General features: G+C 35.8%; 112 protein-coding genes, 8 pseudogenes and 1 riboswitch (2 of these 121 cut by a window edge). Of the genes and pseudogenes, 32 read left to right on the forward strand and 88 right to left on the reverse strand.

Features of this window, described 5'->3' with window-relative positions; all coding sequences use genetic code 11:
• A protein-coding gene (locus ACZ9EE_RS31765) for a hypothetical protein (RefSeq protein ID WP_476032612.1) crosses the window boundary here: on the reverse strand, window positions 1–36 show its 5' portion. It extends 120 nt beyond the left edge of the window; 36 of the gene's 156 nt are visible here — the first part of the coding sequence; it begins with the start codon at window positions 34–36; its stop codon lies beyond the left edge, outside the window.
• A gap of 66 nt (window positions 37–102) precedes the next feature.
• On the opposite strand from ACZ9EE_RS31765, the gene ACZ9EE_RS31770 reads away from it, so the two are divergent.
• A complete protein-coding gene (locus ACZ9EE_RS31770; protein ID WP_476032613.1) occupies window positions 103–576 on the forward strand; it encodes a hypothetical protein in 474 nt (157 codons plus the stop codon).
• Window positions 577–916: 340 nt separating this feature from the next.
• Here ACZ9EE_RS31770 and ACZ9EE_RS31775 read toward each other — a convergent pair whose 3' ends face one another.
• Entirely contained in the window at window positions 917–1,975 is a 1,059-nt protein-coding gene (locus ACZ9EE_RS31775; protein ID WP_476032615.1) for a hypothetical protein, read from the reverse strand.
• A 979-nt stretch (window positions 1,976–2,954) separates the two neighbouring features.
• Between ACZ9EE_RS31775 and ACZ9EE_RS31780 the strand changes: the two genes are divergently transcribed.
• Window positions 2,955–3,101 carry a hypothetical protein gene (locus tag ACZ9EE_RS31780; protein WP_476032617.1) on the forward strand — a complete coding sequence of 49 codons (147 nt, stop codon included), beginning with the start codon at window positions 2,955–2,957 and terminating at the stop codon, window positions 3,099–3,101.
• Window positions 3,102–3,211: 110 nt separating this feature from the next.
• Here the strand turns inward: ACZ9EE_RS31780 and ACZ9EE_RS31785 are convergent, their stop codons facing one another.
• The gene (locus tag ACZ9EE_RS31785; RefSeq protein WP_476032619.1) at window positions 3,212–5,611 is read right to left on the reverse strand and encodes an endo-1,4-beta-xylanase; all 2,400 of its coding nucleotides are present in this window, start codon (window positions 5,609–5,611) and stop codon (window positions 3,212–3,214) included.
• A gap of 535 nt (window positions 5,612–6,146) precedes the next feature.
• On the opposite strand from ACZ9EE_RS31785, the gene ACZ9EE_RS31790 reads away from it, so the two are divergent.
• Window positions 6,147–6,929 (forward strand): AraC family transcriptional regulator, encoded by a 783-nt coding sequence (locus ACZ9EE_RS31790; RefSeq protein WP_476032621.1) that lies wholly within the window; start codon window positions 6,147–6,149, stop codon window positions 6,927–6,929.
• A 652-nt stretch (window positions 6,930–7,581) separates the two neighbouring features.
• Here ACZ9EE_RS31790 and ACZ9EE_RS31795 read toward each other — a convergent pair.
• The 3 genes from ACZ9EE_RS31795 to ACZ9EE_RS31805 all read right to left on the reverse strand — a co-directional run bounded on the left by ACZ9EE_RS31795 (window position 7,582) and on the right by ACZ9EE_RS31805 (window position 12,125).
• The gene (locus ACZ9EE_RS31795; RefSeq protein WP_476032623.1) at window positions 7,582–8,289 is read right to left on the reverse strand and encodes a sialate O-acetylesterase; all 708 of its coding nucleotides are present in this window, start codon (window positions 8,287–8,289) and stop codon (window positions 7,582–7,584) included.
• Window positions 8,290–8,454: 165 nt separating this feature from the next.
• Window positions 8,455–9,927, reverse strand: a complete 1,473-nt coding sequence (locus tag ACZ9EE_RS31800) for a DUF2357 domain-containing protein (RefSeq protein WP_476032624.1) — start codon at window positions 9,925–9,927, stop codon at window positions 8,455–8,457.
• A complete protein-coding gene (locus ACZ9EE_RS31805; RefSeq protein ID WP_476032625.1) occupies window positions 9,873–12,125 on the reverse strand; it encodes an McrB family protein in 2,253 nt (750 codons plus the stop codon). The genes ACZ9EE_RS31800 and ACZ9EE_RS31805 overlap by 55 nt, the downstream gene beginning before the upstream one ends.
• 429 nt (window positions 12,126–12,554) lie before the next feature.
• Between ACZ9EE_RS31805 and ACZ9EE_RS31810 the strand changes: the two genes are divergently transcribed.
• A complete protein-coding gene (locus tag ACZ9EE_RS31810; RefSeq protein WP_476032626.1) occupies window positions 12,555–12,992 on the forward strand; it encodes a hypothetical protein in 438 nt (145 codons plus the stop codon).
• 122 nt (window positions 12,993–13,114) lie between these two features.
• Here ACZ9EE_RS31810 and ACZ9EE_RS31815 read toward each other — a convergent pair whose 3' ends face one another.
• From ACZ9EE_RS31815 to ACZ9EE_RS31940, 26 genes are all read right to left on the reverse strand, one after another.
• Complete coding sequence (locus ACZ9EE_RS31815; RefSeq protein WP_476032627.1) at window positions 13,115–13,993, reverse strand: phosphorothioated DNA-binding restriction endonuclease; 879 nt, start codon at window positions 13,991–13,993, stop codon at window positions 13,115–13,117.
• A 315-nt stretch (window positions 13,994–14,308) separates the two neighbouring features.
• Window positions 14,309–14,974 (reverse strand): BglII/BstYI family type II restriction endonuclease, encoded by a 666-nt coding sequence (locus ACZ9EE_RS31820; protein ID WP_476032629.1) that lies wholly within the window; start codon window positions 14,972–14,974, stop codon window positions 14,309–14,311.
• Window positions 14,975–14,992: 18 nt separating this feature from the next.
• Window positions 14,993–16,654, reverse strand: a complete 1,662-nt coding sequence (locus ACZ9EE_RS31825) for a DNA cytosine methyltransferase (protein ID WP_476032630.1) — start codon at window positions 16,652–16,654, stop codon at window positions 14,993–14,995.
• Between the two features lie 80 nt (window positions 16,655–16,734).
• Entirely contained in the window at window positions 16,735–17,697 is a 963-nt protein-coding gene (locus tag ACZ9EE_RS31830) for a protein NO VEIN domain-containing protein (protein WP_476032631.1), read from the reverse strand.
• Complete coding sequence (locus ACZ9EE_RS31835) at window positions 17,672–19,645, reverse strand: DEAD/DEAH box helicase (protein ID WP_476032632.1); 1,974 nt, start codon at window positions 19,643–19,645, stop codon at window positions 17,672–17,674. The genes ACZ9EE_RS31830 and ACZ9EE_RS31835 overlap by 26 nt, the downstream gene beginning before the upstream one ends.
• Window positions 19,646–19,657: 12 nt before the next feature.
• Window positions 19,658–20,947: a hypothetical protein gene (locus tag ACZ9EE_RS31840; RefSeq protein WP_476032633.1), complete on the reverse strand. Its 1,290-nt coding sequence runs from the start codon at window positions 20,945–20,947 to the stop codon at window positions 19,658–19,660.
• Window positions 20,948–21,290: 343 nt separating this feature from the next.
• Complete coding sequence (locus ACZ9EE_RS31845; RefSeq protein ID WP_476032634.1) at window positions 21,291–22,808, reverse strand: DISARM anti-phage system protein DrmE domain-containing protein; 1,518 nt, start codon at window positions 22,806–22,808, stop codon at window positions 21,291–21,293.
• Between the two features lies 1 nt (window position 22,809).
• On the reverse strand, window positions 22,810–23,787 hold the full coding sequence (locus ACZ9EE_RS31850) for a hypothetical protein (RefSeq protein ID WP_476032636.1): 978 nt from the start codon (window positions 23,785–23,787) through the stop codon (window positions 22,810–22,812).
• Window positions 23,788–23,829: 42 nt separating this feature from the next.
• Window positions 23,830–25,731, reverse strand: a complete 1,902-nt coding sequence (gene drmB / locus ACZ9EE_RS31855; protein WP_476032638.1) for a DrmB family protein — start codon at window positions 25,729–25,731, stop codon at window positions 23,830–23,832.
• Entirely contained in the window at window positions 25,731–29,216 is a 3,486-nt protein-coding gene (locus ACZ9EE_RS31860) for a helicase-related protein (RefSeq protein ID WP_476032640.1), read from the reverse strand. The genes drmB and ACZ9EE_RS31860 overlap by 1 nt, the downstream gene beginning before the upstream one ends.
• A 404-nt stretch (window positions 29,217–29,620) precedes the next feature.
• Window positions 29,621–30,181 (reverse strand): competence protein ComK, encoded by a 561-nt coding sequence (locus ACZ9EE_RS31865; RefSeq protein ID WP_476032642.1) that lies wholly within the window; start codon window positions 30,179–30,181, stop codon window positions 29,621–29,623.
• Window positions 30,182–30,390: 209 nt separating this feature from the next.
• Entirely contained in the window at window positions 30,391–30,594 is a 204-nt protein-coding gene (locus ACZ9EE_RS31870; protein ID WP_476032644.1) for a hypothetical protein, read from the reverse strand.
• Between the two features lie 24 nt (window positions 30,595–30,618).
• Complete coding sequence (locus tag ACZ9EE_RS31875; protein ID WP_476032646.1) at window positions 30,619–30,822, reverse strand: hypothetical protein; 204 nt, start codon at window positions 30,820–30,822, stop codon at window positions 30,619–30,621.
• 493 nt (window positions 30,823–31,315) lie between these two features.
• Window positions 31,316–31,627: a ParB N-terminal domain-containing protein gene (locus ACZ9EE_RS31880; protein WP_476032648.1), complete on the reverse strand. Its 312-nt coding sequence runs from the start codon at window positions 31,625–31,627 to the stop codon at window positions 31,316–31,318.
• 1,061 nt (window positions 31,628–32,688) lie between these two features.
• Entirely contained in the window at window positions 32,689–32,967 is a 279-nt protein-coding gene (locus ACZ9EE_RS31885; protein WP_476033177.1) for a ribonuclease E inhibitor RraB, read from the reverse strand.
• A gap of 132 nt (window positions 32,968–33,099) precedes the next feature.
• A complete protein-coding gene (locus ACZ9EE_RS31890) occupies window positions 33,100–33,867 on the reverse strand; it encodes a 3-oxoacyl-ACP reductase (RefSeq protein ID WP_476032650.1) in 768 nt (255 codons plus the stop codon).
• Window positions 33,868–33,881: 14 nt separating this feature from the next.
• The gene (locus ACZ9EE_RS31895; RefSeq protein ID WP_476032653.1) at window positions 33,882–35,342 is read right to left on the reverse strand and encodes an acyl-CoA reductase; all 1,461 of its coding nucleotides are present in this window, start codon (window positions 35,340–35,342) and stop codon (window positions 33,882–33,884) included.
• On the reverse strand, window positions 35,335–36,480 hold the full coding sequence (locus ACZ9EE_RS31900) for a LuxE/PaaK family acyltransferase (RefSeq protein ID WP_476032655.1): 1,146 nt from the start codon (window positions 36,478–36,480) through the stop codon (window positions 35,335–35,337). Before ACZ9EE_RS31900 ends, ACZ9EE_RS31895 begins: the two co-directional genes overlap by 8 nt.
• Window positions 36,477–37,805: a solute carrier family 23 protein gene (locus ACZ9EE_RS31905; protein WP_476032657.1), complete on the reverse strand. Its 1,329-nt coding sequence runs from the start codon at window positions 37,803–37,805 to the stop codon at window positions 36,477–36,479. Before ACZ9EE_RS31905 ends, ACZ9EE_RS31900 begins: the two co-directional genes overlap by 4 nt.
• 122 nt (window positions 37,806–37,927) lie before the next feature.
• Window positions 37,928–38,037, reverse strand: a riboswitch (TPP riboswitch).
• 352 nt (window positions 38,038–38,389) lie between these two features.
• Complete coding sequence (locus ACZ9EE_RS31910) at window positions 38,390–38,734, reverse strand: peptidase dimerization domain-containing protein (RefSeq protein WP_476032659.1); 345 nt, start codon at window positions 38,732–38,734, stop codon at window positions 38,390–38,392.
• 64 nt (window positions 38,735–38,798) lie between these two features.
• Window positions 38,799–39,404 carry a sugar phosphate isomerase/epimerase family protein gene (locus ACZ9EE_RS31915; RefSeq protein WP_476032661.1) on the reverse strand — a complete coding sequence of 202 codons (606 nt, stop codon included), beginning with the start codon at window positions 39,402–39,404 and terminating at the stop codon, window positions 38,799–38,801.
• Window positions 39,405–39,978: 574 nt separating this feature from the next.
• A complete protein-coding gene (locus ACZ9EE_RS31920) occupies window positions 39,979–40,299 on the reverse strand; it encodes a ribonuclease E inhibitor RraB (protein ID WP_476032663.1) in 321 nt (106 codons plus the stop codon).
• Window positions 40,300–40,645: 346 nt separating this feature from the next.
• Complete coding sequence (locus ACZ9EE_RS31925; RefSeq protein ID WP_476032665.1) at window positions 40,646–41,203, reverse strand: general stress protein; 558 nt, start codon at window positions 41,201–41,203, stop codon at window positions 40,646–40,648.
• A 162-nt stretch (window positions 41,204–41,365) separates the two neighbouring features.
• Window positions 41,366–42,406, reverse strand: a complete 1,041-nt coding sequence (locus ACZ9EE_RS31930; protein WP_476032667.1) for a DnaB-like helicase C-terminal domain-containing protein — start codon at window positions 42,404–42,406, stop codon at window positions 41,366–41,368.
• 2 nt (window positions 42,407–42,408) lie between these two features.
• Window positions 42,409–42,783 (reverse strand): DnaD domain protein, encoded by a 375-nt coding sequence (locus ACZ9EE_RS31935; protein WP_476032669.1) that lies wholly within the window; start codon window positions 42,781–42,783, stop codon window positions 42,409–42,411.
• 17 nt (window positions 42,784–42,800) lie between these two features.
• A complete protein-coding gene (locus tag ACZ9EE_RS31940; RefSeq protein WP_476032671.1) occupies window positions 42,801–43,409 on the reverse strand; it encodes a hypothetical protein in 609 nt (202 codons plus the stop codon).
• A gap of 93 nt (window positions 43,410–43,502) precedes the next feature.
• Between ACZ9EE_RS31940 and ACZ9EE_RS31945 the strand changes: the two genes are divergently transcribed.
• From ACZ9EE_RS31945 to ACZ9EE_RS31955, 3 genes and pseudogenes are all read left to right on the forward strand, one after another.
• Window positions 43,503–43,667, forward strand: coding sequence for a hypothetical protein (locus ACZ9EE_RS31945; RefSeq protein ID WP_476032673.1), 165 nt, complete (start codon window positions 43,503–43,505; stop codon window positions 43,665–43,667).
• A 107-nt stretch (window positions 43,668–43,774) separates the two neighbouring features.
• Window positions 43,775–44,626, forward strand: a complete 852-nt coding sequence (locus ACZ9EE_RS31950) for a hypothetical protein (RefSeq protein WP_476032675.1) — start codon at window positions 43,775–43,777, stop codon at window positions 44,624–44,626.
• A gap of 620 nt (window positions 44,627–45,246) precedes the next feature.
• A pseudogene (locus ACZ9EE_RS31955) lies at window positions 45,247–45,426 on the forward strand (IS3 family transposase); the annotation flags it as partial.
• Between the two features lie 6 nt (window positions 45,427–45,432).
• On the opposite strand, the gene ACZ9EE_RS31960 reads toward ACZ9EE_RS31955, so the two are convergent.
• From ACZ9EE_RS31960 to ACZ9EE_RS31970, 3 genes are all read right to left on the reverse strand, one after another.
• Window positions 45,433–45,825, reverse strand: a complete 393-nt coding sequence (locus ACZ9EE_RS31960) for a C40 family peptidase (protein ID WP_476032677.1) — start codon at window positions 45,823–45,825, stop codon at window positions 45,433–45,435.
• Between the two features lie 708 nt (window positions 45,826–46,533).
• Window positions 46,534–47,025: a hypothetical protein gene (locus ACZ9EE_RS31965; protein ID WP_476032679.1), complete on the reverse strand. Its 492-nt coding sequence runs from the start codon at window positions 47,023–47,025 to the stop codon at window positions 46,534–46,536.
• A gap of 345 nt (window positions 47,026–47,370) precedes the next feature.
• Window positions 47,371–49,353, reverse strand: a complete 1,983-nt coding sequence (locus ACZ9EE_RS31970; RefSeq protein WP_476032681.1) for an outer membrane protein assembly factor BamB family protein — start codon at window positions 49,351–49,353, stop codon at window positions 47,371–47,373.
• Between the two features lie 254 nt (window positions 49,354–49,607).
• On the opposite strand from ACZ9EE_RS31970, the gene ACZ9EE_RS31975 reads away from it, so the two are divergent.
• Window positions 49,608–50,069, forward strand: coding sequence for a hypothetical protein (locus ACZ9EE_RS31975; protein WP_476032683.1), 462 nt, complete (start codon window positions 49,608–49,610; stop codon window positions 50,067–50,069).
• 234 nt (window positions 50,070–50,303) lie between these two features.
• On the forward strand, window positions 50,304–51,443 hold the full coding sequence (locus ACZ9EE_RS31980; protein WP_476032685.1) for a zinc-dependent alcohol dehydrogenase: 1,140 nt from the start codon (window positions 50,304–50,306) through the stop codon (window positions 51,441–51,443).
• 107 nt (window positions 51,444–51,550) lie between these two features.
• Here ACZ9EE_RS31980 and ACZ9EE_RS31985 read toward each other — a convergent pair whose 3' ends face one another.
• A complete protein-coding gene (locus tag ACZ9EE_RS31985; protein ID WP_476032687.1) occupies window positions 51,551–52,930 on the reverse strand; it encodes a M28 family peptidase in 1,380 nt (459 codons plus the stop codon).
• Window positions 52,931–53,308: 378 nt separating this feature from the next.
• Here ACZ9EE_RS31985 and ACZ9EE_RS31990 point away from each other — a divergent pair, with 378 nt between their 5' ends.
• Both ACZ9EE_RS31990 and ACZ9EE_RS31995 read left to right on the forward strand, forming a co-directional pair.
• Complete coding sequence (locus ACZ9EE_RS31990; RefSeq protein ID WP_476032689.1) at window positions 53,309–53,692, forward strand: MazG nucleotide pyrophosphohydrolase domain-containing protein; 384 nt, start codon at window positions 53,309–53,311, stop codon at window positions 53,690–53,692.
• Window positions 53,693–53,830: 138 nt separating this feature from the next.
• Complete coding sequence (locus tag ACZ9EE_RS31995; RefSeq protein ID WP_476032691.1) at window positions 53,831–54,310, forward strand: pyridoxamine 5'-phosphate oxidase family protein; 480 nt, start codon at window positions 53,831–53,833, stop codon at window positions 54,308–54,310.
• Between the two features lie 356 nt (window positions 54,311–54,666).
• On the opposite strand, the gene ACZ9EE_RS32000 is transcribed toward ACZ9EE_RS31995, so the two are convergent.
• From ACZ9EE_RS32000 to ACZ9EE_RS32015, 4 genes are all read right to left on the reverse strand, one after another.
• The gene (locus ACZ9EE_RS32000; protein WP_476032692.1) at window positions 54,667–54,834 is read right to left on the reverse strand and encodes a hypothetical protein; all 168 of its coding nucleotides are present in this window, start codon (window positions 54,832–54,834) and stop codon (window positions 54,667–54,669) included.
• 277 nt (window positions 54,835–55,111) lie between these two features.
• Window positions 55,112–56,239 (reverse strand): YsnF/AvaK domain-containing protein, encoded by a 1,128-nt coding sequence (locus tag ACZ9EE_RS32005; RefSeq protein WP_476032694.1) that lies wholly within the window; start codon window positions 56,237–56,239, stop codon window positions 55,112–55,114.
• A 207-nt stretch (window positions 56,240–56,446) separates the two neighbouring features.
• Entirely contained in the window at window positions 56,447–57,715 is a 1,269-nt protein-coding gene (locus ACZ9EE_RS32010) for an efflux RND transporter periplasmic adaptor subunit (RefSeq protein ID WP_476032696.1), read from the reverse strand.
• 296 nt (window positions 57,716–58,011) lie between these two features.
• A complete protein-coding gene (locus ACZ9EE_RS32015; RefSeq protein WP_476032698.1) occupies window positions 58,012–58,182 on the reverse strand; it encodes a hypothetical protein in 171 nt (56 codons plus the stop codon).
• A 355-nt stretch (window positions 58,183–58,537) separates the two neighbouring features.
• On the opposite strand from ACZ9EE_RS32015, the gene ACZ9EE_RS32020 reads away from it, so the two are divergent.
• On the forward strand, window positions 58,538–59,299 hold the full coding sequence (locus tag ACZ9EE_RS32020) for a hypothetical protein (protein WP_476032700.1): 762 nt from the start codon (window positions 58,538–58,540) through the stop codon (window positions 59,297–59,299).
• Window positions 59,300–59,827: 528 nt separating this feature from the next.
• Here ACZ9EE_RS32020 and ACZ9EE_RS32025 read toward each other — a convergent pair.
• The 6 genes from ACZ9EE_RS32025 to ACZ9EE_RS32050 all read right to left on the reverse strand — a co-directional run bounded on the left by ACZ9EE_RS32025 (window position 59,828) and on the right by ACZ9EE_RS32050 (window position 63,867).
• A complete protein-coding gene (locus ACZ9EE_RS32025) occupies window positions 59,828–60,583 on the reverse strand; it encodes a hypothetical protein (protein ID WP_476032702.1) in 756 nt (251 codons plus the stop codon).
• Window positions 60,584–61,249, reverse strand: coding sequence for a hypothetical protein (locus ACZ9EE_RS32030; protein WP_476032704.1), 666 nt, complete (start codon window positions 61,247–61,249; stop codon window positions 60,584–60,586). It abuts the gene before it with no gap.
• 498 nt (window positions 61,250–61,747) lie between these two features.
• On the reverse strand, window positions 61,748–61,996 hold the full coding sequence (locus ACZ9EE_RS32035; RefSeq protein WP_476032706.1) for a hypothetical protein: 249 nt from the start codon (window positions 61,994–61,996) through the stop codon (window positions 61,748–61,750).
• Window positions 61,996–62,238, reverse strand: a complete 243-nt coding sequence (locus tag ACZ9EE_RS32040; RefSeq protein WP_476032708.1) for a hypothetical protein — start codon at window positions 62,236–62,238, stop codon at window positions 61,996–61,998. Before ACZ9EE_RS32040 ends, ACZ9EE_RS32035 begins: the two co-directional genes overlap by 1 nt.
• 233 nt (window positions 62,239–62,471) lie before the next feature.
• Window positions 62,472–63,116, reverse strand: coding sequence for an isochorismate family cysteine hydrolase YcaC (gene ycaC / locus ACZ9EE_RS32045; protein WP_476032709.1), 645 nt, complete (start codon window positions 63,114–63,116; stop codon window positions 62,472–62,474).
• Between the two features lie 193 nt (window positions 63,117–63,309).
• Complete coding sequence (locus tag ACZ9EE_RS32050) at window positions 63,310–63,867, reverse strand: NADPH-dependent FMN reductase (RefSeq protein ID WP_476032711.1); 558 nt, start codon at window positions 63,865–63,867, stop codon at window positions 63,310–63,312.
• Between the two features lie 265 nt (window positions 63,868–64,132).
• Between ACZ9EE_RS32050 and ACZ9EE_RS32055 the strand changes: the two genes are divergently transcribed.
• Entirely contained in the window at window positions 64,133–65,224 is a 1,092-nt protein-coding gene (locus ACZ9EE_RS32055) for a low temperature requirement protein A (protein WP_476032713.1), read from the forward strand.
• Between the two features lie 342 nt (window positions 65,225–65,566).
• Here ACZ9EE_RS32055 and ACZ9EE_RS32060 read toward each other — a convergent pair whose 3' ends face one another.
• Window positions 65,567–66,586 (reverse strand): DNA/RNA non-specific endonuclease, encoded by a 1,020-nt coding sequence (locus ACZ9EE_RS32060; protein WP_476032715.1) that lies wholly within the window; start codon window positions 66,584–66,586, stop codon window positions 65,567–65,569.
• A gap of 403 nt (window positions 66,587–66,989) precedes the next feature.
• Complete coding sequence (locus ACZ9EE_RS32065; protein WP_476032716.1) at window positions 66,990–67,619, reverse strand: MarC family protein; 630 nt, start codon at window positions 67,617–67,619, stop codon at window positions 66,990–66,992.
• 200 nt (window positions 67,620–67,819) lie between these two features.
• On the opposite strand from ACZ9EE_RS32065, the gene ACZ9EE_RS32070 reads away from it, so the two are divergent.
• Complete coding sequence (locus ACZ9EE_RS32070) at window positions 67,820–67,909, forward strand: YjcZ family sporulation protein (protein WP_476032717.1); 90 nt, start codon at window positions 67,820–67,822, stop codon at window positions 67,907–67,909.
• Between the two features lie 416 nt (window positions 67,910–68,325).
• Window positions 68,326–68,478, forward strand: a complete 153-nt coding sequence (locus ACZ9EE_RS32075; RefSeq protein ID WP_476032550.1) for a hypothetical protein — start codon at window positions 68,326–68,328, stop codon at window positions 68,476–68,478.
• Between the two features lie 176 nt (window positions 68,479–68,654).
• On the opposite strand, the gene ACZ9EE_RS32080 is transcribed toward ACZ9EE_RS32075, so the two are convergent.
• The 3 genes from ACZ9EE_RS32080 to ACZ9EE_RS32090 all read right to left on the reverse strand — a co-directional run bounded on the left by ACZ9EE_RS32080 (window position 68,655) and on the right by ACZ9EE_RS32090 (window position 69,912).
• The gene (locus ACZ9EE_RS32080) at window positions 68,655–68,990 is read right to left on the reverse strand and encodes a GNAT family N-acetyltransferase (RefSeq protein ID WP_476032718.1); all 336 of its coding nucleotides are present in this window, start codon (window positions 68,988–68,990) and stop codon (window positions 68,655–68,657) included.
• 125 nt (window positions 68,991–69,115) lie between these two features.
• Complete coding sequence (locus ACZ9EE_RS32085; RefSeq protein ID WP_476033188.1) at window positions 69,116–69,373, reverse strand: hypothetical protein; 258 nt, start codon at window positions 69,371–69,373, stop codon at window positions 69,116–69,118.
• Window positions 69,331–69,912: a GNAT family N-acetyltransferase gene (locus tag ACZ9EE_RS32090; protein WP_476032719.1), complete on the reverse strand. Its 582-nt coding sequence runs from the start codon at window positions 69,910–69,912 to the stop codon at window positions 69,331–69,333. Before ACZ9EE_RS32090 ends, ACZ9EE_RS32085 begins: the two co-directional genes overlap by 43 nt.
• A gap of 259 nt (window positions 69,913–70,171) precedes the next feature.
• Here ACZ9EE_RS32090 and ACZ9EE_RS32095 point away from each other — a divergent pair, with 259 nt between their 5' ends.
• The 4 genes and pseudogenes from ACZ9EE_RS32095 to ACZ9EE_RS32110 all read left to right on the forward strand — a co-directional run.
• Window positions 70,172–70,756: a CBO0543 family protein gene (locus tag ACZ9EE_RS32095; RefSeq protein WP_476032720.1), complete on the forward strand. Its 585-nt coding sequence runs from the start codon at window positions 70,172–70,174 to the stop codon at window positions 70,754–70,756.
• Between the two features lie 304 nt (window positions 70,757–71,060).
• On the forward strand, window positions 71,061–71,636 hold the full coding sequence (locus tag ACZ9EE_RS32100; RefSeq protein ID WP_476032721.1) for a dihydrofolate reductase family protein: 576 nt from the start codon (window positions 71,061–71,063) through the stop codon (window positions 71,634–71,636).
• A gap of 303 nt (window positions 71,637–71,939) precedes the next feature.
• Window positions 71,940–72,428, forward strand: coding sequence for a CBO0543 family protein (locus ACZ9EE_RS32105; protein ID WP_476032723.1), 489 nt, complete (start codon window positions 71,940–71,942; stop codon window positions 72,426–72,428).
• Window positions 72,429–72,488: 60 nt separating this feature from the next.
• Window positions 72,489–72,595, forward strand: a pseudogene (locus ACZ9EE_RS32110) (spore coat protein); the annotation flags it as partial.
• 136 nt (window positions 72,596–72,731) lie between these two features.
• Here ACZ9EE_RS32110 and ACZ9EE_RS32115 read toward each other — a convergent pair.
• The 3 genes from ACZ9EE_RS32115 to ACZ9EE_RS32125 form a co-directional block, all read right to left on the reverse strand.
• Complete coding sequence (locus ACZ9EE_RS32115) at window positions 72,732–73,829, reverse strand: L-dopachrome tautomerase-related protein (RefSeq protein ID WP_476032724.1); 1,098 nt, start codon at window positions 73,827–73,829, stop codon at window positions 72,732–72,734.
• A 388-nt stretch (window positions 73,830–74,217) separates the two neighbouring features.
• On the reverse strand, window positions 74,218–74,712 hold the full coding sequence (locus ACZ9EE_RS32120; protein ID WP_476032726.1) for a hypothetical protein: 495 nt from the start codon (window positions 74,710–74,712) through the stop codon (window positions 74,218–74,220).
• Window positions 74,713–74,714: 2 nt separating this feature from the next.
• Complete coding sequence (locus ACZ9EE_RS32125) at window positions 74,715–75,179, reverse strand: hypothetical protein (RefSeq protein ID WP_476032728.1); 465 nt, start codon at window positions 75,177–75,179, stop codon at window positions 74,715–74,717.
• 612 nt (window positions 75,180–75,791) lie between these two features.
• On the opposite strand from ACZ9EE_RS32125, the gene ACZ9EE_RS32130 reads away from it, so the two are divergent.
• On the forward strand, window positions 75,792–76,295 hold the full coding sequence (locus ACZ9EE_RS32130) for a MarR family winged helix-turn-helix transcriptional regulator (protein ID WP_476032730.1): 504 nt from the start codon (window positions 75,792–75,794) through the stop codon (window positions 76,293–76,295).
• A gap of 198 nt (window positions 76,296–76,493) precedes the next feature.
• On the opposite strand, the pseudogene ACZ9EE_RS32135 reads toward ACZ9EE_RS32130, so the two are convergent.
• The 7 genes and pseudogenes from ACZ9EE_RS32135 to ACZ9EE_RS32165 form a co-directional block, all read right to left on the reverse strand.
• Window positions 76,494–76,939: pseudogene (locus tag ACZ9EE_RS32135) on the reverse strand (VOC family protein).
• Between the two features lie 146 nt (window positions 76,940–77,085).
• On the reverse strand, window positions 77,086–77,502 hold the full coding sequence (locus ACZ9EE_RS32140; RefSeq protein ID WP_476032732.1) for a WapI family immunity protein: 417 nt from the start codon (window positions 77,500–77,502) through the stop codon (window positions 77,086–77,088).
• A gap of 85 nt (window positions 77,503–77,587) precedes the next feature.
• Window positions 77,588–77,761, reverse strand: coding sequence for a hypothetical protein (locus ACZ9EE_RS32145; protein ID WP_476032734.1), 174 nt, complete (start codon window positions 77,759–77,761; stop codon window positions 77,588–77,590).
• Window positions 77,762–77,977: 216 nt separating this feature from the next.
• Window positions 77,978–78,388: a hypothetical protein gene (locus ACZ9EE_RS32150; RefSeq protein WP_476032736.1), complete on the reverse strand. Its 411-nt coding sequence runs from the start codon at window positions 78,386–78,388 to the stop codon at window positions 77,978–77,980.
• 190 nt (window positions 78,389–78,578) lie between these two features.
• Window positions 78,579–78,881: a hypothetical protein gene (locus ACZ9EE_RS32155; protein ID WP_476032738.1), complete on the reverse strand. Its 303-nt coding sequence runs from the start codon at window positions 78,879–78,881 to the stop codon at window positions 78,579–78,581.
• Between the two features lie 179 nt (window positions 78,882–79,060).
• Window positions 79,061–79,249: a hypothetical protein gene (locus ACZ9EE_RS32160; protein ID WP_476032740.1), complete on the reverse strand. Its 189-nt coding sequence runs from the start codon at window positions 79,247–79,249 to the stop codon at window positions 79,061–79,063.
• A gap of 505 nt (window positions 79,250–79,754) precedes the next feature.
• Window positions 79,755–80,958: pseudogene (locus tag ACZ9EE_RS32165) on the reverse strand (IS110 family RNA-guided transposase); the annotation flags it as partial.
• A gap of 123 nt (window positions 80,959–81,081) precedes the next feature.
• Here ACZ9EE_RS32165 and istA point away from each other — a divergent pair.
• Together istA and istB are read left to right on the forward strand one after the other, a co-directional pair.
• Window positions 81,082–82,641, forward strand: coding sequence for an IS21 family transposase (gene istA, locus ACZ9EE_RS32170; protein WP_476032154.1), 1,560 nt, complete (start codon window positions 81,082–81,084; stop codon window positions 82,639–82,641).
• Entirely contained in the window at window positions 82,638–83,402 is a 765-nt protein-coding gene (gene istB, locus ACZ9EE_RS32175) for an IS21-like element helper ATPase IstB (RefSeq protein ID WP_476024666.1), read from the forward strand. Before istA ends, istB begins: the two co-directional genes overlap by 4 nt.
• A gap of 484 nt (window positions 83,403–83,886) precedes the next feature.
• On the opposite strand, the gene ACZ9EE_RS32180 is transcribed toward istB, so the two are convergent.
• From ACZ9EE_RS32180 to ACZ9EE_RS32205, 6 genes and pseudogenes are all read right to left on the reverse strand, one after another.
• Window positions 83,887–84,336 carry a DUF5063 domain-containing protein gene (locus ACZ9EE_RS32180; RefSeq protein WP_476032742.1) on the reverse strand — a complete coding sequence of 150 codons (450 nt, stop codon included), beginning with the start codon at window positions 84,334–84,336 and terminating at the stop codon, window positions 83,887–83,889.
• Window positions 84,337–85,090: 754 nt separating this feature from the next.
• Complete coding sequence (locus ACZ9EE_RS32185) at window positions 85,091–85,234, reverse strand: hypothetical protein (RefSeq protein WP_476032744.1); 144 nt, start codon at window positions 85,232–85,234, stop codon at window positions 85,091–85,093.
• 166 nt (window positions 85,235–85,400) lie between these two features.
• On the reverse strand, window positions 85,401–85,538 hold the full coding sequence (locus ACZ9EE_RS32190; RefSeq protein WP_476032745.1) for a hypothetical protein: 138 nt from the start codon (window positions 85,536–85,538) through the stop codon (window positions 85,401–85,403).
• Between the two features lie 236 nt (window positions 85,539–85,774).
• Window positions 85,775–86,196 (reverse strand): annotated as a pseudogene (locus tag ACZ9EE_RS32195) (hypothetical protein).
• Between the two features lie 74 nt (window positions 86,197–86,270).
• Entirely contained in the window at window positions 86,271–86,759 is a 489-nt protein-coding gene (locus ACZ9EE_RS32200) for a CBO0543 family protein (protein WP_476032747.1), read from the reverse strand.
• A 350-nt stretch (window positions 86,760–87,109) separates the two neighbouring features.
• Window positions 87,110–87,469: a winged helix-turn-helix transcriptional regulator gene (locus tag ACZ9EE_RS32205; protein ID WP_476032749.1), complete on the reverse strand. Its 360-nt coding sequence runs from the start codon at window positions 87,467–87,469 to the stop codon at window positions 87,110–87,112.
• A gap of 206 nt (window positions 87,470–87,675) precedes the next feature.
• On the opposite strand from ACZ9EE_RS32205, the gene ACZ9EE_RS32210 reads away from it, so the two are divergent.
• Window positions 87,676–88,422 (forward strand): NADPH-dependent F420 reductase, encoded by a 747-nt coding sequence (locus ACZ9EE_RS32210; RefSeq protein WP_476032751.1) that lies wholly within the window; start codon window positions 87,676–87,678, stop codon window positions 88,420–88,422.
• A gap of 306 nt (window positions 88,423–88,728) precedes the next feature.
• Here ACZ9EE_RS32210 and ACZ9EE_RS32215 read toward each other — a convergent pair whose 3' ends face one another.
• On the reverse strand, window positions 88,729–89,349 hold the full coding sequence (locus tag ACZ9EE_RS32215) for a DUF3885 domain-containing protein (RefSeq protein WP_476032752.1): 621 nt from the start codon (window positions 89,347–89,349) through the stop codon (window positions 88,729–88,731).
• Window positions 89,350–89,559: 210 nt separating this feature from the next.
• The gene (locus ACZ9EE_RS32220) at window positions 89,560–89,829 is read right to left on the reverse strand and encodes a hypothetical protein (RefSeq protein WP_476024701.1); all 270 of its coding nucleotides are present in this window, start codon (window positions 89,827–89,829) and stop codon (window positions 89,560–89,562) included.
• Between the two features lie 196 nt (window positions 89,830–90,025).
• Here ACZ9EE_RS32220 and ACZ9EE_RS32225 point away from each other — a divergent pair, with 196 nt between their 5' ends.
• Window positions 90,026–90,589, forward strand: a complete 564-nt coding sequence (locus ACZ9EE_RS32225; RefSeq protein ID WP_476032754.1) for an AlbA family DNA-binding domain-containing protein — start codon at window positions 90,026–90,028, stop codon at window positions 90,587–90,589.
• A gap of 94 nt (window positions 90,590–90,683) precedes the next feature.
• Here ACZ9EE_RS32225 and ACZ9EE_RS32230 read toward each other — a convergent pair whose 3' ends face one another.
• From ACZ9EE_RS32230 to ACZ9EE_RS32260, 7 genes and pseudogenes are all read right to left on the reverse strand, one after another.
• Window positions 90,684–91,211: a nucleotidyltransferase family protein gene (locus ACZ9EE_RS32230; RefSeq protein ID WP_476033179.1), complete on the reverse strand. Its 528-nt coding sequence runs from the start codon at window positions 91,209–91,211 to the stop codon at window positions 90,684–90,686.
• 150 nt (window positions 91,212–91,361) lie between these two features.
• Window positions 91,362–92,057 (reverse strand): HAD family hydrolase, encoded by a 696-nt coding sequence (locus ACZ9EE_RS32235; protein ID WP_476032756.1) that lies wholly within the window; start codon window positions 92,055–92,057, stop codon window positions 91,362–91,364.
• Between the two features lie 491 nt (window positions 92,058–92,548).
• On the reverse strand, window positions 92,549–93,844 hold the full coding sequence (locus ACZ9EE_RS32240) for an IS110 family RNA-guided transposase (RefSeq protein WP_476032758.1): 1,296 nt from the start codon (window positions 93,842–93,844) through the stop codon (window positions 92,549–92,551).
• Window positions 93,845–94,077: 233 nt separating this feature from the next.
• Window positions 94,078–94,536, reverse strand: coding sequence for a hypothetical protein (locus tag ACZ9EE_RS32245; protein WP_476033180.1), 459 nt, complete (start codon window positions 94,534–94,536; stop codon window positions 94,078–94,080).
• 5 nt (window positions 94,537–94,541) lie between these two features.
• Window positions 94,542–95,328, reverse strand: a pseudogene (locus ACZ9EE_RS32250) (hypothetical protein).
• Between the two features lie 105 nt (window positions 95,329–95,433).
• Window positions 95,434–95,853, reverse strand: a complete 420-nt coding sequence (locus ACZ9EE_RS32255) for a GNAT family N-acetyltransferase (protein ID WP_476032760.1) — start codon at window positions 95,851–95,853, stop codon at window positions 95,434–95,436.
• Window positions 95,854–96,124: 271 nt separating this feature from the next.
• Entirely contained in the window at window positions 96,125–97,093 is a 969-nt protein-coding gene (locus ACZ9EE_RS32260) for a DUF3231 family protein (protein WP_476032761.1), read from the reverse strand.
• 509 nt (window positions 97,094–97,602) lie between these two features.
• On the opposite strand from ACZ9EE_RS32260, the gene ACZ9EE_RS32265 reads away from it, so the two are divergent.
• Entirely contained in the window at window positions 97,603–98,820 is a 1,218-nt protein-coding gene (locus tag ACZ9EE_RS32265) for an IS110 family RNA-guided transposase (protein ID WP_476025256.1), read from the forward strand.
• Window positions 98,821–99,022: 202 nt separating this feature from the next.
• On the opposite strand, the gene ACZ9EE_RS32270 is transcribed toward ACZ9EE_RS32265, so the two are convergent.
• The 4 genes and pseudogenes from ACZ9EE_RS32270 to ACZ9EE_RS32285 all read right to left on the reverse strand — a co-directional run bounded on the left by ACZ9EE_RS32270 (window position 99,023) and on the right by ACZ9EE_RS32285 (window position 100,925).
• Complete coding sequence (locus tag ACZ9EE_RS32270; protein ID WP_476032763.1) at window positions 99,023–99,757, reverse strand: class I SAM-dependent methyltransferase; 735 nt, start codon at window positions 99,755–99,757, stop codon at window positions 99,023–99,025.
• Window positions 99,738–99,935 carry a hypothetical protein gene (locus tag ACZ9EE_RS32275; protein ID WP_476032765.1) on the reverse strand — a complete coding sequence of 66 codons (198 nt, stop codon included), beginning with the start codon at window positions 99,933–99,935 and terminating at the stop codon, window positions 99,738–99,740. The genes ACZ9EE_RS32270 and ACZ9EE_RS32275 overlap by 20 nt, the downstream gene beginning before the upstream one ends.
• Before the next feature lie 96 nt (window positions 99,936–100,031).
• Window positions 100,032–100,310, reverse strand: a pseudogene (locus tag ACZ9EE_RS32280) (hypothetical protein); the annotation flags it as partial.
• A 132-nt stretch (window positions 100,311–100,442) separates the two neighbouring features.
• On the reverse strand, window positions 100,443–100,925 hold the full coding sequence (locus ACZ9EE_RS32285; protein WP_476032767.1) for a hypothetical protein: 483 nt from the start codon (window positions 100,923–100,925) through the stop codon (window positions 100,443–100,445).
• 252 nt (window positions 100,926–101,177) lie between these two features.
• On the opposite strand from ACZ9EE_RS32285, the gene ACZ9EE_RS32290 reads away from it, so the two are divergent.
• Window positions 101,178–101,348, forward strand: coding sequence for an aspartyl-phosphate phosphatase Spo0E family protein (locus ACZ9EE_RS32290; protein ID WP_476032768.1), 171 nt, complete (start codon window positions 101,178–101,180; stop codon window positions 101,346–101,348).
• A gap of 14 nt (window positions 101,349–101,362) precedes the next feature.
• Here ACZ9EE_RS32290 and ACZ9EE_RS32295 read toward each other — a convergent pair whose 3' ends face one another.
• The gene (locus tag ACZ9EE_RS32295) at window positions 101,363–101,542 is read right to left on the reverse strand and encodes a hypothetical protein (protein ID WP_476032769.1); all 180 of its coding nucleotides are present in this window, start codon (window positions 101,540–101,542) and stop codon (window positions 101,363–101,365) included.
• Between the two features lie 933 nt (window positions 101,543–102,475).
• On the opposite strand from ACZ9EE_RS32295, the gene ACZ9EE_RS32300 reads away from it, so the two are divergent.
• Window positions 102,476–102,628 carry a hypothetical protein gene (locus ACZ9EE_RS32300; RefSeq protein WP_476032771.1) on the forward strand — a complete coding sequence of 51 codons (153 nt, stop codon included), beginning with the start codon at window positions 102,476–102,478 and terminating at the stop codon, window positions 102,626–102,628.
• A gap of 345 nt (window positions 102,629–102,973) precedes the next feature.
• Here ACZ9EE_RS32300 and ACZ9EE_RS32305 read toward each other — a convergent pair whose 3' ends face one another.
• The 3 genes from ACZ9EE_RS32305 to ACZ9EE_RS32315 all read right to left on the reverse strand — a co-directional run bounded on the left by ACZ9EE_RS32305 (window position 102,974) and on the right by ACZ9EE_RS32315 (window position 106,639).
• On the reverse strand, window positions 102,974–103,912 hold the full coding sequence (locus ACZ9EE_RS32305; protein ID WP_476032773.1) for a bifunctional helix-turn-helix transcriptional regulator/GNAT family N-acetyltransferase: 939 nt from the start codon (window positions 103,910–103,912) through the stop codon (window positions 102,974–102,976).
• Between the two features lie 342 nt (window positions 103,913–104,254).
• On the reverse strand, window positions 104,255–105,127 hold the full coding sequence (locus ACZ9EE_RS32310; protein ID WP_476032774.1) for an AraC family transcriptional regulator: 873 nt from the start codon (window positions 105,125–105,127) through the stop codon (window positions 104,255–104,257).
• Between the two features lie 402 nt (window positions 105,128–105,529).
• Window positions 105,530–106,639, reverse strand: coding sequence for a lactonase family protein (locus ACZ9EE_RS32315; RefSeq protein WP_476032776.1), 1,110 nt, complete (start codon window positions 106,637–106,639; stop codon window positions 105,530–105,532).
• Between the two features lie 270 nt (window positions 106,640–106,909).
• On the opposite strand from ACZ9EE_RS32315, the gene ACZ9EE_RS32320 reads away from it, so the two are divergent.
• The 4 genes from ACZ9EE_RS32320 (at window position 106,910) to ACZ9EE_RS32335 (ending at window position 110,443) form a co-directional block, all read left to right on the forward strand.
• The gene (locus ACZ9EE_RS32320) at window positions 106,910–107,122 is read left to right on the forward strand and encodes a hypothetical protein (RefSeq protein WP_476032778.1); all 213 of its coding nucleotides are present in this window, start codon (window positions 106,910–106,912) and stop codon (window positions 107,120–107,122) included.
• A gap of 396 nt (window positions 107,123–107,518) precedes the next feature.
• A complete protein-coding gene (locus ACZ9EE_RS32325) occupies window positions 107,519–108,496 on the forward strand; it encodes a M20/M25/M40 family metallo-hydrolase (RefSeq protein WP_476032779.1) in 978 nt (325 codons plus the stop codon).
• 409 nt (window positions 108,497–108,905) lie between these two features.
• Window positions 108,906–109,961 (forward strand): DUF3231 family protein, encoded by a 1,056-nt coding sequence (locus tag ACZ9EE_RS32330; RefSeq protein ID WP_476032781.1) that lies wholly within the window; start codon window positions 108,906–108,908, stop codon window positions 109,959–109,961.
• Between the two features lie 17 nt (window positions 109,962–109,978).
• Entirely contained in the window at window positions 109,979–110,443 is a 465-nt protein-coding gene (locus ACZ9EE_RS32335; protein WP_476032783.1) for a hypothetical protein, read from the forward strand.
• 172 nt (window positions 110,444–110,615) lie between these two features.
• Here the strand turns inward: ACZ9EE_RS32335 and ACZ9EE_RS32340 are convergent.
• Window positions 110,616–111,044 (reverse strand): annotated as a pseudogene (locus ACZ9EE_RS32340) (hypothetical protein).
• A 238-nt stretch (window positions 111,045–111,282) separates the two neighbouring features.
• Here ACZ9EE_RS32340 and ACZ9EE_RS32345 point away from each other — a divergent pair.
• The gene (locus tag ACZ9EE_RS32345) at window positions 111,283–111,966 is read left to right on the forward strand and encodes an MFS transporter (RefSeq protein WP_476032785.1); all 684 of its coding nucleotides are present in this window, start codon (window positions 111,283–111,285) and stop codon (window positions 111,964–111,966) included.
• Window positions 111,967–112,620: 654 nt separating this feature from the next.
• Here ACZ9EE_RS32345 and ACZ9EE_RS32350 read toward each other — a convergent pair.
• The 3 genes from ACZ9EE_RS32350 to ACZ9EE_RS32360 form a co-directional block, all read right to left on the reverse strand.
• Window positions 112,621–114,054: a DHA2 family efflux MFS transporter permease subunit gene (locus tag ACZ9EE_RS32350; protein WP_476032786.1), complete on the reverse strand. Its 1,434-nt coding sequence runs from the start codon at window positions 114,052–114,054 to the stop codon at window positions 112,621–112,623.
• Window positions 114,055–114,147: 93 nt separating this feature from the next.
• Complete coding sequence (locus ACZ9EE_RS32355) at window positions 114,148–115,275, reverse strand: NtaA/DmoA family FMN-dependent monooxygenase (RefSeq protein WP_476032788.1); 1,128 nt, start codon at window positions 115,273–115,275, stop codon at window positions 114,148–114,150.
• Window positions 115,276–115,309: 34 nt separating this feature from the next.
• Window positions 115,310–115,343 carry the 3' end of an LLM class oxidoreductase gene (locus ACZ9EE_RS32360; protein ID WP_476032790.1) on the reverse strand. Its footprint extends 473 nt past the window's final position, so 34 of the gene's 507 nt are visible here — the last part of the coding sequence; its start codon lies off the right edge, out of view; the stop codon is at window positions 115,310–115,312.

Consider the following 115,343-nt stretch of genomic DNA (forward strand, 5'->3'; position numbering starts at 1 on the left):
AACTTTCTGGCCGCTACCATTTGAATATTGCTGCACGTAATATTGATAAGGCCATCCACAGCTTTATTAGTATTAAAAAGGTAAGGGAAAGGATAGAAACTTATGAGCAACAGAGGCCGGAAGGTAAAATACTATCCCCAAGAAGACATTGATTTAATACTCTATAATTACAAAGCCCAAAATAAAAGTACAGGATTAATAAAGTACTCAGATATATATAAATTCGCAGAACAAATGTACTTAAACAATGAAATTAAATTTAAGTTAAGTGAGGATTTTTGGAGGAAAGAAGGCAGACAAGGAAGAAAAGCAATTGGTGATCTTAACACACTATATCTAAGTACAATAAAAGGAAAAAGTGAAGACACAGATTATTATGTTGACACAGAATTATATGTTGACAAAATAATGCAAGCTTCTAAACAAGAAAGTAAAGCGTTTATTGATGCTCTGAAAATTTACGAAAAAAAAGCTAGAGAATACGGTACATTAATATCTAAAATAAATATCTTAGAGACTGAACTTGAAAAGATAAAAATAAAACTTAATGATGAAAAAACAAGAAGTGAAGAATAAAGAAAAATATTATTTTCTTGGTTTAATTCGAGCAATAAAAAGGAATTAGGACTTGAAAACCTGATAACAACCGGAAAGTCGAGATCAAAACTTATAAATCGTTTTTTTGAAAATATGTTTTCTGATCCAAATAGTGTTTAAAACAATTTCAAGGATCCTGCAGCTAAAATTCTTGAACAAGAAAACAATGTAGTACCAATAAAAAAAAAGCAGAATTCAAGCATTAATAGATAAGCACGAAATATATAATATTAAATAACTTCAAAAAATGTTGGAGGTAAAACCCTCAAAACTTGTATTAAGGCCATTTATCTAAATGATAAATGGCCTTTTGACACCCCTATTGAGCAATGACAGCTTTAGAAACCTTCACATACTGTCCATTAGAAACGGTAATTGCATAACGGCCATTGAAGATCTCGTTAGCAATGATATCACTTTTGCCTATCGGTCCACTCATGGCAGCCACATAGGAACCACTTCCCTGGCTTTCAAAAACGTGTCGGCCTGCTGGGATATCGACCCCAACTTTATAATAACCGCCACCTTTATAATTCTGCTGGTCGTTCATTATTTCATAAAGTTCCTTTGCGCTTTTTATGCCCAATGCAGGAAACGAGGCTACATTAACTAATACTCCCTGAGTCTCTAAATTCCCTGCTCCATTAACATGAACATAGCCGAAGCTATCAAATATTTCATTTTCAATAATGTTACCAGCGGAATCACTTTCAGAATAATACTTTCCACTTCCGTCAAATGGAACGAAAGCATAGTCCCCTACTGGAATATCTCCTTGAACGTAAGAACCGGTATCTATCACTTGTTTGTTATCCAATAATGGTTTCATCTTTAACAACAATCTATCTTTCGCTGGCATTGCAGCCAATGCTGCTGCCTCTGCTTTAGCTTTTTCTTCAGCTTTTTTCTTGGCTTTCACTTCAGCGGCGGCTTTCTCTTCGGCTTCTTTCTTAGCTTTGGCTTCTGCCTTCGCTTTAGCATCAGCTTCGGCCTTTACCTTTTCTTCTGCCTTAGCGTCTGCCTCTTTCTTAGCTTTGGCTTCTGTCTTGGCTTTCGCTTTAGCCTCTGCCTTCTCTTTAGCTTTCGCTTCGGCTTTAGCCTTCGCTTTTGCGTCATCTTCTTTTTTGGTTTTAGTTGCGGCTTTCTCTTCTGTCTTTACTTCCTTCTTAACCGGTGCGGACGCAGATTCCGTTGATGGTTTTGTGGTGACACCAAAAATAATAAACGCTACGACCATCACAGCTAATGATATACCAGAGATTTTAAAACTCTTTTTAGCTTTACCTGTCTTTCTGGCAATTGCAATCGTTCCTATCACCAAAAATACACACGTTGCTAAAAACGCTAAAAGAGTTACTGCTAATGCAAAATTATCCATACCCCTCAAACTCTCCCTTTATATATATATATTGTAATTATTTCGTCACACTAACGTAATATTACCAAATAACTGGGGACAAAACTATAACTCTTCTGCAATTTTTCAATTATTTTCATATCAAGTTAAAAATGATAAGAAATCGGGTATTATTTCATTTCTTCCATAGCTTTATGCATTATTGCAGCTTTTGAATATCCAATGCGGAAACGAACAGAAGCCGTTTGTGTTTCCCTTACTAATTCAATTGCTTACTTTAACATCATCCACTGTCGAGCTGGGGTTCTGTGACCGCTTGAAAGACATGACACAGTTTTTGCTTGATAAATTGGGACACATTTTTCCAGTTAGTGTCTTGCACTTTTTACTCGGTTTGTCAGTTATTACCATTTTATTTATGTAGGTCTTTGCAGTACAATACTCAAGAAAAAATGTATATATGCTAATATTTATGCGATTTTCGAAGAAAACATATTACCTCTTTTATTGATGTAACTGAGGACGATGCGACTATAATGAATGAGTTAATGGTAATTATAAGGCAAGTCGCATTACAGGTAACCAAAGAATATGGAGCTTGTGCTTGTAAAATAATTAACTACACTATAAAGAATAAAATTAAAGAGCCTAAAATCTACAAGTTTTATGCACTACTTGTATATTTCGGCTATTTTTATATTAATAAAACATACTGACATAATTAGCTTTTATTAATCAAAGAGATCACATGGTTTTTAATCTAATTTCCAATTAATTGTGTCACTTAAATAAGCATCATCGTTGGTAATAGTTACCAAATTGGTGGTAACTATGTTCAGAGGCAACAATAACAATGGATTGCGTGTTGAGAAAGGGTGCCCTGCGGCTGTACAGCCCGCCTTTAAAATAAGCCTGGCCGAATACCCCGCATGAAGATGCGAAGAGCGGAGATTGGTTTGAGGATTGGCGGGTTCTGGGATATATTCATGAAGAAGTCAGTTTGAATGGAGAGATTTTAACTAATTATTGCAAAACCCTTGAAACTATTGAACTTGCGGTTATGGCGAAGGGAGCCATTTCTATTACGAGAAGAAGAATAATCATAAAAGAGCGGTCGTCTGATCCTGTTCAAATGATGCTAGTGTAATGTGGAATGATGAATGGATAAAACAAAGCCTGTGAAAATTTTACTCCTCGTAAAATTTCACAGGCTTTTTAGTGTTGAAGGGGAGCTTTGTCCCAGCCTCTTTATCCTTTTTAATTAGTGGAATTGTCGTGCTTCACGGTAATCGTTTGAGTGGTGACAGTGGAAATTCCCACATTGTCAGTCACCTTATAGGTTACGGTATAAATCCGGTCTTCTCTGCCGCTTCTCTCAGCACGGACTAAAAAATTGGTGTCCAATTCACCAAAATCAGCTCCTTGAATATCTTGTGCTGTATTTCCATCACCTATCCCATTATCGGACTGATTGCTACTAATCGAGACCAGCTGCACAGAGGCAACGCCTGATAATGAGTCATTTGCATGGACAGTCGCCGTTATGGGAATCATCTGATGATTTCGATCTGTGATGACTGATGGATTAAATGAAAAGGCTAAGGTCGGTGCAGTTTTGTCAATCTTCACTTCAACCGATTTTGTTACTTCTGTATTCCCGGCTTTATCCACGCTCCGATAATATACCGTATTCACACCTTCAGCAGTGACTTGTATTCCATTTGTATAAGGGACCCATTCGCCATTATTAATCTTATATTCGGTTTTCGCAACACCTGAATTTTCATCAGTAGCTGCTAATTTTACCGAAACGTCTTGATTGGTCCAATTCGTTGGGACACCGCTTGCTGTAGTGACTGGATCCTCATGATCTACTGGCTCTTCGCTATTTATATCCTCTGGCCAATTAACAAGAAGTGTATCGGGCTCTCCGTTAGTTCCAACTTTTTCCACCTTAATCGAGTTGATGGAGAAGGCGTTACCACCTCCGCCGCCACGGATGGCGATGTTACCAATCAGACCATCAGCAGGTTGTGAACCATCTAATTTGAATTCAGTTGTTAAAGTGTAGCTACCCATATTCACCATACCACTGTTAAAATACGCAGGTATATACTTAGCCACTTGGTTAGCAGCATACGGGTGGCTGTTTACGTTCGCTCCATCAGCACTAGTATAACCACCATTTGAGTTATCTTTTAACCAGCGTACACGAATAGCGGTAGTACCTTTTGCTGTATAGTTGAAACTTAAACGGTAGGTAGCATCTTTCTCAGGAGTGAAAGCTACTTTGCCATCCCCATCTGCTATAGACCATGGCCATTGGGTTTTATCGTTACCTAGTATGATATTAGCTCCGGAATAACTGTCTCCATTTCCAGTATCATACACATAGACACCGTCGATTTGCTTATGCTCTACTTTTTCCGATTCAATGTAATGGTGGGTGGCAAGAAACTCGGCAGGGTATAGGATACCCAGCAATGCTTGTTTGGCCCGTCCATCATAGTCATACGGCAAGGCAAATTCGCCGCCTTTCCAGCCAGTGAGTACATCTCTCACGCCGGCAAGTTTCACTGTATCGATAACCTTTGGATTCCCCGTCGTATTGGCTGGACCTGCAGCATACTTTCGATAGATTTGGAACAATTCAGCATACTTCATACCCTGATTATTTTCCTTCTCAGGTGTAAGTTCACCCGGTGGTAAAGCAATGTCCATCTCGGAAATATTAACCTTCACACCTGGGAGTGTCGCAAACAGTTTGATGTTATCCTCCACGTTTTGGACATTGGTAGAAAGGTTGTAGTGTGCCTGCATACCAATCACTTCAATCAGAGGCTTACCATTTGGCCGGACACCTGCATACCGCTCATTAATATCTTTGACCATCTCATAAACAACGCGAGCTTTGGCTGGTGAATCGAGACCAAAATCGTTGTAGGTCAGTTTGACATTCCACCCATTTCTGTCAACAACTTCGGCTGCTTTCAAGAAAGCTTTCTCTACCCATTCCCAGCCTAGCGCCATATACCAGCCTTCTCCTTTGGCTAAGGATGCTTTCCAATCGCCAGGGATGGAGCTTCCGATCGCTTCGTTGACAACATCTATCGCTTCAATGCGGCTGCCATAGTGACCAAGTACATTTTCAATATGAGTATTGAGGTTTTCGAGAGCCGTTTCTCGATCGAATGTACCTGGCTGACCGTATCTAGCCGGTGGCGCATCCCACATCCACGTAGGTGTCTGTGAATGCCACGCGAGCGTATGTCCGTAGAAAAGCATATCCGGGTTTTGATCAGAATAGGTTTTCATCGCATTATCAGCACTAGTGTATGTAAAAACACCTTTTTCATTTTGCGTACTCTCCGGTTTCATCTCATTCCCCGGTGTATATGAAGCATAATTGTAAAGCGTTTCCTCCATTGCACCTTTACCAAAGATACCAAAGGAGAAGTAATCTTTATAAACATCCTTTAGTGCTGGGTAATGTTCGTAGGTTAGTCCTGCGGGAGGTAAGTCGGTGGTGGTGGCCGCATCGGCATTTAACGAACCGCTAACTAAGACTGGAGCCACCAGCAGTACTGACAGTGATAGAGACAAAGCTCCCTGAGCGGCTTTTTTCATCAGCCGTTTAAGAGATCGTGTTTTTTCCATGAATAGGTCCTCCAAAAAGAATTTTTCCCCTTTTTTTTTGAGTAGGGTTCTCTCTGTCATTCCCATTGGTGTCATATAATGATGTTAAGCGCTTACTTTTTCTAGTAAATTGATATTTATGTCTCATTCCCTTCTTTATACTTTTTTTGAAGTCTTGTTAATTGATATGACAATCAGCAAGTAAGTTGGCGGATTGTGCTAGAATACCACATGCATAAGAAATGTAGTTTCCCAACTGCTCGAAGAGAGACCAAAGATACTAAGCCGAATGATAGCAATTCCCATAATCCTTCAAAAAGAAAGATTGGAATAGAAACTACTCTCAAGGAAATAAGCATACTTATTCATTGCAAAATAATTACTTTTCGTCTCATCACCTCCTTTACGTTAGAAAACTGCTAGAAATAGTACCAAAAGCTCATTTTTACTAATTTCATTGTGTTATAACCTTAAAAGATTTCCTTTATATTATAAACCTGAATTAATTCTTGATAATTTAGCCCCATTCTATTAAGTTTATAATTGGGGTGTATTTATGGATATAGAAGTGCTACAAAACTTGGTTCCACATATTCTTCTTTTTGTTGATAGACGTTGTTTTCCCAGATGGGAAATCATTAACAAAAAAATTGGCTTCCAGGACCTTACTTTCGTTGTGGCCGGGAAATCCAACTATTTTATTAATGGAGTAAAATACACTGTCGAACCCGGGGACGTCATATACATACCTGAAGGCAGCGTTCGCGAAGCACATACATTCTACGAAAATCCAATGCATTGTTTCGCTTTTAATTTCAATTGGACACCAGAGGGCAGTCCTATTGCTTTGCCACTGGAACCCGTGATGAAAAATGTCATTACGAGTGAGATTAGAGGTTATATCAAGCAGTTCACACAGGTATGGATGAGTAAACAGCCGGGATATATCATGCAAGCTAGGGCTCTATTTATGCTGATTATCCATAAGCTTCTATTGATTTCCTCTCATAAGGCGTCCTATATACAAACAGATCTACGAGTGAAAAAAGTGTTGGATTACATTAATGAGGACTACTCAAGGAATCTAGATTTGTCAGAAATAGCCACAAAAATCAATCTTCATCCAGTTTATTTCGGAAAATTGTTCAAAAAAAATACTGGCTACTCGTTTAAGGAATATTTGAACTTAATTCGTATTAATAATGCCGAAATGCTGTTATCATCAGGTGGATTTTCTGTAACAGAAGTCGCTGATCGGTGTGGATTCTATGATGTTTCATATTTTAGCAACGTTTTTAAATCCATTAAAGGATACCCGCCTTCCAAAGTGTCTAAATAAATGAAAACTCGCAAACGTTTGAGTCCCTTTGGACGAAAACATAGACGCAGTGAATAGCGTTCATAATTTATGGATATCACACAGATTCAAGAGCACCTAATGGGCAAATGAACCCAGCAGTAAACTGAATATGCAAGTTGTAAAAATAACATCTTTTTGGATTCAGTTTTCAATCGATAGCTTTAAAAACAAGATTGTTTCGCACGAGAAATTACCTATCTATTACTTACATTTTATGAATCTATTATATAATTCATGCTCTTTCATAATCTATAGAACAACTAGATAATTCTTGTAAAATTTAAACATTTTCGTTTTAATTAGGTGTTTCTTTCACTTCACTCCTATCGAAGGTCTTTCAGCAGCAAATAGTTTTCCTTATTTAGGTAAATTTCCCGTAATTGTTATAAAAAAGCCAGGAATGAAGGCACTTCAGTTATTTCAAATAGAAAGAGACGGTAACTTTTTTCATCTTTTATTGAGCTAAATATTAATGGGAATGATTGATAAACAGATTACTAACCTCTTTTTGTTTTACAAAATAAATCTAAAACAAGGGATCATACATAAGAGGTTAAACCTCTCTTCTTCTTATGTTGATTGTCACTTAATTAATTGATCTGAAAATGCTTTGTTCGTTATTAATACTCTCCTATTCTAAAGCGTTTCCCGTAAGTTGACTGTATTCCTCCCAGACATTGGCGTATCGTATCCCGAACTCACGAAGAGACTTTGCATTAAAATGCAAAAAGTCCCCATTATCTGTCAATCCCTTCGAGGAAACGAATGCGAAATATTTATCACCACTACAAATATCTTTTAATTGTTCATTTACAATGTGTGAATAAAAACAACCATCACCGTTCTTATCCAAAAATTCACCTAATTCACCCAAAATGATGGGGATATTGGGAATACCTAAGTCAGTTAATAAAGAGTCGATAAAAGGTATAAATCTTTTTTTATAACTTTCTGCAGTTTCTAAGCTATCGGCATCACTTTCCCCCTGATGCCACAAAATTCCTTTTAACTTACTGTTCTTTAGTGCTTCTATTGTTTCAGTTACAGCATTGGAGTATAGACGTCCGCCTTTTTGCCATTCACTCAGAGAGGTTCCGCCAAAGGCACAGGGTATAAGCCCAATCTTTCTATCCCATTTTCTTTGTAAAGTATCAGCAAAACTCATCCCTAAACCGATTCCAGCTAAAGTCGGTTTATCAGTATGTAAGGGCTCCTTCGCAGTTATCCATTGAGAGTCTCTGAACAAGAAAATTTCCTTATTATCAATAGATTCAACTTCCTGCATAGAACCTCTTCCTGCCATATTTGATTGTCCAATTAAAAGAAATGAATTGATCATTGATACTCCTCCGATTTGATTTTATTATTTTCATCCTTGGTAAAAATATACTACTACACTATTAGTATAAAGATTATACATATTCTATAAAATTAAGATTCACTTGAGGATGACTGATAAAGAAAATTCTTAGCCCTTTTTATCCCTGAAGTGACATTTCTTTATCTAACTCGACAAGCGACTAACACTTCCTACAATTTTCCCGTGGAAAAATTCATCTTCTTCCCCTGGCATAACTCTAATTGCACCCATGCGAAATTGATCATGATAATCCGACTGGAAATACCTCATTTCATCAGCAACCTCATCCGTTGTCGGTGTGAGGATAAATACCTCTTGAACAGCTCTCTCCCCAGTATTACGCTTGAGAATGCCATCGCGGTATTTATGCATTTCTCCCAGTGCAGTACCGAGATTGTCAGGAACACGATATTTGGGGTCAAAAACAATTAGACCGTTTTCCCCTTCCAAAACAATATCAGGTATCATTCTTTGCGTATACGTATGGAAAGCAGGTGAGTTGAACTGATAGGTTCGTTGGTAATAAAGGCTCACACCGTTCGTCAAATGAATTTTGCTTTCCTTGTTCTCTGCGAGATTCAGAAAAATGCCATCCTTCGTCAGTTGGTATAATCCACCGGTATCGCACACAAGGCCCGCTTCCCTCAGAATCCTGACTACCTTCATAAAGCACCACATTTCATACAATTGAAAGATGTCCTTCAAGGGAATCGGGTGATCAAAGCCTATGTTCTCGCGGTTATGTTTATAAAGCTGGTCAAACCATTGAAACCACAGGCGGTAAACAGGATGCTTACGAAACTTTTGCGTAATTGTATAAGGTCCTTTATTTGCTGTGACTTCATTCATAAACGCACTGTTTAACCAGCGCTTAACAATCCCTTTATATTTCAAAGCTTTACCTGCCACTTCCATTTGTTCAACCGCTTCATATTTCCGGAGTATCCGAAACAAATCCTGCATTTGTTGTTTAAGCACTTGATTTTCATATAGGTCGTACGTTTCTAATGTCTTTACATTCTGCACAGTACTCGGAATCTTATCGCCATTCCCCTGCTGATCCAGCCACCTTAAGGTAACTTGTTCAGAATGTTGTATCTTTTCCCGTTTCATCATCTCGCTAACCTTGTCCAAATGGCGAAAAGGCTGCTTTTTAATTTTTGAAAAAATTAACTTCAACTGATGAAAGGATTGATCCAGATAACTCCATTGTGTCCAAGTGATATCACGGTTTCGCCCAGTTGCATTCACATGGGTCGTTAATCCACTATACTGAAAGCAGCTATTCGCCTCTGACAGGATTTCTTCCAGCATCAAGCTGAACTGCGTTTCGGTTAGTTTCCGATCATCAGGATAAACAAAGCTACTGATCTCCTGGCCGTTTATTAATGCCTGAATGGTGCCAGATTGAAAGGGCGTAATAAACGTGGCATAGCCCATACCTTCTTTAAAAATAAACGGTACCGGAATACCCTGAAACCTCACATCAGTTTGAGTACCTTGAAAACGCAGCTTATATTCGGTCGCTTCCCTAAGGTATGAATCTACTAACGGAATCCAGCCTAGCTGTAAATCAAAAACCTCAAGAAGATTAGCGCCAGAATTGGGTTGCACCATAATACTCTTAGCTCCTCTATCATCCGTTTCACATGTTTAAGCGAGATTGAGGTTGGTCCTAGATTGACGTCGAGCCACTGCCCTAGGGTTGCCAGCATATCGGAAATCCGCTCATCTCCCCGGACCTTCCTTAATACTTTTTCAGAAATCACTCGATCCAATGCCTCCATTGAATCCATTTGATACTCTTCAGGCAGCTTTTGATTGGCATATAACTTTTGCAGCATTTCTCCCATAGAACGATAGCCAAAATGCAGCTCATATTGGGATAAAGTACGATGTAGTTCTCGTAAAATCGTAAACTCTTTCGTAAGGGTAGCTTTCAGATCTTGGTCAACCCGTTCCCAATACGAATCAAAGTCAACATCAGACAGCGTCATGACAAAGGCTCGGTCCAGAACTTTATCGGAAATGGAATGGGTGGTTTCATCCACATTTATCGTTCCTAAAACATAGACATTTGGTGGAATGACTAGTTTCTTAGGGATATCGGTAATTTGATCATTCTGATGCAGCGGAATTTCTTTGCGAGACTCTACCGCACTTAGATAATCACTCAAGTAATATTCGATACGGGCCAAGTTCATTTCATCAAGTAAAATGAAATGCGGCTTATCCCGCTCTTTTAACGCATGAATGAGAACCTGAAGGAACTCCGTTTTGACATAGCGTTTTTCAAAAGAGCTATAGTAACCAAACAGGGCAGTCCCATCCGTCCAATCGGGCCGGACCGGGATGATCGTAAAATACGGATTCTCACTCTCATATTCCAACCCATAAACGGCATTGGCATATAAGCGGCAAAGCTGGGTTTTCCCTGTCCCGGAAATCCCGCTTAACAGAACAAAATGCTTATCATCCAATGCTGTCAGATTTAAATGTAAGTCACGAATAATATTATTTGAAAATGTAAATTCACTATTGGAAATCGTGTTGAAGATTTCTCCGAAAGTAAAGTTCGGTTCCAGACCTGGCTCCGTCACGGGCCCTTTCTCTTCTCCTGACTCATGAGAAGGAGCATCAGATGGCAATTCCAATTTTTCACTTGCATGAGCAAATAGTAGGGCAGCATCGATCAATGTTTTCTTAACCTCCTCGGCCCCTTCAACAAATGACTGCGTTTCATTATTAAAACTTCCCACATAATAGGAACTTACCTTTACCTTTATATGATGCTCATCTAACAGTCGCATGGCATTCGCCATTACTTTTGAATTATCTAAGTTTTGTGTCGAAAAAGCTTTTGTGATCCACCACTCAATCGTACCATCTCCAATGATTTCTCTTGCACTTGTGAAAATATGATTATGACCCTCCAACTGCACAATAATCGTCTGGAATGGTGAATTCTTATCATGAAACTCAAGGTAACTGATATAACCCTTTGTCAGCATTTGCTCGCCATCATTGATAGTAAACGCCTGGCGTCTTCCATGTTTTTGCTCCTCCAATGGCCCAATATCAACAGTATAAGGACGGCCCAGCAAATGGGTTTCGTTAATGTTTCGGGTTGCGGCCAAAAGCATCAGGGCATCATATGCTCGATTTGAAACGTCAATTTCTTCATTATAAAAACTCCGGAATGGACCAAGCTTTTCCCAAACGGTAACAAGTTCTGCAATCAGAGATTCCTCATCCAAGTTCCCTTCCATTGGGATACTTGTCCCAATTTGGAACCATGGCCGTTTCCGTGGTTTTATACAGCTTTTTAAATACGGAACAAACTCGTCTTTTGGGATTGCAGACTTTTCCTTCCAGCCTGTAAAAATAGAAAAATAGGAAGGAATAGCCTCCAGAACACGGTTTATTTGATTGTTTCGAACCCATGCCCAAAACGGGATGAAGTTCAGTTCAGAATGTATTATCATCATCCTGCTAATCCCATCAAATTCAAGTGTGAGGAAAGTGTACTCCTTGTCATTCACTTTTCGATTCAGTTTCGTATAGTGTTTCCGGCCAATGTCGGATTCCTTCTTCTTATCAGCATACGTTGGATTACGGGCATCATGATAGGTTGTGGAAAGTGTAGAATCATAGCTCCTAATAATGTACTCATTACCAATTTGAATCCCCATTTTCTCAACAAATTGTTGAAATATTGGTTTGACAATCGGTGAAATTTCGTCAAGTACCTTCCGGCAGCGAATTTCAGTGTTGTTCTCGTTAAATATGGATTGAAAATATGTAAGGTTTAGCATTTGGTCACCTGCTCAATATAATAATTCGTAATCTTAAACATGACCGGTCCTTATAACAACTGAATGGAACATTAAACAAGGCTCTAATGGAAAATTTAAGATATAATTATATTTTAGCAGAATTAGGAAATTTTCGTCTATCAATAGGGTGAAACTGGATGTTAGGGTTATCTAGTGGATACAATTTAGAATCAGATCATCTGCATATTGTTAATTAAAGTCTTATATTACGCGGAGAATGTAAACCATAATACTTTCAGAAGAAATATTCACAAGTAAAAAAGGATTACTAATGTACCAAATTTTCTAAGTTAATATTAAACCTGAAAATGTAGTTTTTTGGAGGTATTTGTCGTGTTTTTAATTTTTAATTCATTATAGTAGGTTTAATCATTCTAAGTCGAAGTCCAACCATTAAAGGCAAGATTGGTGCATAAATATGGGCATATAAGGGTCTTAAAAGATTTTCTGAGTGAATTAGCAGATAAGGTTCTCTTTTACTTCATTATCGTATTTGGAAATAAGGCAGAATTGATGTTTCAAACAGATTTTAAGAATGCAATTGTTTTAAATAGAAATAAGATTTTAGAAGTTATAAATGGAAACGCCAATTCCATTGTTCTAAATTATCTCGAATTTAAAAAAATCCAACATAATATAGTGAAATTATCTACACTTGCGAATGAAGATAAAAGAAATCTAGCAAAAAAACATAAAACAGAAATCCACTCTAATTTAGCTCAACAGAAGAAAAATATTATCGATATTATTTGTCCTAAATGTAGAAATAAACGCGTAGACAGGAAAGGAAAATCCGGGGCCTTTAAGGGCTGCAGCATCTTTCTAAAATGTAGATTTACAGCATAAAAAGAACTGGTTTCAATCAAAGGTAATTCCCCTATTTAGAGCCAGTTCTATGTATTTGGCAAGTAAAAATACAGCTGACGTCTGGCCTCCAGTTATTACTTTCACTACGATTAATAGATTTATTATCCAACAATATACCTTGATGGACCTCTAAACACTTCCCTGACATGCCAATGAAGAAAATGATTTGAAGGCAGATAATCAGGATTAATCGGATTACGAATTGGTTTACCGTGAAAATTCATTAACCATTCATTAAAGCCATTATACCCGTTGGCATCTTCTGCTACTAGGAACACTTTTTCCTCATCTAAGGTAAATACACCTCTGTCAAAAAGTTTATTATGCATGGAACATAGTGCAATTCCGTTGGTTTCAGTGTCTGGCCCACCAGCCTGATGCCACTTAATATGAGCCGCTTCCAGTCCTACCAAGTTCTGTCCAAGGCGAACTTGAAAACCGCAAACGGCACATCTATATTCATAGGCTTTTAACACTCTTTCTCTAAAATATGGATCCCGCCTTCTTTTCCCGCCAAACTCTAAGTCAAGTCCCACACAAGTAAGGATGTCTTCATGTATAGTATCTGGAAAATGATTATTTAAAATGATTTCAGCTCTCTCTTTAATAAGCGATTTGTCTTCTTTTAAAAGGTTGTATGCCTCTTTACTAAAACCGCCGCTGACTTGGTTCTCCAATAAAAATTTATTACTAGGTTTGTTGGTATTCATTTTTTCTGTTGAATTTAAATCCCATATACCATCATGTTTTAACCTAACGAATGGCTCCTCTGGATGATAAGACCTCCTTTTTGGACCAAACTCGATTAATAACGATGTTAATTTTTCTTTTACTTCTTTATAGGGCATGAAGCGATTAGAACCATTTTGCAAAATCCCCAATGCATAAAGCAATAATAGAGGTTTATGGGGCGCTCTTTGATCCCCTTTTTTCCATATACTCAGGTTTTGGATTCTTTCTTTTAGTTCATAACCATTCATTAAACTCATAGCCTCTCAACAATATAGGAATTCTTACTATAAATTAGCATTCAAAAATAAGCAATGAAAAGGATTTTATTTTCACAATTAACCAGAAATCCTATAGATACCATATAAAAAATGGCTGCTCAAAAAGTTTTGAGCAGCTTGTTTAACAATTTAAGAGCAAGTGCTAAGGACATAAACAAATTAATTCATCAACAAACTAATTATTAGGAAAAATACACTAAAGATACTAGGTTTATTTAGATATATAAAGGACCACTATTGTAATGATTAACCTAGAATAACATTAACTCCTGACATCTACAATTTTTAATTGGAATATTTTAATGTGTTTCTTATTCTCTTTATATAATCAAGTACAAATAATTCGTGATTTATATTTCCTTTATTTTGAAGTTCCTTTAAAGTCAAAACTCCATTATTTAATATTATTTCTTCTGAATCTTTGTCATTAAGTCCAATAACAAGGATTGGAAAGTTAAATAATTCATGTGCATAGTTTAATTCATTTACTGTCTTCTCGAATGAAGCAACTCCAGTATCAATTCGTTTAGATAATGTTTCGGTTGGCAAGATGATTATTCCGACATCAGATTTACTCTTTATTCGTGATAGCTGTAATTTAAAGTAATTCCTATAAGAACTTGCAACATTTCCAAATTCTACTTCAAGATGAATTCTGTGTGACTTACTATTTTCCTCAAGTATTTCTTTAATATAATCTAGCTTAATGAATTCATTATTTATTTTAAATTGCTCATCTGCTAACCAATCCAAAGTAGTTAATTGTTTTTGAATGTAACTATCCATAATTTGTTGTATAACATCAAGTCTTTTTTGAGCTTGTGATTTATTTTTATAAACAGGTAAAGGTGTATTTTTACAAATCCATATTAATTCATCATATGTTTCCTTAAATGGTGATTGTGATAAAATTTTAATTGCATAATTATGAGAATATATTTTAATATTCATAAAAACCTCTTAATTTTTTTATAATACCTCTACTTTTTCCATTTTTAATTCACAAATAAATACAATTTGATTTAGTACATAGCATCCAATAGCAATTAATAAAGGAAGAAAATCAGTATTATCAATTGCAATGATATCATTAGTTAAATTTAATTTTTTATTAAGAGATTCAATAAAATCCTTTACTTTATGAAGCAACTCATCAGGTCCTAAAATATTATTATCTTCTCTTTGTATTGAGGTCATACAATAGTTTTTCTGTAACTGATAAGATGATGGCATCTCTTTTTTTATTTCATTTATAAATTTCTGTATCTCATTCATTATAGGGCTACTAAATTTACAATTATTAACTAATAATGAATCAATTATTTTTTTACCTTTCCCATTTCCTTTATGGATTTCTATAGTCCATTTAAACTTTAAGTTTTTAAAATCAGAGTAATAATTAGTAAGTTCTACCCTATAAGAATTAATGATTAAATAAGGTATGTGGTATTTATATCTTGCTTTTTGAATATCCTTTGTCTTCTCAGTGTTTAATTGAAATTCTACCTTATTAAGATTAGTAAAATCCTCATCAGGTATAAATCTTTCTTCTACAACTTCAATTTTTTCGATATATTCCCCTTCTTTTATTGCAATTTTTTTAGCAAATGCAAAAGCAAGTTTAGGTGGTACCGCATTTCCAACAAGCCTGTATTTGGTTAAAATTGAGTCCCCGTAAAATTGATAATCTAGTGGAAAGCTCATTATTGATGCAATTTCTCTAATCGTAGGAGATCTAAATTTATCTATTTCTCCTTCAAGTTCATATATTATTGATTCTCTAGAAGCTGATGACATTGTGGCCATAATAGTACGAGATGGATTCTTTTTGTTTTCTGGAAACGCCATCTGACCCATGTAGCCTTTATCTCTTTTTGCTCTTTTAGCTTTTTCCCACTCAAATTTTGCAATCTGTCTTACATAAAAATGATCGGTTAATTCAGAAGTTTTAATTTTAATCTCAGGATAATTAGGGTCAATTATCACATTTTTGGTATTGTTTTCAATAATCGGTGTCCCTAAATAGTTTAATATATGTTCCAAAGGTATAATTTCTGACTCACTTTTTATTGTTTTTTCAGGGGTTGGAAAATCACCACAAAAGTACCTCTTCCTATTTTGTGCGACACCAAAATTTTTGGCGTTGTATACACCGCTGTTTTCATGCTTAACCTTTAAGTAGAAATTACCTTCAAGTCCTAAATCTGTGGCAGAATAGATAGGATTAATAAAATTTTCTATATTAGGTACATTTTCTAATATCCAATATTTTAGAATCGAATTTTCTTTATATTTTTTTCTTGCAACAATTCTTAAGTAGGATTCAACTAGTCTTTTTCCCAGTGATTTATCTCCCTTCCCAGATTTGTTTGAATTTGAAAAAGCGACACATGGAGGAGAACCTATTATTACTTCCGTATCAGGTATTAGTGCTTCAAATTCTTCATCTGGTAGGGTGGATAATTTCTCAACATCATAAGATAAAGTAATATGATCAGGGCCAATATGATTTTTTTCATGTGTTTTAATAGCTGGACCCCATTTATCAACACCAAATACAACTTGGAAACCGGCCATCCTAAATCCCTCAGAGAAACCACCGGCACCGCAAAAGAAATCTGCAACTTTCATTTTAAATTCACCTTTTCTAAAACAAATTACTTAACAATATATTAAAACACAATATAATATTAAAAAACAAGTTAGTTAATTTAATTCTCGTATTTAGCCAATGAAAAACGCCAACTTTGTGGTTGTTTTATCCAATTATTCTTCAAAAAAACATTATTATAGGGATCTGGAATAACAATTGGGGAATAACCACTCTCAGTAATTTTTGTTCTATCTACTAAAAACAAAAAATAATTTTCCCCTTTTATTTTTGATACACTTACTTCATTTAAAGACCAATAAAAAGTCGGTATAGTATCATAGGATTTTACTTCAATAAATTTATCATACGAACAGGAATGAGAGTCAATATATGATACTATATCGTAACCCGCACTTACATCTATCTCTGATATTTTTTTAATTTTACTTGAATCCATAATACCCTGATCACTTAATCTACTTCTTTCCAATCCTAGAACAAAGTCCTCTGCTTCTGAACCATATTTCTCCTTTTGTTCTTGAATTAGTTTAAAATTTGCTAAACTTAATTTTTTTCTTTCCCTCTTAATTATTTCAACTATTTCATTTTGATAAGTCTTGTTTATATATAAAAAATTATTATTATTTTCGTACCTTATAAGCCCTATATTAATTAATAGATTTCTTATGCCTGAATATTTTAAAGAAATATCACTATTTCTAATAAAATAGGCATCTAAAATATAATCGAAACTTAAAGAGTTTACATCTATTATTTCTGAAAAGTAATTTTCAATTAACAATATGACAAAAACTTTCATTGAATTTTCTAAAACTAATTGATTTTTAAAATGTACTCCTTTTTCATTTAAAGAAATTGTATTTTTATTAGTTTCTAATAATCTTAAATCTTTTAATAATAGAATAATTGCATCCGCAGGAATATTATAATAATTTTTATTACCTAAACAGTGTCTTTTTAAATTTGTTTCTGAAATAGGATTTTCAGACAAATTCTCGAATATAAACTTATAATCTTCTACCCTACCAAAACTATTATATTTTGTTAACTCTTCTAACATAATTGTTTATCAACACCTTGATGTCATCTTCTTCAAATTCAGTGTCCAAGAAATTAAAAAGTGGAATATCGGAATTTTCGATTAATTCGGTCATTCTTCGTTCTTTTAAAGTTAACCTTTCATCAATTGTTTCATCTATAGTATTTTCACTTACTAAATAATAATAATTAATTATATCATCTCTTTTTAATCCATATCGATGAATCCTATCCTTAGATTGAATAAACTGGGCGGCATTAAAGGACCTTTCAATATAAATTGCATTATGACAAACTTTGTGTAAAGAAATTGACTCAGATGTTGCAAATGGGTTGGCAATAATCACATTAAAGGATGAATTATTTTGATGAAACTCTCTTATTATCGCTTCTCTCGTTTCAATATCTGCAGTATCTTTATTTGAGTCGTTTTCTACAGGAACTGCACCATATAGTAATTTACTTTCAATTTCATTACTATAAAGAAATTGCTTGAATTGAATCATATTCTTAATAAATGTCATCCAAACTATAACTTTTTCACCATTTTGTATTTTTTCTTTTATAATATTCTTTGCTACAATAAATTTATTTGGAACTTCTGATTTATTGTAATTCAAAATTTGTCGAATTATTTCAGAATCATCAATAAAATTCTCCGCTAAGGTTTCTTGTTCATTAAAGTAATCCTCAATTGGTGCAATTAAAAGACTTGGGTTAGTTGCAGCTTGCATGAGACGAATCATTCGTGCTTTTACTAATACACTTCTTACATCATCACCCGATTGACTTCTTTCTACCATATAAGGCATATACTTGCTCTCGATAAACTCATATATTTTTCTTTGTTTATCGTTCATTTGGACTTTGATAGGTGGATTATTAATTGGTTCAGGTATACCCAAGTCCCGTTTTTTAATTCTAATAAAATATGGTTCAATACTTTCAATTAATGTATTAATTCTCTCATCATCTGGTTTTTGTGACATTTCTTCTAGATGATATTTTTTAAATTTTATTACCTTTTTAGTTGGCCATATAAATTTAAAGAGATTAATTAAATCCTCATATCCATTAGGAGCAGGTGTTCCTGTTAGTATTACCCTCGAATTACTATATTTTGCTAAATCTAAGGCAGCTTGAGCAGTAATACCGCCATCCGTATTTTTAATTTTATGCGCTTCATCTAACACGACCATAACTTTGTTCATTTTTAAGAACTCAATTAAATCATCTTTAATTGATGTTACACCTTGATATGAAATCAAAGTTATTTCTGCAGAATCTGCAGAATATAAATGATTAATTCTGTTCGATTTTGGAACTCCACCAGATAATCTAAAAACAGAAGCTTTTTGTCCAAAACATTCTTCATATTCCATTTCCCAAGGACCAAAGCTACTTAAAGGTCCAATTATTAATAATTTATCAACCCTCTTTATATTTTCAACGGGTAAATTCTTTAAATAAGCGTATGCTCCGTATACAATACTAGTTTTACCAGCCCCAGGAACACTAAAGTTACATGCATTTTGTGAGAAGGCCAAATGAAACGCTGAAAGCAACTGTAATTCGTATAAAGTTCTATTGGGTAAATTCTTTTCTAAGCTTTTAACAAAACTATCAAACTCTTCAACATTAACATTTTGATTTCTAATTTCTTTTGCTTTTTCAGAAAAATTTTCAAAGTTTTTTTCTTCAAGAAAAAAATGAGTAAGGTTCTGTTCTACTTCAATCGACCTTTCTTCAGCAAAATTAAACTTCTTTAACATTTTCTGGATTTTATCTAAAATAATTTCTTTTTCTTGACCCTTAAACGATATAATTATTTGGTTATCTTGGTCAATTTGTGCCTGTAAAAAGTCTTTTAAAAACAGCTTTGCTCTTCTATTTGAAATTAAATCTTGTGTTGAACCATTTAAAAAGAAATACTGGTCCATTTCATTTATTTCTATTGATATTGAAGGCATATTAAACATCCTTTATTTTGAAACTTTAGTTGTAAAATTAACCTTAAGAGTATTTATCAGTGAATTAATTTGTTCCAATGTACTTAATTCTTCATTTTTTGAAAGAGTATCTACATTTATAGACTGGAGAGTACTTAATGCTTTATTGAGTAATTCAAGTGGTTCATTTGCTTGTTTAAAATCTTCTAGTCTACTTTCAGATCTCTTTAAATTATCTTCCAGGGGCAACTTAATTTTTTTACTCCAATCGGAATCCCTAGTAGATAGCAGTTTGGATCTACTAGCATCTGGATTCTGTTGAAATAATTCGTTTGGCGAAGGCTCATTTACTGATTCTGTAGACTCGAAATGTTTATCTAAGAAATTTTCCCAGACTTTTTTATTACAGAATATACCTTCCTTTTTACTTGGTTTAGCAATAGTACGAAATTCTTTCCCTTCATACTGAGCCCTAATATAATCGAAACATACAGCTTTTAAGTCAGCTACATCACTATCATCATAATCCCAGTTCACTTTTGTACAACCATTAGGTGAGTTGTATTGTTTCAGATAACTATATAAATCTACCATTGGTCCTTCTCTTTTTTCTAACCTGGTATAAATTCCTGAATAATCAAGATATTCTAAGTAATTATCCATTAATTCCATTATTTCAAGTATTTTCTTTATATCTTTAGGACTCTCGTTCATCATGTTTGCGATATCATTGTCTGAGAAACCTACTTCTTTTAAATCTTTACATTTTAAATATTTTTCAATAGGATTATAGTCTACTTTTTCATCTGACCCTAATTGGTATGTTGTTTCCAATTTCATTACGGCTTTTTTATCTGCATTTTCAGGTAAAATTACAGCTGTAAAATATCTACAATGATCAACATTATGATTACTTTTTTCCCACTTGTCTCGATTTTTATAAATTCTATTTAATATACTGGCTCGTCTATTTCCATCGATTATAATTCCATCACTAGTTACAATACCGTATTTCTGCTGTCCAAGTTCTACAATATTCTTTTCTGTACGTTCATTTCTGTTTACTTGGGATTGCCATAGAAATTCTTCAATTATTTCTTTATCTTTCTCATCTTCAGGGTTTAATTCTCTGTATTGTCTTTCATAAGACTTTACTTCACTACCTATTCTTCCATTATATTTATTATATATTAAGTATTCTAATGGTATCCTATATGCCTTTAAACTTCGATTTTGACCATCATAGTTAATTTTTATACCTGTCATTTCTGGAGTATCTGACTGTATTTCTTTTAACTTTTTCTTTCTTAAATCTTGCTCCATCCTTTTTCCTCCTTAATACGTTAAAGATTAATTTAACCAGACTAATCGTATATATTAATAATAGTAATAAATTTGGAAAAATACTAGGAAAAAATATATACTAACAAACTAATATATGGAATTTACTATGTAAATAGCAGCTTATTAAAATAATTCGACAAAAATAAAAGTAAATTACTTAGAAAAACAAAATGCTCCAAATTCTAAAGGAAAAATAGATTTTGGAGCTTATACCAATAGTATTAAAATTATGTAAAAAATTACTTTCCCTTACTTTTAAATCTTATCCAAAGTTCCACGTTTTTTAAAATTATATAAAACATATTCCTTTTTTTATTTAATTTTAATTAAACTCATTTAATTCATAAAGCTGCATAATCCGATTCTGATGAACTTTTATCGTATCCTTTCCAATTCCCACAATCCTATCTACCATGAACGTTGCACCTGCAAATTCAGGGATTTCAAAGGTCTGCGTACCGTTCCTAATCAGCTTTTTAAGGTCTGCGTTTTTTATCACTTCTTCTGCTTTCCTACTAATGATGCTGCCAGCTCTTAAATGCCCTGATAAGATTCGATCTGATGCATAAATGATTTTTTTAATATCTTCTTCCTTATATTTTAAGGCAGATAAAATTTCCTTTAAATCCCGCGGACTAATGGTGCTCTCTTTAAGCCAATTTTTCAGATTATAGGGTTTCGCTGTTTCTACTCCCGCTTCATTTAGAATTCTAGAGGCTGTGTTTAATCCGAATTTACCGATCAATCTTTCCAGTCGCCGCTTCCAGTGTTTTTGCATTTTCCGATAGGATTCTGCCTTCTCTTTAAACACTAACTGGTCGGCTATAGCAGCAATGATACTGGATTCCCTTTCCGTATAGATCAACAAATAATCATCCAATTCCATTTCCCCCACCGTTTTAAGAACGATTTTTTTATCGGAGGCCGGGTCCACTATTTTATACTTTATTCCCTTTTGTAGTAATACTAAATGATCACTTTCCAGATTGACGATATAGGCTTCCACTGGGTCGTGAGTCACACTACTATCTTCATCGTATCTTGATAAATGCTGTTGAATGACTTGCGAATCAATTTGTTCCTCTTCTACCGTGACAAATTCATCTGTACTTGGGATTGATGGTTGTGGAATTACGGTTCCTTCATAGACGTTCGTAAAACTTCCCTCGATGCCTGAAAAAAGGTTTTTCTTTTGAAAATCATTACGAAAAACACTATAAGAAATAAATATCGTTCTCTTGGACATCGGTACATTATTGGCAAAAGGCTGAAAGTATTGCTCACTGCCAATGAAGAGAACAAAATCAAATACCGAAAGCGACTTCCTATAGGCCCCTTCGTTCAAAACTTTTACATTACGTGCATGTTGGCCAAGCTTTGGTAAAAATATGGAAAGTTCTTCCTCCTTTAATGAACGTCGAGATACAATAGCAATTTTATAATTTGGGTGATTCTCAAGTAGGTGAATGACCTGCTCCAAAAGCGGATTATCTTCTTTCGCCTGCAATCCCTTAATTAACTGGGCTGCTTGTAAAAAATCATCATATAAATCCGAGTAGGCAGCCCGTACTTCTCTTAACTTGAACCTTAATTCTTGAATATCCACATTCTTCATCACTTGAAAAGGTACTAAGGAAGTCGTGTACTGAAAGAAATAATTTCTGATTAATAAATACAAGTTTCTTAGAAAATCGTCGTCACTATAGTTCTGACGAATGACCTTGTTTAGGATATCAATTTGTCTGCCAAGTTTGGCTATTTCCTCATCCGAAACCGAAAGATAATGGATTTCCCTTTCTGTTGAGTACCGAAACACCTTATCTGCAAACCATAACTCCATCTTATTTCTCCCTCCAAATCATAAGTTCAATCCCTGAGGGTGGGTGGTATCCCTTTTCTTTTAACTCCCTTAGTACCATATCGGTCATCTTCTCCGTATTTTTCTGGATGATTCTTCTATTGATATCGAGAACCACCTCGTCATTTCTTTCATTGTTATCATTCCGGTTTAAGATAATCATCGATGGATGAGTTTCAAAAAGGTGATAGCGGTTTAAATAGCTGCTGGCTTCAGTGAAAATTACAGGCAGACCGGGTTCTAATTCAACATCAGTTGGAAGCTTTCCTGTATTGGAAATTAGTTCTGAATGGAAATAAGAATGCCTGAAGGATGTTTTGATGCATAGCAGCTCACTTAAGCTTCCTTCAATGTTTTTGTATTTAAGCTTTATTCCTTCAGCCATTTCTGTTATTTTTAGATGATTGCCTATTAAATAAAATTCGGTAGCATATTCACTCGTTGCCTTTAGCAGTTTTTCTTTTCCATATAACTGCTCAAGCAGCGGGGATTGAATCCCGAATCCTTCAACACGTTTATTTCTTTTATAGGTATTCGTTTCTGTTGCTATTTGCAGCAACGACCAATTTCTTTCCAGAATATATTCTCTTAAATCTTTAGATTTTAATATCGCACATCTTTCTTCCTTAAATAAAGGGTGTTGTGAAATACCATCAAAAGCATAGACCACCCGTTTATTATTTTTTATATAATAAATCATTTGCCCTTTTGGTAAAGAAGCTATACGGTTGGCATGCGTTTTGGAATATAGTCTTCGATTAAAAATCACATCTGAAATGCCTACCGCTATGGCTATTGGGACTACTGTTGTTCCCGGCAAGCTTAATGCGATATGCGTTGGATTCGTTTTTGTCCCCCTATTTTTAAATAAGAAAGAGCCAAGCGCAGAAAAAAACTGAAACCATTTCGGAACATAAATATTGTTTTTTCCATCCCAAATTAATATTTTCTCAACATCCATGTTTCTCTCTCACATCCCTATTAGGAATAACCTGGCTCCGAGTTAAAAAATATACTGAAAAAACCCGGTTTCTGAATTCTCTGGTGTTCCGATGAGAAGTCCCCTATCTAAAAAGACATTAAACTCTTCACAAGATGTCTCCGGCAAGTACGTACAGTTATGACATGCTGCCATGTTTAAGTGGTGGTGGCCTTGTCCGGAACTATTTCCGATATCACTGCAAACGGGATCGGATGAGCACCATGCTGCTTTACGGATGGCCTTATCCAGTAAGGAGAAAATTACATCACTCTTCCCCATTCTGGATAATCCTCCCAGCGTTCCCTCTGAGTCTCCGGAAGCCGTATAAATCATAAATCCATTCATATTGTAAGTATTCGAATTAGAAACATAGATTCGTTCCCTCAGTGAGGAGGTACTATAGCCGCACTCGAACACGAGCTCATTGATTAACATATGGGCAACGGTATGGATTAAGACATATCTCGGCATGAGTTCGAATTCTTTCACTAAATTTTCTTTTACTAAACTTTCATGTCGATCCTTTAGCTTATTGAAACGGCGAACCATTTCCTCATTCTTTTCCCATCGTTCCAATTTCTCTTTATCAAATTCAATAAAGATTCCTTCGCCGTAGACGGTATTTGCAGGTAGCCAGTTGTTTTCATGTCTATATGGATCTTGAAACAATTGTTCTCTTCCCCGTTCAATTTTGCCTCTACTAATACCAGAGTGAACAGTTTCTAGCCTACTAAATCCATACAATACTTTTGTTTCCCTGAGTTTTGTGACTAAATTGACCATTGAAAGATAGTTCTTTATTCCAGTTCTTTTATCTCCTGTATTTTTCCATTCTCGAATGATTTTTAATTCTTCCGTATCTTTTGGTGCTGTAAGCGCCACATGCTCTTCCAAACGAATCGACTCTTCGATGCGGGTAAGATTAATTTCCTCTTCATCCTCCTCGTCCGATAAAGCGATTCTTAAAGCTTGTTTGATACTGGAATCTTCAAATTCATCTAAGTCTGGCTGCAATAATTCTTTTATCGATTCAATTCTGTCTTCTTCATCTGGCAGCTTCGCCACAGTTTTCAAGAAGCGTTTCCCAATCGGACTCTCTAATATATTTAGAATACTTTCGACTTGTTCTGACCGCTTTCCTGGTAGATATATGGCACTCAATGTTTCTGGGAAATAGACATTGGACGCACTCTTCATCATGGCAATTACCGGTTCCCCACAAGGTTCCACCGGTTCAGTCTTTCCAAACCAAGGTTTCCAGCCTTGACACACATAGCTTCCTTTTTCGTTTGGATCGAGATTTTTCGTCAGATACGTCATTCCCTCAGACTCTTTAGAATTTACCCCTAATAAATTCCGTTGTTTATCGCAATTCATACATTTTACATTTAAGGTCGATAAGGTTGTCCCGCCAACAGAAATAAGCTTTAAATCGCCATTGCACTTAGGGTGGTTACTTTGATGAACCCATTCTCTCCAAGGGAAATCATGAATATGACCTTCCTTACAAACAATAATAAACGGAACTTGAATCAGCCTTCCTCGTCTATCGCAATTACAGTATTTGACCCCTTTTTCAATGAGCGTTAGTTCCTTCATTTTTTTACAATACTCACAATAATGCCATCTTGGAAAACGCACCATTGGTAAAAATATATCTTGATTTGGAATTGGTTTGTCACTTTTATAACCTGCACGATAGTCAGGAGGCAATCGTAATGACTCAACGCCCAATATCTTTTTTAAGCGTTGTTCTTCAATTTCAAATTCGGATAAATACTTACTTTTTTCGTTAGTACCATTGTTGATATACCATTTATCCAGGCTTCCCATCAGCATCGAGATTCCATCTGCAGATACAGAAATGGAACCTGGACCAAATGGGGTTATGACCTGCGCTCTTCTTACTGGGAGATCCGCCATCAGAAATCATCCTCCTCATCTTCCATAAATAACGTGGAAATAGTTCCTATACATTGTGCATCCACCGATCTCATAGACATCATAACCGGTACACCCAGCCTTTTTTGTTCATCATTTACATACTCGCCTGCTAAATACATGACGGCTGGATTTGGATCTCCGCTATCTTTTTCCCATAAGGTGTAACCGCGCTTTACTCTCTTCACAAACCGCCCATATTCTCGGCTGACGGCATCTTTTTGAAGTGGATCAACCAGTTCTACTCTTTTTAACAGATGTTCCTTAAAGGCATCGAGATGAGAGGAATAGTCGTTAATATTCTCTGGTGAAGCCGCGATAGTTTGATCGGCTGTTTGTCGTAAGTAAGCAATAATAATCGCCGGAAGTGCTTTTTTTATACATGGATCCGAAAATGGCGTAACACTTGTAGGCTCTACTTGTGCGTATAATCTCTCATGATATTCTCTAAAGTGTTCAAAGTGTGACTTGTCACGAGACCTCCCATTAGCAAATAAGCTCACAATTAACCCAGGTCGTTCCCACCAGCGTCTTCCCACACGACCGCTCACTTGGATATATTGTGCGGTTGTTTTTGGCTGCCCGATAATCGTCATCAGCGATAAACGGTCAATATCCACGCCTACTTCAATAATATTGGAAGCTAAACATAAATCCATGACATTCCTGTTTTCGACTTCTACTTTTAACTGTTGGATGGCCGCTGCTACATCCCCGCTTTTTAACCGTGAGGTCAACTCTAAAACATTATTAAGCCAGCGATATTGTTCTTTCTCAGTTATCGCTCTCTTAAAACGGACTTGGTTAAAGTAGTTCGGGATATCGGTTTGTGTTAAGGTCATACCCCCGCCTAATTCTCGAATCGAGTTGTAGAAAGAGAGTAAGGAATAGAACGGGTCTCGTTCTTTCTCTGGCAGTTCCATCGTACACTGCAATAGAGTTGAAAACGTTTTGACCTGCATTGTCATTAACTGAACGGTTGGACTGTAAATGCCTACATATAATCTACCAGGCTGATCGTTTCCTTTGTCATCCACTGCTGTTTGCGCAAAAAAGGAATCATCATGCTCTAACCCAGGATGAGGGAAGAGCTGCGACTGCGGCCGGCCATAAAGATTTCGGATTTGCTCCTCAAATCTTCTGATGGTTGCTGTCGCACAGACAATCTTAGGCTTTTTGCTCCATTGGTTTCGCTTATCTGTGCAAAGATCTTCAATTAATGCTTCATAAAGGCCAGCAACTGTTCCGAGCGGTCCTGAAATCAGATGGAGTTCATCCTGAATAATCAAATTAGGTGGAGAATATAGCCTGTCTCCAAATTCATCAAGTCCAAATAACGTCCTCGCAGCAGGCCTCCAAGCAAGCATGGCAAACTTATCAATCGTGCCTAATAAGAAGGTTGGCCGAACTTCATAGATGGTTTCATCGACAATATGAATAGGTAGTTCCCTATGAAAATGACAAGCATTATCCGGGCAGTGAATGACGAGTCTTTTTTCAACCTTTTTATATCCATGATAAATTGAAGCACTTTTCTTTTTTCGCTTATTTTCATCCCCATATCGTCCTAATTTGGCACCGCACCATGGGCAATAACTTACAATGAAATCATCCGTTTTTTTATTTAGAGATAAAGCAGACAGCTGATCAAGGGCTTGTTTATTGGTATTTGGTGTGGTTTCTCCTCCAAGCCATATCCCGATTGAAAAAGGAATCGTACCTAGTACATCTTCCTGTTCACGACGGAGAAATTCCATCGAACAAATTAACCGTGAAGACCGTTGAAACTGATCAGCGGTTAACAAACGAAGTGTATATCTCATAAGGATGTCTGTACCGGCATCGTTTGGATTGATCAGTCTTCGATAAAACATCGAAAATGCTGCTAAGCCTAAATACGCTTCCGTTTTTCCCCCGCCAGTCGGGAACCAGATTAAGTCAACGATCTCTCTTTCTGGAGATTCTCCCTTTGCCGTTGAATCTATGGCCATCAAAATAAATGCAATCTGGAAGGTCCGCCATTTCCCTTTATTTGTCTTCCTTATCCGTTCGATGTCCTTAAAAGTGTACGGGTCAAATTCTTTTTCATATTTGACTTCATTATTGATAATCGAACCATTTCGGATTACGTTCCCATTCACTTGTTGTAATATCATCGCTTGGTTAGCCAATTGAAACGCCTTTTGAATCTTTGAATCCCGTAACAATTCAATTCCATTCTTCATTCGATTTAAGCAATCGCGAGATTTCTGCATATGGAGCCGGGCTGTTTCCTGGAGATATTCTTCCACAGATGGAATCAATTTCTCTTTTTCTTCAATCCACTTTTCATAGGCATTGACTACTTTATTAAGGAGAGCAATCGACTCATTCATACTGCAGGTCTTTCCTGTCAATTCAAACATCGATACGGAAAAGACTTCTCCGTTTTCATCCTTAATATCTGGAGTCATACTTTTGGTTTCAAAGCTTGGTAAAAAGGTTGAATAGACCGCTTCAATATTTCCCTGCTTCGTTAACCAGTCACACGAACAATTATGACCTAATCCATACACTTCAGAGTTACGATAAATAAGTAGATTTGATTTTTCCTCGACATCCTCTAGTCCTGAGTGTGTCCGCGGGTAAGGTATGAATGAAGCATTTTGTAGTGTAACGGCCATTTCCGACTGAAATAAGGCGAACTTATCCCGATCAGCAGCAACAGACGAAACCTCCGTCCGGTTTGTTAAACTAGCCGTAACCAGATAACGATTATTTTCTAACGTCCGGCTATAAATCTGAAGCTGTAATTTCATGTCTTTTGTATTATCAGTGACCAAATCATAGGTTTGAAGTTTACGGTTATTAGCCGCAAGATTTTGGATATCCACTTCCATCTTTAGTTTTACTGGCATGCGGAACCACCAGGTTTGTTTAGAGTTTCCTTCCCTGGCAAATACCGTTTGCTGATGATATCTTCCACCTGAAATATCGAAGTTAATTTTACCGTCTTGCGGCGCCTCAATATAAAAACTAATTCCTAGGCTGGATGGCAAAAATTCACTTCTTTGAGGAACTAAATCATTGTCCTGGTCTTCCCTAACCATTTTTTCTAGTTTCTTTTTACTTGCGGTTAGATTCTTGACAGCCTCTTCTGAAATGGTTTTGATATCTTCACTATCTTGATCTTGCTGAAGATTCAGTTCATCTGATAAATCCTCATTTGCCATTTCATTGGAGCTTTTTGGGTAGGGATAAAGCATTCCTGCTACATAGTGCGCAGACGGGTTATTTCTTTGGATAATTTCTTCATTATTTTCTTTTTGATAATACCGTTTATAGAAATCTTCTTTGGAGGCTAATGTAATGTTACCGATTGTTGATAGTGGAATCATTTTTTCTTTGATGACAGAAGGGCCAATAATATCTTGCTTTAAAGCCTGCATGAGGAAATCTCTATTTTCTAAATGCTTTTCAAGTTTCAAGTTTTAATCCTCCATAAAATAATCAAATACTTTATTTATTTTGATAATTATATTATACCAAAAAAACGGTACATTCAGGGTAACTATAATAATATTTTAAAGTTGGCGCATCTGCTAACAGATGCGCCTTCTATATTTTATAGTAGTATTATGTTACTGAATTTCATCTAAACTCCCATAGACATCTTTAGATTAATTCACTAATATACCTATCTTTACCGTATTAATGAGTTTGCTTTGAGGTCCTATGCGACCGATACCATCGCTATAACTGAAATCCTATGATTGTTAAAATAGCAAAAAGCCATAACCAAAGTGATTGCTTATACATTTAGTTATACTGCTGGTACACCAGCAATTTTACATGGGATCTACCAATATTGTTTCCTATTTTTTGGAAATCTTTAATTTGTGGAATTATTATTTTTAGAAAGTTTATACTCACCATCCACCTCTTTGATTAAAAATCCGTTTTTCTCTACCTTTTTAAAATTTGAATGATTTATATTATTTGAAATTCTTTCCCGTAATTTTTCAGCATTTCGACGTTTAGTTCGAAACGCACTTTCCTTCATCTCAATTGTTACTTGATGTCCAAAGCGTAAAAATATCTCTGTTTGTTGGACAGTTTGTGGTAATGTATCTTCAATATGGTTCAGTACAAACCATATACAATTTGCCTTTTTAAACGATTTGCTGGGAAATAACCAGATATCTAACGAGGAACTTATTTTAATCGGATACATATACATTTCACCAAGAACCTCTTTGGAACTGCTTAGAGCACCATGAAAAGTGGATCCGTAACGAAGTAAAGACTTATCGATTAGCTTAACAGGAGACATCGCAATTAAAAAGCTCTCCATCCCTTCTATTACCCTAGTATATAGAGCTCCATTTGTGTAATACTCTCCTATCAATAATCCTGTTTTTTCATTTATTAAGTAGTTATTTCTTATTGCCATGTCCTTTACCCTTCTTTCGGTTTTTATTATTGGTTTTTATCTCAAAAAAGGGTATACTCAAATAAAGTTGGTATACCCAACTTACACTTGCCCTTGGGATACGTCTGCCAGGACTATCTACCCCAAGGGTTGGTTTATTTTACTGGTCACATTTTCCTCACCTCCTTTGCAGTTGGAGCAATTTCACTAACTGTCCAATCGTCTTCTTATTATTGGTTAAATAAAAATACTTCTTTTCCCTTAACCGTTCCAGAAAATTGGCTCCAAATCTCATTATCTCTATTAAAATCAACTCTCTTTAACTTTTCCATTCTTTCAATTAGTACCGTAACTCTCTTTTCATAGGAACTATTTTGTTCCCCACTATTTACATATAACGCGATACTAACCAATAAAGGATAGCTTGCTAGCATGGATTCATGATAATTACCAATTCTTCATGCAGGACAAATTTTAAATAATTCGTCAAACCATATATTGATAAGATCCAAATATTCATTGCTTTTTAAAGGGAGTTTTATGATGATCTCCGCTGTACTGTGCATGACTTTTCCACTCATGAAGATGCCAACGACCTGACGAAGCTGCGTTAATGATAATAGGTTTTTATTACTTGGCCTGATAATTGCTGTTTTCTCCATTTCCACACCCGCAGCCTTCAAATCTGCTTTACCGCTCGCACATGTAATTGGCTAACCTCTCTTATGTTCAACGTACCTTCTTGTAGACGTTTGGTTAGTTCTGAAATCAATTAACCATAGTTTTTTTTTGTAAAGACTAGATGAATCATCACCAAACGTCCCCCTTTTTCAAACATGAAGACGAACTCCAGGGCAATTTTGGCAATAGATGTGGTTGTGATTCAAGAATGATTTTTAATTCGTTTTAATGTAGGGTCGTAAAGATGAGCAAATAGTGGATCAATGTTTCCAGCTACAGGTTTTCTTTAGTGTAGGAAGTAATTTGATGGCGTCTAGATGTGATAGGTTGTGTTTTTTTACTAAGAGCAAAACGGTTTAGGCGAGAGCAATTTGAACTCATGATACCCCACTAACATATTGTTTCCGATCTTATGCTTTCTTCGGAAAAATGGAGGCCCATATTTCAAAAAAGGCATTCGCTGCTTCTTCTATGTCATTTGAGTGTATATATCGGTAGCTTGGCTCCCCATTTTGCCGATAAGTCTCCATCAAACATAGCAAGCAAACATTTGCGCATAATTGAAAGGGATGTAAGCGCAGAACTCTGATTTGATATTCGTGAAAGCTTTTGTTCGATCTCGAAATTTGAAGAGAGTTTTTTGGCTAATTTTCTTAACAATATCGTAAAAATATCCCGCTGATCAAACTGAATGATGACTCCAACATGCGCTTCTCTTCTTTCAGTATTAATATCCGTAAAAAGCTTTCGCTCTTCTTGTTGTGACAGGTTTAAGTAGATTTGCATCGAAACAGGAAAAGACTTTACTTTATTTAAGCTGATTTGTATTTTTTTTGCGAGATCGAACCGGCTGGCTTCCTCTGCAGATTCCTTTGTGATTTTAAATGGCTAATAGCCGATGAAAGACCTGCTGAGCGATGCATTCCATCTAATATCTATAAATTACTTCCCGGTGTAAGGACCCAGACATTATTGTCTTTGTAATTGCTCCTCTAGCAGAGAACACAAAGGGGGAAAAATAAAAGTTGGGTCCAGTTTCCGCTGTACTTCAGGATCCACTTCGAAAATTGCTTCAAGTAAAGGAAAAGCTCATTTGTGTTATCAGAACCTCTTTAGCAAATTGATTGTATCCGCTTCCATTAATGGTAGCTATCATGTCATTTGTAATAATTGCCAAAGCAAACACCTCGTGACCATTATAACAGTTAGATATTATTCTTTAAAAATAAAATTTTTAGATTCCTTTATAAAATTTTTTGTTTCTATTTCCAGTAATTGACCTTAAATTTTAGTATTAGGTAGCAAAATAGATCTATTTCAAATAACAAATTTCATTAATAAGTAATTTAAACTGGTCATTATTTAGAAAATCATATTGATTTATGACTAAACAAACTATTGTTCTTAATCCTCTATTAAATTCACAAATATATCATAATTTGACAATTCTCACCTTTTTTCGCTATTTTTCTTAACAAACAGCTTAGTTTTTCCTTAAATTTAATATGGAATGCCTCCCAAAAAGCATCCCATGGTCAGTTCTCCATGAGTACCGGACCCAAAGGTCCATGGTGTCTTTGTCGATGGTTTTGACTAGAGTAATTGGCACCTTATCCATATGAAGGTCCACCTTCTGTTACCGGCAAATGGGGAACAATAATCAAAAAAACAAAAATCCCAAGCACCATCCCTTTTTCGGAATGATGCTGGAACTTTGTTGTTTATTTAATTATAATATTTCTTAGATTTTCTCTTATAAATATCACAATACCATTTAACTCAGGCGTTTTAGTCGACAAAAATGCCCCAACCGTAAGAATAACCACCATATGGTTTACTTAATTTATCTAATTTCTTCTGTACTTAGTTAATTCATTATAATTCAAAAGAATTCTTTTAGAGCAACAACATGCCCACTCGTCCGTTTCGTCGTCTTGCTCTAAGAAACAATTGAATCCTTCTGCTTTTAGCACTTGTGATAATTTTTCACCAGTTGTTTGATCAGGCACGGCCACAAAAAATTCAACTGATTGTGGTTTTTTAAAATTTACTCCATCTTTATAAAGAATTTGTAAAGCCTCTCCATCACCACATAAGGAAATTTCATTAATTCGCTTTTCTGTAATAGTTGACTATTACTTTTCCAACCATACCTTCATGCAAATGTTATGGACAGATTAGATGTACCGGGAGTTGTCGGTTTAACGGTCATGCTGTTTTCTTTTCCAGGCTGGATTTCTGTTTTTGAGTAAGAATATTTATTTCGTTACCAATCCTCCATCTACATTCAGGCATTGTCCAGTAATAAAAGAGGATAGATCAGAAGCGAGAAATAACACACTTCCGGCAATATCTTCTGGTCGAGCCAAACGGCGTAAAGGAGTTAACTGAATAATGGCGTTTCTAACATCTTCCTTTGTCTCCTGACTAGAGTCTGTCGGATAGGTTAGGCCAGGGGAAACGGCATTCACATTAATCCCGAATGCCCCAAGTTCTTGAGCAAGATTTCTCGTGAAACCCAGTAAGGCCATCTTTGCGGTGGTATAGTCGTGATAAGGTATAATCGGAAAATCGATTAAATTACTGACCATATTGATGATTCTTCCGGACATTTGATTCTTCATATGAGGCATCGCCGCCTTACAAATGTTAAAAGCCCCCAGTACGCTCCCTTCCCATTGTCGATTATAGTCTTCCCATTCGATTTCCCAGGCCGTTTTCCTGGTTTTTGGATTAAAGGTATAATGGCTTAATGCATTATTTACCACTACATCAATGGCTCCAACCGAATCAATAATTTGTTCCATCATTTCATCCACCTGATCCTTATTGGTGACATCCGCCTGTATGGCCACTGCCTGTCCTCCTAAGGTCTCTATTTCACTTACCACACTTTCGGCAAGAGCTTGATTCTTCACATAATTAATGACTACAAATGAGCCTTCCTTAGCAAACCTTTTGGCCATCTCAGCGCCAATCCCTCTGCTTGCCCCCGTAATTAACACGATTTTATCCTGCAAATTCACCGTTTGCCCTCCTTTTATTCAAAATCGGTATCATACCGCTCCACATTTTGCTCTACATTCATCTCAATATCAGTCATCCTGACAAGATCGAGGAGATTAAACCTGCCATCATGGTGCCATCCAGGTTTTGCCTGATTCATCTCGCCAATCGAGGCTATTCGATTGACCCCGTATGCACCCAATTGATTGGCCAAAGAAAACAATCTGTCCGGTGAAACAGCCAGACCACATGATTGTAAATACTGCTGATAAGGCTTTATAGCAGAAAAGACACTTTCCTCTGATTCAACAGAGAATACATGAACGAATCGATTCAAAGGAGATCCCTCAAAACCAGTTTCTTTGTGATAAATCACTGTCCAGGAAGTGTCTGTTTGACTGGATAGTACAGATACGTTTTCATGTTGAAGGGATTCCAGCTGATAGCCGCTTCTTGCCCGTTGAATAGCCATCGACTCTTCATTTGTAAGCTTTGCCCGTGGTCTTTTTTTATGATAGCGTTCTAGTTCTGCGCCTAGCATCTGAGCAAATTGCTTTCCGCTAATCGCACCTCCCTCTTCCACATAAATCGTTTGCGGAGATAAACAGCTTTGTTGGTCATAGATACAAACATCTTCGGCAAGCTTTTTGATCGTTTCATAGTAAAGATCTGAAGTTAATGCTTCCTTCCCGATGTAGGCAAAGCTGATTTTATGTCCATAGCTTAAGAACTTTTTATGAAGAGGGACCTTGACTCTAAGTTTTTTAACGGTTTCGTTTGAACCGTATACAATCACTGCCTCGCATTTTTCGACAGCTGGATCTTCCAGTCCATCCGTCCCGCCTTTCCACGGGAGGATGGCGATGGTTTCCGCCAATTTTTTATCCACCTCTGCTAATGACTCCGTAAAGAGTACGGGAAAAAGAGGTTCTGACATCGATGTTTTGCCGATATTCCCTGACTTTACCAAAAGCCCCATAATCAAACTCCATACCTGTACTCCAGGAACATTCCCGGAGAAAACATGGAATATGGTACTTGGCCCAAAGGCTCTGCTCATCCCGCCTGACTTTCGAGGGCGAAACTCATCTAACATGGCAGGCTGGTCAAACTCCTCGTCAAGAAAGCGCAGCAATTCTTTTTTACGAAAGGTCCGTATATATCTTTTTAATTGAAGCCGTACCATTTCTTCATCATAGCCTGTCATCACAGGGATGAGACTTTCCGCTAATTTTCGGAGCGGATAGTCAGGATTCAGCCATTTTTGAACCGCCAAGTCTATTTTTTCAACAATATCCGTAATAGATAAAGTGGATAAATACTGGTCCCGATTCGATTGAACTTGTTGAATGATTCCCTTCAATTCTTCCCCCGTAATCACAGGGAATTTTAATATATACGTCCTATCTCTTGTGATAACTGTTTTTGACTGAAATTGGGTGAATTCAATGGAGTCCGGTACACAGAAAACATTTAGTTCCTCGATATTATTCATTTTGGCTGGCACCACCTGAATTTACCTGCATCAGCTGGTCCACCGCAATGGAACATCCTCTTGCCTCGGATCCCTTAATTCTTCCGACGAGCACAAATCCATGCTCCGTTTTATACCCCATATCTTCTGTTAAAATCGCCAGGCAGGAATTCCAGTTGGCAAGATCATAGTGAGCAATGACGCCTTTCTCCCCATCCTTAACCGGCTCTAATGTTTCAGTGTTAAGTATAACGGTCTTTACCCATGACGGACCTTTTTTATCAAAGATTCCTAAAGTATTTAGATAAGTGCTACGTATGGTTTGATCATAGATTTGCGAACTCAACTCTGTCATTCCATACATATTGATGCAATAATTACGTTCCACCTGAAAAAAATCATGGAAATCAGCGTATAAATTCTCCATTTCCACTTCACGGGATTGTCCCTTAAAGCCCCCGGTATCAAAAATTCGGCTATCATTTGCCAGATTGAACTGAAGTTGTTTTTCTTTCAGATAATCAAGTATATGGACATAGGCAAAGGTGGCGCCTATTAACAGCACAGGCTCTTTTTGTTTTTCACACCTTCTTAACTCGCTGATCAGCCCTTCTATATCTAGTCCCTTTTCAGTGAAGAAGAATTTGCTATTTTCAGTACCGAAAAAGGAAACGGCATTGGTTAAATATCTGGATAAAGAAGAATTTTGATTCAGATCTTCTGCAGGTGACAGAACAAAGATGGTCATATTCTCGCGATCAGGCAGGACAAAATCCTTAAACGGGCCCTTCATGGATGCATCCCACACCGCAAGATCCGGGTGATAATTTTTTCCCTTTGCCTCCGGGTTTGTAGTACCCGAAGTCATAAAAACGTGTTCCACTTCTTCTATTGGCTCACAGGATAATTTCAATTCTTTATATCCCTGAATGGGCATGGGAGGAATCTGATTCCAATGTTTGACGGTTAGAGGTGTCCTTTTTTTCGCCTGACAAAATTTCTTATAAGCAAGATTATGCTTGAACTGGTAACGAAACAATTTTAGCGCCAGCTCATTATAGGAATTTTCCTGTTCATCAGGATTAGTAAATCTTCCTTCTTCACAACTTATTATAAATTCAAGAATTTGTTCGGTTAGAATTTTAGAGTCTTCTCTCATTTTTGAGCCCCTCTTTTCAGTTTATTGGGTATGTTTATGAGTAATAACTGAAGCAGTACGCTTGAAAATGCTCCGATTAAAATACTGTTAGAAAGGAATGTACCCAGGATTCCTTTCAGATTCGTGGCATAGTTAGGCAATGAAATCGCAAGCAGAATGGAAAGCCCCATAATTAAATAGTTTTTTTCTGAATGCTCCGCTTTTGCTAAAATAGAAAAACCTGTCGATACAAGCGTCGCTGCCGCAGGTAAAAAGATACCCCCAACCACTGCATCAGGTGTTAATGCAAGCAGAGCACCAACCTTAGGAAAAAAACCGAACAACAAGAAAATCGCACCAGCCACCATAACTGGATATCTAGATCCGACTCCTGTCAACCTAAGCAGCCCGACATTTTGTGCATAAGCTGTAGTCGGGAAACCGCCAATAAGTGAAGAGAGGAATGACCCGGCTGATTCGCCTGCAAAGCCATTGCGAATCCGTTTTGAATCTATTTCCGTATGTAGCATCGCTCCCGATGCTTGATATACACCCATTGCTTCGATGATCGCTACGATATACGCCACAAAAAAGGTAAGAAAAGTGTCCCAATGAAAAGCTAAATTTCCGTATGGAAGCAGGTGCGGAATTCCGAACCACGGTTTACTGTCTATCATCGAAAAATTTGTTTTTCCTAGAATCATAGCAAGGACATCACCAATAACGAGAGCAATTAAGAATGAATAGGATTTCCAAATGCCTTTGCCAAAAAGAGATAATAATACAACAATAATCGAAGTTGAAATCGATAATAATAGAGTCGATGGGCTGGCAAACGACTCATCACCTGGGGACCCTCCTAAAAATTCGTATAAGGTAAACCCAGATAATGATATTCCAACCAGAAAGATGACGGTGCCAGAAATAACGGGTGTAAATAATCCTTTCAAACGTCCAATAATCCCGGTAATAGATAGCAGAAAAACGATAATGGAACTAAGGAAAATACCACCGCTTGCAGCTGCCAAGCCGTTCGCCTTGCCAGCAGCTATCATAATAGAATCAAATGCGGCAGATGGCCCTTGAATAATTGGCAATCTTACTAATTTGGCAGCTTGTGTCAATGTCACAATACCGGCTGTAATAAATATGGCATTAACGATATTGGCTGATTGTGATAGAGGTAACCCAATCATCGCCGCGACAAATATTGGATCAAGCCACACATTGGATACACCAACATGCTGCAGAGCATATAAAAAGGTTTTAAATGGAGGGAGTTTCTCCTCCAACCCAATAGGCATTTCTTTGTAGCTCATACTTTGACCTTCGTTGATCTCTTCCATGATGTAATCTCCTTCTCTATTTATCTATTTAAGTTTTATTGCTCCCTGTAATGATGCTGTTTTAATAGGAAAAAGCCAGATCCTGTAATGGACCTGGCTTTTGCAGCTTATGAAAAAAATAGACTTCCACTTAGCTACTTTCCTACGCTGGTATCATCCAGATCAGGTCCAAAGGGTTAAAAAACAGGTGTTTTTCTCTCAGCCCATAAATGGGGCACCCCTAGTAGTAATGCATATTTATGATATTCAATTTATAATAACTCGTAAATATATGAAAGTAAAGGTTCACGTCTTCTCTTTATTTATCGTTTTACCTTTTATAGTAGTTTTAGCGTTTTCCTGAATAGTACCTCGCACCCACGAGCAACATCTTCAAAAGAACTCCACTCATCGGGATGATGACTGATACCACTCTTGCTCCTTACAAAAATCATTCCAATATCTGTGAGTTCTCCCATCCCATCGCATCATGGGCAGGGCCGCTTGGTAATTCATAAGCAGGATACGGTAATTCTTGCAGAGAATCCTTTACTGCTTTCGTCACGATTGGTGAACTCTTCACAGATGAGAGGGATTGAACCTTCCTAATTCACACCAAAACCTTGGTTTGCCGCAATGGCCTGGATAGAATCATAGATTTTAGCAAATGTAGTTTCACGCCGCTCATTATCTATATCACGAACATCAAGTGTAAAATCCACTTTCCCGGGAATGACATTACTGCTTCCAGGTTTTACTTCCAATTTCCCTACTGTCGCCACATTTCCACTACTGTCCTGTGCAATTTTCTCAATCGCTAGAATACATTCTTCGGCAGGTGTTAACGCTCTCTTTCTCTCGTTCATCCCTGTCGTTCCTGCATGTCCCGCTTCACCCGTAATGGTTACTTCCGCCAATAAAAAATAGGAGAAGAACAATGTCTTCTCCAACCAGCCTTTTCAGTCTTTAAAAATATTATCAACTTTTCTGATTTTGAACAAGTCTTAATAAAAATTACTCTTTTACAGAAAATTTTTTCTCAGATTTTATCTTTTGTAAAAATCCCTGAACTCCCTCAAAAGCTTTCTTGGGAATCTGGTCATCCTCTTCCAAGAATGGCTCTTTGTGCAACACTTCAATAGAACCTGGTCCTGTATAATGAATGTTGTCCAACGCTCGGAAGAATCCTGTAAGGTATATCACACCTTCACCAGGCAGAAGGCGTTCTCCGTCGTGTGCATCGCTAGGAGCTTGATCAGTGTCGTTCACATGGACATACACGATTTGCTTTGGTGACAACGAAAGAAGGTCATCAATCGTTCCTTCCGTTGTATACCAATGATAACTATCGAGCAACAAACCGATATTCGATGCACCAATGCCGTCTATGTACTCTAATGTATCCTTCAACGTGTACACAAACGGATAGGCTTTATTGCGTAAATGATGAGGGCCGACAAATTCCAACCCCAACCGAATCCCATATGGTGCAAGAACATTTGCAATTAAACGAAAACGTAGTGCCAGTGCAAGCTCCACCCGTTTCTCTAATTTTCCCAGTTCTTCCTGAAACACCGCTTCGTCCGCATATACATCAATTGGTGCGAAAAGCTGCTGCACATGGTTGTGGCCATCGATTGATGAACCCCCCGTACCATATGCGGCACGGCTTGAATCTTAAAGGAAAAGTATTATCAGTATTATAATGAGAGGCTCTATGAAATGCGAGAAACAGGAATCATTCAAGATAAACCGATTCGTTTTAATTATAATGGCGAAATGATGGAGTGGGATTGGTTGAATCAATGATTACGGCAAATGGCTTCTAGAAAAAATAGGACCCCTATATAAGAGAATCCTAATATTTGAAAAACAGTTGCTTCTTTATTGGCAATAATAAAACTTTTACTTATACAAATTTTCAATCGTACAATATATATGCAAAAATTTATGTATTTTGATACTAAAATTACTAGATCTGTGAAGAAACTATAAAATAACCTTTTTAATCCCAGACAAAAAAATATTGAGCAAGCTCTGTTGAGAAATAGAGTTTGGAGTTCAAACAACACAATGCCAAACAAGATCCATTTTTCCGGATAAAACTTGGCACTTTGTTGTTTAGTTTAGTTAAGTATACATTTTTTCTTAGACTTACCTTATAAATATAACAATACCATTTAACTCCATCCTTTTAGTCGACAAAAATGCCCCAGCCGTCAGAATAACCACCATATGGTTTACTTAAGTCATCTAGTTTCTTCTGTATGTTGATTAATTCATTATAATTCAAAAGCATTCTTTTTGAGCAACAACATGCCCACTCGTCCGTTTCATCGTCTTGATCTAAAAAACAATTGAACCCTTCTCCTTTTAGTACATTCGATAATTTTTCACCTGTTGTTTGATCAGGCACAGCCACAAAAAATTCGACTGTTTGTTGTTTTTTAAAATTTATTCCATCTTTATAAAGACTTTGTAAAGCCTCTCCATCACCATCATTAGGAAATTTCATTCGTTTTCCCTCCATCTTCGTATACTTTCAAAGTTGTTATTATAATTCAATTATTTCTTTTCGACCAGTCATAAGATTAAGCTCATTCATTACTACTAGTATTCATCTCATATACAGGGTTAATTACTTTTTCTGTATTCCTAATTCATGGTAATTTACTGAATTAAATATAAACACGCCATAAGGGTTCATTATTAGATTAAAATCGCTATTTCAATAAAAAAATCTATTATCATTTTAGCGTCAGTATAGAAAAAAATAAAAGACGAAAAAAGGTACAGTCTCCACTTGAAGACAGTACCCTTTTCAGTATCAATCATTAATAATTCTCTGTTGATGTCTAAGCTCATATTTGATTCAAAGAAGTGACCGGAGTATTGTATGGATCATTTGATCTAGTGGTTACGTCAGTATCGTTTTGGTTAACACTGGTATCAACTCGTTGTCCTTCCCTTAAACGGTTTTGTCGGCGTTCCGCCACAACAAGGAATTTACCTTCTTTTACATAACCTTCGTAATGGTCAGCCTCTTCTTCAGGAATTCCTAATCCAATTAAAACTCCTGCCAAACCTCCTACTCCTGCTCCGGCAGCCGCCCCAGTTAAGGAAGCAGCTAATGGTCCAGCCGCTATAATAGGTCCGATTCCTGGTATAGCGAGGGCACCAACCCCAACAAGGAGTCCTACTAACCCACCAAGTGCACCGCCTGTCGCAGCTCCAGTAAGAGTGCTTTTTTCAGTTGTCGTACCAGTAGTATCATTAATGTCTTTTACAACGTCTTTGTTTTTGCCGATAACTGAAATATCTTCGGAAGCATAACCCTGTCGTTTTAAATCTTCCACTGCCTGAATAACCTCTTGTTCAGTATCGTAAACTCCCACCAAATGCTTTTCATGTTCATCCATTGGATTCCCTCCTTTGATTGGTAGTCCTTATTATAGCTACCCGTCCCAGGGAGGGATGAAACATTTATTCTTAATGTATAACCATTCTGTCTCTAAACTATTTTAGTCCACTTATAAAACTCCTTGTTTCGTAATTGACCACACTTACCTAATTATTTATGTCTAATCAACTATCTGAAACTGCCAGACTTCCATAAACTGACCCGATGCTGCCAAACAAATGACGGGGCAATTAAAATCCTTCGCCATCGTTTTCAGGGATTTAGAGATTTCCGTGACTTGCAAATGAGAGTTCCCTCCGTAAATTTGGCCAGCTTGGATTAATGTTAAGTAATCAATAAACAAAATTGGTTTCCTGTTTGGAAATTGATTGATCATTTTCCGCGTTTTCGCTCTTATTTCGGCAATCGATTGTCCTGCTCCATCAAAAATTTGCATTTGGGTTTCATTGAGGTCACCAATCACATCGGACCATTTTTCCTTTTGACTTTGATTAAGCAATCTCTTCGGATCCCGCATTTTTGCGCGGTTAAAGCCACCTGTTGACGCCATTAATCGGCTTGTGATCAGCCGTTCAGGCATCTCCAAGGAAAATACGAGGGGCAGAAATCCTGCCCAGCCCGTCATTTTGGCAAAATGCAGCATCACATCGGTTTTTCCCATGGAGGGTCTTGCTGCTAGAATGGTAACTTCCCCATTCTGAAATCCACCTGTCACGTTATCGAGCTTTTTGATGCCAGTAGTGGCACTGTTCCGTGTTACTTGATCCTCCCAGGGTGCCTCATAGATCGTGGACAATGCCTGTTGTATAGGCGTGTGATCCACCATCTTCAGTTGGTTAATGTTATCTAATTCTGTAACAACTCTTGCAATCTCCCAATCATTCATGGCTGCAACCGTCAAGATATTTCGCTTTTCCCGTTCCTTCCATTGCTCCAGAATGAGCTTCTCCATTCCTTCAAATTTTTCAAGGTCCGCAAACGCTAACAGCTCTGAGAGATAAGACATTCCACCGTAGGAATCAAGATCAGGTAAGGTTGTTAATGAAATCAAATCCACATTCTTACCGTCCCGATTGAACTCAACCATTTTTAGCATTAGGTCTTTATGTCGTGTACTTTCCAGCTGTTCAGGTAAAACCACCGTATCCTTGAGTAAATAATCCGCCTTCAACAAGCTGCCTAGGAATGCCTTTTCCACCATACTCATTCCTCTTCACCCGCCGTTAGATCGAGTTCAAATTCTCTTGGAATATGCCTTCCGGTTGGAAACGAATGGGCCGATTGTCTGTGCTCAGTAACGGACTTTTGGTTCTCCTGATAGGAATCAATTTCCTCTACGGTCAGTAATGATTCATTTTCCCAGTTTTTCAGGATTCCAACTACATAGTTCAGTCTTCGCTTATTATTGGCACATGCGATATTCATGGCTTTTAGAATGACATCTTTTGGTTGTAAGAAACTAGAATCTTCTAACCATGCTAACAGCTGTTGTTTCGCATTTATGTTCGAAAAACCAAACCCGTTGTAGTCCCAGAATTCAATGATTTCCTTCACATCTTCAAGTTTTTGATGATTCACCACGTCTGGATTATTCTCTATGTATGGATCAAGAGCTTCTTGTTGTTGTTTTTCTTTTTTATTTTTTTTTCTTTTTCTTTTTGGTCTCGAATCGTAAACAGCTGGGTGAACGTATCGTCTAGTTCTTCCTCTTCACTGTCTAAATAGGGAAGCGTTCCATTTTGGTCGTTACTTTCATTGCCGAATAACACTTCTTCTTGTTCACAAAATGATTCATAGATGCTGCGAAATTCCTTTTTAAGAATGGATTCGGCCACATATTCAATAAGTGAGCGATCTTCGACCTTTTTTAATTCGGAATAAATACAATCCATTATCGGTTTTCCACCTTTATGCAGGTTATCTTTCGCCCAGTTTTTTAAGGCGAGTTCTCTTGTTTCAGGATTGTAACGAATCAATTGGTGATGCCGGATAAATCGTTCCATTAACGCATCCACACTTTCAATCGAATAGCCCAGATCAAATGCCATTTGTTTTTTGGTGATTTTATAGATTCCAATCTGAGTTGTATTCGGATTGGTAAGTAGATATAGGTGAAAATACTTGTCTTCCGGGGTCATTTCTTCTAAAACAATCGGATTCCTCCAAAAATCAATATGTATGATTCGATACTTTGCCATCTTCAACCACTGCCCTTCTATTGGTATTACTTCCATTGTTTATTTATTGTTAAAAAAAGAGGTAGGACAGTAGGTTTTTCATAATCATGTGAATATTTTTTGACAAAAGAATTTCGGATTTCTCCGGTTTTACAAGGTGAATCAAAATATAATCTAAAAACTAAAATTGATATAAAAATAAGCGAAATTACGAAAAAACGGCTCCAAATTTACAAATTTGATGGCAAAAACACGCTTTTCATGCAAAAAGTGGCCCCAAATTAGAATTTTTGAAATTCGAATTCCATAGCCAAAACCGGTATTTTAGAAATGCCGGAAATGTGGGATTACACGTTAGCTGGCCTAGATTATGTGAAGAGGTGGCTAATCGTATGAATTTAAAATCTGGCACTATTGAGGGATTTGAATCGTTTTCCCAATTCGAAAGTTTAAAGGAGTTCAACCACCATATGGAAATGTGGTTGCTTGATCACAAAAAGGATTTTTCAAAGGGTGAATTAATCGGTTTAAAAAGATTAGTGCGGTTCTCTGCAAAAATCCCTGGTGTTTGCAATGCAAAGATTGGAACGATTTTAAAAGCGATTAATCAAGAATGTAAAGAAAACATCCTGTCACGTTCGACTTTTAAGCGGATGATTCTTAAAGGTAAAAAAATCGGGATTTTCACTGTCTATGAAACCGAAAGAAAGAACGGCTCCCAGTCCAGCAATCTCTATGTATTTAATCGTTATCCTTCTAATGAACCACCCAAACAAGAAAGCATGAACCGCCCTAAAGAAACTATTAATCTTTTAAAAACTGAAAAAGATCAAAAGATAAAAAAACGTAAAGAAGAACCGATTTATTTGGATTACACTTATGTGAGCAACCGTATTCCAGAGCCTTTCGTTGAAATCGTTAAATGCTTCTTTCCAGATGCAAAGGTGATTGAAGAATATTGGCGTATGGCCCATATCACGGCCTATGGCTATGAACTACATCATGAAACGGATTTAATGGTTAACCTTGCCATCCAATCCTTCAAGCAGTTAATTCGAAAACTAAAAGTAACAACCGCTGTAAAAAACCCGATTGCTTACTTTTATGGAATCTTAAAAGAGAAATTTTTTCAGTATTATGAGGAAATGCTTAACGAAAAGCACGAAACAGGTGTGATTCAATATAAACCGATTGGTTTTGAGTATAATGGTGAAAGAATCGAGTGGGATTGGTTGAATGTATAAATCTCATGGTGTTTTGCCTACCCCTGAACAGAGAAACCTATTGCAAATCTACCAAGATGCATTTCTGAAATCAAAAGCAATTGCTACCGTTTCTTTTGATGGTAAGGAAAGCATTCTTGGATATTTTGAGATTTCTATAATGGATAATGGTAATATCTATACAAATAAATTTAATAGTGAATTTTTCACAAGTAGTTTGGTATCTCCCTATAAGAGGTCACTCTTAGAGTCCAAAGTTAAAAGAAAAAGGGCGAACACCTTCAACTGGTGTTTCACCCTTTTACTTAGCCTTTACGTATTGTTCTTCAAAATAAAATCTTGTATTTTGCCGTAGCCTTTTTAATTATCTTGATTTTGTGGTTGAAATGGTTGATAAAACGTAATGTTATTTATGTTATTTCGTGACTTATTTCCGACCTGTTAATCTTCGCGTGTTGCATAATATAATAATTCACTAATATTCGCCCAAGCATTTAGGTATTCATATTTTTCCATGGTCTATACCTCCTTTGCACATGTATTTGATTTGTTAACTACTTACCATCAAAATTCCAATACTGTATCTACCCCTTTTCCATTTGATGAAACAGTTATTTGTTCATTTTTTCGTATAAGTTAGATTTATAGGGTTACTAAAACAAGAAATGTATTATGGAGAAAGACTGTGCTCATTTGAGGAATTAAAAAGAAGAATTGAAGAATATATCGATTATTATACTAACAAGCGCATAGACAAAAATTTGGCAGGTATGAGTCCGGTTCAATACCGTACCTATATCTGCCACATTAAACATTTATAACACTACCTATACTATCCTTTTAGCTCCAATAAATGCTTTCTCCCAATACGAGTTTAATTCTGAGATCATCACTTTTTTTCCTTGTCTATAGGTATGAAGCATCTGATCTTGTCCAATATAAATGGCTACATGTCCAATTTTTGATACCCCTTGCCTATTTTTTCGCTCTCTGGTCGTAAAAAATAGTAGATCTCCTTTCTTGATTTGATCAAAAGAAATCGGAATCCCTACTTCAAATTGCTGGCGAGAGTTTCTAGGGAGAATAATTCCATTAATTTCAAAAATACACTTTATAAATGAACTACAATCGAATGAATCTGTTTGATACGATGGAGCGTTAAACACATAAGGAGTTCCTAAATATTGTAAACCTGTTGAAATAATCTGAGTTGCAAGCATGGTTTCCCTCTTTTTCAGTTTTTACTATATAACATGTGTTAGAAGATTTTTTTGATTGGACAAAAGAATTTAAATTTTATTAGTGGGATCTTCTACTCTTTTAAAAACTTTACAAAGAATATGCCTCTTCCGAAATAGATGGATGCAATTTATGAACTACTCATTGAAATCCGTTATGCATTCACTAACTGTCTAATTTTTACAAGTAAGTTTTAGAAAATCAACTATTTACAAGTTTAGAATCTCAAATAAGATTTAAGGCACAAATTTGTAAATCGTACTTTTAAGGCACTCACAAAAAAAAGACCGAGTGCACTCTGGTCTACAGAAAAAAAGGAATTCGTTAGAATCCTTGATATTACTGAACTGGCTTAGCTACATTTTTTAACAAATCATCAACATGGTCCCGTTCATTTTCTATTAAACTTTAAAGTCCTTTTGAATCACTCCACCGAAGGATTAGGAATTGGAAACAGTTCTGATATTTTCCCTCTACGCAAAGTATGCCACCCTTACGAATCCCATTCCCATGAATCCGGTGGAACAGCAAAGGACTGACCCAAGAATTTAAAAAAATGAACATACATTCATGTAAAAATTTTCATTCGGAGCATAGAGATTTTCATTTCAGTCCGAATCCCATTAAGACAACAAGAGAATTTAAGAAGGTTAGATTGAATTATTATTGAGGAATCTCATTGGAGAGGTTTAATGATTTTTTAGTTTATAAATTTCCCTAGAATGCTCTGAAATCATTTGATCATAGTATTCGAGGTCATGTTTTGTTGCCATTGTTACTTTTATTTCTTTAACTTCCTTTAAGACGGAATCTAGTTTTTTTTCAATTGAGGTCACTTTTCCGTTTAACTCGGTCACTTTTTCATTTGTTTGAGTGATTTTTTCGTCCATTTCGGAAATTTTCCCGTTCAATTCAAAAATCTTTCCATCCATTTCGGATATTTTCCCGTTCAATCCAAAAATCTTTCCATCCATTTCGGAAATTTTCCCGTTCAATCCAAAAATTTTTCCATCTATTTCGGTAATTTTCTCGTTCATTTCAAAAATCTTTCCATCCATTTCGGTAATTTTCCCGTTCAATTCAAATATCTTTCCATCCATTTCGGTAATTTTAACATTTGATGCCGCAACTGCATTAATTAATTGATGCAATAAATCTCCCTGTCTTTTTTGTTCAGTCAAAATCAAATTAAGCGTTTTTTCCACTTTTCCTCACCACCCTCTCTTATTAGTTTTTATTATAGCCGATTTATGTTGGGAATTGTCGATAAAATTGGTTGAAATGAATCCTCCGCCATTTCGTTTACTCATCAAATCTGTGTCTTTATTAATATGAAAAAAGACCAGGTATTGCTTGATAATTATCCAAAGTATCATGGTTGATATGATCAACTATCCTTTCATCTGGACAATCATTTACCACTCTATGTAAAGTACCTTATTTTACAAAATGCTGCAAAAAAGGACAAGCTTGGAAGCACAAAAAAACCTGAGTCCGTAAACTCAGGTTGTCTTGGTTCTATAAAATTACTTCTTCTGCGAAAGCCACTTTGCCAATACTTCAGCCTGATCCTTATCAACAAGACCTCCAGGCATACGTCCGCCTCCGTTAATGATTTGATTTAATATCTCCTCTTCAGACATGGATACTCCAACATGTCTTAGGTCAGGACCTGCACCTCCCTCAAGATTTCCACCATGACAGGACATACAGCTCTTTTTGTAAATGACTTCAGCATTCATAGCAGCCGGCTGCTTCTTATCTTTTTCTTTATTCCCATGACTGCCATGATTGGCGGTATCCGTTTTTCCTTGACCTTCTGGATCTGCACCGCCCGGATCTTTTGAAGGGGTTACCGTTTTATTCCCCCCTAGTCCGTAGGTGACAATCTTTGTTCCAGTAACAAAAGTAACGAATTGTTTACCACCATCCATATAAATCGCCGGCGCCATCATAATCTGAGCTCCGCCTGTTTTCATGTTCCATAAGACTTTTCCAGTTTTAGTATCAAGGGCATTTACCGTTCCATCCAATTCGCCGTAAAAAGCGAGTCCTGTAGTCGTACTTGTAAAACCTCCGCGCATTGGTTGTTTGGTCTTAATCTGATAGGCATGCTTGCCAGTATTCACATCAATGGCTGTGATCGTACCGGATATGTCTTCGCCTTTTGGCGCCAACGTTATCGCAGTTCCTGGGAATAAACCATTTTTTTGCTCGACTTCATTTTCATCTTTCGCTGCAACCTCTAAAGATGGCTTATTAATACCAGGAATCAATACATAATTGGTTTTAGGATCATAGGTTTCCGGAGCATAGTTTTGTCCGCCTTCCGCTCCCGGCCATTGCATCGCCGGTTTATTTGGATCCGTCGGCTGTGTCGTGTGCTGGATTTTGACAAATGGAACGCCATTATAAATGGTATCCCCTGTTTTGGCATCCCACGCAAACCATTTTCCGTTCTTTCCGCCGTGTACGACGATTTTTTGCTTCTTGTTTTTGACCGTAGTATTAAGGATCATCGGAGTTGAGGTCGCATCATAATCCCATTCGTCCTCCTCATCCATTTCCGAATTTGCCCAAATCAATTTCCCTGTTTTACTTTCAAGAGCAACGACCGAGTCTGTATAAGGGTTTTTACCTGGGCGAATTTTCTTAAAAAAGTCAGGAGCAGGGTTACCCGTGCCAAAATACATCACGTCAGTATCCGGGTCAAAAGCAATCTGTCCCCAGACGGCTCCGCCTCCTGTATATTTACCCTTTACCCAATCTTCCCCCTTCTCAGGGACTGTCCAGAAGGGTTTATCCCAGGCTGGCGTCAAGTCACTTGCTTTATAGGCCATCACAAAGCCGCGAATACCATTATCGCCGCCGCTGCTTCCCACATAGACGTTTCCTTTATAGTACATTGGCGCCATTGTTTCATAATATCGGTTTTCAAGCTTGGCTCCTGGTATTGTATCCCAAAGGTTGATTATTTTAATCAATTTTCCGTCTTTTGCGTTAAGCTTGGCTAAGCGATTATCCGCAATAAGGACAAACACATTGCCTTCCGCAACAGCCACACCCCGACTGGCAACAACCTCTAGAAGGCTTAGATCCGCATGGTCAAGATGGTCAAGGACATCTTTTGGCGGCGTCCATTGCCAAATTTTCTTCCCATTTGAGGCATCAATGGCAAACACTCGGTTCATTGAGGTCGTGACATACATGACACCATCTTTCACTACTGGAAAATCCTCCGAGGCATTAGGAATCTTCTTCTCCCAATTTGCCAAATCTGCCTGCCAGACAATCCCTAAATCCTTCACATTGTCTTTTGTAATCTTGTTATAAGGGACATGCCGAGATTGTTGTAAGTCATACCCCCAAAGTGGGAAACCTGTATCCTTTTCGGAACTGGTCGTTTGTTTTTTGGCAGTGTCATGTTTTTTTGCAGGTTTCTGCTGACAGCCAACAATTAATACTACCGCCAATAAAGCCGCGAATATTGCTTTTAAATACCGAATCAAAAAAAGACCCTCCTAATGTATACGTTCAGAGTGATTGCCTCTATTTTTGGATGCTCTGAATTTTCCCATCCGGGGAGAATCCTACATTATTGGTCCTCACTCTTTTTTCTATATTGAGTATAAGATTCCTTAATTATGCAAAAAATCATTTAAATTACAGTAAGATTTTTAAGATGGTAGATGAGGAATATTTACCAAATGTGGAGACATTCTATATTTGAAATAAATTTAAAGAATCTCAGGATGGTGATTGAATGGAGACTTTCTCAAACATGACGAATCGTTTGGGTAGGTTTGTCTTATTACTTTGTATTCTCGTTTTGGGAGCATGGGCTTCTTCCCAAAGCGCGTTGGCTGCACCGGATAAAACGGTCGGTTCTGCGGAAAATGGAGGAATCAAACTTACGATTACTAACTATGCGATCTCAAACTATGGTCAAGAGATGATTCTGTATTATACCGTAGAATCTAAAGCAGGAAATTTAATAGAGGAAGACGGGAAAGGGCTTTTAAAAAACCTGGAAATTTCCATTGCGGATAATCGTCTTCAAGGGATTGATGCCGAACATAAAAAAATTAGCAATCAGAAATATCAAGGAGCGGTCAAGGTGAACATGCCGCAATATATACCTGCCACTTCAAGTGCTGCACTTAGTACAGATGCCATTCTAAATCAAAAAGGACAGTGGACAATTAACTTCCAAGTTAACAAATAGTTTAAAAAATATATTCTTAGTTCCCTGGGCCAAGCCTGGGGTTTTTAATTGTAATTTGTCGAACTTGACATGTTCACTAACCCCTTTTCTTATCCTCTATATATTGTTTTTCAAATAAAATCTTGTGTTTTGCCTTTCACCTTTTCATATTTTGCATTTTCTTTCTACCTGTAATAGAGAGAACCCGTAAAGGGTATATACCAATGGATGCATTTATTAATGAGGAGGGAAAGTATGAAAGCTGTAACGTTTCAAGGTGCAAAAGAAATCCAAGTAAAGGAAGTAGCAGATCCTACCCTTCAAAAGAAGGAGGATATAATTGTCAGAATTACCTCAACGGCGATCTGCGGTTCCGACCTTCATATTTACAAAGGTGCTCTTCCGACATCAAAAGATTATGTCATTGGACACGAACCAATGGGGATTGTGGAAGAAGTCGGACCGGAAGTAACAAAAGTGAAGAAAGGTGACCGCGTGGTACTGCCATTCAATATTTCTTGCGGACACTGCCATTACTGCCAGAATCATATGGAAAGTCAATGTGATCATTCCAATGGAAATCCCCATATTGATACAGGCGGTTATTTCGGGTTTACAGAAAGATACGGGGGGCATCCAGGCGGCCAAGCCGAATTGCTGCGCGTGCCTTATGGCAATTTCATGCCTTTTGTAATCCCGGAATCTGCCGAGGTGCCAGATGAAGCCGTGCTGTTCTTATCTGATGTTCTCCCGACTGCTTATTGGAGTGTCGAGAATGCAGGTGTTAAATCCGGTGATACAGTGGTCGTGCTTGGCTGCGGTCCAATTGGGTTAATGGCACAAAAGTTTGCCTGGATGAAAGGCGCTTCCCGAGTCATTGCAGTTGATAATCTTCCATACCGTTTAAACCATGCAAAAAAGATGAACAAAGTTGAAATCATTAACTTTGATGACTACGATGAAACAGGAGCATATATCGCGGAACTTACAAAAGGCGGAGCTGACGTGGTCATTGACTGTGTTGGAATGGATGGAGAAAAAACGCCTAGAGAAACAGTCGAACAAAAAATAAAGCTTTCCGGCGGTACGATCAGTGCTATCAGAATAGGCATGCAGGCTGTCCGCAAATTTGGCACCATTCAGCTGACAGGAGTATATGGCTCTAAGTATAATCAATTCCCTCTGGGAAATTTATTTGAAAGAAACATCCAACTAAAAATGGGGCAAGCCCCTGTCATTCATTACATGCAGACCCTGTTCGCTATGATCATATCCGGTCAAATCGATCCTACCGAAATCATCACCCACCGTGTACCGCTTGATCAGGCAAGCGAAGCGTATAAAATCTTCAATGACCATGAAGACGAATGTATCAAAGTCATTTTGAAGCCATAAAGAAAAGGCTGCTGATTGGTCGTTGTATTTATGCCTAAAGTAGAAACGCTTGAATCATTATTTTGATTCAAGCGTTTTTGATGATTACCTGATTATCTGGTTTATTATTAATCTACTGGACGATTTTCAAAGTTGTATTCCACTGACGCTGGTCTTACATGTGCACGATTAAGAGCCGGCGTATCAGGACGAACAATTTGATAGGCTGATGCTCCAACGATTGATGCCGCTTGTTGCAGCTTTTCTTTACTGATATGTTCAAGCGTATCTGTTGGCTTGTGATATTGAGGTTCAACCGGTGAATGAATAAATAGAGCAGAAGGAATGCCCACGTCATGGAATGGCTGATGGTCACTTCTACCTAACTGTCCATACGGCACCGCCACATCATACATTCTCGATGAGGCTGAGGCTCCTAAGTCTGTAACCAGATTTTTCTGACCATCAATTGTGTACATAATCAGTCCACCTAATGGATGATCTTCTCCAGCTTCCGCCCCGCCAATCATATCCATTTGGAAGTGGGCAACCATGCGGTCTATATCACTTTTTGGAAGCTGTGATACATAAAAGGATGAACCCATCATTCCTCTTTCTTCAGAACCGAACGTCAGGAAGCGGACTTCTGTATCAATCGGAGTATTGACAAAAATCCGTGCCAGCTCCAATACGGCTGAAACTCCGGAAGCATCGTCATTTGCTCCTGGTCCATTAGGAACGGAGTCATGGTGTGCTCCAATCGTGACAATCTGTCCTGTGTCCTTGTTCTTGTTTGGCTTTAAATTAGCCTCAACCACATAGGATGTTTTCTCGATCTTTTGGATATCGACATCTAAGGTGGCTGTAACCGGACCGTTCTTTAATTTATCAACTAAAGCTTTCCCTTGTGCTTGGGTAATAGCTACTGCTGGGAGTTCCCCATTGGCTTGGCCGAAATTATTACCAGTAGAACTGTTGTTATACATAAGTACCCCAACTGCTCCTTTAGAAACTACATTCTGCATTTTTTCAACGAACGTTGCATCTCCCCGCTCAACCAAGGCAATTTTCCCATTCACCTCATCCGTAACCGTGCCAGCTAATGCTTTTCCAACATTAACGAGCTCTGCCGTTACATTCCCGCTTCCACTACCGCTAAAGGCACGCCCACTTAAATCTACTCCGTCAACTTTAGCCAGTTGACGATTCGTCTTATAATCATAAATTGGAAACGGTATTCTTCTAGTTTCGAGTCCTAAGCTCTTAAACTGGCCTTCTATGTACTCAACCCCACGAACCTCTCCCTCGGTACCCGCTTCCCTAGGTACTGCCGATAGATATTTAATCGTATTGTACATATTCTCTGCACTGATTTTTTTGATAACCTTGTTGTCAAACGCTGTGTCTGCTTGTACATTTGGAGCACTACTTGTCTGAGCATACACCACCCCTGATGATAAAAGCATCCCTGTTGCTAGCACCGTGATCATCGTTTTCCTCCGAAACATGAAACTCCCCCTTTGATAAAGTGATACTATTCTATTATTCCAATTTTGGAAATTATAGTAAATGATAATCGTTTTACAAATTCTTAGAAATTCCGATATAATGCGCTAAAGACTTAATCCCCCACCAAAAGAATTCGTGGTTATCAGGCACTTCTTTTTCAAGCAACAAAGATATTTAAATAAAAAGTTACTCTTTTGTTTACATTTCATACCGAGAATTTTTCCTCCTTACCTTAATAAGGCCTTTCCAGGGTAAATGACTATGAATTCACTGAACAAAATGTTTTTGTTTAGGGGTTTTTACACCTTTCATTTATAATAAACCTTGTTACTTATACCTAATATTTATTTAAAATATCATTACATAGAGGTGCCACAATGAAGGAAATGCAGACGTTTTTAAAAAAGTATCATGAAGAAATGAACTGGGAAATTAATAATGAAAGTTATGAGAAAACACGAACTTCCCTTTTGAACAACTATATGCTCTTGACCACTGAGGTAGCTGAAGTCGCTGAAGAACTGAGAAAAGCTTTTAATTCCACCCATAGCCATATTTTAAATGGAATGAATGAAAGTAAAGCTTTTGATTTAGCGAAAGAAAATGCAAAGGAAGACTTAGGGAAGGAATTTGCTGATTGCTTAGCCTATATAATCAAATTTGCCAATTACTTTGACATTGATTTGGAAGAAAGCTTTTACAAAAAGATGGATGAGGTCAAAAACCGTAAAAATAGGGATGTGAGTTTGTCTAGAAAATAAAATTCTTCGAAATTAGTTGTTGTGAATAACTCAAATTTATTTAATCAAAACTTGAGTTATTCTAGTAATTTTCCATATCTGAATAAAAGTTGCTGTAAAGGGTAATATACCTCTAAAACATTTATGAGGTGATGGAACATGATCAAACAAGAAGAACTGGAAACTTTAAGAGAGTTAATCAAAGACATAGACACGGCCATGCTGACAACCTTAACGGAGGAAGGGCTTGTTTCCCGTCCGATGAAAACACAAGAAGTAGAGTTTGACGGTGACTTATGGTTTTTCACAAAAAAAGAGACTGATAAATATGAAGAAATTTTAGATGATCAAGATGTTAATGTGGCTTATGCAGGTAAATCCTATGTTTCGGTCCGTGGACGAGCGGAAATCGTTGAGGATTTAGACAAGAAGAAGGAATTGTGGAGCAAAGCCTATGAGAAAATTATGCAAACTTCTTATGATGATCCGAACGTTGTCTTGATCAAGGTAAAAGCGGAAGCAGCTGAATATTGGGATACGGGTAATTTCACGAAGAAAATCGCCTTTCTCTATAAACGTATGACCGGGCAGAGTTCTAAATCGACAGATGTTAATGAAACGGTTGAATTGAATCACTAATAGAAAAAATGGATTGTCTGGATATAGGACAATCCATTTTGCTCCGTTACGTTATGTTGATCCATTGGCAGCTATAGTAAACGATCATTTCGATTAAATGCTTTTATCATTTCTTTGGCATTCTTGATAGTTTAATAAAAACTCCCAAACCAGCTAAGAAAAACCCTAAACAAAACAAACTAGCAGGACTACCCCAAACGATGTCAGCCATAATAATCCCCCCTATATTTTATAAACATAGGATAATTTTACCATATAAACCAACTGCCCACCCAGCCCAAGTTCTTAAATTATGTACGTCTTTACTTCCATTTTTCTCAAAACAAACTTATTTATATTGGACAATCACCTAGATTTTAATTTTTTAGATTATCTAGTTTTTCAGATATAGATTTTAAGATATTGTTCTTTTCCTGCTGTATTTTTAAAATCTTTACTAAAAACCATATAATAAACACAACAGGACCAATATAAAATAAAATACTCACAAATGGAAATATTGAAAAAAGAATATTTTCTGACATAACTAACCCCCTCCCACTTGGATAATTATACCATAATATAATTCCTATTGTTTACTAGATTTTGAATGTTTTGAGGTTATGTAGAAAACATGATATGGACACATGAATGGTAGCTGCTGTGAGAATTTCACGTTATGAAAAATGCGCGTGTCCCAATTAATCTTTCAGTTTTTTTATAATTCAACAGAAAAAAGCTGACTTCAAAAGGGAACAATTTAGTCTTTTGAAATCAGCTTTTTTTACAGTATGACTATCCAATTTTAATCACTGACAATGATCATTTTTTCTTATTTTTTATTTGATTTTTATTTTCCTCTTTCAAAGAATTTTCGTTACTGTGGATTTCTTCTTTCGCATTAGCTACTGTAATCGGTACTTCACTTTCATTTATAACAGTAGGACCTGTTTGCATTCCGTTCGCTTCGATCTTATTATTTGAAGATACTTCTGGTTTGTTTTTATCTCCTTTAACAACTAGGGAGCCTGTGCGCTTTTCGCGGGTTTCTCCCTTTTTCTCCTCTTTCATTATGCTTTCAATGTCGGGATTTCCTTCCACTATTATAATATTTGGGCTTTCCTTTATAACTTCTTCTTGCCCAATATCAGCCTTCAGCAAAGTCGCTTCTTCCGTAACCGATGGGACAGAACGTTCCACAATTCGAGCTTCTTCTTTTCTAATAATATCCTGTACTTGCTTTGTTTCTTGAATTTTTCGTTTGCCTACAATCACTTCTTCAACCACTACAGGCCTTTTCGTTACTTCTATTCGTTCTTCCATTATCGGAATACGAATGATTTCATCCTCTGTAAATGCGGTGCCATCATACTTTCCATCAGTGACAGGACGACGCTCTATATATACTTCTTCACGTAAAAGTGGTACATAAACAGTACGCTGTTCTTCAACTATTTCTTTTTGGAGCTGTAATTCCCCGACTTGGACACGCTCTTTTATAATATCAAGCTTTTCTTCACGAAGTCGGACAGCTGTTGTTTTTTCGGTCTCAATTTGATCCTCATAAATAGGACTATTGTAAGTTTCATACGTATCAACCAGCAAAATGATTTTTCCATTATTTATTTCCTTTTCACACTGTTTTGCCGTAAATACTGGTAGTCCCCTCTCAATAAGCCTGCTGGACATGGCATTTGACGGGCTTCCCCCCATTCCTACCGTCATCAAGGAAAAAAAGCTTTCCATCATGACACCAGCTAAGGTACTCACTTGTATATCTGCTTCTACCAGAACACCAGTTCGAGAAGTGATTGATGGTATGTCACTTCGATATTTTGCCACAACCATCATATCTGTTTCCCGATGCCCCTGACGTTTCAAACCTTCAATCGCATACAAGACTTCTTGCTCTGAATAGAATGTTCCAACGATTCTTTTTTCCATGCTCATACTACCATGCCTCCCATAATGTACTAACGCAGTAAAAAAATAACATCGAGGTCATAGAATGTCTACCCGAGTACTCTTGGCTTGAAACATTTGCTAGAAGATATGATAAACACAAAAAAACCCGTCAATCACACTTGGGAGTTGACGAGTTTTCCTCCATTTCCACGGAATCGAAATATTCCTTGTTAAATTCTTCTTGATTAGTGCTTAATTTAGGTGAATGAATGTACCGAGGTGAACAATCCAGGATGGATTTACTCCTACTTTGTCTTCATCCTTTAACCCCTTAAGAATCGCCACCCATTCACCTCTTTTTTGACCAGTTTCTACCTTTTGTTTATGTAGAATTCCTTTCTTTTCTACAAATACATACGAGGTTTTTCCAATCGTTATGATGCTCGTTTCAGGAACTGCTATAAATTGTTGTGACTTGACAACTACGTCCAGTGAGGTTGAGTAGCCAGGATAGAGTCCTTTTTGTGAATCAAGACTTGCTTTAAAAGAATAGTAGGGAATCTTTCCATGTTGTGCAGCTTTATCCTTATTAACAGATGCTTTATATGTAGGATAATCACTTACCTCCGTTATTTCCCCGTTCCACTTCTTATTGGCAACTACATTAGAAGTTACGGTTATAGGTTGGCCTGGTGTAATTTTCGCTTTTTCTGCTTCTGTTAGCTTTCCTTCAATTTTAAACGGATCATTAGAAGCGATTTCCATGATGGCTAATTGCTGATTTTCTTTTGCTTGGAAACCTTGCCCTACATTTTTGTTCAAGTTAACAATCACGCCTGCAGTGTTGCTAGAGACAATTAAGGAATCGAGCTCGGCTTTGAGCTTTTCAGCCTCCAACGTATATTTTTCTACCTTTAATTCTGCCGCACGGGAGTCAGCTTTTGCTGTATTTAGTTCAGCCTTAAGTGACAGTATTGATGGATCAGCTATATGATCTGACTCACCCACATCTGTTAGATTGGTTGTAAGGGTGGTATTGGTTAAGTCAGTAGAACCAAGTGTAGTAGTAGACTCAGCCTCCAGTAAATCCTGTTCTAACGATGTGATTTGGTCTTTCAACTGTTGAGCACTCGTTTCTGCTAATTGTTTATTTATTTCTGCTTGTCCTAGTTCCCCCGTTAATGCTGAGCCTTCATAAGAAAAGAGCTGCTGACCTTTAGCAACCGTTTCCCCTTCTTTTACAAAAATCTCCTTTATAGATCCTTTTGATGCATTAACATAAATCGTGTCAGTATGACTTTGTACCACACGAGCAGACACTGTTTTTGTTTTCATAAATGTTTTTTCTGTTGGATTCATAAATACTAACTTCTTTAAATCCCTTTTATTAAATTCAATTAATGCAAAACTTAACATTACCAAAATGAGTATAAGAACAAGGAGCCCAAGTAAAATCCATTTCTTCTGACGCGGGGTACGTGCTTGTTCATTTTCTGTACCAATTCTCTTTGCTGTTTCCATAACCCTACCCTTTCAATATAGATTAATAGTGTATTTTGCAATAAATTGTAAAACAAATTACTACTCTATTGTCTATTTTTTACCAGTAACTTTCAAGAATTATTTTTAGTATATTGTACCATTTACAATTTTTTAGGGGAGAATCATATATTCAAGGCACGTTGATTAGATTAATAAATAGGTGATTAGCAAAAAAACGGAGAATTTGTTGATTCTCCGTTTTCACTAAAAATAATATGTAAATGTAGTAGTGATTGTATATGACCTTAGAACAAAACTTTAAATCAGTTTAAATCCTAGCCTGCTTTTTCTACTAAACAGTTTTTTTCCCATATTTCATATTCTTTAAATGCAGTCCAGCTTAACCACGATACTAGAATTCTTAATTCATTTGGTCCAACATACCAGTATTCCCAACGCTTCTTTTCAGAGTTCTGATAAATTCCTGTTTTGTGTACATAATACATTGAAAACACTCCTTGTTTGGTATCTATTATTTTAATAATTTTCAGAAAATAAACTATTAAAATAAGTATTCTCCATTTATCTATAAACTCCTGCTAAAGCGTTATCATTTAATCTTTCTTTACTTTTATATGATTCTTTATTAATTTAGGAATCAGTATTCCTGGACTAGTTTTTCGCTTCTAATATCAAACACATATTCGCTTCGGTTAGAGAAACCAATGATGGGTCCTTTAAAACACAGAGGATATCCTTAATAAATTAACAAAAGTTGTGGTACTATTACTAGGTGCTTTTAGTAACTACTACTATCAAAATAAGATATAATGATAAAAAAATACTTGAGGTGAACACAAATTGGATTTTAATTCTGAGTCAGAACAACATGTTGAAAAAGGCGATGATCAAGAATATAAACCAAGCGATTCTACTACTAGATTAGAAGCTGAAAAGGAACAAGATGATACCGGATTTCAAAAAAGATTTATGAATAGGAAAAAGAAAAATTCAGCTCATGTGAACAAACCGGAAATAGACTCACCAGCTAGGTTTCGATCGTCAAAAAAGAAAACGAAAAAGAAATTGGACATGTTTTGGGTCAAACTTCTCTTTAAAATCATTGTAGTAGCTGTTATCTGTTACAATTTCAAATTCATTTGGGACTATATGAAAGTCCCTAATAGTAATTTTACGCAGATATTATATGTAGTTGGAATTCGTGTAGGAATTAATTTTATTGGTATTTGGATTCTCTTTTATAAAAATTCGGTTATAAGATTTTATCTTTCCTTACTTGCCATTTTAGGATCAATTGCCTATTACTTCTATGATAATTATACGAATCAATCCTTTTTGGGGGATAACATGATCCCTTCGGTTCTTGTGATTTTATCAGTCTTGTTGGTTATAATCCCTAACGTAAATTATTATGGAAAAAGTATCGTATTACTGTTGATCCCTATATTAGGAATCTATTTTAGTGGCAATCGATTTGCAATCGTATGGGCTCTAATGTTTATTGCAGGATTGATCCTATTCTTTAGGGTTCCAAAAACAAAAAAATCAAAATCAAAGGAAAAGGAAGAACAAACTAGAAGAAATAAAAAGCAATCGGCTTAAAATTAGCTATTTGTATGAGTATTTAACCATTGCTGATTCATTTATTAAATGGGATAAGCCGAAAATGTACTAGTATTGAATAATAAATAGTACTTCAAATTATTAAACATTCTCCCAACGGAATCCTTGGATAAAGGCTTTAGAAAAACTTCAGTATTCTTTTCATATAAGTCAATAAGACAAAGACCACTCGTTATACAACTAGGAAATGGTCTTTGTCTTATTTCTTTCATTTGATTAATATGTAGGTGCTTTTTTAGCCCATTCCTTTCTAAATGGACTGGCAGAGTTTCATACGTTGCACCCAACTTATTACTCTCCTCTTGATGAGGATAAATATGAAGAGCTGGAAAAATTGTTAAAGAAGAACTGAACAGATAAAAGCCACTGAATTCAAAATTTCAGCGGCACTAACTTAATTTTAAATGGAAAGAGAATTTAATATAACAATAGCTTTTAGGGATAATAGAATTTTTGATAATAAAAAGGTACTTCATTGTAAGGATCAGTACCTTCAGGTGTTTTGTATCATTTATTTTGCATTTTAATAATATTATCCAACCAACCACCAGTTTTCATGGCATCCTTTATTTCAGCACCTGTATGCGATATAGCTGTGGCTCTTGATCCCTGTATGTCCATTATAACCATAATATTTTTATTACTATTTAATATTCCATCAAGAAACTTACGAGACACACCTGCAACTTCGTAATTCTTTAATTGCATATTTCGATTGCCCTCTTTTTTTGACTGAACTGCGATATCCTTAGAAACATAAAGGTATGGCATCTGTTCATTGTTATGAAAATTTGAAATGACGTTCCCTGTAATTTTTCCATCAATCATTTCTATTAATGTGTAAAAGGGCTCACCAATGGTTTCAGGAGAAGGAAAATTCACTAGTGATTCTTCAACCTCTGGAATATCAGGAAGTTTCCCTTCCTTTTCTAAGTCAGTAAGATGATTTACCATCCCTGACATTAATAACAAGTCCAAAGAGGATAAATCGTAATAACTCTTTTCGCTTCCAAAAACTTCTGTTAAACTTGCATTGTCTTTTACACAATCTACATGGACAGGATGTAAATGCAATTCGTAACTTTCTTTATTAAATCGACTTGCCGATCGAAATCGACTGTTAAGAGACTTATCACATATTGCACAAGTAACTGAATGTTCTTTGATTTTCTCTTCCATTTGTTGTTCAGCAAATATAATCTGTTGGCGACATTCTTCTCTTTTAGCCCTCTTGTCTTTTGGTATCTGTATAAACAGGTTCATTTATTTTCTTCCTTTCACATAATTTCTAAATTTTTTCCCACAATGGTTATGGATCATCTCAATATTTGCATCTTTTTTAGGTCCGTTTGGAATAAAAGCAATAAAACGCTCATGTCCTGTCTTAAACCCTTTTTGACACATAGGGCATTTAATTGTGCCGCCAATATTTTTAATCTCTTCGAATCGAGTCCTCGCAGCCTGACTAAGCATTTCTTTATTGCCTGTTCCCGCTTTATCATATTTCAGCAACACTTTATACTCGCCGTTTATTTTTTCAATGTCTATCATATTAAGATGAAAGTCCAGATCTCCTTTGAAATTAATGAGATCTTTTTCCACTGCAAGAAATTCTAAAGCACCAACTTCAATATCGCCTTCAGGAGTAATGTTCCCTGGTTGATTTAATTTTTCATCAATACACATAGCGTGTGCCGCAAATAAATGCATGTTCTTATGGTGATGTGATCCATTTGGAACAACAACACCTAATTTAAATTGCCTTCCTATTATGAGGTGACATTTCCTGCAACGGATATTTTCATGTTCAAGTTTATCCTTGAAATATCGCTCAGCCTCTGCTAACACAGTTAAAAACTTTCCCTCAGAAATATTAAAATTTGGAAACTCTAGTAATGACTCAATTTCCACTGTAAAAAAGTGTTCCAATATACCTACCTCCCTAATCCAATTAACTAATCCATTTTATGTTCTTTGCTTTATAAATAGACTCTTATTTTAGTAGGTGGAACGGACATTGATGGTCTTAAACCCGTAGTTGTCGCTTGAGGGAGTTATTCTAGGTTTGAAGGACCGCAGCATTAGATACCCCTACCACACAACGTAAAAGGATTACAGGGGCGAGAAACAATATCCTTTTTACCATCATTTACCACGAAGCAAACACTGGCTGGAGGAATTTATAGAACAAGTACAATTCTAATAAAAGCCACCATATATTGGCGGCTTTAAAAAAATTCTTTACTATGAATTATGACTGAAGATTAGCCATCATGATAAACTTATATAACTTTTCTATTTGTTCTTCTAAATCTAAGGACTCAATTTCTTTGCATTTTTCTATCACCTTTTTTGCTACTTTGGGCTTATTAAAAATACTACTATCAGCTATTTTTTTTCTATATATTCCGTATAGAGATGAGCATATTAAGGGTTGAAAGGGGTGTTTTCCTTAAACGTTTGTCCATTTAATAGGTCTGCAGAAGGTTTTTCAACCCTACGTACTATATCTTTAGTAAAGATTTCAAGAAAAATAGAATCTGGAACATAATTCTCTATTTCTTTTCCTTTTGTTACCCACAATCCAAAATTATCGCTTTCTCTCTCCCTCTTTATCAGCCTTTTATCTGCTTTTTTATAGTCGGTCCTATCAGAATATATATCGCTATCTGCCACTACAAAAGCATATCTACTAGTTGATACCAGCTCAATTGGGTTAAATCACTGTCTTGTTCTTCATTATCGTAATCATAATACGTTAGTAAAGATCCCCCATACATAACAAAACTATTATGTTTCCCTTCTGTAAGACCCTGTTTCTTCTTTGATTTACAATATAAGTCAAGCCAATGTTTTATATAGATACGGTCGCTTGGCCCTTCCACCCAAATGACACATATACCGTTTGTGATTTCCACCTTCTTTCATAACCTTTCTTGTTTCTTCAAAAATTTTATCCAATTGGTAATATGCATTCTGTAGTCCGGTGGAATACCGGGCGTAAGCTTTTTAGTTTAAGCCGTAATCGTAAAAAATAAAATCCTGGCTACACTTCTTATATTAAAAAAAGGAGCTCTGATAAAATCAGCGCTATCTTTATGCTATCCACTTTTTAAAAAAGTGATTTATATCCTATGTCTTAGTAATAAATCTATGCCTTTTGTTTACTGAGATCTCGCTGAGCTCCCATATAGGTTCCAATTATATTTTGATAACCTGGAAGATTACTAGCAAGCAAATTGCCAAAACCTTCGACATCGTTGCGCCAATCGCGTTGTAATTCGCACGCTACGCTAAACCAGTTCATAAGTTGCACGCCACTATGTGCCATACGCGTATTGGCGGCATCTGCAACTTGTTTGCTGAAGGTTCCTGAAGCATCAGTAACAGCAAATACCTCATACCCAGCTTTTATAGCGGAAAGTGCCGGGAAAGCAACGCAAACATCCGTAACTACGCCCGCGATGATAAGTTGTTTTTTACCAGTTTCTTCGATTGCTTTTACAAAATTATCATTATCCCAAGCGTTAATTTGTCCAGGACGGGCTATTTTTGGTGCGTTAGGAAAAAGATCAACCAATTCTTGAATAAGTGGTCCATTAGGTCCGTTTTCAAAGCTTGTTGTTAAAATAACTGGTAAATCAAAAAACTTAGCAGTATGAGCAAGAGCTAAAACATTGTTCTTAAATTCATCAACACCATAGTCGCGCACTAGTCCAGCCATAAGGCCAGTTTGATGATCCACTAAAAGAACAACAGCATCATCTTTATTAATACGAGAATAGAGATCAGACATTATGTATTCCTCCTAAAAATTAAGTAATCGAAGAAAGTTTAAACATTGGAATACTATAAATTCCTTCGTTTGTTACAATTGGTTTATAACTAAACTGATTGTTAATATTAGTTTTTCTATAAACTAATGACACGCCAATAATTTTCTTAAAAGTCAGAAGAAACATTTACACTAATTTTTAAAAATGCTTTTATTAATCTAAAGCAGGAGTTTTATCTATCCAATTTATAAATTGTTGTAAATAAAGCTGAAGATAACGTTTTGTTTGTTCGTCAGTAAGCACTTTCTGATCGGGATCGATCTTTTCATGTACTTTGGAAATCAGCACTTTTTGAAATGGAAGAACATGAGCTTGCATAGCTTCTAGTATTTCTCTGATTTGTATTTGAGCATAAACAGTACCTAATCCCCCAGGAGTTGCACCAATTAAACCAACCGGTTTTCTACTAAGAACAGCGGATTCCCGGGGTCTTGATGCCCAGTCCAATGCATTCTTTAATACGCCTGGAATTCCAGAATTGTACTCTGGACTTACAATAATGATGCCGTCAACGTCCTGGATAGCAGATTTAAATGATGTCACTGTTTCTGGAATACTTATTTCTAAGTCTTCATTAAATAAAGGTAGATCATTAATCTCGATCCAACGAAATTGATGGGAATCATCCATCTCTGTTAATGATTGAGCAATGATTCGATTATAAGATTTTTTTCGTAAACTACCACAAATAAGGCCTATTGTCTTGATCATATATTTCCTCCTTTGTTAAAATCACCTTATGTTACCATAATGTACCAAAACAGAAAAAGCGGCTTTATACCTAATCTTCAGACTATATAATTTGATGAATTGTTTATTTTGAAAGCTAGGATGTATGGATTTCTCATAAGTTTTCTTATTATTGGCTCGTGTTTTGCATGCTTGGAAAATGGTCTATGTCTATATTATTTCCTCTTCCAATTACTATATATTTCCATCATACTAGTAACTATATAAAAATTAAGGGAGTGCAAAAATGGAAGAAAAGAAAGTGACGTGGCTAGAACTCTTTTATGATTTGTTATTTGTGGCGGCGGTTGCGGCTGCCACTCATGTTTTACTTCATGTTGAAGATGGTCATATCCATGCAGAGTATTTAGTTAAGTTTGTCTTAATTTTTATTCCGATCTGGTGGGCTTGGGTAGGGCAAACCATCTTTGTTAACCGATTTGGAAAAGATTTATTTCACCAACGAATCTTTTTAATCCTGCAAATGTTTTTTGTCCTATTAATGACATCAAGCTTATCAGCTGATTTTGATCCTTATTATCTTTCTTTTTTAATTGGCTATATAGGCTTAAGGGCTGTAACTGCAATCCAATATCTAATTGTCCAGCGGATAGAAACGGGAGTTCGTAAGCAAGTAGCTCTTTTTTTGGGAAGATATTTTTGGATTGGAATTGTCATATCATTATTATCCGTCTTTTTTGATTCTTGGATTCGATATGCTGCGTTGTATTTGGGAATTCTTATCGATATTATTGTCCCACTGTTTGGAAGAAAGTGTTTAGAAAAGGTTCCTACAAATACAGCCCACTTGTTAGAGAGATTTGGTCTATTTACCATTATTCTCTTTGGGGAAGCTCTTATAAGCACTCTTGCGGTTATTCAACCTAAACAAGGAAATTGGGATTCAATAGGCTTTGCGATCATTTCATTTATCCTCATTATTTCGATGTGGTGGCAATATTTCGATCACATGGAAAAGAAACTCGATAAATCTAGACAAACTTCCGGTCAAATTATTATTTACGGTCATTTTTTTATTTTAATGTCTTTGAGTATGATTGCAGCATCCATTAGACTATTATTTTTACATGAGGCCCATTATTCTTTTATCCTATATTTTGTTTTTGGTTCTGTACTCCTCTATTTCCTGTCAACTACAATTGTTTTTCATCAATACAGGTTTAAACAACACCGTTTGAAAATTTATCATTTATACTTGTTTTTAGGTATTTTAGCAGTCTTTTTTGTTATTAATTTGATTGTAGTAGTACCAAATATTGTGATAATAGGACAATTAACCCTGTTTTTTATCGTCTATGCTAAATTAACAACCACATAAATAAAAGCGCCAAATAAACCAGTATCAAACTATGATACTGGTTTATTTGGATATATTGGTAGTTTTTAATTTGACATTAAATCAGTTTATCCATAAATGGATTGTAACAAAATAAGAATGAGGTGACATTCATGAAAGAAAACATAACGAATCGCTCCTAATGAATAAGAAAAAGCCACCAATATGGCAGCTCCACTCTTTAATTCTTGCACCGTTAGTTTAAAACTCCACCAAAACCATCCACTTAATTAGGTACAATACAGTTTATTTATTAATCCTTATCGAATTATCCTACCAAGCTACTTATAAATAGTCATAATCGCATGGGAGTCATAACCCCATTTATTCACCTACTAAACCATCACCATCTCGATCATCCATATATTTATAGAGCCATGAATCGCGCGTAATTGGCATTTTAAAGCCAGCAGCTTTGGCTTCAGCAATCGTAACACTTCCGTTATGATTGGTATCCACTTTACTAACATCTTCATTACTATTTTCCGTTTCGTTTACAGGTACATTGTCTGTTTTGGGTGGCGTACTGCTCGTACCCGTCGTTTTCACTAATTTTTTGTTCACCTCATCTGGGTTTACATTGTCAAATTCATCTGTAATGGCTCTGCCCTGAATTTTGTATGTGAATTTATAATGGTTAGGAGTTTGCGTCTGAGTATTTGGATATTGAATCACTGCTACGAAATCAGTACAACCTCCTGCATCTCGAATCACTTTTTCCATATAAGCTTGATCGCCGTGCCTATTGAGAATGCTGTCCTGAGGTGTAATGTTATATGCGTTTGATACTCCCCCAAGCGAGTCAGCAATCACATGCCCTTTATCCAAGGTTGGACTCTCTGTACCAGGAACATTTGCTTCATCAGAGTAATATCTACCTGATGGCAAAACATGATCAGTATTCGGATTTTGAAGTGTTATATTTTTCGCCTCAACACGAATTAGTTGACCGTATTCATTTGTATACGCCCAATATTCCCGTTCTCCAAATCCTACATCCACTTTGACATTCGGCTGTCTATATCCTGACATATCCCCGCCGTTTACTACAATTAGTGTATATTTACTGTAATCAAATCCGTCCGTTTTACCTGTTGCCTTTAAAGTGGTAGACGCAGGAACACTTTTTTTGGGTTCACTATTACTCGTTGGTTTTTCAGTGCCTTTGGCAGATGTACTCTTATTGGCTTCATCAGTCTTAGAAGCCGTGCCTGCTTCGGATTGCACGTTTTTAGACGAAGTATCTTCAGTGATTTTTCCGCAACCCACAAATACAGATATTAAAATCACAGTAAATAATATCAAAAATATTCTTTTGTTCAAACTTCTGCACACCTTTCTCATGTTGCTAACGTAGATAAATCATATTTAAACAATAACATATTTTGATCTTTTATTGGGATATATCTATCTTTGGTATTAAATCCTTATTCAACTAAACTGAACGTTAGTTGTAGAAAATGTCTATTTATTTTCGTTCGATATAAAAATTTATGAGCGACTTAATGTTCACATGTAATCACGCCATTTTAGAATTACTGAGGTTAAAAATGATTTAAACTACCCCCCGACCTATAAAATAAGCACCTAACATTCGTAAAGTGCCTATTGTCATAGCTATTATAATTAATTCATCTTTTTAGTAGAGTTCAGATTACTTAGATTAGTATAGAGTAAAGTTATATGAATATTGCTAAGTCCCGCCTAATTTGCAAACCTTATGAACACTCATTCCGCTATTTAAGTATTACAAATGAGGGAAAAGACCTTTTATACCTTCTGCAATCATCTGGATAGAAATAACAGCAAGGATCAAACCCATTAATCTTGTTACAACATTTAAACCACCTTGTCCAAGTTTGTTAATAACAGGAGTTGAATAGTAAAACAGCACATAAGACAGTGCTAATACTAGCGCAAATCCAATAAACACAAGGATTAGATTGGAGATGTCAAAGGAACCGGAACCTGTGTGTGCCATAACAGTTGCAATAGTACCAGGGCCAGCCATAATAGGCAGCGCCAGAGGAGTAATCGATATATCCTCCTTTTCTTCTGCTTCCTTTTTTTCTGCAGAATGCGGTGTCTGCGCGTTTGAAGTTTTTGCGTGCAAAAGATTATAAGCTATTCCGAAAATAAGAATTCCTCCAGCAATTCGAAACGCATGAATAGTAATACCGAATATAGAAAATATAAAGTTGCCAAGCACCAGAAATACAGTAAGGATACACAAGGAAACGATTGCCGCTTTCCTTGCTGTATGTTTCTTTTGCTGTTGAGAATATCCGTTGGTAAGGGAAATAAAAATTGGAATATTCCCTATCGGATTCATCACAGCGAAAAACGATACCGTCATTTTAAGAAGTAGACTAACCAAAAAGTTCCCTCCTATCTCACTTTAACCATTTTTGAATTCATCCTTATATATTACCCACATTGAGAAAATGAAACAATTAAACAAGGAAAACACTAAACAAGTTATGCGTACAATTTATTTTATTTTCCATGCTTGTCCATTTCAAAAAAATCCCCTTTAACATAAAATGTAGTACCTCAATGATAAGGAGGTGATTTTTATTGAGTAATTACAATGGTGGAAATACATTTGTTTTAATTGTCGTTCTATTCATCCTATTAATTATTGTTGGTGCTAGTTTAGTCGGCTAATACTTTTATTATCTAGCAGCTATTTAAGTAACCGTGAGAGGTTAGATAGAAGAAACAAATTATTTCTTTAACTAGGTAAGAACTTTAATGTTCTTACCTTGTTTCGTTTTTGAGTCTCAGCTGAATTTATAACATGCGATAACCAGTGCTTTTTTAACTCAGTTGAGTATCATGAAATGTATTTAATTTTTTTAATGGACATGTTCACTACATGCATATACAAGCACCAGCATATGCTGTACTAACCATAAAAGTTTTCTTTCTTTGAAAGTGGCAAAGCCACTTTATTTTTTTGTTTAACGCTTTTTCAGCTATTTCTCGAACTACGAAATAATAACTTAGCAAGTCTAAATTCTCGACCTGGTAACATATAATGGATTATAAGTATCTGCACTTTTAAGGGGAGGAATTTACGAATGAACGAAATAAAACTCCTTTTATCGAAAGAAATTGGTCGACTAATTGATGATATTTATAAATGTAACAACGAAACTTTAAGGGAAAAAATTTTAATGGATATTATTCTATTAAATGACGCTATTATGCAAGATAATGATGAGGCTTTTTAGTTTAGAGTTATGTCGCAATTTGGGTCAAATACGAGGTTATTAAGCAAGTCCTTATTCAATTAACTGCCCTGTAGCTGAATAAAAAAAGCCACCGAATTGACAGCTGGAACTTTAAATCTTGCATCCTTTAATGAAATAACTTAGTAAATTACTAAAAAGGTTTTATTAACTCAAAATTAGCCAACTAGCTTTTTTTCAAGAATGATTTTGGGCTCTCCTTCGTTATCAGTGTAAGTTCCAATTATGTCGAATCCATGTTTAATATTTAAAATCAGCATACTACGCCACTTGTTTTTGGTATGTGTTTGAACTGCTTTGTACCCACTTTCTGTTATATATAGATGCTGTTGTTCCATTAACTTAGAGGCAATGCCTTGGTTCCTGTAATCAGCATCCACACCTCCCAACCAACTATAAAACTGCTCACGATTAAGAGCGTATCCTATCTTATATCCAACTACCTTTTTACCATCTATTGCTGCGTCAATTCGCAATTTAGGCTTTTCCTTCATTCTGCCTGCCAAGTCATCTGGCTCACCAAAAATACTCGTATGTAGCTCTATAATTCCATTTAATCCTCAATTTCAGGCATTTCATTGAACTTAATATAATTAAAGACCAAATCTATACCCCCTATTCATACAATTCTCCCATAAAGAGCTTGCTTGTTAATTATTGTATCATTCAGAATAAGTGCTGTTGTAAAAAATCCTTGATCCACATATTTTCCACTGTTATGAAAAAGGATTCCCTTCTTCAACTCCTGCACTGTTACTTCAATAAGAAAAAGCATTACCGTTGTTCCAGTAATGCAACCCTTTAGTTGATAAGCACGACTTCGAAAAATACTGGTTATCGTAGCATACTCTCCAATTTGTCCTTTACTAGCACCCATTCTTGGTCGATTACACTGTAAAACACAGAATCTCTTAAATAGCCGTCAGGCATAACCATATGATTGCGAAGCACTCCTTCTTTTACCGCACCCAGCCGTTCAATTGCCTGCTGAGAACGCACATTTCGACTATCTGTTTTCAACTGAACACGAATTGTCCCAAGTGTCTCAAAGCAGTGTTTCAAGAGAATATACTTACATTCTGTATTTATCCTTGTTCGCCAAACGGTTGGAGACAGCCATGTCCAACCAATTTCCAAGTTACGGTTTGGCATGGATATATTAAGGAAACGAGTGCTTCCCACAATTTCCCCCGAATCCTTATCTAAGATTACAAAAGGAAATTCGCTTCCTTGCTCTCTCGCTTGAAGTGCCCCATTCACAAGGTCCTTCATATCATCAATCGATTCAACCTTTATTGGCATGTATGCCCATATATCTGGATTGTTTCCTGCATCAAATAATTCCTGTACGTGATATTCTTCCATAGGTTGTATCATTACTCTATCCCCAATTAATACTACTGGTGTTATCTCCATAATTCTTCTCTCCTTTTCTTCTTTGGTAGAATTATAAAATCAACCTGACCAGTTATAAAGTGCCAGTTGTTTATTTTTTATTTGGGTCAGATAAAAGAGGGAGGTTAAATAACTCTTCTTCCACTAATCTGCCAATTAGTTGAACAAGCCCCTTTTATTCTATTGCACATCATTTTCGTAAAACCAATAAATCCTTAATAGAATAATTTGTAAATTTGCGTGAAGAATAACTCTAACTATAGGTTAGGGAGTTACATACATGAATAAAGAACAAATACAAAAAATTCATCAATTAAAGGAAATAGAACTTCATCATGCAAAAGTATGGCTAGATTACTGGATTAAATATTCATCTTTTGATGACTGGCAATTTTGGGTTATCTTAAGTTTTTTAATAATCCCATTATTTCTTTTATTTTTCTTTATGGATAGAAGTAAAAGCTTATTGCTGGGATTCTACGGATATAATGTGCATGTATTTTTTACCTATATTGATCTCTTCGGAACAAACAATACATATTGGTTCTATCCATATAAATTTTTACCCGTTTTACCTTCTAGCTTTGCTCTAGATGCTGTTTTAGTACCAGTTAGTTATATATTTGTTTATCAATGGACGCTTAACCATAATAAGAATTACTATGTAAGCATTATCGGTTTATCCGTAATTTTTGCCCTTGTCTTAAAACCTATTATGGAAGCTTTAAGGTTGATTCAATTTGATAGAGGTGCCAATTTTCTACATCTTCTTTTTGGTTATATATTAATCGGTATCGTTGCAAAACAAGTAACAAACCTATTTCTGTTTTTACAAAGTACAGCTCAAAAAAAGGTTAAATCATGAGAGGCTACACCTCTCTTTTTCTTTTGTTGGTACGTCTATTTATATGTCATATGTTAGCACAATATAAAAGCTGCCAAAATGACAACTTGTTCTGCAACTATTGCACCCGTTTGTTTAAGTGTAGTTCTTCAAAATCCTCTCTATAACAAAACAAAACTGGACTGATGCTGGCACCGTCCCATTTTATTTTAATTAGTGTAACTCATAGAACTTTTTTACCAAAATTTATAAAAAATTGGTTATAATTACATTGGAGGTAAAGAAGTATGAAAAAAATATCCCTCATAAACAAAGGAGACTAAAAATGAGAAAACTCGTTCTATTTCTGCATGCATCGCTTGACGGTTTTGTTGAAGGTCCGAACGGTGAAATGGACATTGGCTGGGTTTCATACGATGCAGACTTGGAGAAACACGCGAAAGAAATTCTGAGTACTGTCGACACTGTCATATGGGGACGTGAGACTTATCAGATGATGCACAGTTACTGGACATCTGTGCCTTCTGACCCCACAGCTTCGCAGCATGAACGGAATCATGCCGAGTGGATCGAAAAGACAGCCAAAATCGTTTTTTCTACGACGCTGGAGAAAGTCGAATGGAACAATTCCAGACTGGTGAAAGAAGATGTCGAGGAAGAGATCAAGAACCTCAAACAGCAGCCAGGCAAGGATATGGTCATCCTCGGCAGTCCTAGGTTAGCACACTACCTTATGCAGCTTGATTTAATAGATGAGTATAAAATTACGGTTTCTCCCGTCCTGATCGGCAGCGGGTTGCCGTTATTCCAAGGTCTCAAGGAGCAGATCAATCTTAAACTGATCGAAAACAAGACTTTTGATTCTGGAGCCATAGCCCTCGATTACCAGACGGTTAGATGAGATTTTCTCCTAAAGCAGATTACGACGGATACGATAGCTCAATAAGCCGCCTCTTCAACGAGGCGGTTTTCTTATCGTAAAGATCAACATCAGGATTTAATATAACCTAAATCTAAGATGATGACGCAAACATTAAGTAAATCATACCGGGTTTGAAAAAATACAATCTTTAAGAAAAAAGAGAACAGCAAAAAAAGACCAATTTTAGGTTCGGAAATTCACTTTTCACTTATCTAATTTTGGAATGTCCTTAGTATAATCTCCTGCATCAGAGATAACCTATCATTATGGAGGTGCTATACATTGGGTAAAAAATTCGAAAAAAACCTTATAAAAATCCTTTATTTCTTCGGTTTTAGTTCTTTTATATATTTAATTAAAAAACCACTTGCAAAGGACTGGCTCCTTGTTTTCTTTATAAAAAGTTATTATGCATCATTTGTCGATAATCTGGTTGTAAATAAAGGCTATGTTCAATATCCCACCCGATTTCCAAAACAAGTTAAAACAAACGTGTTGTTTGATTACATACTTTTCCCAATTACTTGTGTCTTTTATAATCAACTAACTAAAGATTCTCGTATTATTCAGTGCCTTATAAAAGTTCTGTATTTCAGTGTACCGATGACAATTGCTGAGCTATGGCTAGAAAAAAATACACAGCTTGTTAAATATAAAAAAGGATGGGATTGGAAAATTACTTTTTGTTCTCTGTCTTTTTCCTTTTTATTGGTTAGATTTACAATGTCTGTTATAAGACGTATCTTTAATAATAAATACGATTTATCTTAGATGGAGGTTGTTAATCAACAATAAGAGAAAGAATATAGGAACAATTGAAAAATGATTAAATCTGCATATATAGTAGAAAAAGGATGGTACCATGCTTGGGATACAAACGAACAGATCAGTTAGATTTAAATAATATCAATACAGCATTGAACTTACCGACATTATAAAAAATTTCCAAGAACAGTTTAACACTCACCAAATAAACTGTTCCTTTTAAAGGCAAAAGTAAATAAAGTTAATACTTCTTACTTTCTCGTGTTTGTTTTACACTATATAATGAAAACAATTAATTGACTATTTTTATTATGAAAAGGTCGGAGCAGGAAATTCATCAATGTTGATACGAAGTAAACTATAAGGTTTCTGTCGTAAGTCCTTTCCATAATGAAATCTATGCTGTCGATGTAATTGGTTCACAATGACATACAAATATTGATCCGGACCAATTGAAAAAGTATCCGGCCATAAAATTCTCGGATCATGTGCGATGGTTTCCATTGTGCCATTCGGCAATATCTTTCGAATACTATTGTTCTCATAATCTCCAGCATAAACGGCACCTTTTGCATCTGTAATCATTCCATCAGACGCCCCTTTTTCTCCCCAATACTCCACATGATAAGGTAAATCCATGTCCGGTATCGTTCTGTTTCTCAGGACTTCTGTTGAGATCGAGAACAAATGACGACTGGTTAGTGGAGCAAAAAATAATATCTTTCCATCGGGAGAAATCGCAAGACTATCAGACGCCAATCTAAATGGAGAAGTTGAACCGTCTTTGTTTCGATTCATTAAAATCTGACCTTCTACTTTCGGTAAAAAATAGGGATCGGGTAAAGTTGAATTTGCCCCATTTAACCGTCTAAACGCGTTTCCATTTGATAAATCTACGACGATAATAGCTCCTGGTCCTCTGGAAGAAGAATCCGTTATATAGGCATAACCTGCTTTTCCAACACGAAAATCAAAACGGACATCATTCAGATAAGTTGTAGGCAGGACAACATCTTCTGTAAAGGTATATACTCTTCTAATTGTATTGGTTTCTAAATCAACTGCGACTAATTTTGCTCCCCCTTTAATAGGTTCAGAAAAATTGGGTGCTGCTGTATCTAATATCCAAAGCGTTCCCCTTCCATCAGCAACTACACTTTGGACACTGATGAAAGTCATTGTGATATTCTCGTGGTTAACCAAATTGGTTTGTAAATTAGGATAAGGCTGCAATTTATCCTCCACAATTTCCCCCACCGTAAATTTAACATCGTCTCCCCATTTCGGAAAGCAAATGAAAATACGACCGGTTTCTGAAACAGTAACACCTGTAGGCATAGCCCCATAAAATGCATAAACCAGTTCTAAATTACCGAAATATTTTTCACTAGGTAACATAGGTTTCATAATATCCTCCTCAAGCATTCAAACGGGATATCTCCTATATATATGATTTATATTTTTTCTAGTGCATGTTTCTTAATAAGTTTTTCTATACGAAAAGATGATTGAATTGATTGTTTTCGAAATTAATAAGTCTGTGAGAAGAAAGGAAACATTTTAATTTAAAGGTCTCCAGATGAAGTAGAATTCAATTAGCAGGTAGCGAAGTTCAATATTAAACAAGAAAAAAATGACCGCCGCAGCGATCTCTTTTCCGTAACCCCATCTTTAACATAAGCCCCCATTACTTTAAGTGTAAATCTTCACAAACTAATTAGGAAAAATGCAATGCTTATTTAACGCACCGTCACCGATCATAGTTTGTTGTAAAAATTGAGAAACTAGCCCATTATTACGTCAGCCTTTGTTGTTTATATTTTGTTAAAAAAACATAAAATGATAGAGCAACGGTGATGACCGTTATATAAACAGGAAATGAATAAGCTAATTTCCATCCTCTGTAGGTAAATACATGTACTCTTACCATGACGAATTCGAAACAAACAGCAAAAACTGACCAGATGAAAATGTAAAAAACAAGCTTCCATTTTTTCGGTTTCCATATTTCATATACATAAATTAATAAATAACCGAAAGGAATATATACAATGTCCAGCAGAAGGTCGAACAGTTCATATTTTTCGCTGTCTGTAATCTGATACAAATTGGGGGAAACAGAAGCGATTAAATAGTCCATGATTTTGGGCACCGCCATGCTGAACAAAACGATTAGAATGGTGATTTCGGTTGGTATTTTTTTTGGCAGTCTCCATAATAGAATACTTAGAAAAATGCCAACGATAATTGTCCATTCATTTGAATCGAAATGTTTTGGTAAGGGCAGCATCGTTACACCTCTTTCCCTAATTTTTTTCTGTATAGTGGCCAAAGCCTGTAAGCAACAGCGATGAGGGAGACCCACTCGATCAAAGAATACCCGATATTCCAATGTTTTTTTTCCAGAACTCCTGTCCAAATATAAATATATTCAATCAGTATGAGGGCAAATGGCGTTAAAACAAGAAATACATATTTCCAAGTCTCATGAGATATTCTTTTTGACCAATCAAAAAAAGTAATTGTGACCAATGGATCGATAATGATTTTTTCAATTGCATGAAGAAAGAAATAACTGCGACCTTTGGCTATCGATAAAAGATCCAAATTCACAATGAGCATCCATGATACAGTTTGGCTCAACAAACTAATGGTCAACCATAAGAATATGATTTCGAACAAATGTAATTCTTTTGAAGTTACACAAAACGAAATCAACAATAATAACATAATTGATAGGAAGACAGGAACAATCATTTTAACACCCTATTTCTAATCTAAATATCCATTGATAATATGTTAGCGAAATGACTAATAAAATAGGGTCCCATATTGAAGAATACGATCATTCCCAACTTTTTAATAGAAAGCACCCCAGGGGTGAGGCAATCATGCTAATAATTCATGAAACTGCCATAATAATATCCACAAGACTAAGAAACGAATGATTTTTAACATAGCCTTAAAAGGAAACTATTTTGAGCTTTTTCAACAACATCATAAATTTTTTCTGCATTTTTTAAATAGTTATTTTGATCCTTTATCTCCCCGTTTCCCTTTCCTGAAAGTTCAAATCCTTTTAGAATTAACCCATATTTCTAAAAAATTTTATTTTTCAAAATGACCTACATTATTTACGTTCGCAAGTTATATTTTTATTATTTGCGAACGCAAAGTTTTTTATTAACTTTAATCAAAACAAGACATAAAAAAAGAACCTATGCTTGGTAGGTTCTTTACTTATTAATTTTAATAGGTTTATTTCTAACTCCCCAATTTAAAAACGTTTTGTTTTATTTATTATGAGATTAAGGGGATAAAAAGTGGACAAAATGAAAAGACTATGCTTTCTAATTTGGAGGTCAAAATATGAATACAAACAAGGAATTATTCGCTAAAAGTCACTTAGTGCTATCCTTTATTAGAGGTATTTTTATACTAACTGAAGATGATATAAGAAAAAACTTAAAAAAATATGGTATGACTGTTCCTGGATTTAGAACACTTTGGATTTTATATTATGAAGAAAAAATGAATATGACAGAACTTGCCTATATTTCTCAAACGAATATCTCAAACATCTATCGTCAACTTACAAAACTAAAAGATCAAAACTTTGTTGTAATAGAAAATGGGGACGATGCTCGAATTAAAGAAGTTTCATTAACAGAAAATGGACGAAAATTTGTACAGGATGTTTTATCAAAAAATGTTAAAGCAACCAATTTACAGTTTATTTCAATTTTAAAGGCAATTCCAGAAGACGATTTAGAAAAATTCATCGAAGTTGCCTCCATATTATGTTCGGAACTTATAGGTCAACGGTTTACAGATTGGGCTGTAAACGCAGCAAATAAAATAAGGAATCTCTAATTTATGTCTTAAGAAACAACTTAATCCTTAACATTAATAGTAAAATGGATAACGACTAAATAACAGTGTTTAGTATTATTCCGTTAGTGGAACAAGAAAGGCGACTGTACTTATTAAACAATCGCTGGCCCGTTAGTTTAAGTGCAATATTTCACAATTTTTTCAGGATTAAAAAAGCGCCCTATTCATTAAACAAAGTTATGAGTACAATTTCTCCCATTCACTCAAATACATTTTTTCTGATTGGTCAATTTCTTTTGGTAATCTTGTAATAAACTCCAAATGGTTCCCATCTGGGTCATCAAAATAAATCATTGCGTGGGCTTGGTTTGGGACAACCACGGGTTCCTCTGTTCCTTTATTAAATTCATCTCTTACTTCAATCCCTCGTTCTTTTAACCAAATTTTTGCTTTCTTAATATCGTCTAAGTCAACAAAAAACGCAATATGTCTCATTGATACGTGATAAGGAATTTTTGATTCTGAACCTTCCCATAAACCAATCCAACTTTTTCCTTCTTCAATCCAAAAAAAAGCTACTATCTCATATCTTTTATATAGTTTTAAACCTAATTTTCCATAAAACTCAATTAACGTTCTACATCACTAACTGGTAAGTGTGCTTCATAGAGTCCTTTTATCACTGTCCTTGCCCCCAATGTTTATATATCACTTAATTTATTTTAAATTTTATAAAATTCTTCTTCAACAATCCTTCCAGTTAGTGTAACAAGAAAAGCTGCCAAAATGACAGCTCTGATCTTAAACTCTGCACCTTTTAGTTGAAGAATCAAGGTGTACCTATAACTGGATAGGAAGTCAAGATTTCCTCTAATTCTTTAATTAAATTATTTAGATATGATTGGTCAGATTCGAATTCAAATTTGAGAACAGCACCATAGCCAGCAGGATAACAGGTTTCAGCTATCCACATAATCTTACCTAACTTATCCATTTCACCTTCAATTTGTATAAAGGTTTCCATATTACTTAGGGTAGCTTTTCCTTTTAACTGCTTAGTCATTAATTTAATTTCATTAACGAAGTCCTTTAATTCATCAGTTCTTAAATTTGCATCAAAATTCACATGGTACCCTGGGATTTTGATAATTATTTTAGATGTAATCCAGTTAACATCCCAATAATCGGAACTGTCAGGATAATTTCTATATAATACATCAAGTTCAATTATTGTATCATCACCCAATAGACGGAACTTCATTTAATCACCTCAAGTTTCTCAACTCTTGCCCCCGTTAGCTGAAGAAGGCCTACGACTGATTGTAGGAATTTTAATCTTTCCAACCTTGAAAAGTGTTTCGGAAATTTTTAGAGACGGTATTATCTTTGCTAAGAAGAATCGATGATGAGTCCCAAAGAACTAATTCAACGACTGCCTTTGGATGTTGGATTTTTAACCCAAAAATTTGGATTTCCCTCAGCGTACGGTTCCACTTTAATCTCATCTAAATCAATTGTCTCGTTCTTTTCAAAAGCTGAAAATACACCCCAAATAAAATAAACCCCTTTATTTATTAGCAAATTGCATTATGAAATTATCCATTCTGTCGGAAATAAAACTTAATGCCCCTAAAGTATCAGACGAATTAAGTTCTGCGACTTCAGGAAGACCCTTTTTATATAAATTTAAAATAATACAAATAGGAGTTAACCCTTCGATTTTACCTTCTATTTGTCCAAAATAATAGGTTTGGTCTGATAAGGGAATTGAAAATATATGCACCAATTCCCCATTTTTGTTTCTTCGGTGGTTTAACAGCCAATAAAAGGTTTTTAAAGTCTTTTATTGCGTCCTTATCAATCGGAGAACTTGCTATTTCATTGATTATGATTGCTATTTCTAAAATGACATCTGGATTTCTTGTTCGTATTGATACAAGGTCGCTTTCTGAATCAAAATCCACTTTTTTAGTAATTCCGTTATCCTTCATTTTCTTTTTTATAAATTTTTCAGCTTTATAATTAGTTTCAAAATTAAAAAGTGATGCCAGGTCCTCGAAGATAATAAACTCCTTAGAATTATGGTCAGGGAAGTGAACAGTTATTTTCCCAATTGAAAGAGAGGATTCCATTTAATTTACTCCTTTTTCAAAACTCTAAGTTAATTATAAACAAGGATGGAAACTGATACTATGCCTTATGCCACTATCCTGCCCCGTGAGCACAATAAGAAAAAGCCACCATATTGGCAGCCAATCTATAACTATTGCACCCGTTGAAGTAGCCCTTTACTTCAATTACAAATAATATTAGTTCTACGCATTAAGTTTCAATTCTAATTCCTTGTTTTTCGTATATTTTTATAGCAAATTCGGGAGCATATTTTGGAGAACTCCATTTAATTTTTTCTATGAAATCTTGATTACTTTCACTGAAGTCAATCCAATCAACTGTATCTATCGCAAATACTTGATAATTTGATTGAAAAGGAGATTGACGTTTACATTTTGGGTTTGGACATCCTTTTATAGAAGTAGGCTCTATTCTCCCTGTTTCAGATTCAATAGTGTCCATATTAAGCCAATGAAAAAGTCCACAACCACAACAAAAATATTCTCTTTGCATAAAATCCTCCTTAAAATCTGAATTTCAATTTATAGGTATGATGAACTAGAAAGTATGATGTGTGGTAATTATTAACAAATATGGATTTTAAAGTTTTGTTTTAAGAAGGAATAGGAAAATAGTAATAAATGCAAAGAATGAACTGTATTCTTACAAAAGTCCCCATTTGATTGAATGGTCTAATATAAACTAACCTGCCCCGTTCGTGGAACATACAGGTCATATTTACCATCAAGATAAATATCTACATTATCTTGTAAAGTCATCGCAAAGAAGATAGTGGATAAGATTTCAATACGGGTTAATTTCTTCGGCATAAAAATAGAATAGACACTAAATATAACAGCAGAAATGATTAAGAACCACATAAAAATTAGAACACCACATCAAAGGTATTATGCCCACTGAAAATGGCAAAAACAATTAATCCATCGTACTGTTGCTAGCCTCCTCTTCCTCAACTCCCTCAGTTTGATACGATTTTCTCACGAATACTCGCTTATTCGCAGGATTTCATAACCTTTCGGTTAGGGGAAACGGTAAATTTGAATGAGTTCAGATCCTTATGGCTTCGTGAAGGCATAGTTAAATAGAGGAGTACGGCATTACTCCATATTTCACCATATGATGTACATGCTCCACGCCGCCCCTGGAGGCTCTCCCTCCCATGTCTCAACGGGTCGATTTCGCCCTATCATTCCTTTGTTATGGGGTGGAGGCCAGTTATGCTAACCTGATGGGTCGGTGCCCTTATGTTAAAGAAATCTGGTACTCCGTACATATTTGAAATCCTACGAATAAGCCAACATTCGGTAGGTTTAAGTTTATATTTTTTTCTTAAGGTGAGGACTAACCTACAATTCTGTGCGTTTATTAGGCCGACATTGGTGATAACGGTTTAAGTTTATCAGCACAATATGATTCATCCCGTCTAGAGATTCCTACAAAAATCCTAGCCAACTTGCCCACTAACTTAATAATTGATTTCATTTTCTTCAGTTTCTTCACTTTTACATTTTGAGTGTGTAAGGCTTTAAACTCTGGATCGTTTGCTACAAGACTCATGGTTGCCAAGAAGAGGAAACGCCTTAATCTTGATCTTCCCCGCTTTGAAATAACAATTTGTCCTTTCCACTTACCTGAACTGGCTTCGGCTAAGTGTAATCCCGCATGTCGAAGAAGCGAATTACCATGAGAAAAGTTACTTAAATCTCCAGCCTCACCTAATATGCCAGCTAAAGAAATTTCACTTATTCCTTTAATGGTTAGTAACTTCTTTGCGAAGGGGATTTTATTTAATGCTTCGGTTACTTGTTTTTCAACTCTCTCGATTTGAGTTACAGCTAAATCATATTCCTCTAATAGCTGCTCAAGGTGAAATTTATACGCATCAAGTGCTTGTCTGGTACCTACGGACCTCCTAGCTACTTGGAGAAGTAACATAGCCTTTTTTAATCCAGGCTGCCTTTTCATAATTGATTTCCAACCAATGATAACATCATGAGGCTGCATAGTTTCTAATTCCATTGGGGTTGGGAATAATCGAAGGGTTGCGATTGCCCCTTTAGCTTTAATATCTTTGAATACCTGTCGTAGTTCTGGGAAAACAATATCTACCCAACGATTTAATTGATTAATAGAACTGACAAGGCGTTTAACAACTACATCACGGTTAGACATAAGGACCCTAAGTTTTTCGAATGATTCCGATGTGTACCTAACTTCAGAGTAGTAACCGTTCTTTACCATATCAGCGATAACTAAGGCATCTTTTTTATCACTTTTTGATTGAGTATTATCACGATTTTCTTTATTCTTTTTTACTAAATGTGGGTTTACCGTTACTACTTCAATATCTTGATTGGAAAGCCATTTTAAAAGATTGATCCAGTAGTGTCCAGTAGGTTCCATCCCAACTATAACTTCATCTAGGTTGTTTTAATCTTTGAAGATTTTTAATCCACTTTAATAAACTAGCAAATCCTTCTTCATTATTTTTGAATGTAAGTGGATCTCCTATAACAATTCCACGGAAATTAACAGCTCGTGCTACATGTAATTGTTGAGCAATGTCCACATGTAACTGCTAGACTAAAGTGAACAGTTTGCGATGAATAATATTGAACACTTATTTACTAAAATCGTTCTCCACCTTATGATAGATTTTTATACTTCTTGATTAGGCGGAGGAATTGAAAAGGTGGATAAGTTTGAAATGTATGTAGAAATAAGAGGAATGCTAAATCAAAAATACAGTATTTCTACTATCGCTAGGAAACTAGATATATCAAGAAATACTGTTTATAAGTATATCCGTAAATCACCCGAGGAAATGGCAGAATGGACAGCATCAACAATGACTAGAAGTAAAAAGTTAGATATTCATAAGGAATTGATCCTTTTTTGGCTAAGAGAATATCCAGATTTAACTGCAGCTCAAGTACAAGACTGGCTTAAAGAAAAATATCCTGAATTCAACGTTGGAGAAAGTACAGTAAGAAGCTATGTAAGGTGTCTTCGAGAGGATTATCAAATTCCAAAAGAATCAAGCACTAGGGATTATCAGGCAGTCCCTGACCCTCCAATGGGTGAACAAATGCAAGCAGACTTTGGATTTAAAACGGTAAGGAATCAATTTGGTAAACCAGTAAAATTAGTTTTTATTGTATTTGTGTTAGCCCATTCTAGATACAAATATGTTGAATATCAAAATCGGCCTTTCACAACAAAGGATGTAATTTCGGCTCATTGGAATGCATTTAAGGAGTTTGGGGGTGTTTCAAAAGAGATTTTGTATGATCAGGATCGACTAATTGTTGTATCTGAGAATGAGGGGGATATTTTACTCACTGAAGAATTTCAACAATTTGTAAATGAAGTTAAATTTGAAGTTAAACTCTGCAGAAAGGCTGATCCAGAGAGTAAAGGAAAAGTAGAAAATGCGGTTAAGTTTATCAAGAATAACTTCATTAATAATAGAATTTTTTATAACATTGATTCCTGGAACGAGCAGTCTCAGAAATGGTTAAAAAGAACAGGTAATGGCAAAATTCATAACGGCACAAAAAGAAGACCCGCCGATGTGTTTCTCCTCGAAAAGCAACACATGCGACAGGTCAACTCTGTAAATGATATTCACAAAACTAGTATAGCAAGAAGTGTCCGAAAGGACAATACAATCCTGTATCTCTCGAACAGATACTCTGTTCCGTTAGGAACATTTCAAAAGTATCCAGAAGTACATTATTATGTGACCGATGATAATAAGATAGTAATCTACGTCCAGGATTCAGGGGAATTACTGGCAACACATTACATTAACCCTGATAAAGGAAAACTCATTCAAAATACTTCCCATAAAAGGGATAGATCAAAAGGAATAAAGGAGCTTATCGAAGTCACTAGTGAGCATTTTACAAATAAATCACAAGCTATCGATTACCTAAATGAGTTACGGAATAGGTATCCACGTTATATTCGGGACCAGCTAAGCTTAATAAAAAAGTGTATCGAACTTAGTACATTAGAATTAATAGATGATGCGTTATCACTCTGTTTGGAGAGGCAACTGTTTAGTGCGAATGACTTTCATGATGTAGTAGCCCTCTTTAAACGACAACGACAAGTGAACAGTGTGAACGTCAGCGATCAACAGGCTGATAAAGATCATAACGACATCGCTGAGTTAACACTAACAAATACTGAGGCAAATCAGCGTCCATTAGAACATTATTACACAATCATGGAGAGCACAAAATGAAGCAAATAAAAAATCTTCAGGACTCACTCATTTCACTTCGGTTGATGGAAACATCAAAGAAGCTCCCTACTCTTCTGGAAGAAGCTGAAGAGGAGCAGCTTAGTTATATAGCTTTTCTGAACAATATAGTAGAATACGAACGAAAAATGAGAGATGAGAAAAACATGGAAAAACGCTTGAAACTCGCAGCATTTCCATGTATCACTCCGTTGGAGCAATTTAATTTAGAAGAACAAGAATCCTTAAGCTTAAAGCAGTTTAATCAATTAAAAGAATTAGCATGGATTGAGCAATTATTTAATCTTATTCTATTGGGACCGCCAGGTGTGGGGAAAACACACATGGCGGTTGGATTAGGATTAGAAGCCATTAAACGAGGCTACAGGGTTTCCTTTATCACGATGGGTGACTTGGTTCATACCTTGAAAACTATGGACATAACGAGGAAGTCCCAAACTAGGATTAAGAGAATAAAAGAATCACAATTAGTCATTATTGATGATTTGATGTACGCAGCGATGGATCCAAGGGAAGCGAATCTATTTTTCCAATTGATAAATGACTTGTACAACAACTCATCGATTATATTGACTTCCAACCGTTCCCCAAAAGAATGGACCGAGCTCTTGGGTGACGTAGGTGTTGCGACAGCTATCTTGGATCGTCTTATACATCGAGCAGAAATCGTTCACTTTAATGATTCAAGTTATAGAATGAAACATCGCGAGACAATTTTTAAAGAAGAAAGTGTTCAAAATTAATAAGCAAAATTGTTCAAATGTACTTGACGCTTACACCACACCAACAACAAGATGTTTAACAGAAATTCTTTCTATTAGTTGATTTTGTTTGTTTTGCATTTTAAACTTCATAGTAGGGTTCCTCCTAAAGGTGTGAGTTAGAGTGGTGTCTATACTCATATCTTACTGAGGAGCCCTATTTTTTTCAAAGTCGAAAAATAACGTTCTACAGGAATGCTAACCTGCCACGTTAGCACAAGAAGAAAACGGGATCGCCGTAGCCAGCCCGTAAGCATCAGTTGTTTAATAACTAATCATTTTCTTTTGTGTATTCCGTATACGACTCAAAATCTCCACACCCTATGATAAGTTCGCAACTGTCAGGGTGAAGCATTACACCCAAAGACTGGACTACATATTCTTTTTCTATAGGATCAATGTGAAGTTGAGCTAATCTGCCCTGTTTGTTTAATAAGAAAAATGCCGCCCGATTCGGCAGCAAATACTACTTAGAAATAGCTGAATGCAAAGCACGTACAGCATCAACAGCATGGTTGCCCCAATGTATATCAAAGTGGAGTTTCCATTGCCAGATCGCTTGTGTCTGCTCTTTTTGTTCATACAAAAGAATACCTCTTTTAACATCTTGATAAATATCTGATATGTCATCGGACAAGCTCGCTCCTACGGGTTCTTCAAGGCTGTAAGGGTTAAAGACCTCCCAATACTGATCAAACTCATTGAATTCAATTTTCGGGATAAATATCTCCAAATCAGTGGGATTATCGTTTTCTGGCTCGATTTCAGGTAGGTATAAGGCTTTCGCATATAAATCTAATAGCGAGACAAGGAGCGTTTTCAATTTGTTTTGTGTTTCGGCGGAATTAAAATTCTCGACAAGGCTGCAATAATTAACGGCAAAACCGAAAAAGTCTTCAACGGGTTTATTTTGCATTTTATTCTCCTTAAATTTATGTCTTCCCTCTTAAATACTACGTTTTGAAGATTTTTCCTTCTTCAGAGCTATCCTGCCCGTTACTTCATTAAGAAAAGCCGCCCAAAAAGGCAGCTGGATCTTAAACTTTGCACCCGTTACATTAAGTACATTTTTTCACAATCTTTTGCATCCAACCATTCTGGTAAACCATATTCTACAAATCAAAAATTGCATTCAATACGTAAAGCAAAAGCAGTATAAAAAGACAAATGCTTATTATAGCTGTCCCTATTTTGTTATCATTTTGAGCTTCTCTATTCTGTTGTTTTATCTTTCTATATATGCCTTGAACCTTGTTTTTTTTTGGTTATTATATTGACGGTCTTTGCCCACTGATTTCTCTCCCCTTAGAAAAGCTCTGATAATTTATTCACCTCTAGAATCATACTTAGATAAAATTTTTAAAATTGATTTATTTATATTATTTAGTAAATGCAATCCTCTAAAAATGCTACCAACAATAATTCCAAAGGCAATAACTCCACCGACCTGTGGGGGACCTATCATAAGTAATATGAACCCTAAAATTGCACTTAAAAGAATAGATAGAAACAAATACATAATTATCCTCTACTTTCACGACATTTATATTAGTTAATATTTCTTTTACAATTATGGAAATTCCTTCTTCACTTAAATTGCTTCGTTAGCGGAACAAGAAAAGCGACCGTTCTTATTGAATAATCGCCCTCGGTAGATGAAGAAGGAAATATTAATTTTTATTATTATTTGCTATTTCTTCACGTAATTTTTTTATTTCTTCTGTTTGGTTCAAGATATTATTATTCACTTTTCTTAAGGCATCATATAACGCAAAAATACCAGCAAATATTAAAAAACCAACTAGTAAATCCATTCCCACACCTTCTTCATTTAATATATTAAATTAATAATAATCCAATTTGGATATTTTTGTAATACTAAATTGGTCTTAATTAACCTAACCTTCCCCTTTAGTTGAACAACAAAAAAGAGCTGCCGCCGCAACTCTTTCTCAAGCCTCGTTAGAAGTAAGACATCTCTTAGTGATTTCCTGACACAATAACTAAATCGTGCAACAATTTGACCACTTTGCCCATTTTCCAAGTAATTATTACTAAGCTGATTGCTATTATTGCTAAACTTCCTACCTTGATAACTTCTAATTGGTCTTTATTCACAATATTGAACCCCCATATGTTTGCTCTAGGGATTCATATTCTGCAACGCTCATAACAAATCCTTCTTCAAGTAACCTACTCGTTAGCGGAACAAGCAAAACGATTGCTCTTATTGAACAATCGCACCCTTTAGTTTAAGTACATTATTTCACAATCTTTTACTTTCATAATAAAAAAGGGTTGCCGTAGCAACCATAAGTGATTCCAAAAAGACCTGCCGTTTTGTCCTTTTGATACTAGGAGGGTCTGCCACTAAAATTAGCTTTAGAAGAAATTTTCATTAAAATATGACGAGTAATAAATCCAACTCCTAATCCAGGAATCAAAGATAACATTGGAAGCCAAATAGGACCAAATGATATACCAAAAATTATGTTTGCGAGTACATAAGACCTATTGTGACAAAATACGCTCCAAAAGCAAATGGAACAAATGATAAGCGAGGATTTTCCCCTTTCGCAAATTTATAGGCATCATACATAGCAAACATATAAACACAAGGATAAAACATAAGCCATTGGTGTTCCACCACTGCTGCAGCTTCTTTTATTTTCCCAAGAAAACTAAACATGATAGCTTGGTTAAACAAACTGTTCACATTAATAGTGAATTCTAAAATGATAAATAAAATTCCTTTAATAAGGTGACCATTTAACAGTTGACCAAAGCCTGGAAAAGCAACACTTCAGAGAATTGCTTCTAACTTATACGTTTTCTTCATAGTATCAACCTTTAAGATTCGGTTATATCTTGCTTACCTTTTAACTTATCTAATATTTTTAATAAGCCAACGAACCCTCTAATCGTAAACAAAGTGGTATTAACACTGGCAAATGTATGGAAAGGTGACCATTTTCTCCACTTAAATAAATTGGTGTTCTTTTCCATAAACCATTGCCCAACACTCATTGGAATACTAAAAATCAAACTCTTTAATAAAATTTTACCAAAATTATCATTATACGAGATTTTCACCCATATAACACTTAAAATTGGGTAAAATAATATGTCATAAATTATATTCGTTTTAAAAATTTTCGGAAAAGGACGAACTGGATATTCAAGTTTTTGTTTTCCAACAACATAAGCATCAAATAGAGTAGCAATAACACCCTTTGAGAAAAAAATCAAAAGATTTTCTCTCATTTTTGGTCCCTTGAATAAAAATGGAAAAGAAGCAATACATACTGCTAGTAGGAAGTTTAACAATTTTTTCTCCACTTATTAACATCCTCTCATTTGCTGTAACACGATATCCTTAAATTACCCAAAACTTATCTTTAATACCTGTAGCTTTTAGTAATTTTTTATACGAAAACTAACAAAACGGTCCTATGGATTAATGCTTTCACTTATTCACCTATCCTGCCTCTTAGTTCAACAAGAAAGAGCTGCCTCAATGACAGCTCCGATCGAAAACTCAAGCACCCGTTACTTTAAGTACATTGCTTCACAAACTTTTATCGTTAAAGAAAAAGCTGCCGTTAGAACGATTTCTCCTCCCACAACTTTTACTTTATTCACCATTTAATTTTTGAATTTTAGGGAAAACGATGGATGTGTTCGCTTGGTTAGTCTACTTGCTCCCCAAACTTCTTCCCGAACTCTTCCATCAAATCAATAATAGGAATGAATTCTTTTCCTTTTGAGGTTAATGAATACTCCACACGAGGAGGAACCTCTGGATAAACTTTGCGATTAATTAAGCCATCTCTTTCTAGTTCTCGAAGTTGCTTTGTAAGAGAACCTTGTGAAATATCCCATAAAAAAGCTTTGATTTCACTATAACGATGCTCTTTGGACTTTAAAAACCAAAGAATGAGATATTTCCAACGTCCAGAGAGTATGTTTTGGGTATAGGCAATGCCATATACTTCTCTTTGTTCCTTTATACATTCTTTCTCAAATCCATCCTTACATATTCTAGACACCTTTTCACCTGCTTTCTACTGTTAAGTACAAAAAAATGTACTACGTCAATTTTTATTGCCTACTTTAAAAAGATGAGAAATGATTTTATTCTAGTATATGTAATAGAAATACTCAATACGTTTTTAATGTTTACGGTTTGATAAATATGTGATTGTGTAACTTAAAGCAGAATAATTCTTTTATAAATTCTTTAGGAGGAACAATAATGAGATTTGGAATTATAGGTGCAGGACCAATTGGGTCAATTATTTCTAAAAAATTAGTTAAGATTGGATATGATGTCAAAATTGCAGATGCACGAGGAATTGAACGTTTGGAAGGAAAAGAGTTTGCTGGAACACCTGTGCGTGTAGAGGATGTAATTAAAAATATTGAAGTTCTTATAATATCTCTCCCAATAAAAGCAATGCCAAGCATTCGGGACATTATCAATCAAGTCGGGGAGGAAGTAATCATTGTAGATACTTCAAATTATTATCCATTTAGAGACGGCAAAATTGAAGAAATCGAGAAGGGGATGGTTGAAAGTGTTTGGGTTTATAATCAATTAGGCAGACCTATCATTAAAGCTTTCAACAATTTATTAGCCTATACTTTAGTAAATGAAGGAACATCCCAAGATTCTAATGGACGAATTGCGATGGCAGTTGCTGGTAATGGTCAATCACAAAAACAAGTAGTCATGGACGTAGTAAACGAGCTAGGCTTCGACGCAGTAGATAGTGGTTCTTTAAGTGACTCTTGGAGACAACAGCCAGGAACTCCTGCTTACTGCACAGAGCTAACAAAAGATGAACTAATGATAGCGTTGAAAAAGGCAAATAAAGAAAAAGCACCATTACAACGGGATAAGGTGATGGAAAGGTTTGCAGAGCTCCTTGCAGAAAAAAAAGAAGTTGAATTTTCACATAAGGATATTGTGAATTTAAACAGAGAAATATACAATTCATAAAACAAGTGGTGCACTCAGTTAGAGTGCACCTTATGTATATCCATATATCCTCATAAAGTTGCGAAGAAACATGTTCGCCTCTTTCCTTTTTACCGCAAAACAATCCAGAATATTATTGATAGTTCTGAGAACTACAAAAAGCCTTTCCAGTCCGAACTCAATTTTTTTCAAAACTGAAATCTAAATATGATTGTGTTTAAAATCCCTCTTACATTAACCTCCCAGTTTGTTCAATAAGAAAAGAGCTGCCTCCGCAACTCCTAGTTGAGCTCTCGCACCCGTTAGCGGAGGAAAAACTAAATTCTTTTATATAAATACCTTGTCTATTTCATTCCTATCATAATCCAAAATCCAATCGTTGTATCCTTCATAAATATTTCTAATTGATTCGGGCGATGTCGCTAATAAATCACAACCTCTGTCATCGTAAACGTGTAAGATAGTTTTCTTATTGATATTAATGAAGTAAACTCTATGGAAAATACTCGGTTTCAACCCCAAGTCTTGATTGCAAATTGCTTTTAATAATGGGACGTATTTAAAATCAGATGTTTTGCAGCATAGAGAAAATCTATGAGTTTTATATGTACCTTCATCATCATCCTCTGGGAATATATAAGGTATTGCTTGGTGTTTCAGCCTTAACAATAATGATCTTTCAAAATAGCGAGAAAAGTTCTTTAACTGATGTCTAATATTTTTGCCCCTATCAAAATCATTTACGTCCATTACGACAAAAATATCATCCATAGGAGAATGTAAAGCTTCAAATAAAGTAATTGCCCCTTTATAACATCCCAGTATATAAGGGTTGTTGGGGTAGTCATATTCCCTTTTCCACTCCACCCCTAGTTCAAACCGTATACCAATTTCCCAACAATAAAACAAGGGTGGTCTAAGTTCTAAGTTTGGAAAATTCTCATTCATAAAATTGTTTAAAAGAATTTTGCACCTCTTTTCTTACCATCATTATATCATCGCTCTTGAACTATCCTGCTAGTTAGTGCAATAAGAAAAGGGCTCGCCGTAGCCATCCCAATCTTAAACTGTTGCTTTCCATTAGATGAAGAAGATTAAACTAAATTTATCATTTAATGAATTACAAACTTCCATAATTTGAACTATGCAATGAGTGCTTTATTTTGCTGTGGAAGAGACAGGAGTTTGTTGTTTTTCCCATTCAGTTGGTCCTTCACTTGGAGGCAGATATTTTCTCCAAGATTCTCCACTTTGTTTATCAAACAAAATGATGTTGTTTTGGCTTGATATTATTTCATATCTATATTGGTCATTCTGATTAACTATTTCTTTTTGTTTTGATTTTAACGATTGTGAAATAATCCAAGAACTTAAAACAATACATAGACCCAAAAAGATAACGGAAAACGACATTATGTTTTTATTCATAAGTACCCCCTTATTTTTCCATTCATTGTGCTAATTCCACATCATCAACAATAATTCCTTCTTTCACTAACCTGCCCAGTTAGTGCAATAAGCGTCACTTTACAAATATGAATAAATATTAGTATGTATACAGTTTTACCCTAAGTAATGATTCATAAAGATTAATAAACATACTGCCAAAACATACATAAGTTAATTGCCAGAAACAGGATTTTCTCGAATTAAGAAGATGATAGACGAACAGCAAGAAGAAAATGTATTTCTTGATATTAAGTTAAAAACTAACCCAGCATCTTCTAATTTATTGAAAGATGATAAAAAAAATTACGCAAAAGCTTTATCTGGTTTTTCTAACACCTCAGGAGGAGTTATCATTTGGGGCGTGGATTGTCGTAAAAACGAAGAGGGTGTTGATGGAGCATCAGAAATGGTACCTATTGTACAACCAAAAGCATTTTTAGGGAATTTAAATAGCTTAATAAGTGATGCACATACTCCTATAAATAATGGAATTAGAAACATATTAATATCCATGCCTAATGATTCTGACAAAGGATTTATTGTTACATACGTTCCAGAAAGTAGCCTTCCACCGCATAGAGCTTATTATTTTAACATTTTTAGTTCAACTAAACTCCCACTAGTGGAACAAGAAAAAGGGCTGCCGCTGCAACCCGATTTTTCAACGAAAGCCCCCGTTAGCTTAAGTATATTTCTTCACAATCTCGCTTATTTCTTTATTCGCATAAAAAGAAAATAAGCTACCATTAGTAATCCAATTATTATAGCTGGAGTTGCATTCAAGATAAATACCTCCATATTTCAAATGGTTTTTGAGTAAACCATCCGATAGCTTAATGAGAATTATTGATATGATACACTTTTAAATTACTCCAAATGGATTCCCAATTCTTTTTTGCAATGCGGTTTTCGTAAATCTCTTTTCGTTCTTTAGTCATTGTAAAAAAATGAGTTGGCTTTACCTCAAGATTAACAACATCACTAATTCCACAAGGGGCTGTTAATATCACATTATTTTTTTCATCCAATTTTACTCCTAAAGCTGTTGCAGTTTCTGGAAACTTAGAAATTGCATCAACGGAAGAAGAATAAGGAGGCAAATTACTTTTAATGTGCATTCTTGCTTCATTCTTTACGGACCAAGGAATGAAAGGCATAAAGGTTTTAAGCATTTCCTCAAGTTTCTTTTCTTCTAATTCATCAATATTAGTAGGGTCAAAAAAAATTACATCTATATCTGGGATTGGAGTTCTTTCATTGAAATTATGTAAAGTATCCCAAATTTTTGAACGAACAAACCCAGCACAAACCCACCAATCAGGCAGATTCAGTGATTTTGCTGATTTTAAAATGTCCATCATCCATTTATCTTCTGTAATTTTCTCAATAATTTTTTCCTCATTAATCACTTAAAATTACTCCTCAAAAAAATGTACTTCATAAATTATTCTTTAAGAGTGCCCAGTTAGTGGAACAAAAAAATTGGCTTTCGCAGCAACCCCTGGTTCTATTCAAGTACCCGTCAGCTTAGATACTTTATTATTTTTACTTAAATTAGAAATAATTAAAGGCAATTGTCCTAAATCATCTAAGATTAATTCTGTTGTGAAATTGTTCCAATGAATATCTTTTTTCCAAATTCCTTGGATTCCTACATTTTCAGCAGCTTTCACATCATTTTCAGGATGGTCGCCAACATAAACACTTTGATCGGGCGAAACATCGAGTTGCTTCAAAGCTCGCAAAAAGATATTGGGGTCAGGTTTTTTTAGTCCTTCCCATTCCGAAACTAGGATAGTTTGAAAATACTTTTCAATACCTAAAGCCTTTATATTATCCATTTGAAATTGTCCGATTCCATTTGTAATCATCCCCAGGTTCAATTTGTTATTCCTTAATTCGTCTAACATTTCAAAAAGGTTTGGAAAGGGGATGCAATTATTCTTAAACTGGCTTATATAATCTTGAAGTAAGTCCTCCCAAGTTACCCCTGTAATTTCAAGTTCCTCAGTTAGTTGTTGATATACTTTATCTTTCCAAACGTAACCACGGTGATCGAGTTCTATAAATCGTGTAATGTATTGCTTTTTTGGTATATGATTTACCCACTTATTTAATCTTACAAATTGGTTATCAATAAATTTCTTTACCGATTCGTCTCTATTTAACAAAGTGCCATCTAAATCAAATATTACAGCCTTAATCATAATCTACACCATTCCCCAAATGCGGTTTTTACATTTATTCTATACCAATGATCAATATACCTTCTTCAGTTAACCTCCCTCAATAAAGAAAGCAATATCTCCCGATTTCTCCGTTTTTTTTAGATTTTCATAGTAGTTTACCTTACGGTAAATGCTTTATAGTTGGGGAATTATCACATGAAAGGATAAAATTGGACTTATGGAGAAAAAAGACTCATAGTTTACTAACCAATCACTTACAGAAATTGGGTGATGAGTAAAAATATGATCGCACTGGTGGATGTCCACATTTCTCATGGAGGTCAACCCTCCCATGCCTCACAGAGTCCTCGCTCTCAAATTCCTTCGTCCAACCTTTCCATGAGGTGGATGTCAGCCATGCTGCCCCACAGGGTCTTTGCCCGTAATTTAGTTGCTTTGCCGACTAATCCGTGCTTCAAATGTCCCCAAAACCATAAAACAACAACTACTATTTATCTAATCAAAAAAAATCAAGCGGCGATTTCTTTCTTCTTTGAAACTGACAAATGAGGGATGTCCTTTAACATCTTTTCTTCACTAAATTCAAATTGCTTTTTAGCCATGCTAAAGAAAATACGGATCAGTTTATTACATAAAGCAATTAGAGACTGCATTTTCTTTAATGGATTATCTGGACGTTGAGTATAGTATGCATGTAATGCCTTAAATGCTGAATTTTTGGCAACGAGTATCATACAAACCCTGAATAACAGAGCCCGGAGCTTTTTGCGTCCCCTCTTTGTGATGGTCGTTTTTCCTTTGTGCTTACCAGAGGTATTTTCTTTTAAACTTAAGCCAGCCAGCTTAATAATTTGTCTGGGATGAGTATATTCACGAAGATCACCAACTTCCGCAAAGAAGCCGGCAACTGTATCCCTTCCCACACCTTTTATGGCTAACATTTGTGGTACACCTGGTATTTCATCAAGTAAACAATCTATTTTTGCATCCAATTCTTCGAATTTTAACTGGATTAATTCATATTTAGCTAGAAGCGTTTTTAGCTCCAATTTAGCCATTTCGGAGCCTTGTCGAAGTCCGATGGACTTACTGGCTGCTTGCTTTAACTCCCGAATCTTATTAATTCCCACACTCCGGGTTACGGATTTTCTTAGATGGGAGAGCAGTTCATGTTCAGTGAAATTTACTATTTCATGCGGTAAGGCATAGAGCTTTAAGAATTGTAAAGCTGCCTTGCCTTCCCACTTCTTAAAGACCGTTAGAAATTCTGGAAAGTACCGGTCAATCCAGTTGTGAACCTGGCCTTGGACCGTTTGAAGATCCTCTGTTAAAAGATCGCGTATTTTCTTTGCCACCCGTAGTTCTGCATAAACTCCCTGTGGTATCGTAGGTTCGGCATACCTTCCGTCTTTGACCAGCTGGGCAATGACTTTAGCGTCTTTCACATCAATCTTAGTAGGTGAGTTATCATCTAGTTCCTTGCTTTTCTTCACGTGCAAGGGGTTTACTGCCACAAATTTAATCTCATTTTCTTTTAAAATATGAGCCAGGTTAAACCAATAGTGACCGGTTGGTTCCATTCCAACCACTACTTTATCCATGCTTTGTTCTTTCTTAATTTCCGAAATCCATTTAAGAAAATTCTCGAATCCCTCTTTTTTATTTTCAAAATAACAAGGTGATCCAAACTCTATTCCTCTAAAATCCTGGGCACGTGCCACATGCTTAAATTTTGCAATATCCACCCCTATAATCAGGGTTTGAGAAGTAATTTGAGCAATCTTCTTATTTTGGTTATAATTCATTTTAAATCCTCCTGGTATTTGAGTGTTGTCCTTTTCGCTGGGGAGCTTTAGGACACTCTTATTCTACCAAGAGGTTATTTTTTTGTTCAAACTTCATTTTCACTCATTACAGGAATGCTGCCCCGTTACTTGAATATAAAAAGCATTACCGATGTTCCAGTAATGCAGCCAGTTACTTTAAGTATAATTCTTCACAAACTTTGGTTTTGTACGTGTTCAATAAATATAATTCATCATTTTACTTTTGCTACACCAATTGCAAAATGGCTCCAAAGTATATTCTCAATTAATTCAGCTTGTGATTCTTCACAATCTACAATTAAGATTACTTCCGAATGTTTGCCTTTTAGAACTCTTTTATTTTTCTTTACCACCAATTCCATGACAAGCCGTATAGCGAAGCCAAGAACAAATCCAACAAATGCACCTATTAGTCCCCAATATATTGGACCCCAAGCTAATTTAAATCCTATACTTGCTCCAATAACTGAAAATGCTGTTGCCAGCCCGAAACCAATATCGATAAAGCTTGTACCGTCTGATCGATGCAGGGTATCGAAAATTTTACGGTCTTCTTTTCTATTATCCAGAGGAATAGCAAATATGCTTTCTTTTTTAATCCCTTTCTTTTCTAACGTTGAAATTGCCATTTCTAAAAATTCAGTAGTTTCAAATGTTGAAAAAAGCTGCAAATGTATCATTTCACTTTTTGTCCTTTTAGTATTTTGAATCCCTCAGATTGATAATTCTCAGTTAAATGATTCCTTAACTCTTTTTCGAAGAGTTTGTTATTCTCAACCGTATTTATATAAGAATCATAAATAGCAAACCCATAGTGTGAAGGCATAAAAAGGAACCATTCAGGTTTTAAAATCGAGGTTGCTTCCTTTACTTTGCCGAAAAACAAAAGTACAACAGCTTCTTGAGCATGAGAATAATAATAAAATACAACTAACCATATGATGGTAAATACAGCAGTTAAAATCCTATGAATATAGAGCTGTCCTAGCCCAGGGATAAAAAATGACCACATAATAGAAAGGAACGGATTTCGCTTATCGAGGTAGTTAATCTCTAACGATCCTATTGAAAATGAAAAAACGATGTTCCTCTCGCTCGGCTAAAAGATACACCTTGTTCAAATCTACTGTTGTCCGATAGCTGTCCCATATACCAAAAAGGTAAACAGGAATGTACATAAGAAGCCATCTTGTATCTAATACCTCTTTTGCCATGTCTATATTCCCTTGAAAGGAAAAGATCATTGAAGCATTAACATGTGCTTTAACATTAACGATTACTTCCCAAATAAATAAGGCATATCCTCTAAGGTATTTTGATAAAAGCAAATGCCCGAATCCAGGGAACGCTGCAGACCACCAGGCAATAATATAAGGATTTCTTAAATGCAGTTGAGTTGTTCCTAAAATACTAACATGGGCTTTATATCTTCTAGCGGTGTTGTCATTTGTATAGTTGTTCATTCTATCCACCTTCAGGAATTCTTTATAATAGATTTCCAAAAATAGGCTACATTTATGCTTAACCTCGTTAAGCTATCCTGCTCGTTATTACAACAAGAAAAATGGTTATTCTAAATACTCACAGGCTAGATTAGGGTTTAAGTACCTAGCCATTCCTGTTTTAATTCTCTTTAATCCAAGTTTCTTATAAAAGTCCTCATTTCCAGAGGTAGAAATTAAATGGACGCACGATATATTACTTAGTTTTTCGAGTAAATACTCCATAATCTGTCTCGCTATCCCTTGTTTTTGAAATTCTGGATGTACAATAACGTCATAAATTGCAGCATTAAAAACACCATCTGTCATCGCCCTGCCAAAACCAATAATCCGACCATTTACTGTGACCAATGCTACAACATTACTTGCTTCGAAAACTTGCCTGATAATCTCTTTTGTATGCTTAGTCCAACCGACAGAAGTATAAATTTCCTTCATTTCATCAAGATTCACTTTTGAAAAATCACTATGTATTCTTAAATCCATAAAACCCCTCCCTACAATCCTATAAGTATTTCTCCGTTATTGTTGATTGCACCTTCTTTAAGTATCCTGCACTCGTTACTTCAAAAAGAAAAAGCCGCCAAAAATAGCAGCTAGATGTTGAACTCTTGCACCCGGTAGTTTAAGTACAATACTTCACAATATTCCTTAAGTGAAAAACAAAACCCATTGTGGAAACTGAGTTTAAAATAATTCAATTTGATTTGCAGTAAACTGAATTTTGTTCGCTAAATTCCAGCATTCATTTTTAACCTTATTTAGTCATTTTTTTTACCATTGGCGGTTGATCAAGCATTTTGTACTTTATAAGTAAATTGCCCGTGTCCTCCGCAAAGATCAGAATCTCGCCCAACATTTTTAAAAAGGAAATACCTAGATCTTTACGAAGAGTTGCCGAAGCAGACACTCCAAAACGTCCTCCTGCTGCTCCTGCAATCAAAGACACCTTAAATAACATTAACCGATCAGAGAATGGTGCATTACCTTCCGTATCCACTTCGAATTCCCAGGTTGGCAAGTGTGGTATTTCATCTTTTTCCAACTTTTCTTGAATCGTCTTTAAATGTTTCGTACATATTTTCTTACCTCGTTCAAAGTGTTCCTTTAGTTCAACTGTATTTGTCTGACAAAAAGAACGAAGTAACTCACGAAATACTTCTGTTGACAAATAATTATTCGTCAGTTGATAAACTTCAGGAGCACTCAATGGACGGTTTTCATGAAAAAACCCTAGAAAAGATTGTTTATTTACTTTTTCAACCGTTTCTTCATTAGGAATATGGATTAAAGGTTTGTGCATTCCCATTTTGATATAAAGTTCATTTAACATATCCATCAATTCTATTGTCCCGTTTAATAGCTTTTTGTAAAATGCCTTAACCTCTGGATTAATAGCAGTTGTATAACAAAGGTTATATAAATTCAATGCATCCAGTCCTATCTTATATTTAAGGAGGACAACATAATTGTCTGACCAGTATTTTGAATCAGTTCGTAATATATCTTTTTCGGTAAAGGGTTCTGGCAGTGCCCTATTGTCACTCCTCAAAAAATACTCTGCCCCTTTTACCTCTTCATCCGCAATTTTAAATCCCAATTCAAGCATCTTTCGCATATCATCGCTTTCTGCTTTTTTTAGTAAATCTGCAGTTATCACGGATGCCATAGTATTCGTTAAATAAGATGTCAATAAATTCGAAATTTCAGAAGCATTTAACTTCATTTCCACACTACCTTTAATGATCTTATTATGTATAAATATTTTTCCCCAGTAGAACCATTAAATTTCTCCTGTTTTATTAATAAAATTATTCCCATTAATTTGTAAATAAATTTATTCATCATAAAGGAGGCGTTATTTTTTGATTTTAACATTCTATCCATGGTAATTCTTGCTAAACTAGACTGCGAGTTAGGTAAATAACTTTAACGTAAAACAGCATCAATACTTCTTGGCTCAACGCTACCCGTTAGCCATCCATGAATCGCTAAAAACCAGCTCTTCACCACAAAGAATGAAAATGTATTGAATCCGTCCATACTGGTTCTAAGGCTGGGAGAGGAAGGTCGATACACTATGGTGCCATAGAGCCCATCCGTTAGTCTGACTCCAACGACCACGGTGCATCACAAACTGTCGCTCCCTTGCGGGAAGCACTCATGGTAGATTAATCCTTATTCTGATTGTTGCACCAGCCTCCAATTTTACAAGCCTAGAAAGGAAGAATTTCAATGGATATAATCATTGAAAGAGCATGTGGTATGGATGTTCATAAGGATAATATCACTGCGTGTATTATGACACCTGATGGAAAGGAGATTCAAACGTTTTCTACTAAAACAGTGTTTCTACTCAAGTTAATCGACTGGGTTAAAGAACGTGGTTGTACCCATGTCGCAATGGAAAGCACGAGTGTTTATTGGAAACCTATTGTCAACCTACTAGAATCTGAAGGGATTGAGTTTCTAGTTGTAAACGCCCAACACATGAAGGCACTCCCAGGTCGCAAGACCGACGTTAAAGATGCCGAATGGATTGCACAACTTCTTCGCCATGGTTTACTGAAAGCGAGTTTCATTCCAAATCGGACTCAAAGAGAATTGCGAGAACTAGTTCGCTATCGCCGTAGTATTATTGAAGAACGGGCAAGACAACATAATCGGATTCAAAAGGTTTTAGAAGGAGCCAATATCAAACTAGGTTCTGTTGTTTCTGATATTATGGGGGTTTCAGCAAAGGATATGCTTCGAGCTATGGCAGATGGCGAAGATGATCCTGAAAAGCTAGCAAACTTTGCTCGTCGTACAATGAAAAAGAAAAAAGAGGAACTTGAATTAGCACTCAAAGGCTATGTAAATCCACATCAACGATTAATGCTTAAAACGATTTTAACTCACATTGATTTTCTAACTGAGCAAATCGAAATGCTAGACCAAGAGATAGCTCAACGTGTTAGTTCTTATGAAGAAGATATTGAAAGACTGGATTCAATTCCTGGAATCGCCAGAAGAATGGCTGAACAAATTCTAGCTGAAATCGGTACTGATGTTAAAAACCAATTTCCAACTGCGGCACATCTTTGTTCATGGGCAGCTCTCGTACCTGGACATAATGAAAGTGCAGGGAAAAGAAAATCGACTAAATCCAAAAAGGGAAATAAGTATTTAAGATCAGCATTAACTGAAGCAGCTCAATCAGTCAGGGGTTCAAAAAACTATCTTGGTGCATTGTATCGACGAACAGCTGGACGAAAAGGCAACAAAAGAGCAGCAATTGTAGTTGCACATGCGATATTACGAATCGCATATTACCTGTTAACTAGAAAAGAAATGTATGTAGACTTAGGCGAAGACTACTTTGATAAAAAGAGACAGGCATCTATTGTACGCCATTCAGTTCGAAGACTAGAAAACTTAGGCTATTCGGTTACAATAACAGAAGCTTCCTAATTCATTAATTAAGTACATATACACCATGGATCAGACGCTCCTCCCCTTTTTTAAAAAATGAATGAGCTGCGTCTATTTAAGTATTGCCATTTTTCGGATCTCACAGAAGTTAATTTTCATGGTAGTAAAATAAGAAAAAAACGCTGCCCTAGCAACGCCTCATCGATCTCTTGCATCTTCAGTTAGTAACAAGTTTCAATCACTATTTTTTTGATTTAATTATAATAAATGACGGTTTTCGTTTTTCATTAATTAATTTTGGCATTTTTTCTAATCCAATTGATGTTGATTGTGGTTCAATAATCTTCTCAATGACAAGTCCATTTTCTATAAGAGTATTAATTAATGTTGAAATGGTTCTATGATATTTAATAACCCCATCAATATACCAATATTGCTCCCTTTTTCCTTCTTCTTGGTAATTATCTATCGCGTAATGTAGTCTGTTCCCTTCAATATCCTTAACCCAATTATTCATTTCTTTGCGTGCTGTTACTATCGGGTGTTCTGTTGAAAAGATAAATTCACCATTGTCTTCTAATAGTCCACTAATTTTTTTTATTAAATTTGAATAATTCTCTATGTAATGTAAAGCTAGTGAACTTATTATTAAGTCAAATTTTTGATTTGATAGTTGCATTTCTTCTATTGGAACACAAATATACTTTATTTTTTCGTGTTTATTATTCTTTTCTGCCTCGGAAATCATATTTTTAGAGATGTCTATTCCAATAACCTTCGAAGCTCCATTATCAATACAATACTTCGATAAATGACCAGCCCCACATCCTAAATCTAACACCGCTTTATCCTTTAAATTAAAAATTAATGATTTAATTGCTGGCTGTTCAACAAAATCATTGTAGGTGATGCCACTACCACGCAATAATGAATACTCATTAAAGAAGGTCGAATTATCATAGATATTTTGTTTCATTTACTCCCTCCAAGTGGTAAAAATCTTTATTTTTTATTTCTAGGTGAATCATCCAAATCCCTTTATTATAGAAATGATAATCAACTAACCTGCAATTTAGTTCAATACCAAAAAATTGACCGCCGCAGCGATCATCATCTTGAGCACAAGCACCCATTACTTGAATAAGAAAAAGCATTACCGTTATTCCAGTAATGCCCCCGTTTGTTTAAGTTAGTTCTTCACAAACAAAAAACAATGTAATAAAAAAAGATTAGAAATGCGGCTCTCTAGATTAGGTCTGCTTCTCTTTTTGTTCTTGATTTCGTCCACATCCAGACTTCTTCAAGATGGCATCAACAATCTTTAAATTTCCAATTAGAACTAAATAAAGGAAGGGATAGCAGAAAGCGGAGTAAAGTAAGTTCCAGTCCTTTCCGTAATACATGTATCCCATCTTTAGGAATGTCCATTCAAAGCCAGTGGAAGCTACTGACCAAATCAATATGTAAGATGCTGCCCACCATTTGGGTTTAGCGTATGGATAGAAGTTCAGCATGATAATGGTTGCGGCAGGATACCTAACTACTACCTTTTATCTCGATCTGCTTCTTACACTAATCTGCCACATTAGTTCACCCAAAAAATGACCGCTGAGCAACCATCATCCTAAACAAAAGCCCCCATAAGTTGCGTAACTTTAGCTTCATTTATCACGTACACCGTTATAACCGGACACTTTTTCATAGAAATACTGTACCGCATACAAAATATACGCTTTGTAATGTATATAGATAAAGAATTGAAAATAGTTTAACCTATTTAGACGAACAATTTTAATTTTTTTTAAAAAAGGCAGGAAGAGAAAAGCAAAGATTCCATTTGCTATCACATTAATCAATACATATTTTTTAAAGTTTCCATATGAAAATTTAAGGAACCACAAAGACATAGGAAAATAAGGACCCATATCAAAAGGAAGTTCATCCCTTATAAAAGATTTTGGCTTATCGTAAAATTCCCACCACTTCCTATTACGTGCATACAAATGATTAATCATTTCAAACATAGCTATAAACACACCCGCTACAGAATAACGTTTGATACTACGCTTACCTATAAATAACAACGATAACCAGGGTATCAGTATTAAAAATAAATTAAATACTTTGTGCCTCTTTGAAGTCATATGTGAAACTCACCTCTCACAGAATTTGTTCCATTATTTTGCTAATGTTTCCAATTATTATATAAAAAATCCACTTATAAAAACATAACAGTCATATGTAACAACCTTCATAAACTGCCCGTTCGTTTTGTGATATTCCAACTATTGTTGCAATTTTAAACTAAATGTATAATTTTGCAGATACCACTTGTATACACCTCCTATATTCTGTTATTATTTCATAGTATTTAGTAAAAAGGAGTCAAAATTACAATGTTATCCTCAAAAAACGTTGAAAAAAGCAACTATATGAAGATTATTGAATTGTTACGACAAGAGATGATTCAAACAGCACTTAAAGAAGGACTTACCAGTAAAAAGACAATTGAACTTAGTCAAAAACTAGATGGGTATATTACAAGATATCAAGTTTCTTTGAACTAATTAGGGGTACGCACTTAACTAAGTAACAATTTATCTTCATCTTTAAACCAATTATTAGGATAAACTTTAAAATCTAATGGAATATGCCGAACTTCTCCTAGTGTTTCAACACAATCAAAATAATGTTTAACAAAATGATTGAATGATTTAACCATTATTTCTCCAAAATTGTCTTCAGTTAACTCGCCAAACATCTCCTCAAATTCCTTCTGGTGTATTGTTATAACTAGATCAAAGTCTCTAGGTACTTCTTTTTCTAATGTTGAGCCTACAATGAAAATGGGATAATCGATTTCCTGTGAACACTTCTTTTCCCACTAATGTATTTATGTCAAATACGGCATGATAACAAAACCCTAGTTCCACTAACCTGCCAGTTAGTGGAACTAGAAAAAATGATCGCCGCAGCGACCATTATCCTTAACAAACTTCCTCTTTCGTCCATATAAATGATTTATAATTTCAAAAATAGCTATAAAAACACTCGCTAAAGAATAACCTTTGGTACTGCCCTTACCTATAAATAACAACGGTAACCAGGGTATCATTATAAAAATAAATTTAATACTTTTATAAAAGCATAACAGACATATGCAACAACCTTGACATAAACTGCCCGTTAGCTCAAAAAGAAAAGATGCCAGGAAGGCAGTTGCAATATTCACTTTAATAAATCAATCTGTCCTTACATTGATAAGAGATCACTCTTCATAAATAAAAAGACCCTTGATCAAATGATCAAAGGTAAGGGGGCTTAGTGGTCTAGGCTAAGCCCGTTAATTAGGAGGTCTAAACTTGAAGAAGTTTAAACACAAGATAATAATACCATTGTCTGAATTTTGTTTCAACAATTTAAAGCGTTAATGTATTAAATAAATTAAAAAATCATCATATTTACATATTTATCAGTAAACAATTTTCAGCTTATCAAAATTTCAGTTACAGTGGGATAATTAAATAACTTGTCCCAATAGTTTAAAGATAGCCTTCTCCCTTTTTACACAATATCTTTAAATTTCGTAATAATCTCTAAAATAACTTATATCGTCGTTTTTTGTCGAATCCCTTTTAAAGGTTAATAAAATGATTCATAATTAATTCATATCAATGGGGAAAGGAACAGTACCATGATTCCAATTGAATTAATTTGCCGTGAACTTAAAAGATTAACAGACGATTATTATAAATGTGACAATCCTGAAATCAAAAAAATAATACAAAATGATATGAAACTTTTAAGTTATGCCCTTTTTGTTTCAGATCTACCTGAAGAAATATAAACCTAAGTTTTATGTACTTTTATTCATTGGTTTTTATTTCCTCATCGTTATAAATCTATAACTTTATAATAGTATGTCGAGTGATTGATGCTCTCGGCTTTTCCCCTCTAAAACACAAGTGGTACTTTTTATCGCCTTTTGTGTCTATCACGTAATAAAACCTCAAAGAGTTGATTGAACTTTAAAGCTAATATTCCGTTTAAGAAAATCAGATTTTTTTCATTGTGTGTAATAATGCACCTAAACTAAACTCCCAGTTAGTTAAATAAGAAAAGGGAAGTAACTGGTACCGTTTTGTAGCACAAAATGTGTAATATTAAATAATGTTTCATTCTGAGTTAAGTCCTAGCTGTTTTCATTTTCATCGGATAGTTCTAAGTCCCATCTTTCTTCTACTAATTTGGAACCAGTCCACTCGTAATTATGTTTTTCTTCTGTTAATGTAAAATTATATTTTCGATATAAATAACGAGCAGTTTCTAAAATACTTACCGTCCATAGGTAAACATGTTTGTATCTTTGTTTTTTACAGAAATCGATGGCAGTCTCCATAAGTTTCTTACCTATACCCATGCCATGATAATTTTCATCCAAAACAAACCATCTTAATTGGGCAACTTTATCATTGGATTTAGTAATCGCAATCGAACCTACAATTTTACCATCTACTTCAGCAATCCATAGTTCTCCTCCATCTGTATTGATCATAAATTCAGTTAAGCCCTTCATAACGTAATATTCAAACATTCTTCCAAACTTATAAGTATTTTCGTACAATGTCCCATGAAGGTGAGCTACGAAACCAACATCTCCTGGGTGAAAAGTTCGAATTGATACCTCTGATTGAGAAGGAAATTCTTTAGTAAATATGGATTCTATGGTTTCCATGGAATTAATCAGCTTGGTCAAATTACGATTCGATATTTCTTGAATCATTTTTCCAACTTCACGATTTGCATTTTCAACTAAGTAATTATAAATTTTTTTACCATAGTCAGTGAGATAAAGTAAGTATTGGCGTTTATCGTTTGATGCTTGCTGCTTGAAAATAATTTTTTCTTCCTCAAATTTTTGAACTATTCTACTCATCTGTCCACGGTCTATTCCCAGATTTTCTATAACTTCCGTTGAAGTACAACCGTTTCTAAAATTGATTTCAGTTATAACACGAGCTTCTGTTAAAGGAAAAGGCTTATTATAGATTTCTTGGTCAATTCTCCCTAGAACATTTGCATAATACCGATTGAATTTCCGAATTTTTTCCACATATTGATTCTTTTCCATCTTTTTTCTCCCTAATTTTCAGACTATTTAACATTAACGATATCTTATGACATTTAGTTGATTTAGTCAATCAATTTAATTGATTTAGTCAATTAATGGTCATATCACTATGAAAGATGCAAACAATAATCATAAATTTTTTAATACAATGCGGAAAAAACAAGAATCTTTTAAGGTCTTCTTCAGCTATCCTGCCATTTAGTGCAAAAAGAAAAACTGCCTAAATGACAGCCTTATCTGCAACTATTGCCCCTGTTTGTTGAAGTGATTTATTCACAATCATCCCATCTCTTAAGAATAAAAAAAGAGCTGTCCAAAACAGCTCAGTGATCCAAAATTAAATTATTTTTTCAAAACTGGAATCCAAATTTCACTTTTAACAGATGGTGAAGTTAAATCTTCAGTTATAATCGACAAAATTTCGGGCCCTTCTGTTACCTGATAATTGGAAGATGGAAACCACTCTGAATAAATTCTTCCCCAAGTTTCCTGCAGTGTACTAGGAAAAGGTCCCGTTGATTCAAATATCGCCCATGTTAAGGCAGGAACTACAAGTTTTGAAAAGTTTTCAGGGCATTCTTGAGTCGTTGCTACACCTATATATTGATCAAGCTCACCTTTTTCTTCCATGCGTCCTTCAGAAAAGTTTGTAGATGCTTGAATCATCCCTTTAAGTTCAACATTAGAGAGTTTTTTTAATTGTTCTATTTTTTTCATAGTCAAAGATTTCCACATTGCTGTAATTTCCGGGTTTTCTCCTTCAAAAATAATTGGAACTCTTTTCATGATACCAACTATGTTATATGCCTCTTTTTGTTCGATTCGGTAATTCATTTCATTTCCTCCTATAATTGATAATTGGAAGGTCATTGGTGGAAAGGCTTTTAATTGCTGGCCGTTATTTCTTGCTGCTGATGGTGTTACACCATGTAAATTTTGAAAAGCTCTAGTAAAAGAGTCTGGAGAAATGTATCCATATTTAACTGCAATATCAATTATCTTTAAATTAATATTTTCAAGATCAAATGCTGCTAAGCTAAGTCGTCTACGGCGGATGTATTCTGATAATGTAATACCTGCAAGAAAAGAAAACATTCGTTTAAAATGATATTCAGAACAATGAGCGATTCTTGCCACCACTTTGAAGTCTATTTCATTAGTGAGGTTATCCTCGATATACCTCATTGCATCATTCATGCTCTTAAGCAAATCCATTATATGACCTCCTTTCATCAATAGAATAACAGGAGCTGACTGTATCCGCCCGACATTATGTGCACCATTTTGTCGGTTTAATCCTCTAACAGTTTGCATTGTGTAAAAACAAATAAAATAAATCCTAGTAAGATAAACCTTTGTTTAAACATTAAAATTCACTTCGTATTAACATTCATTCCTTAATCCTCCAATTAGTTATTCGTTATTACAACAAATAAAAAAGGAGCGCCGCATCCCTCCCTGTTCTTCAACTCTTGCACCCGTTTGTTTAAGTACATTTCTTTACAATCTCGCTGGCAATTATGTTTTCCCATAACAAAAGCCACCAGTATGTCGGCAGCCTGTTTTAGCAACTCCTATATTTTTCTATTCCCACACAGTATGGTGAAACCAATAGAATCAAAGAACAGCTAAACCTTGCGACCCAAGGTAAGGAAAGTTAGTCCAGGCAACAACCTGCAATCTTACTAGACTACCATCATCTTGGATATTAAAAATTGACACTGTACCCTGATTTCCGTTAAGGGTGTAAAAATGCCGTCCATCTTTACTCACTCCAACATCCATCGGAAGACCTGGTGCTGTGCCTGGGGGTGTACTGGTAATATGCCTTACTACCGACAATGCACCATTGGGATCGATTCGGTAGGTGGAGATGGTACCGCTTAAGGTGTTGGTAATGTATGCAAAACGTTCATCTCTCGTAGTTACAACCCAACAAGCAGCTTGATATCCGTTTGGTACAGAGCCGCTAATCACATGAAGGATACCGTCGTTGCTCATTGAATAAGATGAAAGTGCATTTGATGCTTCTTCCGTAACTAAGAGGATTCCAGACGATAGAAAGTAAACGCCAAATGGTCCTTGACCGTAGGAATCATTAACGATTGGTCCTGTAACCGTACCATCTTTATTTACAGAGAATACACTGAGATGGTTTGAAGTAAACTCGGATACAAGGATTTTACTACCATCACGAGTGAAGAGAACCTGAGCGGGCTGAGCATTGAAAGTACTGAGAGAATGGGTGGATCCGGGAATAGGAGTAAGTCGTCCGTTATTATCTATGCGAAAACCAGTGATATTGGAGGCAAAATTGTTAGCCACATTCCCTACATTAGCAACATAGACAAGATCACCAAACACATCTACGGTATTGGGCTGAGCACCTCCTGATGGCTTCACATCCACGAGAACGGGTGCACCACTGTCAGTAATGATAAAACTGCTGATACTATGGCTGCCTGCGTTCACTGCAAGCAGGAAACGTCCATCACGGGACAAAGTTAGGGCTCCTTGTGACGCAAGGGGATCGACACCATCCTGTACCGTTGCAGTGGAGACTTCCTTTGTACCAGTACCTCTACCATAAGTTGGATAGGCACCCGCAAAGGTGAGCATTCCATTCATATCCCTGTAAAAGGCAATGACTTGGTTCATTACTTCATTATTGGTCATCATGTACACCATACTCGTACGCGCACGAAAATAATTGTTTAATATCTGCATTTTATGGCTCCCCTCCTTTTCATAATTTTATATGATTCTTTAGCCAGTTAAATTCCCCAAATGGCTGTAAGTTGGTTTACAAACAGAGGTGGACTATCATCGACTTATCCCACTAACATGCCACGTTAGTTCAACAAGATAAAGCTGTATTGTCAAAAGTATCTGCAATATAATGAAAAATTTATGGATCAGGTGAAAAACTCTTTTCAATTTTAGTTTTACTTGGTATTATTCCTATTAATACAGTAGGAATAGTGGGTGTTTCCAGAAATGTCTTTGTATGAAAAATTACCAAGTGATTTTTTGATTCAATTTTATTATGAAGTGAAAAAAATGATTTCAAATGGATTAGTTTCTAAAAATATGTACTATGAATTAGGACTAATCATTGCAGTTGCATCAAGAAGAGGAATACTATTGGATAAGCCACAAGATTTTGAACAACACATTGTCCACGAATTGTTAAGGGAATTAAGTAATTAGAATCCGGGCGTGATTAAAATAAGAGATTTTCCATTAAACAAACAAAAAGCCACTGATATAAATTAGTGGCTTTCTTCAACTAAAGCACCCGTCTATTAATCATAACTATGGGTTGATTACATTAAGATAATTTAGTAAATTAACGGTGAATCAAAATTATTTAAGGAAGAATTGATTGGGAAAGTCGAAAGCTAATTTAATGGATTAATTAACAATGCTTCTTAAAAACCCCAAAATTCTTAAAGAACCCTCTTTGGATGGTTCTTTTTTATATTATCGGTTAATTGGTTCTTGATGTTAATTTTAATAATTAGAAAGAGAATTCTCACATATCTATTGTTTATCTAATTGGAATATATTACTATATAAAAATATAAATATTTTAGGAGTGATCGTGTGAAAAGCAAATTTATGTTTTCCTTTATGGTATTACTGTTTGGATTATTGACTATTGTAGGAGCTGCTTCTGCCCAAACTATTACATATCAACCAACCCTCGCACACAAAGATGGTACATTGGCCTACGAACACATGAAATACCTTACGTATGAAATCGGTCAAAGGGTAGCAGGAAGTCCAAATGAAAGACTAGCAGAACAATATATTAAAGGCCAATTTGACCGAATTGGGCTTGAGACGAATGTACAACCGTTTACTTATACAAGTAGAGGGAAACAAATTTCTTCTTCTAACGTGATTGCCTATAAACCTGGAAAGTCTGCTAAACAAATCATCGTAGGAGCTCATTATGACTCCGTTTCCGTGGGGCGAGGTGCTGATGATAATGCTTCAGGCGTGGGAGTGCTATTAGAAGTGGCAGAAGTTTTGAAGAATATAAATACGCCTTACTCCATTGTATTTATCGCATTTGGAGCTGAAGAAACAGGATTAAAAGGTTCTAGCTATTATGCGAATCATATGACATCCGATGAAATTGACAATACGGTTGGTATGATTAATATGGACAGTCTTGCTGTTGGTGATAACATGTTTGTTTATGGAGATGAAGGCGAAGCGGGCTTCATTCGGGAACAAGCATTAGCAATTTTAGAAAAGAAAAAACTAAACGTGGGAACAAACCCAGGGCTGAACCCTGATTACCCAGCTGGCACGACTGGAGATTGGAGTGACCATGCACCATTTAAAGCAAAGGGTATCCCTTACGGATATTTAGAATCCACTAACTGGGAAATCGGCGATTTAGATGGCTATACTCAAACAGTGGAACATGGTGAAGTTTGGCATACACCAAACGATACGATTGATTTTATCGAAAATGCGTATCCAGGAAGAATTCAGGAACATTTGTCTACCTTTAGTGTTTTATTAACAGATCTATTAAAATTTATGGACAAGACAAGCACTTCTAAATAGTTCCACCTCAAAACGGAAGGCTGCCTCACTCAAATGTGAGTCAGCCTTTCTTAATTTTAACAATCATGTTCAGACATAAAAAAGTATTTCTAAGTTTGTCGAATCGATTATTACTACACCTCGTTAAACTATCGCACCCGTTACTTTAAGTGAATTACTTCCCAATCTCAATTAACTTCAGGTTGATTAATCATTTATTTTCATGGGAGCATCTCCTACACCGTTAGTGAATAATATCCCCTGAAATTGGAGAATTATAAGATAACAACAACACTAAAACACCAAAGCGAAAAGGGACTATATTATAGTCTCTTTTTACATTATGCTGAATTTAACCTTTGGAAGATGTTTAAATATTTATCCTATAAACGTGAATAATACCTTTAACAAAGAAATAGGGAGGAACAAGATGGATAAGAATTCATTTGTTGAAGCACAGATTACGGAACATCAGCAAAACAAAAAATTAACCGCTTCAGAGCTAGCAGATTTATTTGCTAATTTTCAGGGAGATAGTATGTTTACTTGTGTATTCGAACATTTTCTCCAAGTGGTAGAAGATGATGAGGTTAAAGATTATGTGGAATTTGCAATAGCACTTTCTAGGAGACATATCAAGCAAATAAGTGATATTTTTACTATGGAAAAAATCCCTATACCTGTTGGTTTTGGGGAACAGGATGTTCGAAAAGATGCACCTCGTCTATTCAGTGATATGTTTATGGTTTTTTATATCACACAAATGGCAAGTATATCCATGACAATCTACAGTAGTTCTTATGGAAATGCAACTAGACAAGATATTATGAATTATTTTAGAAACAATATAAATGATTCAGCAGAAACGTATGAAAGAGGGACGCATTTATTACTTTCTAAGGGAATGGATTTAAGTCCTCCAACAATTCCTTATGCTAATAAGGTTGATTTTGTTGAGAAAAAATCATTTATCTCAATATTAACTGGAAAAGATAGACCACTTACAGCCCCTGAGATAAAGAATTTACAACTTAATATCAATACTAATATTTTAGGTAAATCAATAATGCTAGGTTTTAGTCAGGTTGCCTCTTCAGAGAAGCTTAGAAAATACTTTCGAGAAGGTGCGGAACTTTCAGGTAAACAAATTAATGGATTTTCCCTACATTTATCAAATCAGGACTTGCCCACTCCTAAGTTAATGGATGCACAAGTAACTGATTCAACTAGTTCCCCTTTTTCAGATAAACTTTTGTTATTTCACGGGGGAATAGCAGGAGCTGTCGCACTAACCAACATGGGTGCTGCCCTCGGACAAATGATGAGACATGACCTAGCGGCAGAGTTTTTAGCATTTATTCCTGTGATTGGAAAGTATAACAATGATGGACTTAATATGATGATTGAACATGGGTGGATGGAAGAACCATTTACAGCTGCGGATAGAAAAAAAATCTCTGAATCTTCACCAGGGAATCAGACTTAAAGTAGGATGAGAAAAATGTGAATAAGAATGCATTTGAAAAACTGTTATGGTCTGTCGCATTACCAGGTTTTGGACAAATACTGAATCAAAAATATATAAAAGGCATATTGTTTATATTCCTTGAATTTCTGGTAAATATCCAATCTAACTTTAATGAAGCAATTATTTCAAGCTTTCATGGAAATATTGATACATCTATTGAAGAAATAAATTTCAAATGGCTAATGTTTTATCCCTGTTTGTACTTTTTTTCTATGTGGGATGCAGTAAAGGATGCAAACGGGAAAGAAGAAATTTCTCCGTTTCTGTTTCTTCCTTTTGTTTTTTCAGCATACATTGTAACTGTTGGTTTAATTTATTCGACCAAGATTAAGCTATTTGGAATATTGTTAGGACCTGTTTTTTTACCAATGCTGTTTGTAATCCCAGGAGTTTTAATTGGGTTTGTTATAAAAAAACTCATAATAATGTTCATAAAATAAGAACGCTATATTAGTTTTGTGATGTAACGAATGGCGTTCTATTTTTATGTAATTTACAGAATCCTCTTAAACTAACCTGCCACTTTAGTTCAATAACAAAAAAATGACCGCCGCAGCCGATCATCATCTTGAGCAAAAGGCAAAAGCACCCAGTTAGCTGAATAAGCAAGTATTAGAAATTTGTTCTTATATTATTTTTATAAATGTCCACTTTGTTTGCTGTAAAATTCAATAATTGATTTTTTCCATTGATTTTAAGACCAATATTTATTGATAAAGGTAATTGAATTTTTTTAACTACTTCTTCTAAGGCATAGTATTCGTCTTCTCTTTTGTTATAAAAAACAACTGAACTAATAAATACTTCATCATCTTCAATATCAAGACTGCACATCATTGGAAACTTTTCACCATCATTTGTTGATAATTTCCCTGATACTATCTAACCATTTAGTTCTTCTGTGAAAATTCTTGTTTCTGATGGTCTTACCCACGTTTCGTCTTGATCTTCATTTTCCTCTTTATCTATTGCCCATTCCCATATCGGATTTTCTTTAAAGTCCTCAATGGATAATTCATCAACTGGTTTACTTTTACTCATAATTACTATCTCCTTTGTTGCCCGTATAACAGATAAATTCTATATGGTAAAAAATAAATCCTTCTTCAAGTAACCTGCACCGTTAGTTCAACAAAAAAGCCTTATAGGTTCTGTGGCTAATCATAGGAATTATTTTGGCTTTACTTCAAAAACTGTTCTCCCATATTGCTTATTTCCTTGAGCTTCCCATTCCAATTCAAACTCAAGAATTGAATTGTTCTTGGAATAGACGCTCTCCATGGCTGGGCGGTATATCCCTCTATCAAGGCGTGGAAAAGCGATGGCGATTATTGCTTCAGCTGCCTCTTTGGCATTTGGGTTAGGTCCTGTACTAGGGGGAGTGATTACTCAATATTTAGGATGGAATTATCTTTTCGTTGTCACTATTTTTTCTGTCCTGTCTATTCCTTTCTTCCTAAAATTATTGCCTAATGAGGTGATTAAAAAAGGACATTTCGATTTATTCGGTGCTATTCTTACGGGGCTTAGTGTAATAGGTTTGTTACTTTTTCAATCTACATTTTCGTATGGGATACTATTAGGAATAGTCGTTCTTTTTGCGGTATGGTGGAAATATCTTAATAAGACGGAAGAACCGTTTATTCCGCCAATCCTACTTAGAAATAAGCAATATACAAAGCTCCTTCTTATTAATTGTTCTGCTTTTTTCATTAACTTTTCACTTCTGTTTTTAATGCCTATTATTCTCACAACTGTATTCGGAAAAGAACCAGCAGAGCTAGGACTGATGATTTTTCCAGGTGCCATTATCGCCATGGTTGCTGGCATATATATAGGAAGATTCATTGACCGTTTTGGGAATGCACCCTTAATTATTTTTGGACAGTTATTGTTATTAAGTGCCTCAATCTTATTTGCATGGTTCTCTTCTGCAAATCCCTATTTTATCCTTTTCATTTAAATATTTGCTAGCGTTGGCTTTACGGCAATTTCTTCGAGTATTTCGAACGAGATAACAAGGATCTTGCCCATCAATCAAATTGGTTCGGGGATAGGAATCGTCCAATTAATGCAATTTTTCGGTGCGGGTCTCGGAGTGACTATTTCTGCATTACTCATAACCATTCAAGAAGGATTATCTTGGGAAATGGTTTATCGAAATATTTTTATTTGCTTCTCAATTGTTAACATTATGACTGGTTTCATATACGGCTTCTATCTTCGTAGAGCTAGGTTAAAGGAGTAAAGTTAATTTGTTCATCGCTTGAATAGAAATAGGACGAATTTATTAGTTGGTTAAAGGTGTTATTACTTTGTTCCAAAAAAGACAAAGGCATTTTTTACTTCCTAGAACGCCTCATGGCGTTTTAGTATACTATCAAGGCAACAACAATAAAAAGAGCAACGCGATTGCGTTGCTTTGTTCCACTCTTGCACCCGTTTAAAAAAACAGGAGTTTCATTCGTCTAGCAACGACCACAAATTATAAATAATGAATAATGATAAAAAGGTGAGTACAGACCGAATGCTTGCCTTTTGGATATTTTCAAAGTGACCTACCTTTTTAAACTAATTAAACCAAAGCCCCCTTAAAAAGAATGCAGCTGACAAAACATCAATGTGGTAAATTCACCACCTTGTGGTTGACTACGACACGGCGGATGAATAGTGCCATGACCAAGCCAATTAATGCTATAGTCATCGTGAACCAGAACACGCTTTGTGATCCTGCCGTCATCGCGTTTGCTATTTCGGTTAGCTTGGTCGGATCGGAGGAGCCGTGCAAGTATTTCTCCATACCACCAGTAAGGATACTGATTGCGACCGCTGTTCCAATCGCCCCCACGACCTGCTGCAATGTGTTCATGACTGCTGTGCCGTGAGGGTATAACTCCGGCGGCAATTGATTTAGACCGTTCGTTTGAGCAGGCATCCATATCATGCCTACCCCAACCATGAGCCCGATATGCAAGGCCACGATAAAGCCCACTTTAGAAGCAGGAGATAGGGTAGTAAAGAACCATAACATGACTGAAACGATCACGAGACCGGGAATAACAAGCCATTTCGGTCCATATCTATCGAACAAGCGCCCCATACGCGGGGAGAGGATACCGTTCAGCGCGCTGCCCGGCAAAAGCATGAGTCCGGTAGTGAACACAGAAAGTCCTGTACCCGTCTGCAGAAACATCGGCAGGATAATCATGCTCGACATAATGATCAACATACACGACAGTACCATAAGCAGCCCAACGACGTACATTGGATATTTGAAAACGCTCAGATTCATCATCGGATCGCGCATGACGTTCTGCCGCAGTATGAACAGCACCAGCGCGATGAGCCCAACGACGATTGAAGTAACCACGACTGCACTGCTCCAGCCTTCAGATCCTTCGCCTGCCTTACTGAAGCCAAAGACAACTCCTCCAAAGCCGATCGTTGACAATGCGACAGATAGTAGATCCACCCCAGGTTTTGTGACATCAGTGACATTTTCCAAATACTTCAGCCCTATTAACAACCCAATAATCAAAAGTGGCAGCGAGAACCAGAAAATATAATGCCATGTTAAATACTCTATTAAAAGACCGCCTATGGTCGGTCCGGTTGCTGGCGCAAACATGATAACAAGTCCAACGAAGCCCATCGCCGCCCCCCGCTTTTCCGGCGGATATATGACAAGAATGGTATTGAACATGAGAGGAAGCAACAATCCCATACCTATTGCCTGTATAACTCTAGCGAACATCAACATTTCAAAATTGAAACCGAGTGCCGCAATCAATGTACCTACGATTAAGCTAATTAGTGAACCTGTGAACATCTGCCTCGTCGTAAACATTTGCAGCAGCAACCCGCTCATTGGCATTAAAATGCCAAGAGTCAGTAAGAACCCGGTTGTTAACCACTGTGCTGTTGATGCTGTAATTTGAAATACTTCCATTAAATTAGTCATTGCTATGTTTAGAGCGGTCTCGCTAAACATGCCAACAAAACCGCAGATAAGCAACGATGCCAAGATGGCACGTGTATTGTATTTTTTCATTTCTATATCTCCCTGTATTTTTTGTGTCAGATTACTAGTGAGTTAATCAAAATATAATAAACTAGTTCATTTTAATTTTCTTGCTCTTCTTATTCAAATGGAATATCTATTTTCTGGATAAGGTAAACTTAAATTCCCACGCAAGGTGTTTGATTCATATTCTTTACGGAAAATTCCCCTTTCTTGTAAGATAGGAACGACTAAATCAATAAAGTCATCAAACCCTGAAGGATGCTCCTGTCTTATCAGTAATAGATCCATTGCCCCTGCCTCGTACCAGTTCTGAATTTGATCTGCTACTTCTTCTGCCGAACCAAAAAATTTCGGCTTTGGTATACGGTATATCGGCATCAGAGCTTGAAGTTCCTGGAATTTTTCTTCAGCTTCTCTTTCTGTTCTTCCTACAATCGGATTATGTGAAATTGTAAGTAGGAAATCATCAAACGAACGCCCTTCCAACTCCACTCTCCTCTTTAGCTCTTGACTAAAAGCTTTTGCATCTTCTAAATTATCAGCCGGGAGAAATACACCGTCTGCATGCTTTGAGGCAATATTCATGAAATCCGAAGAAGTGCCTGCTTGGAAAATTACCGGTCTTCCTTGTCTGGAACGGCTAATATTTAAAGGACCATCCACAGAAAAATAGTTTCCTCTATAATTTAGAGCATGCATTTTTTGTGGATCAAAGAATACGCCGCTTTTTTTATCTCGTATAAATGCATCATCCTCATAGGAGTTCCAAAGACCTTCGACAATCTCTAAAAACTCTTTTTTCATAGGATACAAGTCTGCTTTAGAAAGATGAGTGCGACTATAATTTGCTAAACCTCCTGGATTAGAAGTGACCGCATTCCATCCTGCTCGTCCATTACTGATTTTATCAAGAGAAGCCATTTGACGGGCAACAGTGAATGGATCCGCATAGGAAGTTGCAATTGTGGCAGTAAGCCCGATTGAATGAGTCACCATGCTTAAGGCAGACAGAATACTTACACCTTCAAACATACTGAGGTAATGAGGAATCATACCTGGTCCAATATGGCTAACGTCAGTTAAAAAGATGGTATCAAACTTTCCTTCTTCTAATCTTTTTGCTTTTTGTACATAGTAATCAATGCTTTCACTAGCATTTGCCGGCATATCTGGGTGACGCCAGCCCATGTAATTCCAGCCTACCCCATCTATAGTCCCGGCTATTTTAAGTTGTTTTTTCTCTTTCATTAATTTCACCTTCTTTTCGTTCTAGTCTTATTAGCTATTTAGATTTAAGATCAAATGCTTCTACTAGT

It is taken from the genome of Bacillus sp. URHA0034 (assembly GCF_056280405.1).

Bases quoted from the DNA above. Each gene is read 5' to 3' on its own strand.
- ACZ9EE_RS31770 (WP_476032613.1), top strand. From the start codon at position 103: ATGAGCAACAGAGGCCGGAAGGTAAAATACTATCCCCAAGAAGACATT.
- ACZ9EE_RS31775 (WP_476032615.1), bottom strand. From the start codon at position 1,975: ATGGATAATTTTGCATTAGCAGTAACTCTTTTAGCGTTTTTAGCAACG.
- ACZ9EE_RS31785 (WP_476032619.1), bottom strand. From the start codon at position 5,611: ATGGAAAAAACACGATCTCTTAAACGGCTGATGAAAAAAGCCGCTCAG.
- ACZ9EE_RS31790 (WP_476032621.1), top strand. From the start codon at position 6,147: ATGGATATAGAAGTGCTACAAAACTTGGTTCCACATATTCTTCTTTTT.
- ACZ9EE_RS31795 (WP_476032623.1), bottom strand. From the start codon at position 8,289: ATGATCAATTCATTTCTTTTAATTGGACAATCAAATATGGCAGGAAGA.
- ACZ9EE_RS31800 (WP_476032624.1), bottom strand. From the start codon at position 9,927: ATGGTGCAACCCAATTCTGGCGCTAATCTTCTTGAGGTTTTTGATTTA.
- ACZ9EE_RS31805 (WP_476032625.1), bottom strand. From the start codon at position 12,125: ATGCTAAACCTTACATATTTTCAATCCATATTTAACGAGAACAACACT.
- ACZ9EE_RS31815 (WP_476032627.1), bottom strand. From the start codon at position 13,993: ATGAATGGTTATGAACTAAAAGAAAGAATCCAAAACCTGAGTATATGG.
- ACZ9EE_RS31820 (WP_476032629.1), bottom strand. From the start codon at position 14,974: ATGAATATTAAAATATATTCTCATAATTATGCAATTAAAATTTTATCA.
- ACZ9EE_RS31825 (WP_476032630.1), bottom strand. From the start codon at position 16,654: ATGAAAGTTGCAGATTTCTTTTGCGGTGCCGGTGGTTTCTCTGAGGGA.
- ACZ9EE_RS31830 (WP_476032631.1), bottom strand. From the start codon at position 17,697: ATGTTAGAAGAGTTAACAAAATATAATAGTTTTGGTAGGGTAGAAGAT.
- ACZ9EE_RS31835 (WP_476032632.1), bottom strand. From the start codon at position 19,645: ATGCCTTCAATATCAATAGAAATAAATGAAATGGACCAGTATTTCTTT.
- ACZ9EE_RS31840 (WP_476032633.1), bottom strand. From the start codon at position 20,947: ATGGAGCAAGATTTAAGAAAGAAAAAGTTAAAAGAAATACAGTCAGAT.
- ACZ9EE_RS31845 (WP_476032634.1), bottom strand. From the start codon at position 22,808: ATGGAGTTATGGTTTGCAGATAAGGTGTTTCGGTACTCAACAGAAAGG.
- ACZ9EE_RS31850 (WP_476032636.1), bottom strand. From the start codon at position 23,787: ATGGATGTTGAGAAAATATTAATTTGGGATGGAAAAAACAATATTTAT.
- drmB (WP_476032638.1), bottom strand. From the start codon at position 25,731: ATGGCGGATCTCCCAGTAAGAAGAGCGCAGGTCATAACCCCATTTGGT.
- ACZ9EE_RS31865 (WP_476032642.1), bottom strand. From the start codon at position 30,181: ATGGCAATAAGAAATAACTACTTAATAAATGAAAAAACAGGATTATTG.
- ACZ9EE_RS31870 (WP_476032644.1), bottom strand. From the start codon at position 30,594: ATGCTAGCAAGCTATCCTTTATTGGTTAGTATCGCGTTATATGTAAAT.
- ACZ9EE_RS31875 (WP_476032646.1), bottom strand. From the start codon at position 30,822: ATGGAGAAAACAGCAATTATCAGGCCAAGTAATAAAAACCTATTATCA.
- ACZ9EE_RS31880 (WP_476032648.1), bottom strand. From the start codon at position 31,627: ATGCAAATCTACTTAAACCTGTCACAACAAGAAGAGCGAAAGCTTTTT.
- ACZ9EE_RS31895 (WP_476032653.1), bottom strand. From the start codon at position 35,342: ATGAATAATATCGAGGAACTAAATGTTTTCTGTGTACCGGACTCCATT.
- ACZ9EE_RS31900 (WP_476032655.1), bottom strand. From the start codon at position 36,480: ATGAGAGAAGACTCTAAAATTCTAACCGAACAAATTCTTGAATTTATA.
- ACZ9EE_RS31905 (WP_476032657.1), bottom strand. From the start codon at position 37,805: ATGGAAGAGATCAACGAAGGTCAAAGTATGAGCTACAAAGAAATGCCT.
- ACZ9EE_RS31920 (WP_476032663.1), bottom strand. From the start codon at position 40,299: ATGAAATTTCCTAATGATGGTGATGGAGAGGCTTTACAAAGTCTTTAT.
- ACZ9EE_RS31925 (WP_476032665.1), bottom strand. From the start codon at position 41,203: ATGGATGAACATGAAAAGCATTTGGTGGGAGTTTACGATACTGAACAA.
- ACZ9EE_RS31930 (WP_476032667.1), bottom strand. From the start codon at position 42,406: ATGGTGGAAAAGGCATTCCTAGGCAGCTTGTTGAAGGCGGATTATTTA.
- ACZ9EE_RS31950 (WP_476032675.1), top strand. From the start codon at position 43,775: ATGAATTTAAAATCTGGCACTATTGAGGGATTTGAATCGTTTTCCCAA.
- ACZ9EE_RS31960 (WP_476032677.1), bottom strand. From the start codon at position 45,825: ATGCTTGCAACTCAGATTATTTCAACAGGTTTACAATATTTAGGAACT.
- ACZ9EE_RS31975 (WP_476032683.1), top strand. From the start codon at position 49,608: ATGGAGACTTTCTCAAACATGACGAATCGTTTGGGTAGGTTTGTCTTA.
- ACZ9EE_RS31980 (WP_476032685.1), top strand. From the start codon at position 50,304: ATGAAAGCTGTAACGTTTCAAGGTGCAAAAGAAATCCAAGTAAAGGAA.
- ACZ9EE_RS31985 (WP_476032687.1), bottom strand. From the start codon at position 52,930: ATGTTTCGGAGGAAAACGATGATCACGGTGCTAGCAACAGGGATGCTT.
- ACZ9EE_RS31990 (WP_476032689.1), top strand. From the start codon at position 53,309: ATGAAGGAAATGCAGACGTTTTTAAAAAAGTATCATGAAGAAATGAAC.
- ACZ9EE_RS31995 (WP_476032691.1), top strand. From the start codon at position 53,831: ATGATCAAACAAGAAGAACTGGAAACTTTAAGAGAGTTAATCAAAGAC.
- ACZ9EE_RS32000 (WP_476032692.1), bottom strand. From the start codon at position 54,834: ATGTCAGAAAATATTCTTTTTTCAATATTTCCATTTGTGAGTATTTTA.
- ACZ9EE_RS32005 (WP_476032694.1), bottom strand. From the start codon at position 56,239: ATGAGCATGGAAAAAAGAATCGTTGGAACATTCTATTCAGAGCAAGAA.
- ACZ9EE_RS32010 (WP_476032696.1), bottom strand. From the start codon at position 57,715: ATGGAAACAGCAAAGAGAATTGGTACAGAAAATGAACAAGCACGTACC.
- ACZ9EE_RS32015 (WP_476032698.1), bottom strand. From the start codon at position 58,182: ATGTATTATGTACACAAAACAGGAATTTATCAGAACTCTGAAAAGAAG.
- ACZ9EE_RS32025 (WP_476032702.1), bottom strand. From the start codon at position 60,583: ATGAACCTGTTTATACAGATACCAAAAGACAAGAGGGCTAAAAGAGAA.
- ycaC (WP_476032709.1), bottom strand. From the start codon at position 63,116: ATGTCTGATCTCTATTCTCGTATTAATAAAGATGATGCTGTTGTTCTT.
- ACZ9EE_RS32050 (WP_476032711.1), bottom strand. From the start codon at position 63,867: ATGATCAAGACAATAGGCCTTATTTGTGGTAGTTTACGAAAAAAATCT.
- ACZ9EE_RS32055 (WP_476032713.1), top strand. From the start codon at position 64,133: ATGGAAGAAAAGAAAGTGACGTGGCTAGAACTCTTTTATGATTTGTTA.
- ACZ9EE_RS32060 (WP_476032715.1), bottom strand. From the start codon at position 66,586: ATGAGAAAGGTGTGCAGAAGTTTGAACAAAAGAATATTTTTGATATTA.
- ACZ9EE_RS32075 (WP_476032550.1), top strand. From the start codon at position 68,326: ATGAACGAAATAAAACTCCTTTTATCGAAAGAAATTGGTCGACTAATT.
- ACZ9EE_RS32080 (WP_476032718.1), bottom strand. From the start codon at position 68,990: ATGAAGGAAAAGCCTAAATTGCGAATTGACGCAGCAATAGATGGTAAA.
- ACZ9EE_RS32085 (WP_476033188.1), bottom strand. From the start codon at position 69,373: ATGGGTGCTAGTAAAGGACAAATTGGAGAGTATGCTACGATAACCAGT.
- ACZ9EE_RS32090 (WP_476032719.1), bottom strand. From the start codon at position 69,912: ATGGAGATAACACCAGTAGTATTAATTGGGGATAGAGTAATGATACAA.
- ACZ9EE_RS32095 (WP_476032720.1), top strand. From the start codon at position 70,172: ATGAATAAAGAACAAATACAAAAAATTCATCAATTAAAGGAAATAGAA.
- ACZ9EE_RS32100 (WP_476032721.1), top strand. From the start codon at position 71,061: ATGAGAAAACTCGTTCTATTTCTGCATGCATCGCTTGACGGTTTTGTT.
- ACZ9EE_RS32115 (WP_476032724.1), bottom strand. From the start codon at position 73,829: ATGAAACCTATGTTACCTAGTGAAAAATATTTCGGTAATTTAGAACTG.
- ACZ9EE_RS32120 (WP_476032726.1), bottom strand. From the start codon at position 74,712: ATGCTGCCCTTACCAAAACATTTCGATTCAAATGAATGGACAATTATC.
- ACZ9EE_RS32125 (WP_476032728.1), bottom strand. From the start codon at position 75,179: ATGATTGTTCCTGTCTTCCTATCAATTATGTTATTATTGTTGATTTCG.
- ACZ9EE_RS32130 (WP_476032730.1), top strand. From the start codon at position 75,792: ATGAATACAAACAAGGAATTATTCGCTAAAAGTCACTTAGTGCTATCC.
- ACZ9EE_RS32145 (WP_476032734.1), bottom strand. From the start codon at position 77,761: ATGAGATTAAAGTGGAACCGTACGCTGAGGGAAATCCAAATTTTTGGG.
- ACZ9EE_RS32150 (WP_476032736.1), bottom strand. From the start codon at position 78,388: ATGGAATCCTCTCTTTCAATTGGGAAAATAACTGTTCACTTCCCTGAC.
- ACZ9EE_RS32155 (WP_476032738.1), bottom strand. From the start codon at position 78,881: ATGCAAAGAGAATATTTTTGTTGTGGTTGTGGACTTTTTCATTGGCTT.
- ACZ9EE_RS32160 (WP_476032740.1), bottom strand. From the start codon at position 79,249: ATGTGGTTCTTAATCATTTCTGCTGTTATATTTAGTGTCTATTCTATT.
- istB (WP_476024666.1), top strand. From the start codon at position 82,638: ATGAAGCAAATAAAAAATCTTCAGGACTCACTCATTTCACTTCGGTTG.
- ACZ9EE_RS32180 (WP_476032742.1), bottom strand. From the start codon at position 84,336: ATGCAAAATAAACCCGTTGAAGACTTTTTCGGTTTTGCCGTTAATTAT.
- ACZ9EE_RS32185 (WP_476032744.1), bottom strand. From the start codon at position 85,234: ATGGATTTACTAGTTGGTTTTTTAATATTTGCTGGTATTTTTGCGTTA.
- ACZ9EE_RS32210 (WP_476032751.1), top strand. From the start codon at position 87,676: ATGAGATTTGGAATTATAGGTGCAGGACCAATTGGGTCAATTATTTCT.
- ACZ9EE_RS32215 (WP_476032752.1), bottom strand. From the start codon at position 89,349: ATGAATGAGAATTTTCCAAACTTAGAACTTAGACCACCCTTGTTTTAT.
- ACZ9EE_RS32220 (WP_476024701.1), bottom strand. From the start codon at position 89,829: ATGAATAAAAACATAATGTCGTTTTCCGTTATCTTTTTGGGTCTATGT.
- ACZ9EE_RS32230 (WP_476033179.1), bottom strand. From the start codon at position 91,211: ATGATGGACATTTTAAAATCAGCAAAATCACTGAATCTGCCTGATTGG.
- ACZ9EE_RS32235 (WP_476032756.1), bottom strand. From the start codon at position 92,057: ATGATTAAGGCTGTAATATTTGATTTAGATGGCACTTTGTTAAATAGA.
- ACZ9EE_RS32240 (WP_476032758.1), bottom strand. From the start codon at position 93,844: ATGAATTATAACCAAAATAAGAAGATTGCTCAAATTACTTCTCAAACC.
- ACZ9EE_RS32255 (WP_476032760.1), bottom strand. From the start codon at position 95,853: ATGGATTTAAGAATACATAGTGATTTTTCAAAAGTGAATCTTGATGAA.
- ACZ9EE_RS32260 (WP_476032761.1), bottom strand. From the start codon at position 97,093: ATGAAGTTAAATGCTTCTGAAATTTCGAATTTATTGACATCTTATTTA.
- ACZ9EE_RS32265 (WP_476025256.1), top strand. From the start codon at position 97,603: ATGGATATAATCATTGAAAGAGCATGTGGTATGGATGTTCATAAGGAT.
- ACZ9EE_RS32270 (WP_476032763.1), bottom strand. From the start codon at position 99,757: ATGAAACAAAATATCTATGATAATTCGACCTTCTTTAATGAGTATTCA.
- ACZ9EE_RS32275 (WP_476032765.1), bottom strand. From the start codon at position 99,935: ATGCTTTTTCTTATTCAAGTAATGGGTGCTTGTGCTCAAGATGATGAT.
- ACZ9EE_RS32285 (WP_476032767.1), bottom strand. From the start codon at position 100,925: ATGACTTCAAAGAGGCACAAAGTATTTAATTTATTTTTAATACTGATA.
- ACZ9EE_RS32290 (WP_476032768.1), top strand. From the start codon at position 101,178: ATGTTATCCTCAAAAAACGTTGAAAAAAGCAACTATATGAAGATTATT.
- ACZ9EE_RS32295 (WP_476032769.1), bottom strand. From the start codon at position 101,542: ATGTTTGGCGAGTTAACTGAAGACAATTTTGGAGAAATAATGGTTAAA.
- ACZ9EE_RS32300 (WP_476032771.1), top strand. From the start codon at position 102,476: ATGATTCCAATTGAATTAATTTGCCGTGAACTTAAAAGATTAACAGAC.
- ACZ9EE_RS32305 (WP_476032773.1), bottom strand. From the start codon at position 103,912: ATGGAAAAGAATCAATATGTGGAAAAAATTCGGAAATTCAATCGGTAT.
- ACZ9EE_RS32310 (WP_476032774.1), bottom strand. From the start codon at position 105,127: ATGGATTTGCTTAAGAGCATGAATGATGCAATGAGGTATATCGAGGAT.
- ACZ9EE_RS32315 (WP_476032776.1), bottom strand. From the start codon at position 106,639: ATGCAGATATTAAACAATTATTTTCGTGCGCGTACGAGTATGGTGTAC.
- ACZ9EE_RS32320 (WP_476032778.1), top strand. From the start codon at position 106,910: ATGTCTTTGTATGAAAAATTACCAAGTGATTTTTTGATTCAATTTTAT.
- ACZ9EE_RS32330 (WP_476032781.1), top strand. From the start codon at position 108,906: ATGGATAAGAATTCATTTGTTGAAGCACAGATTACGGAACATCAGCAA.
- ACZ9EE_RS32345 (WP_476032785.1), top strand. From the start codon at position 111,283: ATGGCTGGGCGGTATATCCCTCTATCAAGGCGTGGAAAAGCGATGGCG.
- ACZ9EE_RS32350 (WP_476032786.1), bottom strand. From the start codon at position 114,054: ATGAAAAAATACAATACACGTGCCATCTTGGCATCGTTGCTTATCTGC.
- ACZ9EE_RS32355 (WP_476032788.1), bottom strand. From the start codon at position 115,275: ATGAAAGAGAAAAAACAACTTAAAATAGCCGGGACTATAGATGGGGTA.